Origin of the sequence: Burkholderia pseudomultivorans (assembly GCF_001718415.1) — a bacterium.
GTDB classification, from domain to species: domain Bacteria; phylum Pseudomonadota; class Gammaproteobacteria; order Burkholderiales; family Burkholderiaceae; genus Burkholderia; species Burkholderia pseudomultivorans_A.
In genome coordinates this window covers 286,214-401,321 of sequence record NZ_CP013378.1, presented here as the reverse complement: position 1 = coordinate 401,321, position 115,108 = coordinate 286,214, and the positions used below count along the sequence as shown (strand labels likewise).

Annotated in this window: 100 protein-coding genes, 2 pseudogenes and 1 riboswitch (2 of these 103 cut by a window edge); of the genes and pseudogenes, 48 read left to right on the top strand and 54 right to left on the bottom strand. The window is 64.4% G+C overall.

Annotated elements, in window-relative coordinates; translation table 11 throughout:
* The 6 genes and pseudogenes from WS57_RS14725 to WS57_RS37055 all read left to right on the top strand — a co-directional run.
* On the top strand, positions 1 to 513 hold the 3' portion of the coding sequence (locus WS57_RS14725) for a DotU family type IV/VI secretion system protein (protein WP_059601109.1). The gene continues 219 nt to the left of window position 1, outside the view; only the last 513 of its 732 coding nucleotides appear in the window; its start codon lies off the left edge, out of view; its stop codon occupies positions 511 to 513.
* Entirely contained in the window at positions 510 to 2,255 is a 1,746-nt protein-coding gene (locus tag WS57_RS14720; protein WP_069244458.1) for an OmpA family protein, read from the top strand. Before WS57_RS14725 ends, WS57_RS14720 begins: the two co-directional genes overlap by 4 nt.
* Positions 2,256 to 2,425: 170 nt before the next feature.
* Positions 2,426 to 2,911: an Hcp family type VI secretion system effector gene (locus WS57_RS14715; protein WP_009691978.1), complete on the top strand. Its 486-nt coding sequence runs from the start codon at positions 2,426 to 2,428 to the stop codon at positions 2,909 to 2,911.
* Positions 2,912 to 3,046: 135 nt separating this feature from the next.
* Positions 3,047 to 5,767, top strand: a complete 2,721-nt coding sequence (gene tssH, locus WS57_RS14710) for a type VI secretion system ATPase TssH (protein ID WP_069244457.1) — start codon at positions 3,047 to 3,049, stop codon at positions 5,765 to 5,767.
* A gap of 13 nt (positions 5,768 to 5,780) precedes the next feature.
* Positions 5,781 to 6,212, top strand: a complete 432-nt coding sequence (gene tssE / locus WS57_RS14705) for a type VI secretion system baseplate subunit TssE (RefSeq protein ID WP_069244456.1) — start codon at positions 5,781 to 5,783, stop codon at positions 6,210 to 6,212.
* A gap of 335 nt (positions 6,213 to 6,547) precedes the next feature.
* Positions 6,548 to 6,914: pseudogene (locus WS57_RS37055) on the top strand (transposase); the annotation flags it as partial.
* A gap of 98 nt (positions 6,915 to 7,012) precedes the next feature.
* On the opposite strand, the gene WS57_RS14700 reads toward WS57_RS37055, so the two are convergent.
* The 5 genes from WS57_RS14700 to WS57_RS35830 all read right to left on the bottom strand — a co-directional run bounded on the left by WS57_RS14700 (position 7,013) and on the right by WS57_RS35830 (position 14,387).
* Complete coding sequence (locus WS57_RS14700; RefSeq protein ID WP_081337625.1) at positions 7,013 to 11,491, bottom strand: ESPR-type extended signal peptide-containing protein; 4,479 nt, start codon at positions 11,489 to 11,491, stop codon at positions 7,013 to 7,015.
* Positions 11,492 to 11,940: 449 nt separating this feature from the next.
* Complete coding sequence (locus WS57_RS14695; RefSeq protein ID WP_144397680.1) at positions 11,941 to 12,621, bottom strand: OmpA family protein; 681 nt, start codon at positions 12,619 to 12,621, stop codon at positions 11,941 to 11,943.
* Between the two features lie 70 nt (positions 12,622 to 12,691).
* Positions 12,692 to 12,952, bottom strand: a complete 261-nt coding sequence (locus WS57_RS37050) for a hypothetical protein (RefSeq protein ID WP_059601506.1) — start codon at positions 12,950 to 12,952, stop codon at positions 12,692 to 12,694.
* Between the two features lie 426 nt (positions 12,953 to 13,378).
* A complete protein-coding gene (locus tag WS57_RS14690; protein WP_009689571.1) occupies positions 13,379 to 13,774 on the bottom strand; it encodes a hypothetical protein in 396 nt (131 codons plus the stop codon).
* 133 nt (positions 13,775 to 13,907) lie between these two features.
* Positions 13,908 to 14,387, bottom strand: coding sequence for a DUF4148 domain-containing protein (locus WS57_RS35830; protein ID WP_230945488.1), 480 nt, complete (start codon positions 14,385 to 14,387; stop codon positions 13,908 to 13,910).
* Between the two features lie 224 nt (positions 14,388 to 14,611).
* Here WS57_RS35830 and WS57_RS38005 point away from each other — a divergent pair, with 224 nt between their 5' ends.
* Complete coding sequence (locus WS57_RS38005) at positions 14,612 to 14,767, top strand: hypothetical protein (RefSeq protein ID WP_009689572.1); 156 nt, start codon at positions 14,612 to 14,614, stop codon at positions 14,765 to 14,767.
* Between the two features lie 84 nt (positions 14,768 to 14,851).
* The gene (locus tag WS57_RS38000) at positions 14,852 to 15,250 is read left to right on the top strand and encodes a hypothetical protein (RefSeq protein ID WP_230945487.1); all 399 of its coding nucleotides are present in this window, start codon (positions 14,852 to 14,854) and stop codon (positions 15,248 to 15,250) included.
* Between the two features lie 70 nt (positions 15,251 to 15,320).
* On the opposite strand, the gene istB is transcribed toward WS57_RS38000, so the two are convergent.
* Complete coding sequence (gene istB / locus WS57_RS14685; protein WP_069244453.1) at positions 15,321 to 16,088, bottom strand: IS21-like element helper ATPase IstB; 768 nt, start codon at positions 16,086 to 16,088, stop codon at positions 15,321 to 15,323.
* A 12-nt stretch (positions 16,089 to 16,100) separates the two neighbouring features.
* Complete coding sequence (gene istA / locus WS57_RS14680; RefSeq protein ID WP_009689574.1) at positions 16,101 to 17,624, bottom strand: IS21 family transposase; 1,524 nt, start codon at positions 17,622 to 17,624, stop codon at positions 16,101 to 16,103.
* Between the two features lie 96 nt (positions 17,625 to 17,720).
* On the opposite strand from istA, the gene WS57_RS37045 reads away from it, so the two are divergent.
* Positions 17,721 to 17,975, top strand: a complete 255-nt coding sequence (locus WS57_RS37045; protein WP_155755015.1) for a hypothetical protein — start codon at positions 17,721 to 17,723, stop codon at positions 17,973 to 17,975.
* Between the two features lie 289 nt (positions 17,976 to 18,264).
* Here the strand turns inward: WS57_RS37045 and WS57_RS14675 are convergent, their stop codons facing one another.
* The 9 genes from WS57_RS14675 to WS57_RS14635 form a co-directional block, all read right to left on the bottom strand.
* Positions 18,265 to 19,134: an alpha/beta fold hydrolase gene (locus WS57_RS14675; protein ID WP_009689576.1), complete on the bottom strand. Its 870-nt coding sequence runs from the start codon at positions 19,132 to 19,134 to the stop codon at positions 18,265 to 18,267.
* Positions 19,135 to 19,212: 78 nt separating this feature from the next.
* Positions 19,213 to 20,967, bottom strand: a complete 1,755-nt coding sequence (locus WS57_RS14670) for an FAD-dependent monooxygenase (protein ID WP_069244452.1) — start codon at positions 20,965 to 20,967, stop codon at positions 19,213 to 19,215.
* 146 nt (positions 20,968 to 21,113) lie between these two features.
* Positions 21,114 to 22,460, bottom strand: a complete 1,347-nt coding sequence (locus WS57_RS14665; RefSeq protein WP_059601502.1) for an MFS transporter — start codon at positions 22,458 to 22,460, stop codon at positions 21,114 to 21,116.
* Positions 22,461 to 22,550: 90 nt separating this feature from the next.
* Complete coding sequence (gene dmpG, locus WS57_RS14660) at positions 22,551 to 23,531, bottom strand: 4-hydroxy-2-oxovalerate aldolase (RefSeq protein ID WP_230945489.1); 981 nt, start codon at positions 23,529 to 23,531, stop codon at positions 22,551 to 22,553.
* A 53-nt stretch (positions 23,532 to 23,584) separates the two neighbouring features.
* Positions 23,585 to 24,538 carry an acetaldehyde dehydrogenase (acetylating) gene (locus WS57_RS14655; protein ID WP_069244451.1) on the bottom strand — a complete coding sequence of 318 codons (954 nt, stop codon included), beginning with the start codon at positions 24,536 to 24,538 and terminating at the stop codon, positions 23,585 to 23,587.
* Positions 24,539 to 24,548: 10 nt separating this feature from the next.
* Positions 24,549 to 25,382 carry a 2-keto-4-pentenoate hydratase gene (locus WS57_RS14650; RefSeq protein WP_009687451.1) on the bottom strand — a complete coding sequence of 278 codons (834 nt, stop codon included), beginning with the start codon at positions 25,380 to 25,382 and terminating at the stop codon, positions 24,549 to 24,551.
* A gap of 38 nt (positions 25,383 to 25,420) precedes the next feature.
* Complete coding sequence (locus WS57_RS14645; RefSeq protein ID WP_009687450.1) at positions 25,421 to 25,948, bottom strand: flavin reductase family protein; 528 nt, start codon at positions 25,946 to 25,948, stop codon at positions 25,421 to 25,423.
* A gap of 63 nt (positions 25,949 to 26,011) precedes the next feature.
* Complete coding sequence (locus tag WS57_RS14640) at positions 26,012 to 27,523, bottom strand: 4-hydroxyphenylacetate 3-hydroxylase family protein (protein WP_069244450.1); 1,512 nt, start codon at positions 27,521 to 27,523, stop codon at positions 26,012 to 26,014.
* 99 nt (positions 27,524 to 27,622) lie between these two features.
* Entirely contained in the window at positions 27,623 to 28,504 is an 882-nt protein-coding gene (locus tag WS57_RS14635) for a 3-carboxyethylcatechol 2,3-dioxygenase (protein ID WP_069245421.1), read from the bottom strand.
* Between the two features lie 384 nt (positions 28,505 to 28,888).
* On the opposite strand from WS57_RS14635, the gene WS57_RS14630 reads away from it, so the two are divergent.
* Positions 28,889 to 29,851 (top strand): LysR family transcriptional regulator, encoded by a 963-nt coding sequence (locus WS57_RS14630; protein WP_009687447.1) that lies wholly within the window; start codon positions 28,889 to 28,891, stop codon positions 29,849 to 29,851.
* A 241-nt stretch (positions 29,852 to 30,092) separates the two neighbouring features.
* On the opposite strand, the pseudogene tnpC reads toward WS57_RS14630, so the two are convergent.
* The 3 genes and pseudogenes from tnpC to WS57_RS35820 form a co-directional block, all read right to left on the bottom strand.
* Positions 30,093 to 31,658: pseudogene (tnpC, locus tag WS57_RS14625) on the bottom strand (IS66 family transposase).
* A gap of 31 nt (positions 31,659 to 31,689) precedes the next feature.
* Entirely contained in the window at positions 31,690 to 32,040 is a 351-nt protein-coding gene (gene tnpB, locus WS57_RS14620) for an IS66 family insertion sequence element accessory protein TnpB (RefSeq protein WP_017335001.1), read from the bottom strand.
* Positions 32,016 to 32,558, bottom strand: coding sequence for a transposase (locus WS57_RS35820; RefSeq protein WP_081074434.1), 543 nt, complete (start codon positions 32,556 to 32,558; stop codon positions 32,016 to 32,018). Before WS57_RS35820 ends, tnpB begins: the two co-directional genes overlap by 25 nt.
* On the opposite strand from WS57_RS35820, the gene WS57_RS14610 reads away from it, so the two are divergent.
* Positions 32,534 to 33,895, top strand: a complete 1,362-nt coding sequence (locus WS57_RS14610; protein ID WP_081337624.1) for a xanthine dehydrogenase family protein molybdopterin-binding subunit — start codon at positions 32,534 to 32,536, stop codon at positions 33,893 to 33,895. The two genes, WS57_RS35820 and WS57_RS14610, sit on opposite strands and share 25 nt — an antisense overlap.
* A gap of 83 nt (positions 33,896 to 33,978) precedes the next feature.
* Complete coding sequence (locus WS57_RS14605) at positions 33,979 to 35,166, top strand: arabinose transporter (protein WP_059517721.1); 1,188 nt, start codon at positions 33,979 to 33,981, stop codon at positions 35,164 to 35,166.
* 141 nt (positions 35,167 to 35,307) lie between these two features.
* Here the strand turns inward: WS57_RS14605 and tcuB are convergent, their stop codons facing one another.
* From tcuB to WS57_RS14585, 5 genes are all read right to left on the bottom strand, one after another.
* The gene (gene tcuB / locus WS57_RS14600) at positions 35,308 to 36,480 is read right to left on the bottom strand and encodes a tricarballylate utilization 4Fe-4S protein TcuB (RefSeq protein WP_009691863.1); all 1,173 of its coding nucleotides are present in this window, start codon (positions 36,478 to 36,480) and stop codon (positions 35,308 to 35,310) included.
* Positions 36,467 to 37,879: an FAD-dependent tricarballylate dehydrogenase TcuA gene (tcuA, locus tag WS57_RS14595; RefSeq protein ID WP_059517722.1), complete on the bottom strand. Its 1,413-nt coding sequence runs from the start codon at positions 37,877 to 37,879 to the stop codon at positions 36,467 to 36,469. The genes tcuB and tcuA overlap by 14 nt, the downstream gene beginning before the upstream one ends.
* Positions 37,880 to 37,960: 81 nt before the next feature.
* Positions 37,961 to 38,911 carry a LysR substrate-binding domain-containing protein gene (locus tag WS57_RS14590; RefSeq protein WP_059517724.1) on the bottom strand — a complete coding sequence of 317 codons (951 nt, stop codon included), beginning with the start codon at positions 38,909 to 38,911 and terminating at the stop codon, positions 37,961 to 37,963.
* A 187-nt stretch (positions 38,912 to 39,098) separates the two neighbouring features.
* Positions 39,099 to 39,236 carry a hypothetical protein gene (locus WS57_RS38275; RefSeq protein WP_330733350.1) on the bottom strand — a complete coding sequence of 46 codons (138 nt, stop codon included), beginning with the start codon at positions 39,234 to 39,236 and terminating at the stop codon, positions 39,099 to 39,101.
* A 253-nt stretch (positions 39,237 to 39,489) separates the two neighbouring features.
* On the bottom strand, positions 39,490 to 39,756 hold the full coding sequence (locus tag WS57_RS14585) for a DUF4148 domain-containing protein (protein WP_059517726.1): 267 nt from the start codon (positions 39,754 to 39,756) through the stop codon (positions 39,490 to 39,492).
* 361 nt (positions 39,757 to 40,117) lie between these two features.
* On the opposite strand from WS57_RS14585, the gene WS57_RS14580 reads away from it, so the two are divergent.
* The 4 genes from WS57_RS14580 (at position 40,118) to WS57_RS37040 (ending at position 44,541) form a co-directional block, all read left to right on the top strand.
* Positions 40,118 to 41,011 carry a LysR family transcriptional regulator gene (locus WS57_RS14580; RefSeq protein ID WP_009691858.1) on the top strand — a complete coding sequence of 298 codons (894 nt, stop codon included), beginning with the start codon at positions 40,118 to 40,120 and terminating at the stop codon, positions 41,009 to 41,011.
* Positions 41,012 to 41,441: 430 nt separating this feature from the next.
* Positions 41,442 to 42,467 (top strand): alpha/beta hydrolase, encoded by a 1,026-nt coding sequence (locus WS57_RS14575; protein WP_009691857.1) that lies wholly within the window; start codon positions 41,442 to 41,444, stop codon positions 42,465 to 42,467.
* A gap of 503 nt (positions 42,468 to 42,970) precedes the next feature.
* The gene (locus WS57_RS14570; RefSeq protein ID WP_081055736.1) at positions 42,971 to 44,155 is read left to right on the top strand and encodes an MFS transporter; all 1,185 of its coding nucleotides are present in this window, start codon (positions 42,971 to 42,973) and stop codon (positions 44,153 to 44,155) included.
* Positions 44,156 to 44,289: 134 nt separating this feature from the next.
* Complete coding sequence (locus WS57_RS37040) at positions 44,290 to 44,541, top strand: hypothetical protein (RefSeq protein ID WP_155774308.1); 252 nt, start codon at positions 44,290 to 44,292, stop codon at positions 44,539 to 44,541.
* Between the two features lie 5 nt (positions 44,542 to 44,546).
* On the opposite strand, the gene WS57_RS35810 is transcribed toward WS57_RS37040, so the two are convergent.
* From WS57_RS35810 to WS57_RS14540, 6 genes are all read right to left on the bottom strand, one after another.
* Positions 44,547 to 45,074 carry a TniQ family protein gene (locus tag WS57_RS35810; RefSeq protein ID WP_081056857.1) on the bottom strand — a complete coding sequence of 176 codons (528 nt, stop codon included), beginning with the start codon at positions 45,072 to 45,074 and terminating at the stop codon, positions 44,547 to 44,549.
* Positions 45,052 to 45,921 (bottom strand): TniB family NTP-binding protein, encoded by an 870-nt coding sequence (locus tag WS57_RS14560; RefSeq protein ID WP_009687734.1) that lies wholly within the window; start codon positions 45,919 to 45,921, stop codon positions 45,052 to 45,054. The genes WS57_RS35810 and WS57_RS14560 overlap by 23 nt, the downstream gene beginning before the upstream one ends.
* A gap of 8 nt (positions 45,922 to 45,929) precedes the next feature.
* Positions 45,930 to 47,558 (bottom strand): Mu transposase C-terminal domain-containing protein, encoded by a 1,629-nt coding sequence (locus WS57_RS14555; protein WP_069245420.1) that lies wholly within the window; start codon positions 47,556 to 47,558, stop codon positions 45,930 to 45,932.
* A gap of 197 nt (positions 47,559 to 47,755) precedes the next feature.
* Positions 47,756 to 48,022, bottom strand: a complete 267-nt coding sequence (locus WS57_RS14550) for a hypothetical protein (RefSeq protein ID WP_059517752.1) — start codon at positions 48,020 to 48,022, stop codon at positions 47,756 to 47,758.
* A 33-nt stretch (positions 48,023 to 48,055) separates the two neighbouring features.
* Positions 48,056 to 49,027 (bottom strand): sulfonate ABC transporter substrate-binding protein, encoded by a 972-nt coding sequence (locus WS57_RS14545; protein WP_009687739.1) that lies wholly within the window; start codon positions 49,025 to 49,027, stop codon positions 48,056 to 48,058.
* Positions 49,028 to 49,074: 47 nt separating this feature from the next.
* The gene (locus WS57_RS14540; RefSeq protein WP_069244448.1) at positions 49,075 to 50,397 is read right to left on the bottom strand and encodes an LLM class flavin-dependent oxidoreductase; all 1,323 of its coding nucleotides are present in this window, start codon (positions 50,395 to 50,397) and stop codon (positions 49,075 to 49,077) included.
* A gap of 101 nt (positions 50,398 to 50,498) precedes the next feature.
* Here WS57_RS14540 and WS57_RS14535 point away from each other — a divergent pair, with 101 nt between their 5' ends.
* A complete protein-coding gene (locus tag WS57_RS14535; RefSeq protein WP_230945542.1) occupies positions 50,499 to 51,593 on the top strand; it encodes a LacI family DNA-binding transcriptional regulator in 1,095 nt (364 codons plus the stop codon).
* Positions 51,594 to 51,754: 161 nt separating this feature from the next.
* Here the strand turns inward: WS57_RS14535 and WS57_RS14530 are convergent, their stop codons facing one another.
* The gene (locus tag WS57_RS14530; protein ID WP_009687742.1) at positions 51,755 to 52,324 is read right to left on the bottom strand and encodes a lipocalin family protein; all 570 of its coding nucleotides are present in this window, start codon (positions 52,322 to 52,324) and stop codon (positions 51,755 to 51,757) included.
* 250 nt (positions 52,325 to 52,574) lie between these two features.
* Between WS57_RS14530 and WS57_RS14525 the strand changes: the two genes are divergently transcribed.
* The 13 genes from WS57_RS14525 (at position 52,575) to WS57_RS14470 (ending at position 63,906) form a co-directional block, all read left to right on the top strand.
* Complete coding sequence (locus WS57_RS14525; protein WP_009687743.1) at positions 52,575 to 53,186, top strand: sigma-70 family RNA polymerase sigma factor; 612 nt, start codon at positions 52,575 to 52,577, stop codon at positions 53,184 to 53,186.
* Positions 53,183 to 53,917 carry an anti-sigma factor gene (locus WS57_RS14520; protein ID WP_009687744.1) on the top strand — a complete coding sequence of 245 codons (735 nt, stop codon included), beginning with the start codon at positions 53,183 to 53,185 and terminating at the stop codon, positions 53,915 to 53,917. Before WS57_RS14525 ends, WS57_RS14520 begins: the two co-directional genes overlap by 4 nt.
* Before the next feature lie 151 nt (positions 53,918 to 54,068).
* Complete coding sequence (locus WS57_RS14515) at positions 54,069 to 54,902, top strand: DUF1295 domain-containing protein (protein WP_059517756.1); 834 nt, start codon at positions 54,069 to 54,071, stop codon at positions 54,900 to 54,902.
* Positions 54,899 to 55,999, top strand: a complete 1,101-nt coding sequence (locus WS57_RS14510; protein ID WP_009687746.1) for an SAM-dependent methyltransferase — start codon at positions 54,899 to 54,901, stop codon at positions 55,997 to 55,999. Before WS57_RS14515 ends, WS57_RS14510 begins: the two co-directional genes overlap by 4 nt.
* Complete coding sequence (locus WS57_RS14505; RefSeq protein WP_009687747.1) at positions 55,996 to 56,616, top strand: lipocalin family protein; 621 nt, start codon at positions 55,996 to 55,998, stop codon at positions 56,614 to 56,616. The genes WS57_RS14510 and WS57_RS14505 overlap by 4 nt, the downstream gene beginning before the upstream one ends.
* A 92-nt stretch (positions 56,617 to 56,708) precedes the next feature.
* Entirely contained in the window at positions 56,709 to 58,013 is a 1,305-nt protein-coding gene (locus WS57_RS14500) for an NAD(P)/FAD-dependent oxidoreductase (RefSeq protein ID WP_059517758.1), read from the top strand.
* Entirely contained in the window at positions 58,010 to 58,864 is an 855-nt protein-coding gene (locus tag WS57_RS14495) for a DUF1365 domain-containing protein (RefSeq protein ID WP_009687749.1), read from the top strand. Before WS57_RS14500 ends, WS57_RS14495 begins: the two co-directional genes overlap by 4 nt.
* On the top strand, positions 58,861 to 60,078 hold the full coding sequence (locus tag WS57_RS14490; protein ID WP_059517760.1) for an SAM-dependent methyltransferase: 1,218 nt from the start codon (positions 58,861 to 58,863) through the stop codon (positions 60,076 to 60,078). The genes WS57_RS14495 and WS57_RS14490 overlap by 4 nt, the downstream gene beginning before the upstream one ends.
* A 1-nt stretch (position 60,079) precedes the next feature.
* Positions 60,080 to 60,613: a chalcone isomerase family protein gene (locus WS57_RS14485; RefSeq protein ID WP_059517762.1), complete on the top strand. Its 534-nt coding sequence runs from the start codon at positions 60,080 to 60,082 to the stop codon at positions 60,611 to 60,613.
* A gap of 94 nt (positions 60,614 to 60,707) precedes the next feature.
* The gene (locus WS57_RS35805) at positions 60,708 to 60,878 is read left to right on the top strand and encodes a DUF2256 domain-containing protein (protein WP_009687752.1); all 171 of its coding nucleotides are present in this window, start codon (positions 60,708 to 60,710) and stop codon (positions 60,876 to 60,878) included.
* A 620-nt stretch (positions 60,879 to 61,498) separates the two neighbouring features.
* Positions 61,499 to 62,254, top strand: a complete 756-nt coding sequence (locus tag WS57_RS14480; protein ID WP_009687753.1) for a hypothetical protein — start codon at positions 61,499 to 61,501, stop codon at positions 62,252 to 62,254.
* 99 nt (positions 62,255 to 62,353) lie between these two features.
* A complete protein-coding gene (folE, locus tag WS57_RS14475) occupies positions 62,354 to 63,085 on the top strand; it encodes a GTP cyclohydrolase I (RefSeq protein WP_009687754.1) in 732 nt (243 codons plus the stop codon).
* Positions 63,086 to 63,201: 116 nt separating this feature from the next.
* Entirely contained in the window at positions 63,202 to 63,906 is a 705-nt protein-coding gene (locus WS57_RS14470) for a sigma-70 family RNA polymerase sigma factor (RefSeq protein ID WP_069245419.1), read from the top strand.
* A gap of 275 nt (positions 63,907 to 64,181) precedes the next feature.
* On the opposite strand, the gene WS57_RS14465 is transcribed toward WS57_RS14470, so the two are convergent.
* Together WS57_RS14465 and WS57_RS14460 are read right to left on the bottom strand one after the other, a co-directional pair.
* Positions 64,182 to 64,580 (bottom strand): DUF3429 domain-containing protein, encoded by a 399-nt coding sequence (locus WS57_RS14465; protein WP_236871935.1) that lies wholly within the window; start codon positions 64,578 to 64,580, stop codon positions 64,182 to 64,184.
* Between the two features lie 2 nt (positions 64,581 to 64,582).
* Positions 64,583 to 65,335 carry an SDR family NAD(P)-dependent oxidoreductase gene (locus tag WS57_RS14460; RefSeq protein WP_069244447.1) on the bottom strand — a complete coding sequence of 251 codons (753 nt, stop codon included), beginning with the start codon at positions 65,333 to 65,335 and terminating at the stop codon, positions 64,583 to 64,585.
* Positions 65,336 to 65,631: 296 nt separating this feature from the next.
* On the opposite strand from WS57_RS14460, the gene WS57_RS14455 reads away from it, so the two are divergent.
* On the top strand, positions 65,632 to 66,645 hold the full coding sequence (locus tag WS57_RS14455; protein ID WP_009687758.1) for an NAD(P)/FAD-dependent oxidoreductase: 1,014 nt from the start codon (positions 65,632 to 65,634) through the stop codon (positions 66,643 to 66,645).
* A 26-nt stretch (positions 66,646 to 66,671) separates the two neighbouring features.
* On the opposite strand, the gene WS57_RS14450 is transcribed toward WS57_RS14455, so the two are convergent.
* Positions 66,672 to 68,201 carry a cryptochrome/photolyase family protein gene (locus WS57_RS14450; RefSeq protein WP_059603336.1) on the bottom strand — a complete coding sequence of 510 codons (1,530 nt, stop codon included), beginning with the start codon at positions 68,199 to 68,201 and terminating at the stop codon, positions 66,672 to 66,674.
* A gap of 274 nt (positions 68,202 to 68,475) precedes the next feature.
* Here WS57_RS14450 and WS57_RS14445 point away from each other — a divergent pair, with 274 nt between their 5' ends.
* Positions 68,476 to 69,447: a MerR family transcriptional regulator gene (locus WS57_RS14445; protein WP_009687760.1), complete on the top strand. Its 972-nt coding sequence runs from the start codon at positions 68,476 to 68,478 to the stop codon at positions 69,445 to 69,447.
* An 85-nt stretch (positions 69,448 to 69,532) separates the two neighbouring features.
* Here the strand turns inward: WS57_RS14445 and WS57_RS14440 are convergent, their stop codons facing one another.
* The gene (locus WS57_RS14440; protein WP_009687761.1) at positions 69,533 to 70,492 is read right to left on the bottom strand and encodes an alpha/beta hydrolase; all 960 of its coding nucleotides are present in this window, start codon (positions 70,490 to 70,492) and stop codon (positions 69,533 to 69,535) included.
* Positions 70,493 to 70,847: 355 nt separating this feature from the next.
* Between WS57_RS14440 and WS57_RS14435 the strand changes: the two genes are divergently transcribed.
* Both WS57_RS14435 and WS57_RS14430 read left to right on the top strand, forming a co-directional pair.
* On the top strand, positions 70,848 to 71,465 hold the full coding sequence (locus WS57_RS14435) for a DUF2878 domain-containing protein (protein ID WP_009687762.1): 618 nt from the start codon (positions 70,848 to 70,850) through the stop codon (positions 71,463 to 71,465).
* A 74-nt stretch (positions 71,466 to 71,539) separates the two neighbouring features.
* On the top strand, positions 71,540 to 73,060 hold the full coding sequence (locus WS57_RS14430; RefSeq protein ID WP_059517772.1) for a cryptochrome/photolyase family protein: 1,521 nt from the start codon (positions 71,540 to 71,542) through the stop codon (positions 73,058 to 73,060).
* 163 nt (positions 73,061 to 73,223) lie between these two features.
* On the opposite strand, the gene WS57_RS14425 is transcribed toward WS57_RS14430, so the two are convergent.
* Positions 73,224 to 73,715 (bottom strand): fasciclin domain-containing protein, encoded by a 492-nt coding sequence (locus tag WS57_RS14425; RefSeq protein ID WP_009687764.1) that lies wholly within the window; start codon positions 73,713 to 73,715, stop codon positions 73,224 to 73,226.
* A gap of 358 nt (positions 73,716 to 74,073) precedes the next feature.
* Here WS57_RS14425 and WS57_RS14420 point away from each other — a divergent pair, with 358 nt between their 5' ends.
* Positions 74,074 to 74,763: a hypothetical protein gene (locus WS57_RS14420; RefSeq protein ID WP_069244446.1), complete on the top strand. Its 690-nt coding sequence runs from the start codon at positions 74,074 to 74,076 to the stop codon at positions 74,761 to 74,763.
* A 657-nt stretch (positions 74,764 to 75,420) separates the two neighbouring features.
* On the opposite strand, the gene WS57_RS14410 is transcribed toward WS57_RS14420, so the two are convergent.
* From WS57_RS14410 to WS57_RS14400, 3 genes are all read right to left on the bottom strand, one after another.
* On the bottom strand, positions 75,421 to 75,849 hold the full coding sequence (locus tag WS57_RS14410; RefSeq protein WP_069244445.1) for a hypothetical protein: 429 nt from the start codon (positions 75,847 to 75,849) through the stop codon (positions 75,421 to 75,423).
* Positions 75,850 to 75,952: 103 nt separating this feature from the next.
* Positions 75,953 to 76,999, bottom strand: a complete 1,047-nt coding sequence (locus tag WS57_RS14405; protein WP_230945597.1) for a PDDEXK nuclease domain-containing protein — start codon at positions 76,997 to 76,999, stop codon at positions 75,953 to 75,955.
* Between the two features lie 104 nt (positions 77,000 to 77,103).
* The gene (locus WS57_RS14400; protein ID WP_009693441.1) at positions 77,104 to 77,382 is read right to left on the bottom strand and encodes an HU family DNA-binding protein; all 279 of its coding nucleotides are present in this window, start codon (positions 77,380 to 77,382) and stop codon (positions 77,104 to 77,106) included.
* A 735-nt stretch (positions 77,383 to 78,117) separates the two neighbouring features.
* Between WS57_RS14400 and WS57_RS14390 the strand changes: the two genes are divergently transcribed.
* A protein-coding gene (locus WS57_RS14390; RefSeq protein WP_155774271.1) for an IS3 family transposase occupies positions 78,118 to 79,328 on the top strand; the annotation gives its coding sequence in 2 pieces (ribosomal slippage) (positions 78,118 to 78,433 and positions 78,433 to 79,328; 1,212 coding nt in all).
* 125 nt (positions 79,329 to 79,453) lie between these two features.
* Here WS57_RS14390 and WS57_RS35800 read toward each other — a convergent pair.
* Together WS57_RS35800 and WS57_RS14385 are read right to left on the bottom strand one after the other, a co-directional pair.
* Positions 79,454 to 79,714 (bottom strand): HU family DNA-binding protein, encoded by a 261-nt coding sequence (locus WS57_RS35800; RefSeq protein ID WP_081056864.1) that lies wholly within the window; start codon positions 79,712 to 79,714, stop codon positions 79,454 to 79,456.
* A gap of 280 nt (positions 79,715 to 79,994) precedes the next feature.
* The gene (locus WS57_RS14385) at positions 79,995 to 81,362 is read right to left on the bottom strand and encodes a tyrosine-type recombinase/integrase (RefSeq protein ID WP_069244443.1); all 1,368 of its coding nucleotides are present in this window, start codon (positions 81,360 to 81,362) and stop codon (positions 79,995 to 79,997) included.
* Positions 81,363 to 81,662: 300 nt separating this feature from the next.
* Between WS57_RS14385 and msrB the strand changes: the two genes are divergently transcribed.
* The 4 genes from msrB to WS57_RS14365 all read left to right on the top strand — a co-directional run bounded on the left by msrB (position 81,663) and on the right by WS57_RS14365 (position 86,205).
* Positions 81,663 to 82,178, top strand: coding sequence for a peptide-methionine (R)-S-oxide reductase MsrB (gene msrB, locus WS57_RS14380; protein ID WP_059604609.1), 516 nt, complete (start codon positions 81,663 to 81,665; stop codon positions 82,176 to 82,178).
* Positions 82,179 to 82,215: 37 nt separating this feature from the next.
* Positions 82,216 to 84,111, top strand: coding sequence for a cytochrome c biogenesis protein DipZ (locus tag WS57_RS14375; protein ID WP_059604612.1), 1,896 nt, complete (start codon positions 82,216 to 82,218; stop codon positions 84,109 to 84,111).
* A 60-nt stretch (positions 84,112 to 84,171) separates the two neighbouring features.
* Complete coding sequence (gene msrA / locus WS57_RS14370; protein WP_059518102.1) at positions 84,172 to 84,915, top strand: peptide-methionine (S)-S-oxide reductase MsrA; 744 nt, start codon at positions 84,172 to 84,174, stop codon at positions 84,913 to 84,915.
* Positions 84,916 to 85,092: 177 nt separating this feature from the next.
* Complete coding sequence (locus WS57_RS14365) at positions 85,093 to 86,205, top strand: aromatic ring-hydroxylating oxygenase subunit alpha (RefSeq protein WP_009690537.1); 1,113 nt, start codon at positions 85,093 to 85,095, stop codon at positions 86,203 to 86,205.
* Positions 86,206 to 86,232: 27 nt separating this feature from the next.
* Here the strand turns inward: WS57_RS14365 and hydA are convergent, their stop codons facing one another.
* The 5 genes from hydA to WS57_RS14340 form a co-directional block, all read right to left on the bottom strand.
* Positions 86,233 to 87,690, bottom strand: a complete 1,458-nt coding sequence (hydA, locus tag WS57_RS14360; RefSeq protein ID WP_059518100.1) for a dihydropyrimidinase — start codon at positions 87,688 to 87,690, stop codon at positions 86,233 to 86,235.
* A gap of 52 nt (positions 87,691 to 87,742) precedes the next feature.
* Positions 87,743 to 89,251: an NCS1 family nucleobase:cation symporter-1 gene (locus tag WS57_RS14355; protein ID WP_009690535.1), complete on the bottom strand. Its 1,509-nt coding sequence runs from the start codon at positions 89,249 to 89,251 to the stop codon at positions 87,743 to 87,745.
* A 93-nt stretch (positions 89,252 to 89,344) separates the two neighbouring features.
* On the bottom strand, positions 89,345 to 90,661 hold the full coding sequence (gene preA / locus WS57_RS14350) for an NAD-dependent dihydropyrimidine dehydrogenase subunit PreA (protein ID WP_009690534.1): 1,317 nt from the start codon (positions 90,659 to 90,661) through the stop codon (positions 89,345 to 89,347).
* Positions 90,662 to 90,719: 58 nt separating this feature from the next.
* Complete coding sequence (locus WS57_RS14345) at positions 90,720 to 92,057, bottom strand: NAD(P)-dependent oxidoreductase (protein WP_059518098.1); 1,338 nt, start codon at positions 92,055 to 92,057, stop codon at positions 90,720 to 90,722.
* Between the two features lie 132 nt (positions 92,058 to 92,189).
* Complete coding sequence (locus WS57_RS14340) at positions 92,190 to 93,470, bottom strand: Zn-dependent hydrolase (RefSeq protein WP_060298789.1); 1,281 nt, start codon at positions 93,468 to 93,470, stop codon at positions 92,190 to 92,192.
* A 353-nt stretch (positions 93,471 to 93,823) separates the two neighbouring features.
* On the opposite strand from WS57_RS14340, the gene WS57_RS14335 reads away from it, so the two are divergent.
* Positions 93,824 to 94,522: a TetR/AcrR family transcriptional regulator gene (locus WS57_RS14335; protein WP_069244442.1), complete on the top strand. Its 699-nt coding sequence runs from the start codon at positions 93,824 to 93,826 to the stop codon at positions 94,520 to 94,522.
* A gap of 31 nt (positions 94,523 to 94,553) precedes the next feature.
* Here WS57_RS14335 and betA read toward each other — a convergent pair whose 3' ends face one another.
* From betA to speB, 4 genes are all read right to left on the bottom strand, one after another.
* A complete protein-coding gene (gene betA / locus WS57_RS14330) occupies positions 94,554 to 96,239 on the bottom strand; it encodes a choline dehydrogenase (RefSeq protein ID WP_069244441.1) in 1,686 nt (561 codons plus the stop codon).
* Positions 96,240 to 96,279: 40 nt separating this feature from the next.
* The gene (locus tag WS57_RS14325; RefSeq protein WP_052102178.1) at positions 96,280 to 97,785 is read right to left on the bottom strand and encodes a purine-cytosine permease family protein; all 1,506 of its coding nucleotides are present in this window, start codon (positions 97,783 to 97,785) and stop codon (positions 96,280 to 96,282) included.
* A 155-nt stretch (positions 97,786 to 97,940) separates the two neighbouring features.
* The gene (locus tag WS57_RS14320) at positions 97,941 to 99,449 is read right to left on the bottom strand and encodes an aldehyde dehydrogenase family protein (protein WP_009690525.1); all 1,509 of its coding nucleotides are present in this window, start codon (positions 99,447 to 99,449) and stop codon (positions 97,941 to 97,943) included.
* 116 nt (positions 99,450 to 99,565) lie between these two features.
* Complete coding sequence (gene speB / locus WS57_RS14315) at positions 99,566 to 100,543, bottom strand: agmatinase (protein ID WP_009690524.1); 978 nt, start codon at positions 100,541 to 100,543, stop codon at positions 99,566 to 99,568.
* 158 nt (positions 100,544 to 100,701) lie between these two features.
* Here speB and WS57_RS14310 point away from each other — a divergent pair, with 158 nt between their 5' ends.
* From WS57_RS14310 to lipA, 6 genes are all read left to right on the top strand, one after another.
* Positions 100,702 to 101,625, top strand: a complete 924-nt coding sequence (locus WS57_RS14310) for a LysR family transcriptional regulator (protein WP_009690523.1) — start codon at positions 100,702 to 100,704, stop codon at positions 101,623 to 101,625.
* 183 nt (positions 101,626 to 101,808) lie between these two features.
* Positions 101,809 to 101,895: riboswitch (glycine riboswitch) on the top strand.
* A gap of 226 nt (positions 101,896 to 102,121) precedes the next feature.
* Positions 102,122 to 102,496 carry a glycine cleavage system protein GcvH gene (gcvH, locus tag WS57_RS14305; RefSeq protein WP_059604622.1) on the top strand — a complete coding sequence of 125 codons (375 nt, stop codon included), beginning with the start codon at positions 102,122 to 102,124 and terminating at the stop codon, positions 102,494 to 102,496.
* A complete protein-coding gene (gene gcvP, locus WS57_RS14300; protein ID WP_196787386.1) occupies positions 102,493 to 105,372 on the top strand; it encodes an aminomethyl-transferring glycine dehydrogenase in 2,880 nt (959 codons plus the stop codon). Before gcvH ends, gcvP begins: the two co-directional genes overlap by 4 nt.
* Before the next feature lie 118 nt (positions 105,373 to 105,490).
* Complete coding sequence (gene glyA, locus WS57_RS14295; protein WP_069244440.1) at positions 105,491 to 106,747, top strand: serine hydroxymethyltransferase; 1,257 nt, start codon at positions 105,491 to 105,493, stop codon at positions 106,745 to 106,747.
* Between the two features lie 120 nt (positions 106,748 to 106,867).
* Positions 106,868 to 107,986 carry a glycine cleavage system aminomethyltransferase GcvT gene (gcvT, locus tag WS57_RS14290; protein ID WP_069244439.1) on the top strand — a complete coding sequence of 373 codons (1,119 nt, stop codon included), beginning with the start codon at positions 106,868 to 106,870 and terminating at the stop codon, positions 107,984 to 107,986.
* Between the two features lie 3 nt (positions 107,987 to 107,989).
* Entirely contained in the window at positions 107,990 to 108,964 is a 975-nt protein-coding gene (gene lipA, locus WS57_RS14285) for a lipoyl synthase (protein WP_009690517.1), read from the top strand.
* Between the two features lie 83 nt (positions 108,965 to 109,047).
* Here lipA and WS57_RS14280 read toward each other — a convergent pair whose 3' ends face one another.
* The 3 genes from WS57_RS14280 to WS57_RS14270 are packed head-to-tail and all read right to left on the bottom strand — an operon-like array spanning position 109,048 to position 112,714.
* Positions 109,048 to 110,238 (bottom strand): acetyl-CoA C-acetyltransferase, encoded by a 1,191-nt coding sequence (locus WS57_RS14280; protein WP_009690516.1) that lies wholly within the window; start codon positions 110,236 to 110,238, stop codon positions 109,048 to 109,050.
* 18 nt (positions 110,239 to 110,256) lie between these two features.
* Positions 110,257 to 111,024 (bottom strand): 3-hydroxyacyl-CoA dehydrogenase, encoded by a 768-nt coding sequence (locus tag WS57_RS14275; protein ID WP_069244438.1) that lies wholly within the window; start codon positions 111,022 to 111,024, stop codon positions 110,257 to 110,259.
* Positions 111,025 to 111,046: 22 nt separating this feature from the next.
* On the bottom strand, positions 111,047 to 112,714 hold the full coding sequence (locus WS57_RS14270) for an acyl-CoA synthetase (RefSeq protein WP_069245418.1): 1,668 nt from the start codon (positions 112,712 to 112,714) through the stop codon (positions 111,047 to 111,049).
* Positions 112,715 to 112,848: 134 nt separating this feature from the next.
* Between WS57_RS14270 and WS57_RS14265 the strand changes: the two genes are divergently transcribed.
* Entirely contained in the window at positions 112,849 to 113,853 is a 1,005-nt protein-coding gene (locus tag WS57_RS14265) for an AraC family transcriptional regulator (RefSeq protein WP_009690512.1), read from the top strand.
* Between the two features lie 33 nt (positions 113,854 to 113,886).
* Here WS57_RS14265 and WS57_RS14260 read toward each other — a convergent pair whose 3' ends face one another.
* Positions 113,887 to 115,108 carry the 3' portion of a purine-cytosine permease family protein gene (locus WS57_RS14260; protein WP_059518079.1) on the bottom strand. It continues 176 nt past the right edge of the window, so the window shows 1,222 of its 1,398 coding nt (coding positions 177-1,398); its start codon lies beyond the right edge, outside the window; its stop codon occupies positions 113,887 to 113,889.

Here is a 115,108-nt window from a genome sequence, read left to right as displayed (position 1 = left end):
TATCCGGACGATGTGCGCCGCGAGGCCCTGATCGCCCAGTGCGGCCTGCTGGACGAGACCGTGCTTCGGGCGCTGCCCGCTGAAATGCGTGCCGGTTGGGAACTGAAGCCACTGCAGGTCGAGCAATTCAATCTGCACGACGCCGGCGAGAGCGTCTTCGACCGACTTGAGGCTCGCATGCGAGAAACCCCACCGCGCGTCGACCTGCTCGAATGTTATGCCGCGATCCTTGGGATGGGGTTCGTCGGGCGCTATGCGCGCGAAAGCGAGGTAAAGCGCAGTGCGCTGATTGCAAGGCTGAACACCCAACTGGAAAGCCTTCGCCCTTCGTCCGCGCGCCCGTTTGTCATAGACCGCGCCGGGCGGCGCCTGTCCGACTGGTTTTATCGCCTCTCTCCGTGGGCCATTGCAGGTCTTGCCTGTGTGGCCGCAATGATCGTCTGGATGCTATGGGCGGGAGCACTCGACATGCAGATCGCCTATCTGGCGCCGGCCAAAGGCATCCGTCCGTGAACCCTGATCTGCCACGCCTGTGCGCCAAGTCGGCGCACACACCGGACCATGGCCACGAGGGGCTCGGCTATCCGTTTCGCGTTATGGTCCTGTTGGCGGCCGCGCTGGCCCTCGCCTTGATCTGGCTCGTCGCGCCGGTCGGCATTGGCACCGCGTGGACACTCACCGCGCTCGTCGGAACCGTTGTGCTCGCACTCGTATGGTGGCGCACGCGTCTGCTCGACCGCGCGCGCGAGCAGAGTGCCCACGTGCTGACTGCGCTTGGGGAAGCGACCACCGACATTCCCGTGAAGCTGCGCACGCGCATGCCCCTCGTCCTCGTGACAGGCGATGCACTGTCTGCGCTCTTCGACCGGGAAGGGGAAGTCCGCCATGTGCACCTCGGCGACGGAGGGATCTGGTTGCGCGTGGACCGGATGCAAGATCTACCGCGGCTTGCCGTCGCGGTCAGGCAGTGGCGCGACGGTCGCGCACCGGACGGCGTCGTATTGGCGGTCGTGCCGGGGCAGCACGCCGGGGCAAACGGCTTGACCCAACAATTGCGTATCGCCCGGCAGGCCGCCGCTGACGCGTCCCGCATGCTTGGCACACGATTGCCAGGGTATGTCGCGGTGTATCAGCGGCTCACGACGGGTCCGTCGGAATACGCGGTGCCCCAGTGGTACGGCGTGTCGTCGTCGTTTCCCCTCCTGGATGCCGAGCGCTTTGGGCCGGTGATCCTGGCCGCCGAGAACGAAGTGCAGCACGGGGCGGGCGACAGCACCGCAGCAGTCCGCGCGGCAGCGCTTGCGTCGATCGTCGGATGGACACAGCGCGTCGTGATCGGCGCGCTGACGGATCGGCAGCAACCCGCCGGCCCGTGGGCGTTGTTCGGAGCGGGCTGGATCGATTGCGGGCCCGCGAGTCCCATGGCGACTTCCGACGATAACGGCCAGGTTAATCCCTGGATACGCGACGTAGAGATGCAGACCCGCGTCGTGCGTGCTCAGGCCTCGGCCTCGCCGCTGCCGTGGCCGTTGCCCGAGCCGCTGATCGAATCGATGCCCCGGCGGCACTGGATGTCGCCGCGCATGGCAGCCTGCGCCCATGCGATCGCGTTCGTTGCCTGCGCGGCCGCGATCGCGTTCTGGAGTGCCGGCAAAAACAACCAGACGCTGCTGACGCGCATTGGCGCCGACCTCGCCCACTATTCGATGATTCCCGCCGCGCACGACGTCGCGAAGCGGGACGCCCTGCAGGTGCTGGTCGACGACCGGGACCAGCTCGACCGGTACGCTCGCACGGGTGTGCCGCTGCGCCTGTCGTTCGGCATGTATCGGGGGACGCAACTGACGCCGACATTGAACGATGCCATCGCATCCTATGTCGCGCCTGCTCCGCCGCCAGCGGTCGTCACACTCGACAGCATGTCGCTCTTTGATAGCGGAAAGGCGCAGCTCAAGCCCGATTCCACGCGCGCGATGGTCGGCGCGCTCGAGATGATCAAGGCGCATCCCGACAAGCGGATTCTGGTCGCCGGCTATACCGACAACGTGGGTCATCCAGACAGCAATCTGAAGCTTTCAGTTGCACGCGCGCAAGCCGTACGCGATTGGCTCATCGAGGCTTCGGGCATTCCGGCCACGCAATTCGCCATCCAGGGTTACGGCGATACGCGACCTATTGCCGACAACGACACGCCGGAGGGGCGCGCCAGAAACCGGCGGGTCGAAATCACCCTGGTCCCGGACACACCGAAGTGATCCCTGCGCCACGAACGATGCCACATCGACAAGGACGCCGGGACGCTTCGCGTATGGGACGTCCCGCCAAGTGAAGCACTGTCTTTAGCCCCCGAAGCGCGTTGCTTTGGGTTTCTGAAGCCCGGGGCTGGCTCCGGGCGCATGTCGCAGCAAGAAGAAGGAGTGAAGCAATGGCAATTCCGGCCTATATGTGGCTCAAGGACGACGGCGGCGCCGACATCAAGGGATCGGTGACCGTTCAAGGCCGTGAAGGCAGCGTCGAACTCGTCGCGTTCAATCACGGCGTGCATATCCCTACCGATGGCAACACGGGCAAGCTGACGGGCACGCGCGTGCACAAGCCGATCACGCTGACGAAAGAAACGGACGCGTCGACGCCGTATCTGTACAAGGCGGTGACGAGCGGCCAGACGCTGAAGTCGGTCGAGATCAAGTGGTACAAGATCGACGACGCGGGCAAAGAGAAGGAGTACTTCAATACGAAGCTCGACAATGTCAAGATCGTTGCGGTCAATCCCGTGATGTACGACATCAAGAACCCGGACTTCGAGAAGCACAACCATCTCGAAAACGTCGAACTGCGCTACGAGACGATCACTTGGTCGTACAAGGACGGCAACATCATCCACAAGGATACCTGGAACGAGCGTTCCTGATATCCGCCCGTGCGGCGAAGCCGGTACGCTACGGCTGCCGGCTCTCTCACCCGCCCAATCCCGGGCGAATCCTTTTTCCACCCAGAGGCGGGCGCGAAAGATGCCGTCGCCCGCGTCCTTTCCGACCGCTCCGTCATGACCTTGCGCGACACCACTCACCTGCTCCGCCGGCTCAATCCGCACTGCGCCAAGACGCTCGAGGCAGCTGCCAGCCTTTGCATGGGGCGGCTCTCGGACGAGATCACGGTCGAGCACTGGCTACTGAAGCTGATCGAGGCCGGCGACGGCGATATTCCGGTGATCATGCGGCACTACGGGATCGACGTCGATGCGCTCTGGGATGCGCTGCTTGCTGCGATCGATCGCTTGCCGCGCAGTTTACGGGGCAAGCCCGCGCTGTCCGTTCAACTGTCGACCGTATTGCAGAACGCCTGGCTTCGCGCGCTCTCCAGCAACGACACGAACACCGAAGACGTCGCCATTCGATCGGGCGACCTGCTGCAGGCCATCGTCGATGCCCCGCACGTGCTGCGCGCGCAGAATGCGTGGCTGCTGCTGTCGATCAGCAGCGCACAGATCGAGCGACTGCTGCCCCGGCTCGCCCATCGTTCCTGTGAAAGCGCGCTGCCGAAACCCGACGCTCAGTTGCGGGAATCGGGCGCCGCCGAACGAAGCGATACGCCCGTCGCTGCTGCGTCGGAAGCACCCGAGACGCGGACAGCGCCGCGAAAGGCCGAAGAGGACGCGCTTGCCCGATTTGCGATTGATCTGACCGACAAGGCCCGCAATGGCCGGATCGATCCGGTATTCGGCCGCGATCGCGAGATCCAGCAGATGGTGGACGTGCTTGCACGCCGACGCAAGAACAATCCGATCCTGGTTGGTGAGCCGGGCGTCGGCAAGACCGCGCTGGTCGAAGGCCTCGCGCTGCGCGTCGCGGAGGGGAGCGTGCCCGCCGTGATCCGGGATGTGCGCATCCTCACGCTCGATCTCGGTCTGCTGCAGGCGGGCGCCGGTGTGAAAGGCGAATTCGAGCAGCGTTTGAAAAACGTGATCGACGAGGTGCAGGCGTCGCCCGTGCCAATCCTGCTGTTCATCGACGAAGCCCACACATTGATCGGCGCGGGCAATGCGGCAGGCGGCGCCGACGCGGCCAATCTGCTCAAGCCCGCACTCGCGCGCGGCGAGCTGCGCACGATCGCAGCCACCACCTGGTCGGAATACAAGGAATTCTTCGAGCGCGATGCCGCGCTCGAGCGACGATTCCAGACGATCAAGGTCGACGAGCCGGACGACGAGACCGCCTGCCTGATGCTGCGCGGGCTTAGAGACCGCTATGCGAAGTACCACGCCGTACACATCCGCGACGAAGCGCTGGTGGCCGCGGTCAAGCTCTCGCGTCGTTATATCCCTGCGCGTCAATTGCCGGACAAGGCGATCGACCTGATCGATACCGCTGCCGCGCGCGTACGCATCGGCCTCGAATCTCCGCCGTCCGACCTGCAGCGCGCACGCGCCACGGTCGCAGCGCTGCAACTGGAGCTCGCCACGCTGGAAGACGACGTTCGCGCCGGCATCGACGATGCGCCGGCAAGCCGCACCGCGCTCGATACGGTACTGACGGCCGCCCGGGAAGAACTGGACGAACTGCAGGCGCGCTACGAGCTCGAGCTCACGCTCGTCAGGAAGCTGCATGAGCAACGCGAGGCCGAGCCGAGCGCGCGGGACGCCGCAACGTTCTCCGCCGCGCGGCAAGCGCTTGCCAATGCGCAGGGCAAGGCGCCGCTGATCCACGCGGACGTCGACGCGCAAGCGGTCGCCCGCGTGGTCGCCGAATGGACCGGCGTGCCCGTCGGCAATCTGGTCGAGGACGAACTGCACAACCTGCTGACACTCGAGGCGCAGCTCGCCCGGCGGGTGGTCGCCCAGGACGATGCACTCGCCGCACTCGCGCAGAGCCTGCGCACCGCGAAAGCGGGGCTCAAGAACGAGCACGCGCCGCTCGGCGTGTTCCTGCTTGCCGGACCGTCCGGCGTGGGAAAAACCGAGACCGCGCTTGCGCTGGCCGACCTGCTGTTTGGTGGAGAAACCGCGCTCACGACGATCAACATGTCGGAGTACCAGGAATCACACACGGTGTCGCAGTTGAAGGGCTCGCCTCCCGGATACGTCGGGTACGGTCGCGGGGGCGTCCTGACCGAAGCGGTTCGGCAGCGGCCGTACAGCGTGGTGCTGCTCGATGAAGTGGAGAAGGCACACCGCGATGTGCTCGACATGTTCTACCAGGTGTTCGATCGCGGAACGATGCGCGATGGTGAAGGCAGGGAGATCGACTTCCGCAACTGCGTCATCCTGATGACGTCGAACCTCGGAAGCGCGCAGATTGACGAGGCAACCGCGAACCATCCCGACATGACGCAGGCCGCCCTGCTGGACGTCATTCACCCGCAGCTCGTGGCGCACTTCCAGCCGGCCCTGCTCGCGCGCTTTCAGACGCTCGTCTACCGGCCGCTCGACACAACGGCACTCGCTTCCATCGTGCGTCTCAAGCTCGCGAAGGTCGCGGATCGCCTGCGCCGCCAGCACGATGTCGAACTGACGTGCGACGCGTCGCTCATCCACGCGATGGCCGAACTGTGTCTCGCGCGCGAGTCGGGCGCGCGCAATGTCGATGCGTTTGTCAACCAGCGCATCCTGCCGACGATCGCACGCGAGTTGCTGGCGCGCATGGCCGTCGGCGCCAGGCCCGCGGCAATCACGCTCTCGCGCTCCGTGAACGGCAGCTTGACAATCGATTTCGCCGACCGCGCCGAGACAGCCGACTCCAACCCGGTCGCCGCGCCTGCCACCGTCTGACAGGAGCAATCTCGTGCCGACTGGACCGTCTCTCTATGACATGTTGCTCGGGCACATTGGCGGCGAGCCGCTCGATGCCTACGACGACCGGACGCTGGAGTGCCTGAGCGTACAGCACAACGTGCGCCGTATCCTGAACACGCGTGCCGGCGCGCTGAAACACCTGCCCGACTACGGCCTGCCCGATCTGACCAACATCTACAAGGCATTGCCGGCGTCTGCCCATCTGCTCAAAAGCCAGATGGAGGCGACGCTGCTCAAGTACGAGTCGCGTATTCGCGCGATCGACGTCGAGATCCTCGAGAACGACGACCCCGGCGTGCTGGTAAGTTTCGAGATGACTTGTCACCTGAAGAAAGCCGGGCTCGTCCGATTCGGGACGTACTTCGAGCCGCCCGGGCGCATGCGGGTGGAACGCAGACAACAGGAAAAATCGAGCCTGTAGCAAGCAGTCGAGGCGCGCACTGCCGGCATGGCGTCTCGCCCCGACAGAACATCCGACCTTCATCGATATATCGAAGCGTCCCGCCCTCCATCTGGCCGGCCGCGCGCTCGTTTCGGGCAACGACCGTTCCCCCTTTCTTGCCTCATACGCGAAGCCTGGTGCATGTCCCCATGCGTGGACTGTATGGCCGCGATATTCGCACGCAAAAGAAGACCCTGATTTCGCTTAGAATCGCGCTTGAACGGTAATCCGGATTGGACCGGGACGCTCGCGCGAGACGGACCGGACCGTCTTCGAACGGCTTCCCGGAGGCGCGGCCGAGCGTATCGAAGCCGAAGCCAGATCAGGCCGTGCATCTGGAGAAACCGCTGGCAGCCGATCAGTCGCCATGATGCGTCTACGTGTTACGCGACAAGCTCACGCGGCTCGGGTTCTATCGAAAGCCGGGCTGAGCGCAAAAGGCGTGGGAACAGTGGTTTGAGCAGGCTCAGCAAAGCAGGATCGCGCTCCTGCAAAAAGTTCGCCGAGCGCTTGCAGGGTTACTGGCACGGAATCATGACTTGCTGCTGCCATTCGTTCAATATCGGCGTCGTTGAAGGAATCAACGACAATCACGGTCATCAAGCGTCGGCCTTATAGGTACTGCGACAACGAATACCCTTCCTCGATATTCGCGCCGCCTTCCCCCATCATCCGCGATGAACCAAAAAAAGAGCCGCAGCATAACGCTGCGGCTCGCTTGCAGAACGGGTCCGGCTCGGACCGGCGCCATAGCGCCGGCCACGATCCGTCCTAGTTGATTACCACTGGTACGACATACCCGCACCCCAGACAGTGCCGCCAGCGTTGCTGTAGCTCACCCCAGCCTTCACCTTCAGGTTTTGGGTGATGCGGGCGGTACCACCGATAGCAGTCGCCTGATAGCCCTGGAAGTTTGCGGTTCCGACGCCGATCGAGAGCGTCTTGCCAGCGTCCACTTCCGGAATCATCGTCAGCGCGGCGGCTCCGGCAACGCCGGAATACGCCTTGCGGGCGAACGAGCTGATCGAGTCCTGCATGCCCGACATTGCACTGTTCAACTGGTTGACGTTGACAGCATCAGTGCCGTGGACGCCCGGTGCGACGTTCGAGATCGTGCGCTCCGCGCCCGGCGAACCGACCGACACCGTGTTCGGCTCGCTGGCGACCGAACCTGCGCCAAGGGCAACCGAGTTGTTACCCGGCGCCTTCGCACCCTGCCCGATCGCGACACTGCCTGCACCGGTTGCGCTTGCACCCGAGCCGTAGGCAGCGGCACCAGGCCCGGAAGCAATCGAATTGCTGCCGGTGGCGACGCTGTTTTCGCCCGTGGCGGCCGCGCCGGCACCCGTGGCCGTGCTACCGGCTCCGGAGGCGATCGAGTTCGCGCCCAGCGACGTGCTGTTATCGCCAGTTGCGGCTGCGTTCGTCCCGTAGGCCGTGCTGTCGCTGCCCGACGCAGTCGAGTATGCGCCGGTCGAGGTGCTGTTCTGACCAGACGCCGCTGCGTTGATACCGCCGGCGGTACTATTGCTGCCGGTCGCTGCAGCGCCCTCGCCAGTTGCCGTGCTGCCTTCGCCAGACGCAACGGAGTTCGCGCCGGTCGCGGTGCTGTTATCGCCCGTCGCCGCTGCGTTTTCGCCGGTGGCCGTGCTGCCATTGCCGGTTGCGGCCGAATTGGCACCGGTCGACGTGCTGTTGCTGCCCGTGGCCGACGAGTTGGCACCGCTTGCCGTACTGTTGTCGCCCGACGCTGCTGCGTTCGCACCGTTTGCCGTGCTATTGCTGCCCGACGCCGACGAGTTGGCACCGCTTGCCGTGCTGTTGTCGCCCGACGCCGCGGCGTTCGCACCGTCTGCCGTGCTGTTGTTGCCCGACGCCGACGAGTTGGCACCGCTTGCCGTGCTGTTGTCGCCCGAGGCTGCAGCGTTCGCACCGTCCGCCGTGCTGTTGTTGCCCGACGCCGACGAGTTCGTACCGGTGGCCGTGCTGTTGTCGCCCGACGCCGCTGCGTTTGCGCCGTCTGCCGTGCTGTTGCTGCCCGACGCCGACGAGTTGGCACCGCTTGCCGTGCTGTTGTCGCCCGAGGCTGCAGCGTTCGCACCGTCCGCCGTGCTGTTGTTGCCCGACGCCGACGAGTTCGTACCGGTGGCCGTGCTGTTGTCGCCCGATGCTGCTGCGTTCGCGCCATCAGCCGTGCTGTTGCTGCCCGACGCCGACGAGTTGGCACCGCTTGCCGTGCTGTTGTCGCCCGAGGCTGCAGCGTTCGCACCGTCCGCCGTGCTGTTGTTGCCCGACGCCGACGAGTTGGCACCGCTTGCCGTGCTGTTGTCGCCCGACGCGGCTGCGTTCGCACCGTCCGCCGTGCTGTTGTTGCCCGTGGCCGACGAGTTCGTACCGGTCGCCGTGCTGTTGTCGCCCGATGCTGCGGCGTTTGCGCCATCAGCCGTGCTGTTGTTGCCAGACGCCGATGAGTCCGTGCCGGTAGCCGTGCTGTTGTCACCCGACGCCGCTGCGTTCGCGCCATCAGCCGTGCTGTTGTTGCCAGACGCCGACGAGTCCGTGCCGGTAGCCGTGCTGTTGTCGCCCGATGCCGCTGCGTTCGCGCCATCAGCCGTGCTGTTGTTGCCAGACGCCGACGAGTCCGTGCCGGTGGCCGTGCTGTTGTCACCCGATGCCGCGGCGTTCGAACCGTCTGCCGTGCTGTTGTTGCCCGTGGCCGACGAATCCGTGCCGGTAGCCGTGCTGTTGTCGCCCGATGCTGCGGCGTTCGCACCGTCTGCCGTGCTGTTGTTGCCCGATGCCGACGAGTCCGTGCCGGTAGCCGTGCTGTTGTCGCCCGATGCCGCTGCGTTCGCGCCATCAGCCGTGCTGTTGTTGCCCGTGGCCGACGAGTCCGTGCCGGTAGCCGTGCTGTTGTCACCCGACGCAGCTGCGTTCGCGCCATCAGCCGTGCTGTTGTTGCCCGATGCCGACGAGTCCGTGCCGGTGGCCGTGCTGTTGTCACCCGATGCCGCCGCGTTCGAACCGTCCGCCGTGCTGTTGTTGCCCGACGCCGACGAATCCGTGCCGGTAGCCGTGCTGTTGTCACCCGACGCAGCTGCGTTCGCGCCATCGGCCGTGCTGTTGTTGCCCGACGCCGACGAGTCCGTGCCGGTAGCCGTGCTGTTGTCACCCGACGCAGCTGCGTTCGCGCCATCAGCCGTGCTGTTGTTGCCAGACGCCGACGAGTCCGTGCCGGTAGCCGTGCTGTTGTCGCCCGATGCTGCGGCGTTCGCGCCGTCCGCCGTGCTGTTGTTGCCCGACGCCGACGAATCCGTGCCGGTAGCCGTGCTGTTGTCGCCCGACGCGGCTGCGTTCGAACCGTCCGCCGTGCTGTTGTTGCCCGTGGCCGACGAATCCGTACCGCTTGCCGTGCTGTTGTCGCCCGACGCCGCCGCGTTCGAACCGTCTGCCGTGCTGTTGTTGCCCGTGGCCGACGAATCCGTACCGCTTGCCGTGCTGTTATCGCCCGACGCCGCAGCGTTCGCACCGTCCGCCGTGCTGTTGTTGCCCGTGGCCGACGAGTCCGTACCGGTCGCCGTGCTGTTGTCGCCCGAGGCGGTCGAGTTCGCACCATCGGCCGTGCTGTTATTGCCGGACGCGGTCGAGTTCGCGCCATCGGCCGTGCTGTTGTCGCCCGAAGCGGTCGAGTTCGCACCGTCGGCCGTGCTGTTGTTGCCCGACGCGGTCGAGTTCGCGCCGTCGGCCGTGCTGTTGTCGCCCGAAGCGGTCGAGTTCGCACCATCGGCCGTGCTGTTATTGCCGGACGCCGTCGAGTTGTCACCGTCGGCCGTGCTGTTGTCCCCCGACGCGGTCGAGTTGTTCCCCTGCGCGGTGCTGTTGGGGCCCGTGGCGTTACCTGCGCCGCCCTGGAGCGTCGCCACCGACGTGCTGAGCGAAGAGACCTGCGTGTTCAGCAGATCGAACTGCTGACTCACTTCTTGCTCGTATGCATAGAGCTGCGAGCCATTGATCGCATCGGTACTCGTTGCGTTGATTGCCCCATTCGCCAAATTCGTCAGCAGAACGGGGGAAGCGCCCACGCCACCGAGCGTGACCTGCGCGTGCGTCGAGTCGTCGTACATGACGGCATCCTGCATCGCCGTCTGCAGGCTGGTAACGCTATCGCTGAGATTCGAATTGACGGTGCTGAGGCTCGTGGACAACGAAGCCACGTCGTCGTCCGTGCCGGCGAGAGCCGTCGACAGCGACGCAACGCCGTCGGTATTGCCGGCAACCGTCGTCGACAGCGACGCCAGATCGTCAGTATTGCCCGCGACCGCCGTCGACAGCGAGGCCACGCCATCCGCACCGCTCGCGACCGCAGTCGAAAGCGACGTGATGCCATCGGCATTTCCCGCAATTGCCGTCGACAAGGAGGCGGTCGTGGTGCTCACGCCACCCAATGCCGTCGAAAGCGAAGCCACACCGCTCGTGTTCGTTGCGATACCGGTCGATACGGTCGTCGACAGGGACGTCAACTGCTCGACGTTGACTGCATCGTTCGGGTTCACGCCATCCGCGACCCCCGAGATGACGCGCGGCCCCTGGCCGCCCGAGATGTCGAAATCCAGGCCCGGCGAAGTCGGGGCGAGCGTGATCTTGCCGGTCGTCGGATCCTGAGAAAGGAGACCCACACCCGCAAGCGCGAGGTCGTTGGAAACCGAGGTCGACAGAGACGTCAGCTGCGACATATTCACTGCGTCGGTCGGATTGACGCCCGCGGCCAGACCACTGAGCAGCACACCACCGGGGTTGCTGCCGTCCGGCGACGCCGCGATATTCGACATCGTCAGAACGTTCCCGAGCAGGCCACCCGTGCGGAACAGAATGTTGCCCGAAGTGCCGTCGATAACGATCTGGGAGTCGTCCGCCGTCATCCCGGTCCAGTCCGCGTAGCTCCCCGGGGTTTCGCCACCCACCCAGCCACCCGAGCTACAACCATTACCATAGTAAGCGGAAAGATTACCGCTGCCGTTCTGGTAGTTCGTACAGACCCCGGAGTTTGCCGCTGCCATTGCCTGGTTCGCAAACGGTCCGACAAATCCCATTGCTGCCAGCGACGCAGCAGCCAGTGCCGAGAAACGAACGGCCTTGGCAACCACACCCGCAGACTCTGCCACACTCGATGCCGAACCGCGCTTTCCGGAAGCAAACTCTGAAGCTGCCACCCATGATCGCGTTTTCTCGCACCACACGGTTTTGTAAATCTTGTTCAAGCCCAACTCCTTGCAATGTTTAACTTAGCAGTACTGTATAAATAACCGAGTTAGAGGACGCACATCCGGGCCGGCAGCTCACCGGCGAATTGCCTCGAAAGGGATGGGACGTGCACACCGCCCAGCCTCGAAAGCGCCTTTCATGGGCCGCTTTGGTTACGCGACACAACAAGTTACTTTCAATGACGAAAGATACCGCCCGCCCCTTGGAGCTGATATCTCATTTATTCGAAATGGCCGGCACTTCGATCCATCCCCTGGTACGGCTTTGAATGGGGGTCGACTCAACGAGCGAGCCATAACCGTCACATCCAGTTCGCGAAGATCGTGGAATGGGCAACCGTTTGCCGACGTCAGCTCGGGTTTGAAAAGATCCTCGGCAATTGCCAAAAAATAAAAGCCGGCCGGTGCATCTGCACCGGCCGGCTTACTTGATTCCAGCTAGCCGCTTACTCCTGCTCGAGAACGATCTCGACGCGACGATTCTGGGCTCGCCCGGCATCGGTTGCGTTGGAGGCAACCGGGTTCGACTTGCCGAAGCCGTCGACTGCCATCCGCTCGGCGTCCAGTCCGTGGGCGCGCAGATAGTCGGCAACGGACTTCGCACGGCGCAACGAAAGCGCATTGTTGTAGCTATCGGAGCCAATGGAATCCGTATACCCGGCGACCTCGACCAGGCGGAAACGCTTGCCCCTCGCGTTATCGATAACCTCGTCGAGCGCCCGCACGCCCGCCGGTTTCAAGTTCGCCTTGTCGAAATCGAAGAGCGCATCGCCCCGCAGCAGCACGCTCGTGGGTGCCGGCACAACCGCTGCAGGCGCAGGGGCAGGAGCAGGCGGCGCAATCGGTTTTTCCGGGGCGTCGCAGCGGAACACCAGTCGATCCGGCGTACGCCCGCGCGGACCAATCTGCTCGAGCACATGAACATGCAGCGCACCCGGCTGAATACCGCATAGTTCCTGCGCTTTTTCAAGGCAGGAATTCGTTTCCTCGAAGAGGCCGGTACATTCAACCTGGAACTCTTTGGGCTGGTCTTGCTTGGGGTCCAGCGGACGAGAGTTCACTGTCGGGCCGGAATAGACCGTACATCCCGCCAACAGGACCATGACTACAGCGATGAGTTTCTTCACTTTGAAAACCTGTTATGTCGTCGACACACATACCGGCCGCACATCCTCACGGCACATGCGCAGTCGCTTGTTACTTGGAGTTCGCTTCAGGGATACATTGGAACGTCATCGCTCCGTTGTCGAATTTCCCGTCTGGCTTGCGGCCGCCGTCCTTACAGATATTGACGGCCTGGCGCTCGCAGCTGCCCTTGCCGCCAAACAGGCCGCCACACGTGACGCGATAACGCGGGACGCCATCCTCCGACTTGATTGAATAGGTGTTGGTCAACGGTGTCGACGAATATGAGCACGCCGCAAGAGCCGCAGCCAGAAGCAGCACATAATATTTCATGGTTATTTAGGATATCCACGTAACGGGTTGATTCATCTGAATTACAGCCTCCCCTCTGCAGCGAGCGCCACCGATCCGAGCACGCAGATAATCGGCAAACACCGTCCTGCGTGATTCGAGCGCAAAACGATGACGGCAAGCCCGACTGTACGCAGCAGAGGTTACCGTGACCGAAAGGATCGCGAAATCGAAGTTCTTAGAATTTGCGAGAAGACCTTGCCGATCGATCTGAACCGAAAGAAGGGCGTCAAGGCTGCGGCTTCGAATCGCATAGAGGACGAGTCGAAGCCGCGCAGAAGGAGGGGAAGATGAAACAGTCGAAGCCGAGGCCGTGCCAGCGACAAGACCGGCAACGGAATCGTCCGGATAACGAATAAATCCTGCGACTCCCGAGTAAAGGGGCGCAACGACGCCGTGAACCCAACCCTATTGAGCGGCCGTGTTTACATGCACCATGGCGTCGGTCATTCTGAAGGGGTCGAAGCGACGGACGGGGTCGGAGCAGCCGCGGAGAAGCCCGTCAACGTACGTCGGATCGTCGAAACGCTTGAATCTGGGATCCGAATAAGCCAACACGGCCAGGCGAGCCAAACGCGCTCGCTGTGCATCCGAAAGCGCAGAGGTACGCTCGTCCCGAAGCACGAACTTAGAATACGCGACCACTCCCGACTTCCGGACGGCAGCGTAAGACCACAATGCCCTGACGTCTTCGACGCATTGTGCGGCGGGATCAATCTTGAAGCCCGTTCTTGCCAGGGCTTCTCCTGCGTGTGCTGCGCTGAAACCCGCACTGGCGAGCAACGCACAAAGGACTACCTTCATGATTCATCCTGCTACGGCACCACTGACAACAGGCGGACCGAGGTGCCCGCCAGTAGTCCTTCCGGCACGCAACTGAGCGGCCGATGTATCGACGGCGCCGGCGAAAACGGTCGACGCTCGTCTCTTCTGCCGATCAAAAAATATATCTACCCGGCAGAGGGGTTCGTGGATTGTAACTATCGCTCACAATCAGGAGGCAGCGAGAAAAGCAGATTTGACAATAGTTGACACGAGCGATATGCAGGGTGCAGACACGATCGGCGTATCGGCCGCCAGGCACCACGTTCTCCGTCGGAGCGTTGACAGCGACAATCGCTCGCGCCACAGGTGTACTCATCGACTCTCTACAGAGACCGGCCGTGTATCGCATCGCCAGTCTGCCTCTCAATGCCGCGATCATTGTCGAGACTGCAGCTTCGGCAGCGTTGCCATAGTCGGACAATGACGCATCGCCCGCGACCCTATCGTCCACGTGAATCCGCGCGAGCGCGGCCTGGATGGTCTCCGGGTAATGAGGATCGTTCGCGCGACCGGGACGGTAGCCCGCCCGTTCGGGCTGGGCCAGTTCCTTTCGTACCTGGGCACGCGTGATCGCAACATCGTTGTCGCTCACGAACGCAGAATCCGTAGCAGCGGCCGAAGAAACGAGGAGCAGAACCGGGATCAGGTGCGTCTTTATGATCAGCCTTCAGAAGGAGTACTCGAATGGGAAGGCGCTTACGGCGACGGCTTTTCGATCATCGGGATTCCGCTCTTGTCGTTCGTGATGGATCCGGTCACTGCCGGCGGTTTGCTTGCTCCGTTGTTCGTTGCTACGGATCTGTTTGCGCTCCGGTATTGGAAGCTTCGACCTGGTCGAAGCCGGACCTTGTGCAGCTCTTGCCGGAGTGGGTGACCGGCATCGGCTTCGGTTACCTGACCTTTCGTTTCCTCGACCATCGCGCCATCGCGATAGTGATGGCCGTGATTACTCTGATCTTTGCGGACTTATAGGTGCTTCGAGGAGCAGCGACTGCGCCCCGTCTATGCTCTACTGCCAGAGCCATCACGGCCGGCGTCGCGCCCGGGATCACGACCATGGTCGCGCACTCGGTCGGGCCGCCACTCGCGAGCAAAGCAGTGCCGTGGCTGCAGCTGGCCAGACTCACCTCGGGCGTCTGGGCGCTGATGGCGATTCGCGTCGGCGCCATTCCCGCCGGCGTTGTAACCGGCTGGCGGCTTCACGCCATGCTGGACCAGCGACAAATTTATCGAATCTCTTATGGATTGCTTATTGTGGCCGCGTTGAAACTACTTTGGGATGGGATGGGGGGGTTATTTCGGTTGAATACGCACAACCGATGGATGCCGGAAATCTGCGCATCGTCGAGCGCCGATGCGGTAGCGGAGTGGACTCAAAAACCACCCCGCTCCGGAACTCTGCCGCTTACCAAAATGCACAATGTGCGGCGACGCTGCGTATTTCGGCGAACGTGACCGCCGATTTCGGGAACGTGACCGATTCGGCGGGATTGGGCGTTGCGCGGTGTCGATTGTAGATTCCTTGTCAGTTCTGGTCGAGTTCGGGCTCCAGGAGGTTGGGTTTGGGGGATGTCTTTCTGAGCGATTCGCCGGTGAGCGTGATCCGGTGATGACGCTGCATGAGGCGGTCGAGCATCGCATCGGCGATGGTCTCGTCACCGATCCAGCCATGCCAGTGCTCGATTGGCAACTGGCTGGTCACGATGGTGGCTTTGCCCGCCGCGCGGTCGTCGATCATCTCGAGCAGATCGTTTCGAACCATCGCGTCGAGGGGAGCCATTCCCCAATCGTCCAGCAGGAGAACATCAACGCGGGCGACCTGCAGCAGCCATTTGGTGAAGCCGCCGTTGCCGTGCAGCACGCGCAGTTCCTCGCCGAGTCGCGGCACACGCAGGTACAACGCGGAGTGCCCGCGCCGGCAGGCGTACTGCACCAAGGCACAAGCGAGCCATGACTTCCCTGCGCCGGTTGGGCCGCTGATGAGCAGGCTGTAGCCGGCTTCGACCCAGTCGCCGAGTGCCAGGCTCATGAGCGAGCGCGGGTCCACGCCTTGGCCGGAGCGGGTGTCGAGGTCCTCGATGGCAGCCTGCGGATACTTGAGGCGCGCCTGCTTGAGCAGTCGGGTGCGACGGCGATCATCACGCCAGCTCGCTTCCCGGTCGACCAGCAGCGACAGGCGCTCCTCGAAGCTCAGGCTCGCTACGCCGGGCTGCGTCAATTGCTCTTCCAGGCCGGCGGCGAAGCCGTCCAGCTTCAGGGTGCGCAGTTGGGTCAGGGTCTGTTGCATCATCATCGCGGGTTCTCTTTATTGGTAGTAGCTGGAGCCGCGTACATGCGCGCGGCTCGGGCTGATCCAGTCGGCAGGCGTTGTCGCCGCGGCGCGGTCGCGGTTGTTGATCAGGATGTCGCGCACGTGGCGGTAACGGTGCACGCCCAGTTCCAGCGCCAGCGCACACGCCGCTTCAAGACGCTCGCGGCCATAGCGACGGGAGAGCGAGAGCAATCCGAGGCACGCCCGATAGCCGTGTTCCGGGTGGCGTTGCTCCTGCAGCAGCCGGGTGACGAGCGCGCCGGTTGCCGCGCCGATCTGCTGGCCCCAGTGAATCAGCCGCTGCGGCGTCCATTCGAGATGGGCGCGGTGTGCCGCCGGCATGTGCTCGACGACCGTGGTGTAGCCGCCCGCGCGGTCGTTACGGGCGTGGCTGGCGACGCGGCGGCCGCGATGCAACAGTTCGACAGCGCCCGCCGTGATGCGCGCATCGAGCTTGAGACCGACCAGCGCGTGCGGCACGCTGTAGCGGTGTTTGTTGATCTCGACGTGATAGTCGATGTGAACCGTCACCGTCTTGAAGCGCGCCAGCTCATAGGGCTGCGCTGGCAGCGGTTGCAAGGCCGGCGCGTCCAGTTCGGCGAATGCGCTGGCGCGGCATCCCGGCAGCTTCTGGAACGGCCGCTCATTCAGGTTCTTCAGCAGTGGACGGATCGCGTCATCAACCGACTGGACCGACGCAAACCGGTGATGACGCAGGCGCGCCATGATCCAGCGCTCGACCACCTGGACCGCGACTTCTACCTTCGGCTTGTCCTGCGGGCGATACACGCGTGCAGGCAGGAATGACGTGCCGTAATGACGCGCGAAGTCCAGCACGGTGTCGCCGGCGCGAGGTTCGTAACGGTCGGGATCGGCAATCATCGCGCGCGGGTTATCCGGCACGATCAGCTGCGGTACGCCGCCATAGAAGGTCAGCGCGCGTGCAATGCCGCCCAGCCAGTCCTCCATCGTTTCGGCCGGCGTCGCGCATGCGAACGTGTAGCTCGACGCGCCCATGGCGGCGACGAAGATGTGTGCGCGGCGTCCGGTCGTCAGCGGCAACGTGGGACCGGCGAAGTCGACAAACAGCTTCTCGCCGGCGCGGTGGATCTGGCGCATCGAACGCTTCAGGCGTTTCGTGAACGCCTTGTAGTGCTCGCAGAACTGCGTATAGCGGTAGGTCTGTCGGTCCGCGAATTCGGCCTGGTACTCCTCCCAGAGCAGCGTCAGCGTCACGCCCTTGCGGCGCAGCTCCTGGTGAATGCGCCCGTAGTCGGGCTGGGCGTAGGCTGTTGGCCCCGTGGGCTTGCCGAGAAGCCGCCGTTCGAGCTCGGCTTCGTCCATGTCGCAGGCGCTCGCCCAGTCCAGCCCGGCGGCACCGGCCAGTCCGATGTACTTCGTGACCACGCCCTTGGAAATGCCCAGCGACGCGGCGATCCGATCGTGCGAGAAGCCGCCGTCGAATTTAAGTCGTAAAACGTCCTTGATCATGCGCATGTTCATCCGGTGCGCGGGCATGCTGTCTCCGGCCAAAGCCGGCGAGCATAGCCCGCGTGGTTGATGTCATGCGCAACGCCAATCCTGCCTTCCGGTCCGCTCGGTCACGTTCCCGGAATGACCGGTCACGTTGCCGAAATCGCCGGTCACGATCCCGAAACGGCCGGTCACGTTCGTCCGAAATACGCACGTGTGGTTGTCGACCGGTTGAATCCGCAACCCGAAGCGGTCATTCCGCGTAGGGACCGCACAATGACCGCTTCCGAGGGAAGACGCGCCATCCGCGCTAAAGCCAGTGGCCAAAACCAAGTACCCAACGGTAATGACACCATCCATCAGGGAATCGCTGCGGGTAACGAAGCCAACTTCTGAACCCACGAGCAGCGCAGCGACATTAGCTAGCTCACCCGGCGTGCTCGCGCACACGGCACTTCGCCGTAATCTCATCGATCTGATGAAAATCGGCCGCAACAAGCCTGTCTCGTGCCGATGATGCTTCGCGCCTCCGGGGCTATGCCGCCCGACAGGTTCCGTGGGTGGCGTCTCATCCCCTTTATCGCGCTTTACACGCGTCTGTGCCGAGGACCTCTCCCTCATGCGAGTTTTGCCAGAAGCTCCCGGCTCAATACTCGCTGGTACTGGGCAGCGAATGCTCTAGCGTTTAGTGCGTGAAGAAATCGAGAACCATACGATTAAATTTATCGGCATGCTCCCACTGCGCCCAGTGGCCACAGCGATTGAAGATATGGTACTCAGCGTTCGGCATGCTCCATAGGAGGCGCAGACCGACGTCCATCGGCACGAAGCGGTCATCGCGACCCCAGATGATTAGCGTGGGCGCCTTCACTTCCGACAAGCGATGGCCCACATCGGGGAACTGCTTCGGATTTGCGTCGATGCTCTTCACGAAGTTTTCGAGGTGGTCTTTGCGCGCCAGCATGTTGTCGAGGCGGGTCTGGAAGAGGTCTTCCGTGAGGCTGCTCGCATCGTAGACGAACACGTTCATCATCCGCTTGAGATTCTCAATCGTCGGCACACGATAGAGGCCCTGCAGCAGCTTGATACCTTCGGTCGGCATCGGAACGAACTGGCTCGGGCCGCCCGTTCCGCCCCCCATCAGCACCAGCTTACCGACGCGTTGCGGGTTTGCGAGTGCGAATGCTACCGCCGTATGGCCGCCCATCGAGTTGCCGATGATATGCACGGGACCCTGAACGTCGATGGTATCGAGAAGACCTTTCAGTGCACGCGCATTCAGCCCTGAGCGATTCTCCGTGCAAACAATCGGGTCGCTCTTGCTCCAGCCCGGGCAATCCATGAGGATGACGCGATAGCCCTTCTCGACGAGCGGCTCCAGATTGCGGTTGAAATTCGCCCAGCCGCTTGCGCCCGGGCCAGAACCATGGAGCATCACGACGGTCTCAGGACCGTTGCCCATATCGTTGTAGTGAATCTGAAGGTCGAGGTCGCCTTCTTTGATGCGAGCGAACTTGCTCGTGGAAGCTTCGGTGAGTGCAGTATTCGTGCTCATACTCGATTCCTGTGAAATTTTAGGTGGTACAGAGCAGCGGCACTGGCCGCTGCATTCAAACTACGGCCGGGAGAATTCTCAAACCCTGCCCAGCACGCTTTCGAGCGCTGACTGAAGCATCTGTCGCGCGGTAGCGCGGTTGGATACACCGTCAAATTGTCGCCATGCCACGTATCCATCCGGCCGCACCAGTAGCGCTCCAGCTTCTTCAATTTCACGCTGACGCTGCCAGTCGCAATAGACATCCTGAAAGTCATCCTGCCCAATTACCACCGTGCGCAGGAACGGCAAATCCAGTTCCTCTGCGGCGTCAGCCCATGCTTTTCCGGAAAGGCCAGTAAAGATGGTGAACTTGCCCTTGCCGACGACGTCAAGGGTGGACACACGCATGCCGGTCGAGTTGATGAGCCAGGCGTGTGGAAGCTTGGCGCCCGGTCGGGTCGTCGGCTGAAGATAGAGCTCGGGGTCGCGCTTCCATTCCTCCAGAGACGAATGCGCGTCGGGCACAACGGCAGTAGAAACGTAACGCTGATTCATCTCGACGCCCTGTGCATTAAATTCCTTGTTTTTTAGTTCGAGTGCCGCACCGGCCAGGCGGCGCGCGTTCGCCCCCTCCGGTCCCGCGTCCTTGAAGCGCGCGATGCCAGCAGCCACGGGGTTTTCTGCACCCTCAACGCTGAACACCTCTTTGATAAGTGCATAGTCTTTGCGCGACTGATTTGCGCGCAGCACGATTTGCTTGCCGACAGGTGCGCGTTCGTCCGAATAGGTCTGCAGCAGCTTCTCGGTTGCATGCCCCTTAATAACGTACGCGAGCTTCCACGCCAGGTTGAACGCGTCCTGAACGCAGGTATTGAGGCCAAGGCCGCTTGAGGGCGGATGGCGATGAGTGGCATCGCCGCCGCAGAGCACGCGGCCCTTCGAATATGACGTCGCGTAGGCCTGGTTGACGTACCAGACGGAGCTGAGCACCACCTCGACTTCGAGTTTAGGGTCGCCGACGAGAACACGAATCTTCTCGAGGACTACCTCGTCGTTCAGGTCCGGCTCTCCTTTCGAAATATCGAAACCCCACCCCGCAATCCATTGGGTCCATGGCTTGACTGCACGCAGGAGACCAAGGCCGATTTCTCCGAAGCTCGCGTGCGGGCTGACAATCCAGTGCAGAATGCTGGGCCGGTGCTTTACGTACTTAGACAAGTCGGCATTGAAGATGACATACGCCGTGCCCGCACGCGCCATCTCGCCCTCAATCTTGAGGTCAAGCTCTTCGGCGATTTTGGAACGCGCGCCGTCTGCACCGACGAGAAACTTGGCTCGGACGGAATACTCTCTCCCCGTGATGCGGTCCTGCAGCCGAACGTTCACGCCAGTCTCGTCCTGCGTGTGAGAGAGATATTCGGTGTTCGTCGCAAAAGACGCGCCACGCTCAGCCGCGTTTGTGAAGAGGATGGGCTCCATCTTCGGCTGAATGAGGTCAACCAGCGGAGACGGGCTGCCCTTGACGTAATCGCCGTGGCGCTCGTCACCCGTGCCCCATGCGCGGATGCGAATCAGCTCTTCGCCGGCGAGGCTGGTTGCGAACAGGCTGTCGCCCATCTGGTCCCACGGCGTCGAATTTCGGATGACCTCTTCTTCGATGTCGAGGTCACGAAACACCTCCATGGTGCGCTGGTTCGTGATGTGGGCACGGGGCGTATTGGCGAGCCAGTTCCAGCGCGACACCATGTGAGTACGAACGCCGTAGGTGGCTAGTGCCAAAGCGGCCGTTGCGCCCATCGGGCCGGACCCAACAATCAGTACATCGGTTTCGAATTCGGCGGTGTTACCCATAGTCACATCCAGTGTCTCATCAAAATTATCAAAAATCGCATCCCTGGGTACTTCCCACTGGCTGCACACGAACTTTGCGTGCAGGGCGCCTGGAGGGCGCCCCCTTCTTCTTAAAGTGGTCTTGTTCTACGCTCGTGACTGCGTCCTTAAGCCTGCTCAAGACCGCCTGGCACTTCCTTACCACGCACGCGGACCGCCTGCTCGGGGAAGGCAAAGGCGATGCAGAGAGCGCCTACAGCCGACAGAACAGCGATTCCGATAACGCCCGGCGTCAAGCTTCCGGTCGTCGTCTTGATGTAGCCAAGCAACGGCGGACTCGCGAAGCCGGCGATATTGCCGAGCGTGCTGATGAAAGCGAGACCGACTGGCGCAGCCTTTTTGCCGAGATACGCCGGGGGAATCGCCCAGATAAGCGGGCCGCTCGCGCCGGTTGCGAAGCTCGCGATAGCAAACGAGACGAGCATCAGCGGCAGGGAATGCGTCGACGTGCTCGCAATCAGGCCCAGCGCTATCAGGCAGAAGCAAAGCGCCAGATGCCAGCGACGCTCCTTGAGCTGGTCGGAACTCCAGCTCAGGAACACGGCACCAACGAAGCCCATGGCGAGAGGAATTGCCGTGAGCAGCCCAACGTTCACGAGAGAAGCAACGCCAGTCTCTTTGACGATAGTTGGGAGCCAGAAGAAGAGCAGGTAGTTGCTGCAGATTGCCGTGAAAAAGAGGAAGGCAACCATGTAGTTAATCGGGTTGCCGAGGACCTGACGGAACACACCCGCTGAATGGTCGGGATGCGTCACCGCTTCCGTTGCAAGGTCCGCCTTGATTGCTGCCTTTTCAACGTCCGTGAGCCATTCGGCTTCTTCCGGTCGGTCGCGCAACGCCTTAAGACAGACGAGGCCCATGACACACGCAGGCAGCCCTTCAAGGATAAACACCCACTTCCACCCTTCGAGCCCCAGAACGCCGTTCATGCTGCTGAGAATCCAGCCACTAATCGGCGCAGCGACGGAGCCCGCTGCAGCATTGGCAACGAAGATGACCGCGGTGACGCGAGCGCGCATGCTCGCGGGAAACCAAAACGTCAGATAGAGCACGATACCCGGCAGGAAGCCCGCTTCAAACGCACCAACCAGCAGGCGAAGCGTCACCAGGTGCCCAACGTTCGTGATGAATGCCGTGGCGGCGGTTGCGAGTCCCCACAGAAACATGATGCGGACAAACGTAATACGCGCTCCCCACCTCGCCAGAAGAATGTTGCTGGGAATCTCGCAGAGTGCGTAAGTGATGAAAAACGCCCCGGCCGCAATGCCATACCACGTAGCATTGATGCCGAGCGCGTCGCTCATCTGAAGCTTGGTAAAGCCAAGGTTAATACGGTCGATAAATGCGATGCCGTAGCAGATAAACAACAAAGGAATAATGCGCCACCAGACTTTCCGGTAGGCACGACGCTTTATGGCGTCGCTATCGTTTCCCGAAGCAACATACTCGTTCATGTCTTCCTCCAAACATGGATTGAATTTTTCTTCTTGTGATTGCCGGGCTCGTTCTCGAGCCCGGTCATTTATCAACTGCTCTGCTGTATTTCAGACTGCGTGTTCGTCACGCTGCCGAATCAGGTCCAACGCGACGTCGACAATCATGTCCTCCTGACCGCCAACCATCTTTCGCTTGCCGAGTTCGATGAGAATCGTCCGTGTGTCGAGGCCGTACTGCTTGGCAGCGGCTTCAGCGTGGCGGAGGAAGCTGGAATAAACGCCCGCATAGCCGAGACTGAGCGTTTCGCGGTCCACACGGACGGGACGGTCCTGAAGCGGGCGAACCAGTTCTTCAGCCGCGTCCATCAGCGCATAAAGGTCAGTGCCGTGGTTCCAGCCGTGCGCGTCTGCAGCGGCGATGAACACCTCGAGCGGCGCGTTGCCAGCGCCTGCACCCATGCCCGTGAGGCTTGCATCGACACGAATCGCGCCGTTCTGGACAGCGACAATGGAGTTCGCGACGCCGAGCGAAAGGTTGTGGTGAGCATGAATGCCACGCTCCGTTTCGGGCTTCAGCACTTCGTCGTATGCGCGAAAGCGCGCTGCGACGTCATCCATCGTCATGGCCCCGCCGGAGTCAGTCACGTAGACGCAGTGGGCGCCATAGCTTTCCATCAGCTTCGCCTGTTCTGCCAGCTTGGCCGGTACGACCATGTGCGACATCATGAGGAAGCCGGAAACATCCATGCCGAGCGAACGCGCATACTCGATGTGCTGCTTCGAGACATCCGCCTCAGTGCAGTGCGTCGCAACGCGCACGGAGCGCACGCCAAGTTCGTATGCGCGCGTGAGGTCGTGTGCGGTCCCGATACCAGGGATGAGCAGCGTGGTCAGCTTCGCGTGCGAGATGACCTCGGCGACAGCTTCAATCCACGCCCAGTCCGTATGGGCACCAAACCCGTAGTTGAAGCTTGCACCCGAAAGGCCATCGCCATGAGCGACCTCGATAGCGTCGACCTTCGCGTCATCGAGCGCCTTGGCGATGGCGCGGACGTGGTCGAGACTGTACTGATGCCGGATGGCGTGCATACCATCACGCAGGGTCACGTCCTGGATGTACAGCTTAGATTTGATTTCGGTACTCACAGCGCCTCCGCTTTGCTAATTTCCTGCGCTTGACGCCGCGCGATGCGCTCAGCGGTCGACAGTGCCGCAGAAGTCATGATGTCGAGGTTGCCTGCATAAGCCGGCAGGTAGTGCGCCGCGCCCTCAACCTCGAGAAAGACCGTTACTTTCGTCCCGCTGAACGACTGGCCCATTTCCGCGATGTAGAGTGGGTTCTCTTTGGTGTAATGGTGAAACAGGACCTGCTGCTTCAGGCGATACCCCGGAACATAGGCGTGAACCTTCGCTACCGTCGCGTCGATGGAAGCGGCAATCGCCTCCTCATCGGCGCTATCGCAAAGTGCGTAGACGGTATCGCGCATGATGAGCGGTGGCTCCGCCGGGTTCAGTACGATGATTGCCTTGCCACGCCTCGCGCCACCCACCTCTTCAATTGCCTTTGAAGTGGTTTCCGTGAATTCGTCGATGTTTGCTCGCGTGCCAGGGCCGGCCGAGCGCGACGAAATCGACGCGACGATTTCCGCGTAATGGACAATCGCGACCTGACTGATAGCAGCGACAATCGGAATGGTCGCTTGCCCACCGCAGGTCACCATGTTCACGTTCGGTGCGTCGAGGTTGGCTTCGCCGTTCACACAAGGCACGGTGTACGGGCCAATCGCAGCCGGCGTGAGGTCGATGACGCGCTTGCCATGCTGTTGCAGGATGGCGTCGTGCTTTTTGTGGGCGCCAGCCGATGTCGCATCAAAGACAATCTTGATGTCTTCGAAGCCAGACATGCGCGTGAGGCCTTCGATGCCTTCTGCGGTCGTCTGCACGCCCAAACGGGCTGCACGCTTGAGACCGTCGGATTCAGGGTCGATGCCAACGAAAGCCCCCATTTCGAGTACGTCCGACAGGCGAAGTACTTTAATCATCAGGTCGGTACCGATGTTCCCGGAACCGACGATGGCCACTTTGGTTTTGGACATTGCAAACCTCTTAAACGAATTTAGCCGTGACTTCGCCGAGTCCCGACAGTTGGGCAACGAACGTGTCGCCAGCGGTGACCGCAACCATCGGACCAAGTGCGCCGGTCAACACTACGTCGCCGGCCTTGAGCGGGCGGCCGCGCCTTGCCACTTCCCCCGCGAGCCAGACCGCGGCGTTCAAGGGATGGCCAAGACAGGCGGCTCCGCTGCCGGTGGAAACCACATTCGGGCCTGTGGTTACGCCCGCATGCTCGCGTCGCATCGTCATCTGAAGACCGCGCAAATCTAGGTCATCAATTCGGCGGGCCGGACCACCGAGGACGAACATGCCCGACGAGGCGTTATCAGCAACGGTGTCGAAAATCCGGATGTCCCAGTTCGAGACACGGCTGCCAACAATTTCGAGCGCCGGCACAACATACGCAGTCGCGAGAATCACATCCGCAATGGTCGGTCGTTCGATGTCGAGGTCCTGCCCGAGGATGAGCGCAATCTCAGCTTCAACCTTCGGCTGGTGCAGACGTGTCACTGCGATTTCTTCGCCCTCACCTGCCGCCATATCTGCGAACAGCATCCCGAAGTCCGGTTGGTCGACGCCAAGTTGCGCCTGTACGACCTTGGAGGTCAGGCCAATCTTTCGGCCGACCAGGCGGCGGCCTTGTCCTTCATAGAAGCTGGTGTTGGCATCCTGGATTGCGTACGCCGTGTCAACGCCATCGCACGTGGTGCGTGTGCGCAAGGGGGCAACCGTTTGCCCGGTCTCGAAGCAATTACGCAGTTCCGCAGCCAGCGCGGCAACGTTCGCACTATCGAGAGCCGGTCGGTCAATGGTTGCGTCAGACATGGAAAACCTCTTTGAGTGTTGCGGCAGCAACGGAAAAGTCAGGAGAGCGCGCCGACTTCAAGTGGGTGGTACGCTCCCCGCCAATGCAGGAGCGGCGACTTTTCGGCGACCCGCGTACGGAGCACGCGGCCGATGAAGATGGTGTGGTCGCCTGCTTCGACTTCGCGTTCACGCACACACTCAATCCAGCCGAGGCAACCTGCAACGAGCGGAAGACCTTCGATACCTTCCACCGAATCGACATGCGAGAAGCGGTCCAGCGGTTTACAGAAAATTCTCGAGACATCCTCTTGGTCCGAGGCCAGGATGTTCACCGCGAAGTGCGTTGCCTGACTGAAGATGGGATACGAGTACGACGTCGTGGTTAGGCTCCACTGAATGAGCGGCGGGTCGAGCGACAGCGACGCGAACGAACTCACGGTCGCGCCATAAGGCTTGCCCTGTGCATCCAGCGTCGAAATCACGGTAATGCCCGTCGCGAAATGGCCGAGTGCATGGCGAAAGTCAGCCGCGGATATGTCGCACTTGCGTTCCGACGCGGCATCCGTAACGTTGATTGAAGACATGGTTCGCTCCTGTGCAGCGAGTGGTCCGGGAACAGGCCCTGTTCGCAGACCACATCGACTTGGTTAGTCCAGAGCGGGCTCCAGCTCTTTGACAGAGCTAGCCGTGATGTCTCTTCCCGCTTCCGGCTGGCCTGCGAGTGCCAATGCGTTATCCACGAGGCGCTGCATGTCCGGGCTCTGGTTGCTCAGGTAGTTCATCGCGAGATTGCGGACCGGGTCGCCGGCGTAGTAGCGCTCGTACTGCACGAGGCGTTGGCCGAATGCTTCGCCCGCGAGGTCCCATGCGAGCTTGAAGAGACGCACGCGTTCCACGGAAGGCATGCCACCGGCACCCTGGTAGTACAGCGCGAGGTCGTCGGAAAGCTCCGGCGCACGGAAATCAGCTCCGCTCGGCATAAGCATGAAGCCGCCCGCACCGATGGTTTGCAACACTTCGATGACGCGCGGATACGCGAAGGGAAGCATCGTTCGAATTGCCTGCAACGGAGCGAGCGACGGGCGGACGGTGCCAACTTCCGAAAGCTCGGACTCGTACTCGGAACGTACCAGCGCGCTTTTTACCTGTTCGATGTAGCCAAGCAGTTCGCCGAGCATCTGCTGTACGTGGAGGAACTGGTCAGCCTTGATGGACTTCGCCACGGCAATGGCGAGTCCGACTGAGAACTGCATCTTCACGAGCGCACGAGTATTCGTCTGGTGTGCGGTGTGATTACGGACTCCGGTATGCGAATACAGCTTGTTCGAAAGTTCCACCTGCCGATAGCAGAAAACACGCTCCCACGGCACGAAGACGTTGTCGAAGATAAGCAGCGAGTCGCTTTCTTCGAAGCGCATCGACAGCGGATGGTCGTAGCTCTCGTGCGCCTCGACGTAGTACGGGTCGCGAGCAATCTGGCGCAGACCCTTCACGTCCGTCGGGACCGCGAAGATAAGCGCGTGGTCTTCATCGCCTGCCTTGAACTGCGGCAGGTTGTACATAATCATTTCGTCGGAGACTGGGCCGAGGGTCGCAATCATGCGCGCGCCGCTGACGTAAACTCCTCCCGACGTTTCCTTCACTACGCGAAGGTGCATGCTCGCCTGCTCCGACGACTGCTTCGAGCGGTCGTTCTGCGGCGTGATGAGCGCATGACTCAGGAAGAGGTCGTTGTCGCGGATGTACTCGTAGTACTTGACAATGTTCTCGCCAAACTGCTCGCCGCCTTTCGCGAAGTCATCGCGTGCTTCCCAGAATGCGAGTAGCGTGACGTTCATGAAGTCCGGCGAGCGGCCCATGAGGCCAAAATTCGTTTCCGCCCAGATGCGATACGCTTCACGACGCTTGCGAAGGTCGTCAGCCGACTTCGCCGGCATAAACGCAAGACCAGCACGCTCACCGGTCTCCGGCACGACGTAGGTGACCTTGTCCTGCAGTTCCGGGTCATGCTGCGTGTCATAGAGCGCCGCCAACTGCTCGACAGCGCCCTTGAATGCCGGATGAGTCGTTACGTCCTCCACGCGCTCACCGCGCACCCACACGTCTCGCGGACGATTGCGAAGACCCTCGATGAACTGCTTTCCTGTTCTGATACTCATGACATATCTCCTGTATTCGCACCTGCGCGCTCATGCGCGCGGTTTCTTCGATTGAGCGAACATCATTGCCATGCCAGCAATCCAGCCCTGGATGGCTTCTTAGTAAATGAGGTCGGCCTTGTATTCACCGTCGACCGAAAGCGCGGCGAAGGCCGCAACCCAGGCGAGAACTTCCGGACCGCCGCGGCCCGCTTTTTCGCGGACCTCCTTCGTCGTCATCGCATCGAGTTGCGACAGGTTTCCGGACTGAAGCTGCTGGATGAAGGTCGCGTCCCAATCTGCATCCACCGGCAAGATCCCCGGCTCGCCTGCATACGCGAGGGCGCCTGCGGTCAGGACACGTTGCTCGCGTACGTGGCGCATTTCCTCAGTTGGGTTGCGGCCGTCAATGAGGCGTTCCTTCACCTCATCGGGGGAGGTGGCGATGCTCGGCGTGGGCGGGTCGTGAGACAGGCCGCCCGATGCCGAGAACAGCACACGCTTTCCTGTCGCCGCGGCCCAACGGCCCACAGCCTCGCCAAGGAGCCGGGCGCGCCTGAAAGTAGGAAGCGGCGGCGCAGCGCAGTTGATGAAAATCGGGATGGTTGGATATCGGGAAAAGTCGCCGAACATTTCTTCCCAGATTTGCACGAACCCGTGGTCGACCTGCATGCGATACGACACGGCGATATCGAAGCCTTCTTCAACCAGGAATTCACTCAACTCCTGAGCTTCAGTCGATGCAACAGGTAGCGCGCCGGTGGACGTGCCCCAGTCACCAACAGACGACGCGTTAATGCCGACGCAAAAACTCGGCATTACGTCGTAGAAGAATCCGTTGAAGTGATCAGGCGCAAACTGGATGACGAGGTCGGGCTCGAACTGCTCAGCGCGTTCGGCGAGTTCGCGAAAACCGAGTTTCACAGCAAGGCGGACATCATCCGTGGTGACGCCGTCTTTCATCAGAGGCGTATGGGATGCGCTCAGCACGGCCAGTGGCACGGTCTGTCTCCTATGTATGTTTGATTCCATGCGCGATGGCATGGTTTGACTGACTTGCGGGAACGGCTCAACCACTCCTTGCAGCAACACCTATCGGCTCCCAGTGCTTGACCCTGGTCAAATAGTAGCGACGTGCCCGTTATGCCGATAATGCGGATGCTCTATAAAAGACATCCACTTCCTTGATATCAGTGCAAACCCTCGCTTTTAATGGCTCGACGGGTGAGCTCCGCCTACCAATATCTTTGTTTTCAATGGCTTGCGCACAACCCGAAAAGCATCATCGCGCCCCCGGACATGATGCTGGCCTCCGCAATCACGCTATAATCGAAATGCGATAACAAGCGCCGGTGTTGAACGAATAAGGCGTAATGGAGGCAGACAATGGATTCCAGACTTATCGAATATTTCTTGCGTGTCGCAGAGCTCGGCAGCATCAACAAGGCGGCGAGCGACCTTCGCCTGTCACAGCCGGCGATGTCGCGGCATATTGCTTTGCTCGAGCATCAGATGCGCGCGAAGTTGTTCACCCGCACGCAAGGCGGTGTAACACTCACCGAATCGGGAACACTGCTATTGGAGCGCGCGCGCCCAATCCTGCGTCAGCTGTCCAAGCTTGTTGAAGAGGTTGGGGACCGTGCGGCAGGCCAGTTGTCCATCGGCGTCGCTCCGTCCTGGCAGCACATGTTCACATCCGCCTACATCTCGCAGCTCGTTCAGGAGTTTCCCGGTGTGTCATTGCGAATCCATGAGGGTGCTAGCCACGAACTGCGCGAAGTCATGCATTCCGGCATGCTCGACCTGGCAATAGTGCCTTTTGAAGGGAACCCGCCGCAGGGCTACGTTCATACTCCCTTGGTGCGTGAGCCGCTCATTCTCGTATCGCACAGCAGCACGCAGCTTAGGCCGGACAGGCCGGTTCCACTGTCGCGCCTGGAGAACCTGAAACTCGCGCTACCCGGCAAGCCAAATGTCATCCGCGCCCAGATTGAAAACTCGCTTGAAAGAAGAGGACTTCAGTTCAAGACGCTATTCGAGATTGACGCGATGAACCTCTCGATAGAGCTTGCTCGACAAGGTATCTGCGATACCATCACGCCCTGCTGCGCGGTGAGCGGTAACTCGCGCTACCAGGATGAAGTTTCCTGGAGCCCTATTCGCGGGATGTTCATGACCTGGGCACTCTGCGAGAACACCGCGAGGTCTCATTCACCGGCCGTCCGTGAAGGCCAAAAGCTCGTCCAGAAACTTTTGGACGACATTCTCAGGCGTGGAAAGTGGCTGGGGGCGGAACGGCTGTCCAAGACATCGAAGGCAAATACCTTCGAGCTGTTCGAAGAAGCATAACCGTCAGGCATCATGCGGGGCGCCGGTAGCCATCGATGATTGCAACCTGGCGGCCCATTCGTCTGAATGGCCCGAACGCCTTGCGCCACTCTCTCGCTTCAGAACAACGTGCGCACACCGAGGCGAAGAACGGTCGGGTTGGGACTTGATGAAGTCGCGAACGTGCCGTTCACTGATGCAAAGTTGTCACTGCCTCCGCTGGCCCGCTGATAGATTGTATGCGGTCTTTTAACGACGCCCATCAGAGGTTGGGAGTGGCAGGCATGCTCCATGGCATGAGGGCGGCATAGTCGTCGGCGGTTGCGGCGAGCGGCAACCTGGTGAACAGCCAGACCAGATAGCGATACGGCTCGACGCCGTTCGCCTTGCACGTCTCGACGAGGGAGTACAGGTTGGCGCTGGCCTGCGCGCCAGCGACAGTATCGGAGAACAGCCAGCCCTTGCGGCCGACGACGAACGGCCGGATCGCGTTCTCGCACAGGTTGTTCGAGATCGGCCAGTTGCCGTTACCGACGTATCGGACCAGCTTGGGCCACTGTCCGCTCATGTACTGCAATGCCTTGCCGAGCAGACTCGACGGCACGACGCCCGGCAGATGCTCGACCAGCATGCGCTCGATGATGGCGAGCACGCGGGCGCTGTACCGAGCGCGCAGTCCTTGCCGACGTTCAGACTTCCACTTCGCGCTGCGCGCCTCGGCCGCGAACAGCTTGCCGATCAGCACGACGAAGCGCGTGGCCAGCAGATCCGGCGAGCGTGCCGCCTTCGGCACCGACTCCTCGGCCTTGATGAAGCCGCGGCGCACGTGTGCCCAGCATCCGAGATGCACGAGCTGGTGATCGTGGGCGATTCCGTTGTAGAGCTCGTACCCGTCAGTCATCAGCACGGTGCCAGGCTGCACGCCAGCATAGAGTTTCTGCGCATGCTGGGCGCCGCGCCCCGGCGAGTACGAGAACATCCGTACTGGTGGCCCCGAGCCGTTGACCTGCGCCCACAGGTAACTCTTCGCCTGCGGCCTGCGTCCTGGCTCCTTCAGCACTTGGAACGTTGTCTCGTCGCCGTAGATCAGGTCCGATTCGAGCAGCGCGTCGCGCATCAGGTTGATCACCGGCTGCGTGGCCAGTCCCACCCGCACCACGCTGGCGGCCAGCGTGTTGGACGAGATGTCGCCGCCGAAGCGACGCAGCAGCGTGGCTTGGCGATACAGCGGCATACCGTACTGGTACTTGCCAGTGATGATCCACGCCAGCGCGGATTCCGTGAGCAACCCGCGCGGGATGATACGCGCTGGCGCCGGCGTGACCTTGATGCCGAGATCACAGCACGGGCACGCGTACTTGACGCGCTGGTGCTGAACGACGCGGACCTGCTCGGGAATCACGTCAAGCTGTTCGCTCGTCTCGACGCCGATCTCCACGAGGGCATAGCCGTCGTGCGCGCAGAATCGTTCAGACTAGGGTAGTTCGTGCCGCACGACGTCGCGCGGCAAGTTCGGATCGAGTGGTTTGCGTCCGCGCTTGCCTCGCGTGTGGGCGGCGACAGACGTGCCGGGCGCGTCCTCGCGCGCGGGCGCATCGGTAGTGGTGGCCAATGCTTCAGCTTCGTTGAACAGGCCGAGTTGGTCGGCATGGCGCGCCTCGCTAGAGGCACCGAACAGTTCGTGCTTGTAGGCCCGCAGCTTCTCTTCGGCCAGATCGCGCTGGGCCGTCACGAGTCGAAGCTCACCGCGCAGCGCATCGCGTTCGGCGATCGCGGCAATCAGCGCTTCGTACTCCTCCGCGCTCAACATGACGGGGCTATTCGGCATGGCCGATTAGACCATGCCACCTGCGTAGTGTTCAGCTCATCCGCGCGTAATATCGCTGGGGATGCTTCTGGATCACTGTCAGGTCGATTCCGTCGAGCAGCCAGTGCAACTGCTCGGCGTTGAGCGTGATCGTGTCGCTTCCGTTCGGCCAGATGAAGCGATCGGCTTCGAGTCGCTTGAGCAGCAACCAGAAGCCGTTGCCGCCCCAGCCGAGAATCTTGATGCGATCGCGACGGCGATTGCCGAAGACGAACAGCGCTGAGGTCATTGGGTTCAGGCGCATCGCCTGTTCGACCAGGATCGACAGCCCGTTGATGCCCATGCGGAAGTCGACCGGATCGCGATGCAGGTAGACCTTCAGCCCTTCGTCGAACCGGAACACTGCAGCCTCCCGAGCATCTGGATCACCGTGGCCAGCTCGTCGACGCTCGCCTCGCCAAGATCAAATTCGACACCATTCGACAGGCGCACATGTAACGAGAGCGCCATCAACGACGTGTCCGGTGGCAGTACAGGGGAAACGGCAGGCACTGTCGATGGCGCGGTGACGACAGGGACAAATGCCTGCGCTTCACTCACCGGAACACGACGCGCTGAGCCTGGGATGTCGATCGATACGCCGTCTATCACCAGCGGGTCTGGTCTCATTGGTGTTTGCAGCGTATGCTGCTGATGGCGCGAGATCCAGCGACGCAACTGGTTCGGATTAACGTCATGGTCCATGGCCGCCCGGGCGATCGATACCCCCGGCCTCAGGCAAAACTCGACCAGCTCCCGCACGGCATCTTCATCAAATTCCCGCCGGCCATCCCGTCTGCGGCCAATCACCAGTCTGCTTCGAAGGTCCTGTTTCTCTGTCATCACGGTCTGAGTGCATGTGTCCACGCGGACACTTAGCATCTGACCTTCTGCCTACCATTGGTAGGGCGTCGTTTATTGACGGCTTACGGAAGACGCATGAACAGATCACCGCCGCGTGTCGAGGCGCCGTCGAGCGCGCAGGCGACAGGATCCTGCTCAAACGCGGGAATGCCGCGGAAGTCCTTACGTCATCCGGCACCATCGTCGAGGCGGAGTACCACGCGCCGTTTGCGGAACACGCGGCCATGGAGCCGCTCAACGGTACGGCACTGGTCACGGCCGAACGCGTGGATGTGTGGCATCCGTCGCAACAGGCGCAGCAGGCACACATCGTCGCCGCCCAGGAGGCTGGCCTGTCGCCGGACAAGGTCTACTTCCACCAAACCTATGTGGGCGGCGGGTTCGGCCGACGCGTCACCGGCAACGACGTGCGCATGGTGGTCGCCGTCGCAAAGCGTTATCCAGGGCGTCCGGTAAAAGTCATCTGGTCACGCGAGGAGACCATGCGCCAAGGGCGCTACAGGTCGATCGAATCCGTCCGGCTCCGCGCCGCGCTCGATGCGGACGGCATGCCTGTCGCATTCCATGCCCGCGCCGCCGGCGCGCCCGATTTCTTTACGAACTACCTGCACGACGGCCCGCTGAGCGCCGGTATCGTCGACCATGTACTGGTCGAATCGAGCACCGTGCCACTTCATGTGCTGACAGGCTCTTACCGAGGACCTGGATACAACGCTCACGCAACGTTCATCGAAACGTTCGTCGACGAATGTGCGCATGTCGCAGGCATCGATCCTCTAGCATACCGGCTCAAGCTTTACTCGAGATGGCCCGACCCCGGATGGGTCCGGTGTCTGACCGAGGTGGCGGACAAGGCACACTGGGGCCGCGCTTTGCCGAAGGGGTGGGGCCAAGGCATCGCAATCGCAAACTACGGCATGAGCGGCAAGCCCGAGGCCGGCACGACCGTCGCGGCAATCGTCACCGTCGAGGTGACCCGCGACGGCGACGTCCGGGTCGATTCCGTCGACATCGCATTCGATCCCGGGCATGTCGGCTATCCGGACGGGCTCGTGTCCCAGATGGAAGGCGGGTCCATCTTTGCGCTGAATTCGGCTCTCAACGAGCAGATCACGGTTGCGAACGGGAAAGTCGTCGAGAGCAACTTCCACAACTATCCGATGATGCGAATAGGCGATGCACCGAAGCGCATCAGCGTCCATTTTGGTGGCGTCTCCGGTCACCCGCGCATGGCATGGGTCGGCGAATCGCCGATGGGCCCGGTGGCCGCGGCGCTCGGCAATGCACTGTTCGCCGCCACCGGCAAACGATTGAGATCGATGCCCTACCGACTCAATGACCTGAGCTGGACGTAATCCTCGCATCGCCCCCGTCGGCGTTCACATCGCCGACTCCGTCCACCGCGATCGTATCCGCCCGATCAGACATTCCTTCTGCAATGACAACTCCATCCTCGACCATCCCGAACCAGCGCACGGTATCGGCACTCGCACCGCTGATGGCGGTCGTGCTCGTCGCATTCCTGATCATCGGCATTGCGCTGCCGGTGTTGCCGCTTCACGTGCACGACGACCTGAAACTCGGCACGTTCTTCGTCGGTCTGGTGACCGGTAGCCAGTTCGCCGCCTCGCTGTTCTCACGCGTCTGGGCCGGCCACTTCGCCGACAAATCGGGAGCGAAACTCGCCGTGATCGTCGGCATGGCATCAGCCTCGGTGGCCGGCCTCATTTACTTGTCATCGCTCGTCGTCGCGTCGATGCCGCTCGTATCGGTGACCATCCTGATCGTCGGCCGCGCAGTTCTGGGCGCCGCTGAGAGCTTCATCATCACCGGCGCATTGAGTTGGGGGTTGGCGCGTGTCCACGCCAGCATTTCCGGCAAAGTCATCGCATGGATCGGGATGGCGATGTATGCCGCTTTTGCCCTCGGCGCACCGCTCGGCACTGTGCTGTATGCGAAGTACGGATTTTCGGCCATCGCATTCGCGACCGTGCTGATGCCGCTCGCCACCTTGACGCTGGTGCTGCCGATGAATGCGATCGCCCCGCTGTCACGAAGCGGCCCGTCGATGACGAAGGTCATCCGCGCTGTCGCTGCACCGGGAATCGGCCTCGCGATGAGCAGCATCGGCTTCGGCTCGATCATGGCCTTCGTTTCGCTGCTGTTCGTCGAGCAAGGCTGGCAGCCAGCATGGCTGTCTTTTACCGTTTTCGCGATCTCGTTCATCGCCGCGCGCGTCGTATTCGGCCATCTTCCCGACAAATTGGGGGGCGGCAAGGTCGCGCTCATCTTCGTGCTGATCGAAGCCGCCGGACAGGCACTCATCTGGGCGGCGACCGGCTCTGCACCGGCACTGCTCGGCGCGGCAATGACCGGCATAGGTTATTCGCTCGTGTATCCCGCGCTAGGCGTCGAAGCCGTTCACCGCGTTCCCCCGCAGAATCGCGGGCTCGCGATGGGCGCCTATACGGCATTCCTCGATCTCGCGTTGGGAATCGCGAGCCCCGCGCTCGGGCTGCTCGCACACTGGGCCGGCCTGCGCATGGTGTTTCTCGTCGCAGCAATGATCGCATGCGGATCCGCCGGCGTGTCTGTCGCGCTAATGAGGGCAGCCGGTCGTCGTTAACGTAGCTCCAGACCCCGGCATCGCGGTGCCGGGATCCGTTACGGCAATCGCCGACAGACGCAGGGCTTTGCGTCCATCGTGACCGCCAATCACAGACCCACACCGCGCGGCGCATCGACGGCCGTGCGTTCGCCGACCTGGTTACTCCTCGACGAGCAACGTCGACGGCCGGCGCTTCTCGATTGCCCATTTCAGGAGCGCCGCGGAACGATAGATCCCGTGCGCAAACTTGCCGTAGGGCAGTGTCGCGAACAGCGCCATCACGATCCCGAGGTGAACGGCCAGCAGCGTTGGCATCAGATTCGTGCTACGCAGTGCAAGAAGTGCAAGCCCGGAAGCGGCGGTCAGGATCAGGAGCAGGACAAATCCGCGGTCCATCGGCTTCTGGGCCGGGGCGCCATGAAGCGGGTGGCGCCTGATGTTAAGCCACAGGAGCCCACAGGTGCCGACAAGCAGGCTCACGCCACCGACCGTACCAAGCACAACCGGCAAGCTCGCATAATCGTACGGCGCCTCGAGATGGAACGCGTAGTGATACAGCGTGGCCACGCAGGTCGACGCGAAACACAGCAGGAACCCGTAGAACGTCAGGTGATGGAACCGTCGACGGAGAAGCGAGAAGGCGTCGTCGTCGTTATTGCAGCCGTCGCCGTGACCGCCTCCGAGATATCGAAGCGTCAACACGCTCTTCGTCGCCTCCAATGCGGCATCGATTGACGCGTCACCCGGATCCTCGTTGCGCCAGAAGCGTCGCACGCCGATCCCAAGTGCCAGCGCCGAAAATAGGAAAACGGCACCGAACACGATCGCAAGGAAGTTGTGCGGAAAAATCGCGTAGAAATTGGATCCGGCAATATCGGCAGCCGATCGTGCGCCTCGCCCCGCCAGCATCAAAAACGCCGTCAGTCCGGCAGCCAGCGCCACGGCGAGCGTCATCCCGTTTCGCTTGTAGAGAGCCCCCAATGCCGGCGGCCATGCGTATTCCGTATAGGTGCTCACGCGTACCTCTGCCATGGCGCGCGGTACGTTGACCGCGAATTCATGCGGCGGAGCATACTGACACGAATGAAGGCAGGCGCCGCAGTTGTGACAGAGATTGGCGAGAAGATGAATGTCGGCACGCCCGAATTCGAGGCGGCGCGTCATCGCCGGGAAAACGGCACAGAATCCTTCGCAATAGCGACACGCATTGCAGATCTGCATGATTCGACTGACCTCGCGTTCGCCGTCCGACAGAAGGACGCCACGCACCGTGGCCGGGGGAGTCTCCGCGAGCGCGTTCGCCTCGCGAGCAAGCGCTTCAAGCGACTGCATGATCGGTTTCCTTTTCATTGATTCGTTGGGCGGCACGTGCCGCCTCGACACCGGCAATGCGGCCAAACGCCGTGCCGATCGCCATGCCGATACCGGCCGTATAGCCCTTTCCGAGGACGTTTCCTGCCATCATTTCTCCGGCGACGAACAGGTTCGGCGACGGCTTTCCACCGAAGTGCACGGCCGCATGTTCGTTGGTTTTCAGGCCGAGATACGTGAACGTGATGCCGGGACGCAGCGCATACGCATAAAACGGTGGTTTGTCGATCGGCTGGGCCCAGTGCGTTTTGGGCGGCGTGAGACCGTCGGTCCGGCAGTCGTCGAGCACGGCATGATTGAACGTGCCCGGGCGGCACGCAGCGTTGTACGCCTCGATCGTATTGACGAAACTCTGCTCGTTCAAACCCGTCGCTCGTGCCAGCTCGGCGAGCGACCCCGCACGGACTCCCGGAAATACGGGCGGCATGAAGCGTCCGACGGCTTTCGAATCGATGATCGAGTAGGCGATCTGACCTGGCTGGAAAGCGACAAGGCGCCCCCAGATCGCGTATCGCTTCGGCCAGAAGTCCTCGCCCTCATCGTAGAACCGCTCTGCATTGCGGTTCAGCACGACACCGAGGGAAACGCAGTCGACGCGCGTACATATTCCGCCATCGTAAAGCGGCGCGCGGGCATCGATCGCGACACAGTGCGATTGCGACGGATCGCCGATTGCGTCGGCACCGGCCTCGATCATGTACTTGAGCACGACGCCTTCGTTGAAGCGCGTTCCGCGGATGAGGAAATTGTCAGCGACCCATTCCCCGTTGACCTCGCCCCATGCTTCTCGCAGCCACTCACGATTCGACTCGAAGCCACCCGCCGCCAGCACGCACGCTCGGGCCTCGATGCGTTCTCCGCGCACCCGTGCCGCAACGAAACGCCCGTCCTTGATCTCGATCGCGTCGACCGGCGCGTCATAGCGCACGCTCACCCCAAGTGCCTCTGCGCTTCGATAGTATGCGTTGACCAGTGCCTTCCCGCCGCCCATGAAAAATGCATTGGTCCGGGCAACATGCAATGCGCCCGACAGCGGCGGCTGAAATCGGACTCCGTGCCTGCGCATCCAGTCCCGACAGTTCGATGACGCGCGTATCGCGATCCTTGCGAGCCGCTCGTCCGTCAATCCGCCCGTCACCTTCATCAGGTCGTCGAAGTATTCGCTTTCCGGATACGCATCAACGAGCACATCTTGCGGCGCGTCGTGCATGCAGCGCAGGTTGCGAGTGTGCGACGAATTTCCGCCGCGCCATTCGCGCGGCGCTGCTTCCAGCATCAGCACAGATGCACCGGCTTCCCGTGCCATCAGCGCCGCGCATAGCGCCGCGTTACCGCCTCCTATTACCAGTACGTCCAGCATCACCACCTCGTTCCCGTGATTGTCCCGGGCAGTGTAGGTGACACCTGGAATAGCGGACAGCAGCGCGCGGCGAAGACGTGTTCACGAAAATTGAAGACCGCCGGCTTCCGGATCGACGAGCGTTGCGCCCGTCCATTTTCCGCTCATCACGAGCTCACGTGCGACATCGAGGAGAACCACGCGCGCGGCGAGCCCAGGTGGGGACAGTTCATCGTCACACAGACTCGCAAGCTGGTTGAGCCGAGTCAGGTGGGCACTCTGAATCGGCACGACGCTGAAAGTCGTAGCGTCACATCGAGCCAATGCAGCGCCGGGCTGAATCGTCACGCCGAGACCGGCGCCCACGGCCTCCATCAGCGTTGCCAGACCATCGATCTCGGCGACGACGTTCATCTGGCGATTCGCTTTGGTGAAGGCCGCGTTGACGAGCATGCGCAGGCCGTGACTGTCGCTTGGGAGCACGAGCGGATAGGCGGCGAGTTCGCGAACGGATAGGCCCTTGATGTCGGACGGCAACGTCTGCGTGGTGGACGATATCGCAAATAGCCGCTCGTCCAGAAGCGGCACGGCACTGAATCGCTGGCCGGCAGAACTGCCGAACAGGATTGCGAGGTCGATCTGCCGGGCGATGAGCATCGACTCGAGGTTTCCGGACAGATTCTCGACGACCCGCAAGTTGATGTCCGGATACCGTGCGCGCATTGCACGAATGAACGGTAGCGCGACAACCCCCGACGTGCTCGGCGCGAGCCCGACGGTGACCTGGCCAGCAAGCCGCCCCGTCTTCGCCGCACTGGCCGCATCATCTGCGTGGCGCAGCACCAGTTGCGCCTGATGCCAGAACGCAAGGCCGGCATTAGTGGGCTGAATTCCGGTTTTCGTCCGCTTCAGAAGACGGACCGACAGTTCGCTTTCCAGCCGACTGATCTGCTGGCTCAGCGTGGACGTCACCACGTCCAACTCCAACGCAGCACGGCCCATGCTGCCGCATTCGACAACACGGACGAAATAGCGAAGCTGCCGAAGTTCCAAGAAATGCCTCTTTGACCGATAGCCTGGTGCGGGAAATCGCAATACTGCAGCGCAATACAATGCGTGCGATTCCCGCATGCGTCAATCCGCACTGCCCCTCGCGGCCCCGATCGGTGAGCAATCGGCGATGCCGGACGGGATCAGACAGACAGTGAATCGGGCACAGCATCGCGCAGATGCATAGGTCCTATGCCGAGTCGCGGACGCGTCGTGCAGCCCTGCGCTTCGCACGGCTTTGCAGCACGGGCACATCGCGGCGAATCGCGGTCATTTCCGCGATGATTGCCACGGCTACTTCCGGCGGCGTCTGCGCACCGATGTGCAAGCCGACGGGCAAGTGCAGTCGCGCTATCTGATCAGCAACGAGGGCGAACAATCCTAGACGCTCCGTCGCCGGGTGCAGTTCATACGCGAACCGATTGCGCCAACGTAGCTGTGCGCCACCAATCCAGTGCTGCCGTCAATACTTCAACGTCAACGCTATCCATGTGCTCATCCGAGCGACGTTGCAAGTTCGACGGAATACGTCGCGACCTCGGCTTCCGGCTGTCCGCGCCATCCGGCGGCAGTCGGCTCGGTCAATTGCACTGCGACGACGAACCGTTCTCCGCGAGTTGCGGGTTCGCCGAATTGCGTGCGCTCGCAACCTTGGCCGACGCGGCCTGCGCATCGTTGACCCACGTGCCGGGGTTGGCGCGCGCAGGGTTGAAGCCAGCCGCCTTGTACTGGATCATTTCGTTGCGAACCTGCTCGCGCGTAAGGCCCGGGGTGGCGGATTGCGCAGATGCCAGCAACGGGCTGGAAATGGCAAGGGTGGCAATGAGAAGACGATGGCTGAATTTCATGTTGTTCACTCCAGAAAGACGAATAGAGACTTGCCGAATGCGCGCCAGCGAAACGACGTGATGCCGCTCCCGGCACCGTCGTTGCTTGATCGCTCATCGTGATTTCGCGTCAGTCAGCGAAACCGTTCGGCAAGTACGACGTCTCCACACGATGTGTGTCCTTCTGAGCCGCGTTTTAATTATGATCAAGGTCGAATGCGCGCGGCACGGTATCGACCAGCGAGCATGAAGTGTACGGTTTGCCGTTGCTTCGATTAAGCGGCCAATCCTACTAGAACCTATTAATATGGCTCATGAATCAATGACGGCACTCCGTCGCTTCGGTGCTAGGATTCCAACCCTTCTATAGGGGTAATACCGGATGGCTCGAGAGAACTTCAATGACCTTCTCGTGTTTCTCGCCGTGGCGCGAGAACGAAGCTTCACGCGCGCGGCAGCGAAACTCGGCGTGTCCCAGTCCGCGCTCAGTCACACGATTCGGGACCTCGAGGCCCGCCTGGGTGTTCGTCTACTTACGCGCACGACGCGGAGCGTGTCGACAACCGACGCGGGAGAGGAACTCCTGAACACCGCCGCGCCTCGTATCGAGGAAATCGAGGCAAAACTGGCTTCCCTGTCCGATTTCCGCGACAAGCCCGCCGGCGTGGTCAGGATTACGGCCACAGATCATGCAATCGATTCCATCGTCTGGCCCAAACTGACGAACGTCCTGCGCGAGTATCCGGATATTCGACTGGAACTGACGGTCGACTACGGGCTCGCGAACATTGTCGAAGACCGCTACGACATCGGAATCCGGTTCGGAGATCAGGTTGCAAAAGACATGATCGCGGTACGCATCAGCCCTGATATCCCTATGGCCGTCGTCGGCGCGCCCTCGTATCTCGAGGGCAAGTCACTGCCCAAGTCACCCGAAGACCTGCTCAACCACGACTGCGTGACATTGCGACTCACGACCACGAAAGGTGTATACGCGTGGGAACTGAAGAAGGGGAAGCGGGAGATCCAGGCGCGCGTGAACGGTCAATTGACGTTCAACACTCAGCAGCAGATGCTGCAAGCCGCGGTGGACGGCTTCGGTCTCGCCTTTCTGCCCGAAGACGCCGTGCGCCCCTATCTCGATCGCGGTGAGTTGCAAAGCGTCCTCAAGGACTGGTGTCCGGCGTTTCCCGGCTATCACGCGTACTACCCAAGCCGCCGGCAAGCATCCCGGGCGTTCTCGGTCGTAATCGATGCATTGAAATATCGGCACTAATGCCGGCCTTGCCGGTATGGCGGCGAAACCGTCGTTCGAATGACACTCACCCCGATCCGTCGGCCGCGAGCTGGAGCGGTACGAGCGGGAGTACTGATCGTGGCAGCGCGCGTGAAGCGCCCGATTTCCGCGCCGCAGCCGAAGCAGAAGGCTTCACGGCGGCCCCGGTGACGCACCGCCGGCACTGCCCGTTGCCTCACATGTGCCAGCTCTCATCCCCGAATGGGTTCATGAACGCTACTCATGGCTTCAATCACGCCTTCCGGTGCAATTAATTACATTCCTTTCAGTATCATGTGAGTCGATATTGCAACGATGATCGCCCTTCCTTTGCGCGACCCGCTCGTTGCAGATTCGACGCCGACGATCGCCACCCGTGGCAGCCGGCTCATTCGCACCCCTGATCAACTGGCAATCGAAGGAATGCCCAATGAGAAAGATCCTCATATTATTCGGATTTCTTATCACCTCATTTTCCGCGACGGCTGCCGACATGTCCGCCGGCGCCGACAACTTTTATCATAGCGATCGCGTGATTGCCCAGAAGGTCAAATTCTCCAACCAGTACAGGATGAACGTCGTCGGCAATCTCTTCGTCCCCAAGAACCTGGACCGAAATCAGAAGCATCCGGCAATCATCGTCGGTCATCCAATGGGTGCCGTGAAGGAGCAAAGTGCGAATCTGTATGCACAAAAGCTAGCCGAGCAAGGCTTCGTCACGTTGTCGCTGGACCTATCGTTCTGGGGTGAAAGCGACGGACAACCTCGCAATGCCGTCTCGCCCGACATCTATGCGGAAGACTTCAGCGCAGCGGTGGATTTTCTGGGCACCCGACCATTCGTCGACAGAAGCCGGATCGGCGTGCTCGGCATCTGCGGCAGTGGAAGTTTCGTCATCAGCGCAGCCAAGATCGATCCGCGCATGAAGGCGATCGCGACGGTCAGCATGTACGACATGGGCGCCGCGAACCGCAACGGGCTGCGGCACGGGCAAACGCTCGAACAACGTAAGCAGATCATTGCCGCGGCGGCCGAGCAGCGCGATGTCGAGTTTTCGGGCGGTCAAATCCAGTACACGAGCGGAACCGTGCATCAACTGAAGGACGACACGCCTGCAATTCAGCGGGAATTCTTCGACTTCTATCGCACACCGCGCGGCGAGTACACGCCGAAGCGGTCGTCACCGGAACACACGACACACCCGACGCTGACCAGCAATGTCAAGTTCATGAACTTCTACCCGTTCAACGACATCGAGACGATCTCACCTCGCCCGATGCTCTTCATCACCGGCGAAAACGCTCACTCGCGGGAATTCAGCGAGGAGGCCTATCGTCTTGCCGGCCAGCCGAAGGAATTGGTTGTCGTGCCGGGCGCGGGGCACGTGGATCTTTACGATCGCGTCAACCTGATCCCGTTCGACAAGCTGACTGCATTCTTCCGCGGTAATCTGTAATATCGCGCCGCTGCGTCTTGTAACATCGCTTGAGGCCCGACGCCACCGCCAATGTCGACGCTGCCGCACGCTGGCAAGACAGCGTGTGGCGCGTTTGCAGCCAGTAATGCTGCCGGGCGGTGCGGTCGAACGTACTCAGTGCACCGCGACCAAACGCTCCACGACCACAATTGATGAGGCACGCTCATCAGTCCAATCGCTCCAGCGGCCTTTATCGGTCCCGCGCATCACGGTCTAATGGAGGCCTGACGGCATGAAGGCTTATCGCCTCGTTCATGCTCGGTCGTCGTTCGGTACATCCTCTTTCTGACGGCTCGCGCATTCCGGCGAGATGCTGCGCGGCTCCGTGCTGCTTATGTCCAGCACTGGACAACGACCACCCCCTACCTCGATGGCCCTTCCGACGGGCCTCCTACTGCAAGGCGCAGCGGCGAACCATTGCCGTGCGCTTTCAACAGTTCGCGCGTTCCCGTTGGGGTTCGCGCGAACCCATGAGGAACGCTATGTCGACATTGGCAGCACCGCCGCAAACTACGCGGCGAAACATATGGAGCGCGGTCGGCTCGATGGCGATGTGCGCCGCGATGCTGATCGCCTCCGAATTCATGCCCGTGAGTTTGCTCACGCCGATCGCAAGCGACCTTCATGCAACGGTCGGCATGGCAGGACAGGCGATCTCGATCTCGGGGCTGTTTGCCGTGGTGACCAGCCTGCTGATTCCATCGGTCACCGGCCGCTTCGACAGGCGGCACGTGCTGACCGCACTGGCAGCACTAATGCTGGTCTCGCTGGTACTGATCGCCGAAGCGCGGGATTTCACCATGCTGATGATCGCACGCGCGTTGCTCGGCGTCGTGATCGGCGGCTTCTGGTCGCTCGCAACAGCGACCATCATGCGCCTCGTCCCGGAACAAGCCATCCCGAAGGCGCTTGGCGTACTGTTCACGGGTAATGCCGTAGCTACGGCCTTTGCCGCTCCCATCGGCAGCTACGTCGGCGGGATGATCGGCTGGCGCGGCGTGTTCTGGGCGCTCGCACCCATCGTTATCGTCAACATGATCTGGCTATGGTCGAGCATCCCCTCGATGCCGGCCCAAGGCAGTCATCCCGTCGGCAAGGTCATCGGCCTGCTCAAGCGACCCAACGTGGCATTCGGGATGCTAGCGGTCATGTTGACCTTCGGCGGCGCATTCGCGATTTTCACGTACCTTCGCCCCTTTCTCGAGTCGTACACGCACGTTGACGTACCCCAACTGTCGATGCTGTTGCTGGGCCTCGGGCTTGCGGGCTTTGTGGGAACATACGGTGCGAGCGCATTGATTGCCAAACGCCTGTATTTCCTGCTCATGATCCTGCCGCTCGCACTGGGTGCCGTGACAGTCGGCATGCTGTCGGTCGGCCACCTGCTGTGGGCGGTCGCCCTCGCGATGATCGCGTGGGGCACAGTGAACTCAGCCATTCCGGTTGCATGGTCGACGTGGCTGACGCAAGGCGTCAAGGACGAACCCGAAAGCGGCGGCGGCCTGATGGTAGCGGCAATCCAACTGTCGATCATGGTCGGCGCGGAATTCGGCGGGATCCTGCTCGATCATGTATCGATCGCGGCGACGCTCGTCGGGGGGACCACACTGCTCGTGCTTTCCGCGGTGATCGTCGGTAACGGTACACGACTGCAGCCGAGGAAATAGCCCGTTTCCGGCCATCGGGACACTCGGATCCAGTATGCCAGCACGCGCTCGCGCCAACCAATTTCGCGTGAATTGCCGCGCGGTATCTGCGTGATGCGTGCTTTCGCGACCCATACACGAAACCAGCGGTCTTGATGAAAAGACTCTACCTACGCGTACTCAAGGTCTGTGCCGGCATCGTCCTGCTCGGTGCAATCGGTGCAGTTGCCTGTCTGCAGCATCCGTTGTTCGGTGCACTCCCGCAGGGCGAGCGCCTCGCGCGCATCCTGCGCTCGCCCAACTATGCCGGCGGCGCTTTTCGCAACCAGATCGACTCGCCGATGCTGATGTTGAAGTTCGAAGTTTGTGCTAATGGCGTCCGCTGCAACGCTAATCGTGTCCGTTAATTCTGCTACCGCAGCCATCTGCGGTCCTTGAACGCTCGTTTCTCGCGATAACGGCTAATCGCGCGCAGCGCGGCAGCAAAGTGACCCGACAGCCGAAATACAGAGGCGGGGACTGTTTCCAAAACCGTGTGATGCACGCTACAGAATTCGGCTGTCGGATCGAGCCACTCACGTTTCCAGCGAGGCACTGAAACGTCCGCGTCGTTCAGCACGAGGCATCTGAAGCAGTACGGCACGCAGCTCCAGTTGAAGAGCCAGGCCGATGGCGTCTGGATGTGCCTCAATCTGTCTTCATCAAGGCGTGCGAGCGTTGAGAATCGTTGAAGCGCTGGCTGAGAAATCGGAGGAAAAAGAATCCATCCAGCAGTCCCAAGCGAGGGCAGCGCCTCGCTCGAGCTCATCTGCCACAGCATCGCAACGCTCACCTGATATCGCGTCGCGACACGGCCTAACCAGCCACCAAAGGCCTCCTCGTAGAAGGGCCTGGGGGCAATCGGCCATGGAACGATGTTACTGCTCGACTCGGCAGACATGCTCGAGATGCGTAATGTCGATAAATTCGTCGCCGTTGCGAATTGATAGCTCGGCGGCATTGTTCAGCAACGTGGATATCTCACCGGTAAGTCCGCCGCTCGCGCTCAGAACAAACTGAACGATCTCGCGTCGTGCGAGATCCGATGGCTTGCGCAGTGGCAGCACGCGTTCGAAGGCCGCGAGAAGCCGCCGTAGACCATCGCTCTCCCGCCACCGTGGTATTTCGAACGGCACATACCGACTAATCATCTGGGTATCGGTTTGAAGCGCCAGCACCGCGTCGCGGGTGCCGACCAGAACCATGCTGATCTGAAGGTCGTTAGCCAGAAATTTCAGCAGGTTCAGCGACGCGCGCTGCTCGCGATAAGAGCCCGCAAGTAGGTGATGCACCTCATCCACGACCAGCATGCGCGGTGACATCCGCCTGAGAATCTCGCGAGCTAAACGTTCAAGGGCCGCCAAGCCGGAAGCGGCATTGTGCGGAGCACCTAGCTCGACCAGTAAGCCTGAATAGAATCGATGCTGATCAGGGGTCGGTGGCATCTGCATCGCGACGACCGGACAACGTTCGACCCCGCTTTTCTCGTCAAACTCGCTTGGATGTGCGCGGCGAAATTTGGCCGTAATTTTCGTCTTGCCAATATTTGAATCACCGTGCAACAGCAGGCACGGCATACGCTCTCGGCGGGGCGTCTCAAAGAGGCGCTCAAGTTGCTGCAGGGCTTGCGTCGCGCGGGGATAGTCGATCCAGCGGTCTCGAAGAAGTCCAAGGATTCGTTCGTCGTTCCCTAACTCGGCTTGCTGTCTGGCGGCCGGTAGCAGATGCGCAAGTGCCCCACCCTTCATGTTTCACCTCACCATTGCTCCACATCGAAGGCCTGAACTGGCGTCGCGTAGTCGACCGCCTCAGCCTCCTGCTCCTTCAAGTCATGCCTGTACGGGACAATCCTGTCGCGCAACTCTTCCAATGGGACGATCTTTTTGCGTGACCGTCGACGTGCACGGGCCGTTGTCTGTTTGGCTCTGGAAATTACATGCCGTTGCTCTTCTATTGTCCTGAAGATCAGCGACTCAGAAACAGTTTGTTGTCCTTCCAACCTAATGGAATGCAACGCTGCCCGGTGTTCAAAAAGAGAAATTGCCGGCCGCCGCATGTCTGCGTAACGGACTTCGAGGTAGTTGCCGCTCCCTGCTGTCACAAAAACCCGCGAGAGGTCCTCCGGATGATACCGAACGGTGACCGCCCGCCGCGTCTGGCGCCAGGCGACGAAAATCGGATGCCAATAACGAACATGGAAGAGCGTCAGTCCGTCAGCCTGGATTTTCCTCTGCACTACAGGCAAAAACCGAATCAGGAACCTGAGCTCAGCGTCGCTGGAAGCGGGAAGCTGCCGCGAATCAAGGCTAAGGGCAAGCATCCGCCACGTGTCAGCTGGCGTCGCTCCAAGCAGCCCGCGATGCGGAACGTGGTGGTAGCGTCTGGCGATCTCGATCGCGAGCCATTGCTCGAATTCTCGAAGCGTCAACGAGGCCGTCTTTTCAGACTCTCGCGCCTTCCGTCCTTTGGGAGACGATCCAGTCGCCCCCGGTAAGCCCCGGACACGCTCCATCAGGGTGCGGTTCAGGCGCTCAATATGGCCGCCAAAATGAGGCCGCCCGACTGGACGATACATCAGGTGGATACCGTATTCCCGACATCCACTGCGAAGCGCCCTGCTCTTGAACTCGGCAGCGTTGTCCAGATGTAGAACGCTCGGAATCCCACGCATTGGCCACTCTGCGTCCGCCTCGATCTTCGCGAGCCAGGGGCCTTTGGGCAGTGCCGCCCTGGTCAGCAGCAAACCAACGGTAGCCGCTCCCGGACGCTCCATGCCAACGTAAAAACTCAACACGCACCTGGTTGCAACGTCCAGAGCGATAGTCAGCCACGGGCGGCCAATCACCTGTCTGTCGTGTTCGCTAACCAAAACGACGTCCGCCTGGGTATGGTCGACCTGAACGATTTCCAGAGGATACTTTGCGACAAGTGAACCTGGCGCTGCCAGCGCGCTGGGAAGGGCCGCGCGCTGCAGGGCGTCTGCCTCGCGATGCTGAGCCCACCGCCGGCCTATGGTGGTTCGGCCTGGTGGTTGCAGTCCGGCAAGCTGACATCTGCGTCGAACCTCCAGCACGAGATCGGTTGCAGGATGCGCCAAATGTCGTTGAGTGGGCAGCCAGACGTGCACTACTTCGTCAATCACTGCATCAACGGCCCCTCCCAATCGATGGCTGCTCTCAGATGGGCCTCGTCGTTTCGGGATGACCGCGCTCGCTACCGGGTTTGCCAGAAATTTCCGCCGCAGACGATAAACAGTAGTCCAGTGGACGCCGAGCAGATTGGCAGCCAAAACCGCGCGCTTCTTCGAAAGCGGTCCTCGCCCCAATGGCCGGAGGACATCTGCTACTTTTTCCGCTCTGCTAACTGCTTCCTCGGAAACCGTCATTGCCGCTCCTAACCGAGCCTCGTCAGACGCGTTAGCGGAATTAAAGGACAGGTAGAACGCGTTAGCAAAATAAACGGACATCGGATCGTGCGCGCGTTGCCAAAACGCAACGCATGAAAAGACGCGCGAGACGGCAGCAATGCCTTATCTCGCGGGGCCGTGGCCGTGTCTTACATTAGCGTAATCTATGGACACGATTAGCAGTTTTTAAGGGCTTCAACAGCCGCCGACGCGGTCGTTCCGGTCGTGCTGTTGAAGCGGCCGTACTGCACGGCTGCATCGACGATGCCGTACATGACCAGCGTCGACTGCGCGTGCCCGGTGTGGCTGGCGCACGCGAGCGCGACGGCACCCGCCGCGCGCAGCCCGGTTTTCAGCCGGGGCGTGAAGCGAAGGCGCCAGCGCAATGCGGCGGCGCGGCGAACGGGACGGATGGTGGCGGTACGGAAAGCGAGTCGGTTCATGACAGCGGCTCTGCGAGCGAGTGGAGTATCGAGTCAGCGGGTGAAGGAAACCGTGTGTGCAATGTCGGCGACCTGGATCGCACGCGGAATGATGTTCGCTCGACGGAAGGTATCCGCAACGCGTTGCTGCGCGCCGAGCACGGTCGAATTGACGGGCAGCAGCCCGAATGCGGATCGTGCGAGATAGCGCTCGACGACAGGCTGCGGCACGCCGATCTCGCGAGCAATCAACTGCGCGGCGTCGCTGCGATGAGCGGCCGTCCACGCGTCGCCGCGCGCGACCGCCGACAGCACATCCGACAACACCTCGGGGTGGGCCTTCGCGAAATCCGGCGCACCGAGAAAGAAGCTGTACGGCTGCACGATGCCCGACGCATAGTCGGCGATCGTGCGCACGCCGAGCGTCTGCTGGACGACCGCGAGATACGGATCCCAGATGACCCATGCGTCGACCTTGCCGCCTTCGAAGGCCGCGCGTGCGTCGGCGGGCGACAAGAAGGCGGGCTTGATGTCCGCATAGCTCAGGCCGGCTTTTTCGAGCGCGGCGACGATCAGGTAGTTCGAACTCGACCCGCGGGCGAATGCCACCGTCCGCCCTTTCAGGTCGGCGACCGATTTGAGCGGCGAGCCGTCGAGCACGATGATGGCCTCGTTGTGCGGGCCGGCGGGTTCGGCCGCCAGGTAGACGATCCGGCTGCCCGCCGCCTGCGCGAAGATCGGCGGCGGCGAGCCCGTATAGCCGAGGTCGATCGAGCCGGCATTCATCGCCTCGAGCAGCGGCGGCCCGGCCGGGAATTCGGTCCATGCGATGTCGAAGCCGCGCGCGGCGAGCGGCTTGTCGAGCGAGCGCTGCGCCTTCAGCAGCGTGAGCGGCGTGCCCTTCTGGTAGCCGATGCGCAACGTGCGGCCGGTGTCGGCCTGCGCGCCGCCGGCGAATGGCGCAGCGAACGCGGCCACGGCTGCGGCCTGTGCGGTGCGGAGAAACGAACGTCGGGAAAACTTCATGATCGGAGGTTCCTTATCGGATGGATTCGACGGGACGCATGTGTGCGCTACGCCCGCACCGGTCGCGGCAGCCCAAGATGCTCGCGCAACGTGGAGCCGGTGTAGGCCGTGCGGAACAGCCCGCGCCGCTGCAACTCGGGCACGACGAGCGAACAGAACGCATCGAGGCCGCCCGGCAGTTCGGCCGGCATCACGTTGAAGCCGTCGGCCGCGTCGCGCTCGAACCACGTCTGCATCAGGTCGGCCACGGTTGTCGCACTGCCGACCACCGTCACGTGCCCGCGTCCGGCCGCGATGCGCAGCACCAGTTCGCGGATCGTCAGGCGCTCGTCGCCGGCCAGCGCGCTCAGGAGCGCCTGGCGGCTGCGCTGGCCGCTGTCCGTGAGCGGCAAGTCGGGCAACGGACCGTCGAGCGGATAGCCGGACAGGTCGAAGTTGCCGAGCATCCGCGCCAGCATCGCGACGCCCGCGACCGGATCGACGAGCGCCTGCAGCGCGTCGATCCGGTCGCGCGCCTCGTCGTCGGTACGCGCGACGACGACCGACAGGCCCGGCATGATCTTCACGTCGCCCGGCGCGCGGCCCGCCGCAACCGCGCGCGCCTTCATGTCGCGGTAGAACGCCTGCGCGGCATCCAGCCGTGCGTGCGCGGTGAACACGACGTCGGCCGTCTGCGCGGCGAGGTCGCGCCCCGCCTCCGACGAGCCCGCCTGCACGACGACGGGCCATCCCTGCACCGGGCGCGGCACGTTGAGCGGGCCCGCCACGGCGAAATGCGGGCCGCGATGATCGAGCACGCGCAGCGTGGACGCGTCGTAGTACACGCCGCTCGCCTTGTCGCGCACGAAGCTGTCGTCGGCCCAGCTGTCCCACAGGCCCGTCACGACGCGATGGAATTCCCGGGCGCGCGCATAGCGCTCGTCGTGACCGACGTGTTCGGCGCGGCCGAAGTTGCGCGCCTCCGCCGCGTTGTCGGACGTCACGAGATTCCAGCCGGCCCGCCCGCCGCTGATGTGGTCGAGCGACGCAAACTTGCGCGCGATGTGATACGGCTCGTTGTAGGTCGTCGTCGCCGTGGCGATCAGGCCGATGCGCTCCGTGACCGCCGCGAGCGCAGGCAGTAGCGTCAGCGGATCGAGCCGGTCGGAACGGGCCGATCGCGCGGCGCCGTCACCCACGTTCGCGGCCACACTGTCCGCGATGAAAATCGCGTCGAAGCACGCGCGTTCCGCCGTGCTCGCCAGCGCCGCATACGTACGAAAATCCGTGCCGCCACCGGCCTGCACGTCCGGATGCCGCCACGCGGCTGCATGGTGTCCGGTTTCCATCAGAAAGGCCCCAAGGTGCATGAGGCGGGAAGCTGTCGTCATCCGATATCCTGTCGCGAAAGCAGCGCCTCACCACCGGGCCGCGCATCGTTTCGTGCTGGCGACCGCGCCTGGTTAGCGCTAACATTGACAGGCAGTTTCCCGTGGCGCATTTGCCGCGTCAAATAACGAAATCAGCGGAACATATGTCCGATTCGACTAAAAGCGATGCGCGTCCCCGCCGCACGTCGGGACGCCTGACCCTGCGCGACGTGGCCGAGCACGTCGGCGTGTCGCAGATCAGCGTGTCGCGCTATTTCCAGGATCCGGCGCGGTTGTCCGCGCCGCTGCGCGAGCGAATCGCCGATGCGGTCGCTGAACTCGGCTACGTGCCGAATCTCGTCGCCGGCGGGCTCGCTTCGGCGCGCAGCCGTGTCATCGGCATGGTCATTCCGAACATCTCGGGGCCCATCTTTGCGAACACGATCCAGAGCTTCAGCGACGAGGTCACGGCACACGGTTACCAGTTGCTGCTCGCATCGAGCTATTTCTCGACGGATCTCGAGGAGAACGCGGTGCGTGGATTGCTCGGGTGGTCGCCGGCGGCGCTCGTGCTCACGTCGCACTTCCATTCCCCGGGCACCGAGGAACTGATCGAACAGACGCAGGTGCCCGTGCTCGAAACGTGGGACTTCCAGCCACGGCGCAGACCGCTGCAGATCGGCTTCGTGCACCAGGAAGCCGGACGCATCGCGGCGCGTCATCTGGTGGAACGCGGCTATCGACGCATCGCGTTCGCGCTGAACAGCGCGGCAGGCGACGCAAGCGCGCGCGAGCGGTGCGATGGTTATACCGAGATCATGCGCGAGCATGGGCGCGAGCCGATCGTGTTTGCACCGACCGAAGCGCAGCCGATGCACGCAGGACGCGAGGCGCTGCTCGCGCTGTGTTCCGCCCGCCGCACGGCCGACGCGATCATCTTCGCGAACGACAACCTCGCGTTCGGTGCGCTGCTGTCCGCGCCCGGCGCGGGCATTCGCGTACCGGAGCAATGTGCGATCGTCGGCTTCGGCGACTATCCGATGGCGGAGATGCTGACGCCGGGATTGACGACCGTGCGGCCTCCCGCGCGTGAAATCGGCGTCACGGCGGCCGAGCGGATCTTCCAGCTTCTGCAGGAGGATCCGCCGGCGTTCGACACGCTTCGCAAAAGTCAGCGACCGATGTCGTGCCAACTGATTATCCGGGCGAGCAGTTAACGGCCGGAGGCAACCAACCGGCTTTCGCGTTCGGCGACCGTAGACCAAAGGGCGTCATCCCGCCTTTCGCCGCCGCCGTCGGCCACAGCCGCGCGCATACGCGGCGCTCGGCGTTGCGCCCGGCCCGACGGCGCCGTGCACTCGTGCTGCGTGCGGTCGTCCTAATGCGCAGTGCGCCGCAACATCGTCGTGTCGTAACCGAGCGCCCGCACCCGTTCGACGAGCGCCGCGGCCTGTTCAGCGGAAGGCTTCGCATCGCGCGTCAGGATCCACAGGAACCGCCCCGACGGTTCACCGACGATCGACCATGCGTAGTCGTCGGCGCGATCGAGCACCCAGTAATCGCCGAAGAAGAACGGCCCGAAGAACGACACTTTCAGCTTTGCGCCGCCGCTGTCGGCCACGATCCTTGCGCGCCCGTCGGCGCTTCGAGCGCGGCCGTCCGGGCCGCCTTCGCGGCAGGTATTGCGCACACCGACGAGACCGTCTTCCCGCTTCGCATAGTCGGCCGTCACGCCGTCGCATCCGCGCTCGAAGCGGTTTTCGTACCGCGCGAACTCGTACCATCTGCCGACGTAGCGATCGAGATCGACGGATTTCGCGGGTTGCGGAACGTGTGCATTCCCGCTGGGCCCGCCGGCGAGGCCGGCACATCCCGCCAGCACCAGGGCGGCGCCCGCCACGATCACGCCTGCCGCCCACAGCGGCCGGCCCACGATACTTCGCTTCATTGAATGACTCTCCAGACACGAAACCCGCTCATTGTGCACGCAACCGACGGTAGTCGGCCGCCTTCGCCGCACGTTGCGGCTGCCTGCATCCGCGCGGACGCGTCGCTCGTATCTGGTTGAGGAGATCACGGCGGGCGTCGCGCTGCACAACGTGCAGCGGGCGCGCCGCCGATCGTTCGATCACATGCATCCGGGAATGCTATATTTCGCTCGACATTCACATCATGGCGGTCCGCGCCATCCACTTCGCATGAGCAACACGCCAGGCGGTGCCAGCGGCTTCGATCAGTCAGCCTCTTCGCGCGATGCCGATGCGGATGTCGCTCGCCGCGAACATCTGAACCGGGTGATGCTTCAGGCAGCAACCGGCGACCAGGCGGCTTTCGCGGAGCTGTACCGGCTGACCGCGTCGCGGGTGTTCGGGACAATCGTGCGCATGCTTCACGATCACGGGGAAGCCGAGGATCTCCTCCAGGAGGTCTACACGACCGCATGGCGACGTATCGACGCGTTCGACCCGGCGCGCGGCGGCGCGATGACGTGGCTGATCACGCTGGCGCGCAACAAGACGATCGACCGCTTGCGGCAGCATCGCGACGCGCAACTCGACGACGAACAGGCGCTGGAGCTTCCCGCCGAAGATCCGACGCCCGCCGCGCTGGCGGAGGCCTCGCAGGAGCGCCTGCGCCTCGAGCGATGCCTCGCGCAACTCGATCCGCAGCAGGGCCGCGCGGTGCGCGAGGCCTTCTTCAGCGGCGCGACCTACAGTGAGCTGGCAGCGCGACTGCGTGTGCCGCTCGGAACCATGAAGAGCTGGATCCGGCGCAGCCTGATGCAGCTGAAGGTGTGTCTGGAGCAATGAATACGCCGGCCGATCACGATCCCGAATTGCGCTGCGCCGAATACGCCCTCGGCGTGCTCGACGCAGACGCGCGCCGCGAGCTGGAGCAGTCCGCCGCGCGCGACCCGGCGTTGCAAGCCACGCTCGAGCGCTGGCAGCGCCACCTCGCCCCGCTCGCGGACGACGTCACGCCCGTCGACCCGCCCGCGAGAACCTGGACGAGGATCCAGCACCAACTGGGCTTCATCCCGCCGCCGCGCCCGCGCAGCGCTGCGCCATCCGACGGATGGTGGAACAACCTGAAACTGTGGCGCTGGGTCGGCATGGGCGCGAGCGTGGCGGCGCTCGGGCTGCTCACGGTCAACGTGATCCGGGTGGGCGAAGCGCCGCCGCGCCCCGCTGCCGACGACAGCCACTACATGGCGGCCACGCTGGCACAAGCGGATGGCGTCGCACGGTGGACCGCCACGGTCGACTTGCGGCGTGCCCGGATGGTCGTGGTGCCCGCGAACACGCCACCGGTCGCTGCGGACCGCTCGACGGAGCTCTGGCTGATTCCGCCGAATGCGAAGCCGATCTCGCTCGGCGTATTCGCGTCGAACACACCGGCGTCGATGACGCTGCCGCAAGCGATCGTCGCGCGACTCGATGCACGCGCGGTGCTCGCCGTATCGCTCGAGCCTCACGGCGGCTCGCCGAGCGGCCAACCCACCGGGCCGGTGCTCGCCACCGGCGCGATGCACACCACTTGACGCGCGCAACGCGCTCGACCCGCAAACGTAAAGCGCGGCGGCGTGCCGCCCGCTGCCGTCTCTCTAGACGAGATCACGCATCTCGTCGCATTCGTCTGCATCCGATCGGTCGCCGGCTCCGTATAAAGGGTATCGCGCCCTCGGAGCCCGTATGCCCGCCGTCGTCGTTGCCCTCCTCGCCTTCGTCGGACTGATCCTGTCCTTCACGACGGTGTGGATTACCCAATTGCATTCCCGGAACGCCGGGATGATCGATCCGGTCTGGGCCGCGACGCTCGGCGGCGTCGCCGTGTTCGTCGCCGCGCTGGCGACCGGCCCGGAATTGAATCGTGCGCTCGTCGCCGCGGGCGGCGGCATCTGGGGGCTGCGACTCGCGCGGCACCTGTGGCGGCGCAACAGCGGGCAGCCGGAAGACCCGCGCTATCGACAGTTCCGCCTGCAGTGGGGCGACGCCGCGCCGCGCAACATGTTCTGGCTGTTCCAGTTGCAGGCGCTGATCTCGATGCTGCTGTCCATCGCGTTCTTTATCCCCGCATACAGCGCGGCAACCCCGTCCCGGTTCGCGATTGCCGCGGCAGTGGCGATCTGGATCGCCGCCGTCGCCGGAGAGACGGCCTCCGACCGGCAACTCAAGCGGTTTCTCGCGGATCCCGACCACGGCGGCCAGGTCTGTCGCGCCGGCTGGTGGCGCTATTCGCGGCACCCCAACTATTTTTTCGAGTGCGTGCACTGGCTCGCCTACACGGCGCTGGCGATCGGCATGCCGTGGGGCTGGCTGACGCTGTTCCCGCCACTCCTGATGGCATGGCTGCTGCTCAAGGTATCCGGCTTGCCGCTGCTCGAAGCGCGTCTGGTGCAAAGCCGGCCGGGCTACCGCGAGTACATGCGCACGACCAGCGCCATCGTTCCGTGGCCTCCGAGGCCGGCGCCCGGCCCTTCCCCCACTCGATCCGATCACCCTGAAGACCGGAGCACGCGATCATGACCGCTACCACCTCGCAACCGTCGCCGGCCTCGGCGGCGGCACCCAACGACGCCTGGCTGATCCGCTGCTGCGAGCGCGGCTGGCTGCCGGACCGGCTGATCCGGGCCGGCATGCGCTCGCTCATGCAGCAACGCCTGCGCGACGAACACGCGTATGACGGCGAACGGCGCGCGGCGGCCTACGACACGCTGGTGCGTGAACTGGGCGCGAGCCCGATCGCAATCGAAACGCTCGCGGCGAACACGCAGCATTACGAAGTGCCCGGCAGCTTCTTCGAGGCCCATCTCGGCCCGCGGCTCAAATATTCGTGCGGCTATTACCCGTGCGGCGACGAAACGCTGTCGCAAGCAGAAGAAGCCATGCTGGCGTTGTACGCGCAGCGCGCCAGGCTGGAGGACGGCCAGCGCATTCTCGACCTCGGATGCGGCTGGGGTTCGCTGTCGCTCTGGCTCGCCGAGCGCTACCCGGCCGCGCAGATCGTCGGCCTGTCGAATTCGCACGGTCAACGCCACTTCATCGAGCGGTGCGCGGCGCAGCGCGGGCTGACGAATCTGCGCATCGTGACCGGCAACGTGGTGGAGTTCGACTTCGATCCCGAGGATGCCGGTTTCGACCGCGTGCTCTCGATCGAGATGTTCGAGCACATGAAGAACTACGGGCAACTGCTCGCCAAAATCGCGCGCTGGATGCACGACGACGGCAAGCTCTTCGTGCACATCTTCGCGCACAAGCTGCTCGCCTATCACTTCGCGGTGCACGACGACACCGACTGGATGTCGCGCCATTTCTTCACGGGCGGGACGATGCCGTCGGCCGACCTGCTGCTGCGGTTCCAGGACGACGTGCGCATCGCCCGCCAATGGTGGCTCGACGGGACTCACTACGCCCGCACGGCCAATCAGTGGCTCGCGTCGCTCGATGCGGCGCGCCCCCGGATCATGCCGATTTTCGAGACGGTCTACGGCGCCGACGCCCGCATCTGGTTCCAGCGCTGGCGGATGTTCTACATGGCGGTCGCCGAGCTGTTCGGCTATGCCGACGGGCAGGAATGGGGCGTCGCCCACTATCTGTTCGACAAGCGCCGGGTTCTCGCATGAGGGCCGAAATCTCATACCGGGTCGTCCGCCGCATCGCCGTCACGGTCGTGACGGCGCTCGCGATCGGGGCCGCCGGGTGCTCGGGCAGCCCGCCGAACCCGAATCCGCGCGCCGCCGTCCCGCTGTCGACCGTACCCGTCGACCTGCCGCGCTACATGGGCCGCTGGTACGTGATCGCGAACATCCCGTATTTCGCGGAACGCCGCTTCGTCGGCAGCCGGGCCGAGTGGCGCCTGCGCGACGACGGCCGGATCGACGACGCATTCGTCGGCCGCAAAGGCGGCTTCGACCAGCCCGAGAAGCACTACCGGTTCGTCGACGCCGTCAAGCCCGGCAGCGGCGGCGGCGAATGGCGCGTGCGGCTGTTCTGGCCGGTGTATGTCACGCAACTGACGCTCTACGTCGACCCCGACTACCGGTACACGATCCTCGGCTACCCGGGCAAGACGCTCGGCTGGATCTTCTCGCGCGAGCCGACGATGGACGAGGCCACCTATCGCTCGCTGCTCGCCCGGCTCGATGCGATGGGTTACGACACGTCGCGCTTCAGGCGGGTGCCGCAAACACCCGACCAGATCGGCAAGCCGGGCTTCGCGTCGCCCGGCGATCGCGAATGACAACCGCGCCTGCATCCGCCGCGTGCGGTGCGACGTATATGAGCACATGTGATTCCCGAACCTGCACTTGTGACTGACGGAGACCATTCGCGATGCACCCGGAACTTAGAATGTCGCTGCCCGGCCGGCGGATTGCCGTCGTCGGCGCCGGCATCGCGGGCCTGGCCAGCGCGTACTTGCTGGCCCGCCGTCACCGTGTGACGCTGTTCGAGGCCGCCGACTATCTCGGCGGTCACACGCACACGGTCGACGTCGACCTCGACGGCGCACGCCACCCCGTCGACACGGGATTCCTCGTGTTCAACGACCGGACCTATCCGAACCTGATCGCGCTGTTCGACGAACTGGGCGTGGCCGCCCATTCGACCGACATGTCGTTTTCGGTTTCGGTCGACGGCGGCCGGCTCGAATGGGCCGGCAGCAACCTGAACACGGTGTTCGCACAACGCCGCAACCTGTTCTCGCCGACCTTTCTCGGCATGTTGCGCGACATCCTGCGCTTCAACGCGTCCGCGCAAGATCACCTCGAATCGGCGAGCCGGCAGCGTCTTTCGGTCGGGGAACTGCTCACGGCCGGCGGTTACGGCGCATCGTTCCAGCATCACTACCTGCTGCCGATGGCGGCCGCCATCTGGTCGAGCGCGGCCAACGACATCCTGCGGTTTCCGGCGGCGACATTCCTGCGCTTCTGCCTGAATCACGCGTTGTTGCAGGTCAACAACCGGCCGACCTGGCGCACCGTCGCGGGCGGCGCGCGGCAGTACGTCGAGCGCATCGCCGCGACGCTCGACGACGTGCGCGTGAATACGCCGGTCCGCGCGATACGGCGCGACGACGCGGGCGTGACGGTGGCGACCGATACGGCCGGTCACGAGCGTTTCGACGCGATCGTGCTCGCGTGCCATGCGCCGACCAGCCTGCGGCTGCTCGCGGATGCGAGCAAGGCCGAGCGCGACGTGCTCGGCGCCGTGCGTTACCAGCACAACGTCGCGGTGCTTCATACCGATACCGCGTTGCTGCCGCGCCGACGGCGCGTGTGGTCGGCATGGAACTACCTGGGCGGCCGGCCGAGGCGCACGGGCGGCGAATCGCCGGTGTGCGTGAGCTACCTGCTCAACCAGTTGCAGCCGTTGCCGTTCCGCTCGCCGGTCGTCGTCACGTTGAATCCGGTCGACGAGCCCGCGCCCGACACCCAGCTCGGCCGCTACGATTACGAACACCCGCTGCTCGATCTCGCGGCCGTGGATGCGCAGCATCGCCTGCCGATGCTGCAAGGGCGGCGCAATACGTGGTTTGCGGGAGCGTGGACGGGCTACGGGTTCCATGAGGATGGACTGAAATCGGCGTTGCGCGTCGCCCGCAGCTTCGGCATCGCGCCGTCCTGGGCTCGCCCATGAACGCGCCCTTTGCCCGCGACGGCATGGCCGCCCGGCTGCTCGTCGGCACCGTGATGCATGAACGGCTGCGGCCGGTGCGCCATGCGTTCGCGTACCCGATATTCCAGGTCTGCTGCGACGTCGAGCGGCTGGACGAGATCGACGTCGGCTGGTTCGGCATCGATCGCCGGGCCCCGCTTGCGCTCGCTTCCCGCGACTACGGCCCGCGCGACGGCCGCGCGCTCGGCCCGTGGATGCGCGATGTCCTCGCGCGCGCCGGCATTCCCGCCGACGGCCCGATCTGGCTGCAGACGATCCCGCGCGTCTTCGGCTACGCATTCAATCCGGTGAGCTTCTGGTACTGCTACGACCGCGCGGGCCGGCTGCGCGCGCTGTACGCCGATGTGCGCAACACGTTCGGTGCGCACCACGGCTACCTGCTGAGTGCGATGCGTCACGCACCGATCGACGCCGACACCGTGCTCGTCTGCCGCAAGACGTTTCATGTCTCGCCGTTTTGCGACATCGTCGGCGATTACGCGTTTCGCGTGCGTCAGTGCGGCGACCATCTGAGCGTGGCAATCGACTATCGCGACGACGACGGTCTGCTGCTGCGCACGGCAATCGGCATGCGGTCCGCGCCGCTGACGGCGGCACGCGCATGGCGCGCGCTGGCCCGGCAGCCGCTGAACGCGATCAACGTCGTCATTCGCATTCATTGGCAAGCGCTGCGGCTGTGGCTCGCGCGCGTGCCGTTCCACGGCAAGACGCCCCCCGGCCGTTCCGCCGCTGCCGATTCGCCATTGTCCCGTTCGCCGGGCGCGTCGCCACACGGCCGCTCGGCGATGTCCGATCACGAGGCTCGCCCATGACCTTGCTGCGCCTGCTGTCTTCCGCCTCGCAACCGGCGATGCCGCTCTCGGCCCGGTTGTTCATCGCGCTGCTCCGGCAAATCAACGACGGTCACCTGACGCTCGTGACGCCCGAAGGCGCGCAGCATGTGTTCGGCGATCCGCACCGCCAGCCGGCCGCGACGCTGCAGGTCCGCGACTGGCGGGCGTGCCGTGCGATCCTGCGCGCGGGCGACATCGGATTCGCGGAAGCGTATCGCGCCGGCTGGATCGAGACGCCCGAACTCGTCGCGCTGCTGCGCCTCGCGATCCGCAACCAGCCGGTGATCGCGAAGACGGTGACCGGCGGCCGCCTGGCACGCCTCTGGTACGCGCTGCGTCACCGGCTGAGGATGAATACGCGGGCCGGCAGCCGCCGCAACATCCACGCGCACTATGATCTCGGCAACGACTTTTACGGATTGTGGCTCGACGACACGTGGACGTATTCGAGCGCATGCTTCGACGGCGACGCGCAGCGTTCGCTCGCCGACGCGCAAACGGCGAAGTATCAGCGCATCGTCGATTCGCTCGGCCTGCGCGCCGGCATGCACGTGCTCGAGATCGGCTGCGGCTGGGGCGGGTTCGCCGCGCATGCCGCGCGGCAAGGCATCCGCGTGCATGGCGTCACCGTCTCGCAGGCGCAATACGCGCTGGCCCGCGAGCGCATGGCGCGCGACGGGCTGTCCGATCGCGTCACGCTCGAATTGCGCGACTATCGGGACGTCGACGGCCAATACGACGCGATCGTGTCGATCGAGATGTTCGAGGCCGTGGGCGAAACATTCTGGCCGGTGTACTTCGACACGCTCAGGCAGCGCCTGAAGCCCGGTGCTCGCGCGCTGATTCAATCGATCACGATCATCGAGCCGCTATTCGACGCGTACCGCACGTCAAGCGACTTCATTCGCGAGTTCATCTTTCCCGGCGGGATGCTGCCGAGCCCGGAGCGTTTCGTCGATGCCGCGCGGCGGGCCGGCCTGGCCGCCGAACCGGTGCTCGCGTTCGGCGACGACTACGCGCGCACGCTGCGCACCTGGCGGGCCGCGTTCGAGGCGCGCATCGACTCGGTGCGTGCGCAACGGTTCGACGAGACGTTCATTCGCACCTGGCGCCTCTACCTCGCCTATTGCGAAGCGGGATTTGTCGAGCGGCGGACCGACGTGATGCATTTCATCGTGTCGTCGGGCGGCTGACATGCGGCGCAGGCTTGCGATGCTCGCCGCAGTCGCGGCCGCGGCGCTGGCTGCACCCTTGTTCGCCGGCGCGAGCTGCGTCGACGACATCGCGTCGGCGCGACTGATCGGATCCGGCCGGTTCTGCATCCTGGGCATCTGTCTGTACGACGCCCAGCTGTGGGCGCCCCGGCCGCCGGGCGCGTTCGACACGCCGTTTGCGTTGTCGCTTGCCTACCGTCACGACGTGAAAGGCGAGCGGCTAGTCTCGACGGGCATGGACGAGATCGAGCGACTCGCACCCGCACCGTTGCCGGCGGCGACGCTCGAAGCATGGCGCCGCGATATCGAACGGGCGTTCACCGACGTATCGCGCGGCGACGTGCTGTGCGGTGTGTATGTGCCCGAGCGCGGCGCACGCTTCTACACCAACGGCCGCCTCACGGCCGACGTGACCGACCCGGCGTTCGCGCGCGCATTCTTCTCGATCTGGCTCGACCCGCGCACGCGGGCAAAGTCGTTGCGCCGTCAGTTGCTGGGCGACGATGCACGCTGATTCGACGGTGAGCGGCGATGGTCCGGTGTATCGACGCCGGCAGCGCCGCTCGACCGGACAGTTCGCCAGGATCCTTCTCGACGCGTGATTCGCCATGGTCAACAAGATGCACTTGCCTGAGAAGACATGCGAGACCTGCGGCTTGCCTTTCAGCTGGAGAAAGAAATGGAAAGCCGCCTGGGACGAAGTCCGATATTGCTCGGAGCGTTGCCGTCGAAATCGGCGGCCGCGCTCCCGCATGAAGCCAAACGCTGCACGTTGGTGACTTCGCGTTGACGAGCCGGTCGCGAGCAGCGCGCGGACCCGGTTGGCGCTTCGATCCGAGACGGAATGCTCGCGCCTGTTTTGGGCAATCCGGATCGATCGGCGCCGGTGCGCGCACAGACGCGCTCGTCAGGGCAGTCCTCCCCCTTCCCCGTGGCCGTCTGGTTCCCTATAAGCGGCTCACTCCGCCCCGTTTCAACTGCACGACGCTTTGCGGGAACGGCCGCGGGCCGGATCTCGCCGTATCGACACGCAAATGTGCGACACGGTCGATGCATACATCGAAATCGCGCGCCTTCCGGCGTACTTTCTGGCCCGTCATGGCACAAATTAACCGCCACCCCATTGACCCCGGAAATCGTTTCATACGCCACGCCAACACGAAATTCCCTTGCACAAATGAGGACTCTCGTGCTCGCAACGCAACCTTACAGCACCGTCGCGTCAAATGACTCAAAATAATCCGGGACAAATTGTTATGTGAATCACTTTTCCGCTTCACTTTCCGGAAAATTTGCATACAATCCAGCTGTGACGCATGAATCGACCGAGGGAGGCCCCGTGCCAACACGCAATCACGACATCAAGCCGCGCCGGTTTCCGGCGTGTCCGGCTTCATGGATGGCGCGCGTGTCCGTCGCCCCGGCACGCAACCCGTTACACCACGCCGGTGCGGCGCTCGACCGGCCGATTGCATCGCGCTTGCGGGTCGCCGCGCAGCAGCGCGGCCAACGCTGCCGGCGCCGCTCGCCGCTGGTGACCGACCGGTGTGCAAGCGCCGGCCTGCACGGCGCACTGCCCGAACGGCGATCGCATACCGTCGCGGCTCGCGTGTGTCCCACGCTACTCGTCACGGGCGTCCTGACTGCATCCGACGAAACGATCGAGCAGGCCGGCCTGCACGTCAGCGAGCGCGTCGAGTCGGTGCCGCGGGCGCTACGGCAGCCGGGCCCGGCTGTCGACGCCCTGATCGCCGAGGTCTCGTCGTTGCAGATGAATCTGGCGATTCAATTCGTGTCGCTGGCACAGGCGCGCCGTGTCCGCGCGGCCGCGATCATCTATGAGTACGGCAGCGTGCAGGCGCTCGCGTTGATCCGCCTTGCAGGGTTCCACCTGTTTCACTCGGTCGGCGGCCGCGTCGACCACGCGTTCGTCCTGGCCAGGTTGCAACAGTCCGCCGCCGTCATGCTCGCGGCGAAGCCGACTGCGAACGACCCGATGTTGCGGTTCCGCCGGGACGCCGGCGGCTGGGCCCCGGCAACGCCAATGGGTCCGTCGTGCGCGATCAGGACCGGATCTCCGGTGACGCTGCCGGGCCGCCATGCACGCCCGCGCACGCCAGGTGAGCGCCGCCCGGTCGGCGCGTCGTCGAAATAGCGGCGGCGTTCGCCCGGTTTTTATCCAAGAAACACAGGCAAATCATCGCCTCTGTCGCGATCCATCGCATGACCCCCTAACCTCGAGAAACGAACCGACATGGGCAATCTGATCGACGCTCCCGAACACACCTTGACCGCGATCGACGAGGGCATTCCTCTGTCGCACATCATCCGTCGTCGGCTCGAGAACGCGGGCGCGCGCTTCCATGCGAACGACAACATCGCCGCGCACCTGCGCGACGGCGAACTCGATGCGTTGCAGAACGAAGTTGCGCAGGGAATGGAAGCGGTGCTGCGCTCGCTCGTGATCGATGTCGACAACGACCACAACACCCGGGAGACCTCGCGGCGCGTCGCGAAGATGTTCATCCGCGAAGTGTTCGCGGGCCGCTACGACGCGGCGCCGTCCGTCACCGAATTCCCGAACGTCGAGCGGCTGGACGAGTTGCTGATCGTCGGGCCGCTGCGCGTGCGCAGCGCCTGCTCGCATCATCTCTGCCCGATCATGGGTCGCATCTGGATCGGCGTGCTGCCGAGCGCCGCGTCGAATCTGATCGGCCTGTCGAAGTACGGAAGGCTCGTGAACTGGGTCATGACGCGCCCGCAGATCCAGGAAGAAGCGGTCAAGCAGATCGCCGATCTCCTCGAATCGCGCATCTCGCCCGACGGCCTTGCCGTCGTACTCGAGGCCGAGCACTTCTGCATGCATTGGCGCGGCACCAAGGACGACCAGGCAAAAATGACCAACAGCGTGATGCGCGGGAAATTTCTCGCGGACGCATCGCTTCGCCGAGAGTTTCTCGCCTTGTTGTCCGGAAAGAATGCGTAATGCGCGCGACAGGCATTCGCGACGAATGCGATGGCACCGTGCCCGGCCATGAGCCGCGCCCGCTCGTCACCGCGGGCGCGCAACAGCGCGAAGCGCAAAGCCATACGGAGTTCCCGATGAACTGCTCGCACGATTCGCTCCGCCCGTCGTCCGGCAAGGGTCGATCGACGAAGCTGCATTCAGGCAGGCAGCAACGCCGGGACGCGTCCCGCGGGAGGTCGCGCCCGGGCGGCAGAACCGAATTCACCGCCGATGCGGTCGTTCAGCCCGACGAAGCACCCGACGCGCATGCGGAACTCGACCAATTGCTGTCTCGCGTCGCCGCCGGCGACGAGCACGCGTTCGCGCAGTTGTATCGATCGACGGCGGCGCGGCTGTACGGCGTGATCGTCCGGATGATCCGCGACCGCCACGAAGCGGAAGACCTGCTTCAGGACGTGTTCACGACGGCGTGGCGTCGCGCCGATTCATTCGACGCCGGACGCGGCACGGCGATGACATGGCTGATGACGCTCGCACGCAATCGGACCATCGACCGGATCAGGCAGCACCGCGAGGTTCCGCTCGACGACGAACTGGCGATGTCGATCCCCGACGAAAACCCGACGCCCGATCTCGGCGCGCAGGCGAGCCAGGAGCGCCTGCGTCTGGAGCGCGGGCTCGCGCATCTGGGCGAACGGCAGGCCTATGTGCTGCGGGAAGCGTTTCATGGCGGCGCGTCGTACGCGGAGCTGGCCGAACGCATGCAGGTGCCGCTCGGCACGATGAAGAGCTGGATTCGCCGCAGCCTGATGCGACTCAAGGTGTATCTCGAGCAATGAGCGCGCGAATCACCTCGCGGTTCGATCGCGCTGCGCGAGTCGAACCGCGCGCCGTTGAATCGGCATTTGCAGCGGCGGCGGCAGCGCGCCGCTGACTCGATGGAGAGGCGACAGCATCGCCGCCGCGGGCCTGCGATATTTCATCGTGATGCCCCCCCGAATTCGATGCTCCGGCACTCGGGTCGGCGAGCTGTTCAGGACGTCGCCCCGGAGGGATTCGGATCAACCGTTCATCGAAGGCGCGGCGGCCAGCAGCGAGAGACTTGCCACACTCGTCAACAGGCACCGCAACGCGAAATACCAAGCCGGAACGAAATCCTTTCTCCACAGCACGCCGTCGACGGCCGCGCAGGCGACAAGCACGATCGCCATTGCCGTGAGCCGCGCGCCGATGCCCGGCACATGAGCACGGCCCACGCCATCAATGCGGGGATCACGCTCCATCCGTAAAGAATGCGCTGGCGGGGCGGCGACTCGGATGCGCGCAGCGCGACACCCCAATGCACGGCCCCGACGAACGACGCGATACACGCGGCGTAGTTCAGCAGCGCGTGCACGTAATCGTCATTGGCAGCCGACGCGTGGACACTCAGCCACGACAGCGCGACGAACGGCGCCAGGCCGGCCAGCGCCAACGCTGCGGGAACGCGGTAGCGATGCAGCGCCGCACGCATGATCACGACCTCGGCGAGACGATCAGCGCACCCTGGCCGCCATCGACGCCGAACTGCTGGCCGGTCACCCATGACGCATCGGCGCTCAACAGGAACGCCGCAAGCGCGGCGGGATCGTCGCCGACGCCGAGTCGTCCGAGCGGATTGGCGTCCGCGAGGCGCTTCGCGACCTGCGGCGCACTCGTCAGACGCGCGGACATCGCCGAGACGATCAGGCCGGGATGAATGCAGTTGACGCGAATCCCGCGCGCCGCGTAGGTGGCGGCCGCCACCTGCGCGAGCGCGCCAACCGCGGCTTTCGCGCTGGCGATGGCTTCATGGTTCGGGAACCCGGTTCTCGACGCGACACTGCCGAACAGCACCGCACTGCCCCCGGCCTGAGCGGCGAGCAACATGCGGACGAACGCGCGCAATGCGTTCCATGCCGAAAAGTAATTCGCCGCGAACGCGTCATGCAGTTCGGAATCCGAAGTCGAATGCATCGGCTTGACGACGATCGAGCCGATGCAATGCGCAAGCCCGTCCGGCACACCGAATCGCTCGACGCCTGCCTCGAGCGCCCGATCGAGCGCCGCCGCATCAGTCGCGTCGGCGGGCGCAACGACCACACGCTCGCGCGACATCGTGTCGGCAAGGGCGCCGAGACTATCAGCGTGTCGGGCTGTGAGCACCACTGAAACGCCCTTGGCGTCCAGCCGGCGCGCAAGTGCGCTGCCGACGGCTCCCGTTGCCCCGCAAATCCAGACAAAAGCCATGACGACTCCTGTTGCAAGCACCCTTCCCGCGCGGGGACTCCGGCTCCTGCGCGCGCGGCGCTCGACGACCGCCGCACGATGCGCAGCCGGGCCGCGACATGCCGTTTGTTCACAGTTTCTATTCTATGCCGATTCCCGGCAGGATGAAGCGATATAACGACTCATGATGACTTAACGACTCAAAATCCACGTGTCACATGTCACAAATATCGGCTTCATATGCCCGATCGTGACATAGAATTCACTATGAGCGCTAAGAATTAGCGCAATTTTCTGCATTTTTTAAGACGAATCAGATGACTTCATTTTCCGATTCGCCCGCCAACATCGCGATCGTCGGCGCGGGAATCGCCGGACTGGCCTGCGCACGCGTCCTCTCCGATGCGGGCCACCGAGTGACGGTGTACGAGAAAAGCCGTGGCGTGGGCGGGCGCATGAGCACGCGCCGCGCGGACGGCTGGCAGGCCGATCACGGCGCGCAGTATTTCACCGCGCAACATCCGGCATTCGTCGCCGAAATATCGCGATGGGTCGCCGGCGGCGCTGCCGCCCCGTGGGCCGCGCGCGTCGCATCGATCGGCTCACGCTGGCCGCGGGCACTGCTCGCGCCAGCTCAGCGATTTGTCGGCGTGCCGGGCATGACTGCGCCGGCGCGCCATCTGTCGGCCGGAATCGAAACGGTGCCCGAGACGACGATCACGGGGTTGATGCGAGACGAACATGGCTGGCGACTGATCTCGTCCGAGCATCGTGCGCTGGACGCGCGTCACGACGTCGTCATCGTCGCGGTTCCGGCGCCGCAGGCCGTCCCGCTCCTGCAGCGCGCCGAACCGGGTCTCGCGGTGATTGCCCAGCGTACCGGGATGCGCCCGGCCTGGGCCGTGATGGCGCAGTGCGGCCATTTGCCGAACCCGGGATTCGACGCCGCATTCGTCAATTCCGGTCCGCTTGGCTGGATCGCCCATGACACGTCCAAGCCCGGGCGCACCGGCGCGAGCACGTGGGTGCTGCACGCGACACCCGACTGGAGCCAGGCTCATCTGGAGGCGCCGCCCGAGCAGATAACGCGCACGCTGCTGGACGCCTTTCGGGACATCGTGGGCGCCACCGCCGACACGGCAACCGCCCATCGCTGGCGCTATGCCGAGCCGGCGCCGTCGTCTGTCGCGACTCCCGGCCGCTTTGCGTGGCGGGCTGGCCCGCGCATCGGACTGTGCGGCGACTGGCTGGGCGGCGGCAAGATCGAAGGCGCGTGGCTCAGCGGCACCGACCTCGGCGGCGCGGTGGCCGACACCCTGATCACGCACTGAACGGCGGCGGCCGATGACGGAACGGCCTACAGCGATTCGAGATTCCGCACCACGCTGTCAGCCTGCAGGCGAATCGCTTCGAGCGCCGCGTCATCAAAGCGCGCGAGCTGCCGATAGACCATCCCGAGCCGGTTGTTGTGCTGCAGCGCGCCGCGGTGCCGGTCGAAAAAGTCCCAGTACAGCGCGTTGAACGGGCATGCGCGCGCGCCGGTTCGCGCATTGCGGTCGTACGCGCAGCCCTTGCAGTAATTGCTCATCCGATGGATGTACGCGGCGCTGGAAACGTAGGGCTTGGTCGCCATTGCCCCGCCGTCGGCGTATTGACTCATCCCGAGCGTGTTCGGCATCTCGACCCATTCGAACGCATCGATATAGACACCGAGGTACCACTCATGCACCTCGTGCGGATCCAGCCCGGCCAGCAGCGCAAAGTTGCCGATCACCATCAGCCGCAGGATGTGGTGCGCATGCGCGTCTTCGAGCGACTGCCGCAGCGCGTGCGACATGCAGGCCATGCGCGTGCGGCCATCCCAGAACCAAGGCGGCAACGGGCGGCGATGACCGAACGCGTTGCTGTTTTCATAGCCCGGCATGCGTGCCCAGTACACGCCGCGCACGAACTCGCGCCAGCCCAGTATCTGCCGGATGAACCCTTCGACGGCGGCAAGCGGCGCCGCGCCGCTGCGATACGCGTGCTCGGCCCGCGCGACGACTTCGCGCGGATTCAACATTTTCACATTGAGCGCGAACGACAGCATCGAGTGGAACAGGCGCCGCGCGCTCCCGTGCATCGCGTCCTGGAACTGCCCGAAAAACGGTAGCGCATCCCGGATGAAGGCGTCGAGGCAGGCGAGCGCTTCGGCGCGATCGACGGGCCAGCGGAAGTCGCCGGCCGACGGCTCCCCGAAGCTGCGCACGCCCGCCGCAACGATCTGTTGCCACAGCGCGCGATGATCGTGATGCGGACGCCAGTCGGCCGGTTCCGCGGGCGAGCCGGACCACGCCTGGCGGTTCTCGGCATCGTAGTTCCACTGCCCGCCTGCAGGCCGCCCTTCCCCGTCGAGCAAGACGCGATGCCGCACGCGCATGCTCCGGTAGAAGCGATCCATGATCCATGATCGGCCCGCTCCGAGCACTTGCGCGACCTCGTCGCGCGTCGTATGGAAATGACCGGTATCGACCGCGCGAACCGGCACGCTCGCCGCTGCCGCATAGGCGCTCAGCTGCTGGTCGACCCGCCATTCGTCCGGCAGCAGATACTCGATGCACGCCGCGCCGTGAAGCTCGGCGACACTGTCCAGGTTGGCGGGAATGGCCTGACGATTGAGCGGGTCGTCGATCTCGATGTAGTGCACGCGATGGCCCGCATCGCGCAACAGCCTCGCGAAGCGGCGCATCGCCGCAAAGATCGCAATCAGCTTCTGAGCGTGATGGAGCGTGTAGTCGGTTTCCTGCCGAACTTCCATCAGCACGTAGATCGTTTCGGCCCGGACATCGGAAAACCAATGATGATTCGGGTCCAGCTGATCGCCGAGGACAAGCCTTAAAGTCTTCATGGGACGCTTCGCGATTGATGATCGCCGCCTGGGTTGTCGAGACACCCGCGCGTCGAACGAAACACCTTGCCCCTCCGTACGCGCGGCACCGCGCGCGTCCTGACCGACCTCGCAACACCGAGCCGTACCGCTTCCAAGCATTTTAGCCGGCTCGCGCTTCGCGAACCACCTTTTCGGACGAAAATCCGCATATTGAATCACTTTCCTGCTTCGTATTTCACGCAAACTGCGTACAATCCTGAGACAACGGTACGTCAACTTCAGGAGAGCAACGATGCCCCCTCGCAAGGATCGCGATACGCCCCATCGCTATCGCAGCGGCGAGGCCGCGCGCCTGGCGCGCATGCCGGCAGCCACGCTGAGAATCTGGGAAAGGCGCTATGGCGTGGTTGCGCCGCCCAAAACGCCGTCCGGACAACGGCTGTACTCGGACGACGACGTCCAGCGAATTCGATTGCTGAAAACGCTCGTCAATCAGGGCCACGCGATCGGCTCGATCGCCAGCCTGAGCCGCGAGGAACTCGAGGCGTTGTCGTTGACGAATACGCGTGACCCGGTGTTTCACGAGGCAAGTGTGAGCCTCGCGGTCGTCGGCGCGCTTTCGATTCCGGAATCCGCGATAGAGCGAATGGGAATCCGGATCGCCGCGCGAATCGACTCGCTCGACGACACGAGCGCGCATGCGGGTACGTCAGTCGATGCCCTCATCGCGACGACCACGTCGCTCCATGAGGATGTCGTTTCGCAGCTCGCTGCCGTGGCGCAACAGCTCAACGCGCACGCCGTGGCCGTCGTATACGGGTTCGGCACGGCAGAGGCGGTCGAGCTGGCGCGTCTGTCGGGGTTCGAGCTGTTCCGGTCGACGGAAGGCCAGACCAACCCGATATCGATCATTTCGAAACTGGCGCAAGCCGTCGTCAAGTCGCGCCAATCGAATGACGCGGATCGCGGGCTCTGGCTGCGCACGCGGCGACGCTTCGACGAGGCGACGCTCGCGTCGCTCAGCGGCCTGTCCACCACCGTCAAATGCGAGTGTCCGCGTCATCTCTCCGAATTGATCATGCAGCTCAGTGCGTTCGAGCGATACAGCGACGAATGCGTGTCTCGATCGCCGGCCGATGCGCTGCTGCACCGCCACCTTGGAGACGCAGCGAACCGGGCGGCCGAATTGCTCGAGACGGCGCTTGCCGTCATTCTTCGCGAAGAGGGATTGGGCGGGACGACGCCGGAACTGAAGGCGCTGTAGCGCGGCACGCGCCGCCGGCTGCTCCGACCTGCCCACGACGGCAGGTGGCGATGCTGTTTCGCGCGCAATGCGGCGCTTGCCTCGATCACCGAGCCGCAACGGAAGAACGAGCCACGGCGGCAGGCGATGTTGGCTGCCTGCTCGTGGCGCCGGCATTCGACGCATTCGCGACGCGATCCACGAACGCGGAGAGATCGTCGAGCACTGGCGCCAAGCCTCGCAACGGCGCGCCCAGCACACCGACGATCGATGCATGGCTCACGTTCCTGTAACGCATGACCACGACGGTATCGCCCTTGTCTTGCAGCGCGCGCGCGAAGCGGGTCGTGTTGCCGGGCTCGACCACCGTGTCGTTTTCCGCGACGGCCAGCCACATCGGCGGCTCCGTACCCTGGATGAATCGAATGGGCTGGCTCCCGGCGCGCGCTTCCTCCGGGAAGATCCTTTCAAGCGTCGCGTCGCGCAGCGGCAGGAAATCGTAAGCCCCGGCCAGGCCGATCACGCCGGCGATATCGCTCTTGCGCATCTCCTGTGCCGCCAGATAGCGGCCGTCGGTCGCAAGCAACGCGGCAATCTGTGCGCCGGCAGAGTGCCCCATCAGAAACAGGCGATGTGGATCGCCGCCGAACGCAACCGCGTGCTCGCGTGCCCACGCCACCGCCTGCGCCGCATCGTCGACGAAACCGGGAAAGGTGGTCGCCGGATACGTCCTGTAGTCGGGCAAGACGGCAACAAAGCCCCTCGACGCGAGCGCCTCGCCCACGAACAGATAGTCCTTGCGCTCGCCGGACTGCCAGCTTCCGCCGTAAAGGAACACGACCACAGGGGCGCCCGCACTCGCATCGGCCGGCCAGTGATGCAAGACGCGCGTGGGCAAGTAGACGTCGAGCACCTGGCGTTCGCCGGATCCGTACGGGATACCTGCGAAAAGACTGAACGTGTAGCTCGGCGTCAGCGCATTCAGGAGCCGCACCGGGCTGCACGCGGAGAGGAGACCGGCCGCGAGCAGCACCGACAGGACGACGAGTCCGGCTTTCATGTTCATGGATATCCCCATTCCTGACGATTCCGGCCGCATCCGCCGCCTGGTTTGTGGTTTACGGCGATTGCGCGCAAGCGGATGCATGCATCGCGGGGCAGCCGCGCCCCTTGACGGCATCCAGATCTTCCCTGCGCAAGTGCATCCGTGCGCAGCGGAGAGTCGTATGTGGAGTGGATAGGTGAATCAACGCGGAATGCCGACGGTCGCTCGCTGCCAAGCAATCGTCCGGTGGTGAGTCCGCTCGTCGACGATAGTGAGAGCCGTCTGCCATGAACGTTCTACCTGCCACTTTCCCCGAGATGCAACGTCGACATGGCGGCACGGCGAGCATGCCGTTACCGATCCGCCGCGAACGATCATGAGAAGCGCGCCGAATCAACCGACGTCGAGCACGAAAAAGTCCGGCGCCGCTCGCGTGTGCATCTATCTCGCGACGACCCAGACAGGATGGCTGGTATGCGTGATGACTGCCGCATCGCATCACGCGGCGTGGGGCGTCACCTATGCGCTGATCGCGACAACCGGCCATCTTCTCTTCGCGCGTCGGCCCGCATCCGAGGCGCGGATCGTCATCACGGTCACGGTGTCCGGATGGTTGTGGGACAGCGCCGTTGCACATTCCGGCCTGCTCGTGTACCCGAACGGCGTTTTTCTCAAAGGTACAGCGCCGTACTGGCTCGCGGGGCTGTGGGCGCTGTTCGCGATTCAACTCAACACCTTGCTGCCCTGGCTTCGGGCGCGACCGCTCGTCTCGGCGCTCGTCGGCGCGTTCGCCGGCCCCGCGTCCTTTCGCGCAGGTGCGGCGCTGGGGGCCGTTCATTTCAAAGATCCGGCTGCAGCGCTCGTCGTTCTCGCAACCGGCTGGGCGTTCATCTTGCCGGCCGCGCTTGCGATTGCAAGCCATTGGGATGGCGTAACGCGCCCTTCTCCTCCGCCAATCGGCGCAGGCGACATGAATGACGCCCGCGCCGGATAGAGCCGGAAGCGACGCAAGCCGGCTTTATCTCCGATCCCGTTCAAATTGCCAACATACCTTCTCAGGCACCACACATGACACGCACCGAATTGCCGCATGAATCCCGCCCCGTTATCGTATGGTTTCGGGATGACCAACGACTCAGCGACAATCCCGCGCTCTCTCATGCGGTCAGTACCGGCCATCCTGTTGCTTGCGTCTACGTCTACGACCCTGCCCCGAAGCTCGGGCGCGCCATGGGGGGCGCGCAAAAGTGGTGGCTGCACGAGTCATTGAAAAAACTCGACGACTCGCTTTCCGCTCTCGGCGGCTCGCTGCTCGTGCTTCGCGGTAACGAACATGAAGCCATCAGGAGCCTCGCCGTCGAGACCCGGGCGGCAATGGTTTTCTGGAATCGCCGCTACTCGAAAGCGCAAACGGAAATGGATGCATCGATCAAGAAAGACCTGATCGGGCGCGGCATCGACGTGTCGACATTCAACGGCCATCTCTTGCGGGAACCCTGGACGGTGGCCACGCGCGAAGGCTTGCCGTTCCAGGTATTCAGCGCGTACTGGAGAGCCGCTCGCCGCGATAACTTTTTCCCGCCATGCCCGCTGCCGGCGCCCGCCCGGATCACGTTCTTTCCCGTCTCCAGAAACGTCAGCGCACACGTCAGTACGCTTTCCGAACTTGCACTGCAGCCCTCGACGCCGGATTGGGCGGAGGGCTTGCGAGCGACCTGGCGATGCGGCGAGGAAGCGGCCGGGCATCAACTCGAGGCCTTCATTGAAAACTCGTTTTCCGACTATGCCGGCGCTCGGGATTTTCCGGCCACTCGAGCGACGAGCCGGCTTTCTCCGTATCTTCGCTTCGGAAATATCTCGGCCCGGCAGGTGTGGTACGCGACGTTATCAGCGGTAGACGCAATGCGAAGCAGGCGAGTTGTTCGCATTGACGATGCCAAAAATGAGTCATTGAACAAGTTCTTCAGTGAACTCGGATGGAGAGAATTCTCGTATTACCTTCTCTACCACTGCGAACCCCTTCATCAGTTCAATTTTCGGCGTCAGTTTGACGCCATGCCGTGGCGTACCGACGCCAAGGCGCTTCGCGCGTGGCAAAGGGGGAAAACCGGATACCCGCTGGTCGACGCCGGCATGCGCGAGCTTTGGCACACAGGCTGGATGCACAACCGCGTGCGCATGGTGACAGCATCATTTCTCACAAAGCATTTGCTGATCGACTGGCGCGAGGGCGAAGCATGGTTCTGGGATACGCTGGTTGACGCGGACGAGGCAAGCAATCCCGCCGGGTGGCAATGGGTGTCAGGAAGCGGCGCCGACGCGGCCCCGTATTTTCGAATCTTCAATCCTGTCCTGCAGGGGGAAAAGTTCGACTCGAGCGGCGAATACACGCGGCGGTGGGTGCCCGAACTGTCTGCACTCCCCGCCGAAACACTCCACAGCCCATGGACCGCTTCCGCTGAAGCGCTGCGGGAAGCATCCATCGCGCTCGGCGCAAGTTATCCCTTCCCGATCGTGGATCACCAGGTTGCACGCGCGCGAGCCCTCAGTTCGGTAGAGATCCTGAATACACAGAGCCAAATGAAGTGACCTTCGATCGCTAGCCGGAATCGAATCACGAATTGCCGATCGGAACGTTGGGGCTCGACCGTGCGACGGGGCGCCCCGACGACACACCGGGGGCGACGTGATGTGCAATCGCGCACGGCCTGCTTCCGCACATCACGCCTTCCTCCCGATACAGGCTGAGGCATCAGGGCATCAGCACGGAGTCGACCACGTGAATCACGCCATTGGACTGCATGACATCGCCGATCGTGACGTGCGCGACATTGCCCTTGTCGTCGGTCACGGCCAGCCCGTTCGCGCCACGGCTGACGATCAGGGAATCGCCTTCGACCGTCTTCAGTGTCGCCTTGCCGCCACCTTGCTCGACCGCCCTGGCAAGGTCGAACGCCGTGAGTCGTCCGGATACGACGTGATACGTCAACACCTTGACGAGCATCGCCTTGTTCTCCGGCTTCAACAATGTTTGCACCGTGCCGGCCGGCAACGCGGCGAATGCGTCGTTGGTCGGTGCAAATACCGTGAAGGGCCCCTTGCTCGACAATGTGTCGACCAGCCCACCCGCCTTGACCGCCGCGACCAGGGTCGTGTGATCGTGAGAATTCACCGCGTTTTCGATGATGTTCCTCGACGGGTACATCGCAGCGCCACCCACCTCGACGGTCTGCTCCATCGACATGGATCCGGCCTCGGTGGCCGGCGCGTAGATGCACGTTGCAAATGCGAGGGCGAGCGCCGCACCACCCAGTTTTGCTTTGCCGCAAGATTTCATTTTCGTTCTCCGAAAGATTGCCGCCGTTGACTGGAAGCAATCGGAGATACGAGACCAACCGTGCAGCGGATGCACGGTTGAACACTTCATCGCGGACAGATCCTCGATCCACGGAATGGCAACGGTGTCGACAACCGTGCCCGTCTTCAATCGCCACTGCATCCGTTCGCGCTCCGCCGCCGTATCTGCAAATGTCATCCAGCCAAGGTGCTTGGCGTCCCACCTCGGGAAATGGCGTCGCGATGGCATTCAGAGGAGACAACTCATGAAGCTTTTCATCGGTATCGTCGTTGCCGCAGCGGCGCCGTTCGCGCTCAGCGCTTGCGGAGGCGGAGACGACATTGCGCCCGTGGCGGCGCAACATCCGGAGAATCTGGCCATCTGGACCGCGCTTGGCGGTGATTCGGCGGCCCGCGGCGTGGTGGCCGGCGTGGTCAATGCGGCTGTCGCAGGCCTTCTGGCGGACCCGGTCGAAGCGCCCTATTTTGCGGCTGTAACAGGTAATGCGAGCCACAGCAGTGCAGCCCATGACACGCCAGCACGGCTTGAAGCCTGTCTCACGCTGCAGTTCGAAGCGCTCCTCGGCGGTCCGTACACCTACCCTGGTCCCGTCAAGGTGGCCGGAGACATCGACGCCCAGCCGGAGATGTGCCAGGACATGACGACGGCCCATAACGACGTCGGCGTTCCGGGCTGCGTGTTCGATCAGTTCATGGTGGATCTCGTCGCGACGCTGCAAAGCAAGCTCTCGGCCGCGGACTTTGCCGCACTGACGTCGACGACAAATGGAACGTACACGCTCACCGAGAAAAACTCGGCCGGCATCCCGGTCGGCACAAAATTCCAGTTCAGTGCGGTACCCACCCTCTTCAACCTGCGTAATACCATCATCAGCGCCACACCCGGCGGCCCGGTGTATCTTCCCCCGACGGTTGCAACATCATGTACGGGCTGACGGCGGTGCGATCGACCCACGTGATCGCGTGGGTCGCTGCGGCAATCTCCGTGAGTGTTGCCGGGATCGGCTGGTTGCACACGACACAAGGGCGACGGCTCGTCACCGAGCTCGGCGACGGCGCCTTCTCGCAAGAGTCAAATATTTTCGCTGTCGGCGAAATTTGTTCGGGCGAATTGTCGTGGTGCTGGTGGTAGCGGCATTCCGCTTATGTCTGTACTGCCCCGCAGCATCCATTCCCGTGTTACTTCTGAGGAGGGCCGAATACCCGCAGCCTTGAACGTCCGCTTCGGGAAGCACGACGATCCTCACGAGTTTAGTCGAATGGCCGGAACTGGCCGGTAGCCGTCTCTCGCCATCGCCGGCGACAACTGGCCGGATGTCGAATTTCGAGCGGTGCCGTGCGGCCCGCTGGCACCTTCGAGCTTCAGTCCGCCAGATCCCGCCATGGAACAGAACCACTTCGACAAAGGACCTCGCGGTGCCCTTTGACGATGCAACTACACACGCCGTGACTCGCTTCCTAGAGTTTCTACGTAGAAACTATCGACTACGAGGTCCACACACGGTTCACGCATTGGCTGCGCCAACTCACAGATTTATCCGTGCACATCAACCGCCGGCGTATTCGCCACGACAGGCAGAAAACGTTCAGCATCAGTCCGATTCGAACGGCAAGTTAAAGGAGGGCGTGCCAACATGCTGCACCTGCTCCAGCGCTTCAAGATAGCGATGGACCGGCAACGCAGCAAGTTGCTTATCATGAACACGAAGCAACGCTTCGAGTGCAGTCCGCTCCGCGTCTGTAAAAGTCCACTTGCCACCCCGCTCTGCCCGCGCAATGCATTGGTTGAGTGCGAAGTCCGTGGAGCGATATAGTTCCGCTTCTCCGTCGGAACGCAAATAGAACGCGAGCGCGAGCATATTGGACAGCGTGGCGATCGACTCAATATCACCACTGCCGCCGCAAAGCAGTGCAAGTGCGAGGTGGTGCTCGAGAGAAAGACGACGGACCTGGTCAACCGGAAGAGGTAGTAGTTGCGCCTTCGTCAGCGGCCGTCGGCGCACGGTTGAGTGTTTTCGCATAGCTTGATTGCCGTGCCAGCAACATCAAATTTTACCGGGCGACCGCTCCATCGTATTCGCCCATCCGCGCGTATTTAAGCACCTCGAAACCTCGGACGGGAAGTCACGCCTTGCGGCCCCGGCGCTCCAGTTCGATCCTGGTACGTTCCAATTCTCGCGCGAATGTGGCCTCATCCGGGAGGACCGTCTGATACTCCGCTGCGAGTATCTTGTTCGGTAAGTTGTCGAGTGCATAATGCGCCTCGGCCGCGCCTTTTTCAGCACACAGAATCAAGCCAACCGGGGGGTTTTCGCCGGGCTTCATCCAATGTTCGCGCGCGTAGTTGAGGTAGAGATGCATCTGCCCCGCGTCCGCATAGCTGAAGCGCCCGACCTTCAAATCGATAATGAGCAGGCATCGCAAGCGCCGGTGAAAAAACACGAGATCGACTCGAAACCAGGTGTCATCGATCCGTAGACGCCGCTGCCGACCTATGAACGCAAAGTCATCGCCGAGCTCGAGGAGAAAATCCGCCAAGTGCTGAATCAAGGCCGCTTCGAGATCCGACTCCGAATATTCGTCCTTCATGTCAAGAAATTCGAGGACAAACGGATCGCGGATCGCTTCTTCAGGCGAGAGAAGATCGCCGGGTTGCGCTACAGCCGCCTTTCCCAGCAAGGACGCCTTGTTGCGTGACAGCACCAGCCGCTCATAGAGCTGACTGCTGATCTGGCGGTCAAGCTGCCGCACAGACCAGCCCTCACGCAGCGCTTCAGCCTCGTAAAAGTCGCGAGCAGCTTGCGTTTTCACCGCGAGGAGGCGAACGTAAGCGGACCAGGGCAACGGAAAAGCCTGAGCGATAGCATTCAGCTCGAACGCCACGCCCGGCGGCGCCTTCACCGCCGCCTTGGTTGATTTTGCAGACGCTGTCGGGACAATCTGGGCGGGCGTGGATTGTGCAGACAATGTCTGCACAATCCGATCCGCGGGCCACGTCAAGTAAAAGGCGCGCATCTGTGCGAGATTGCGCCATCCGAAGCCGCGACCGAATCGCTCTGACAGATCGGCGCCCAAACGGCGGATCACCGCCTCGCCATAAGCGGCCCGTCCCTCCCCGCCCTGCTCGAACTCAACGATTCGTCGCCCGATCTCCCAATAGGTCGCCGTCATCAGGGCGTTCACCGTGCGAGCCGTCGCTTCGCGCGCCGACGCGACTACATCAGCAATTTCACGGTGCAGTCCCGCATAAGCGGCCTGCCCGACCTCACGCTGCCTCACAGTGCGTTCACCCCGTCCTTGAAGGCCTTGCCGGCGGTGAACTTCACAGTATTCGCGGCCGGGATGGCAATCTCCGCGCCCGTCGTCGGATTACGTCCCGTGCGGGCAGCGCGCTGCCCCTGCGAAAACGCGCCGAAACCGATCAGCTGTACCGATTCGCCGCGACTCACCGCGTCCGTGATCGCGTCCAGAACCGCCTGGACGGTTTTGCTCGCGTCGGTTTTGCTGACGCCCGCGCCCGTTGCGACCGCGTCAATGAGTTCTTGCTTGTTCATGAACAGCCTTGGCAACAAAATCAAAGCTGCACCCTACCTCATCCCGCTGCACACACGCAAATCGCTGGCCTCCGCCCCACCAACGCCTGCGGCGGGCAGCCCACCGATGAACTCCGGCTTACGCCTGTCGCAGCCACGCTCGCCAAGAGCAATCGCGAACGTTTTCCGCCCGGTCAGCGCTCACACAACTAGCGGGCCGGTGCGAGCGTCATCACTCGCGCTGACTACGTGGTCCGGCTTCCGGTATCGCACAACGTGACTGTTTCTCCGGCCGAATCTGCCCGGCCGACCTGCGCGGACTACGGCGTCGGTTCGTGCCGCGTCTCCCGCCTCCGCTCTGCCCGCCACCGGCAGCCGGGCCCAGACGCAACTTTAGTCTTGTGAGCCCCACGAGCCTAGAGCGTTCGCCCGATGTCCCGAAATGAAGGGTAACATAGCCCTTACTATGTTCCCCTTCACTCCCGGCGGCTGACTAACGCGATATCAACGACGCGAAATCCCCTGTCGTCCCCTCTCAACCCAACAATTCGATGAGCCGAGTTGGATGTTGATACGTATCAACAACAAGCTGAGCGATCAATTTCGCCCGCATCTCAACGTCGTGCACGCGCCCCCGTCATCGACAACTCGGTGATCCAGCGTGGAGCAGCCCCTTGAAACACCGGACATAGCCTCTCACTTAAACTAGCGGGTAGGCATAAGACTGTGTTTTTGACTAACACCAGGCAGGAAGTGATGGAAGTGTTGACGGGCCCGGAGCGCCGGCGGCGCTGGACGGCGGAGCAAAAGCTGGCGATGGTTCGCGAGAGTTTCGAACCAGGGAAGTCGGTTTCGATGGTCGCGCGGCAGCACGGCGTGAACCCGAACCAGCTGTTCCACTGGCGCAAGCTGTACCAGGATGGGAGCCTGTCAGCGGTCAAGGCTGGCGAGGAAGTGGTTCCGGCCTCAGAGCTGGCCGACGCGCTCAAGCAGATTCGCGAGCTGCAACGGATGCTCGGCAAGAAGACCATGGAGAACGAGATTCTCCGCGAAGCAGTCGAGTACGGCCGGGCAAAAAAATGGATAGCGCACTCGCCCTCGCTGCCGGAGGACGACCAGTGAAACTGGTTTGTGAAGTTCTCGGCGTGTCGCGCTCGAACGTATCGGCACGACTGTCGCGTCCGGCGACGTGGCGCGATGGCCGTCAATCGCGGCAGACGGACGATGCGAGCGTGGTCGAGGAAATCCGCCGAGTCGTCGGCGATTTGCCCAGCTATGGCTATCGCCGGGTGTGGGGCTCGCTGCGCAATGAACGCATTGCTGCCGGACAGGTGCCGTTCAATGCGAAGCGCATCTATCGCATCATGCGCACTCACGGTCTGCTGATGCAACGGCGTCCAGCACCGCCTCGGCCGCAACGTCGGCACGATGGCAAGGTGGCCGTCGCGCGCAGCAATCAGCGATGGTGCTCGGACGGCTTCGAGTTCCGCTGCGACAACGGCGAGCCGCTGCGGGTGACGTTTGCGCTGGATTGCTGCGACCGAGAGGCGATGAGCTGGGCAGCCACGACAGCAGGTCACAGCGGCGACATCGTGCGCGACGTGATGCTGGCTGCAGTGGAAAATCGGTTTGGCAACGAACTGCATACCCCGTCCGAAATCGAGTGGCTGAGCGACAACGGTTCGGGCTATACGGCCGATGATACGCGCCGGTTTGCAGCGGCCATCGGCCTGAAGCCATTGACCACGCCGGTGTGCAGCCCGCAAAGTAACGGGATGGCCGAGAGCTTCGTGAAGACAATGAAGCGCGACTACGTTGCCTTCATGCCAAAGCCGGACGCAGCGACTGCTGCACGCAACTTGGCCATCGCGTTCGAGCATTACAACGAGAAGCATCCCCATAGCGCGCTGAAGTACCGCTCGCCTCGCGAGTTCCGGCGCTCAATGGATTCAGCAACCTTAGTGTGACGCTGTGTCCGGGATTACAGGGTCAACTCCACAGCGCGACGTCAACATCTGATCGCCGGTCGACCGCAATCGTGCAGACGTCTGCATGCTCCAAGCGATAGGCTTGCGGACTTCGGAGCCAGCACTCAAGACGCGTTCACGGCGTCTTTGAAAGCCTTCCCGGCACTGAACTTCACTGTCGTCGCTGCGGCGATCGCTATCTCAGCACCCGTCGTCGGATTTCTACCGGTCCGTGCTGCACGTTGCCCTTGCGAGAACGAGCCGAATCCGACGAGTTGCACGCTGCCGCCGTCGCTGACAACACGTGTGATCACGTCCAGTACGGCCTGGATCGCCTCGCCGGCTGTACTCTTGCTCAGGCCAGTGTCGGCTGCGACAGCATCAATGAGTTCCTGCTTATTCCTGAGTCAACCTCGTTCGAAGAAGGCGCCGTCTACCCTACCGCATCGATCGACGCCGGGGCAACGCACTGCCGCAATCGAAACGCTGATGCGCCTCCGCCATCACCGGGACGAGCGCGGCGCTCCCACTTGCGCACAGGGGGCATCAGAATCGGTCGTCAGATTCTGACGTGATCTCTTGATTCCGCACATCGTAACCCTGATAAGTCGTATTATCAGGGTTACATCTTTCCCCCTTCTCTCTCCGGAGGTAGGCCCGCTCTAATTACGACGCGAACAGAAAACGTACGTTTTCCGTATCCGTGCCAAGCAATACCGAAAGGCGGTCACCCCATCGCCGCCATGCGTCACGCATCTGCGCGTCATAATCGAACTGCAGATAGATCCGATCAAGCGGATCGTTTCGTGCGTGGTTCAGACATCGATGCACGATGCTTTCCGGAATGCCCAGCGATTGCATCATCGTTGCGCACGTCCGACGCAAGTCGTGACATTTCCATTGCCCCCCCGGGACAGCGAGCGCATCGGTTGCCCTCGTGCGACCCTCGGTCGGCGCATCCTTTGGGCGTTGCCGATTACGGATAGCCCCGCAGGTCGTATGGATGCTGACGTGCGGCAGCTTACCCTTTTCCGACGGGAACACATAATCGCGCCGTGCGTCGCCCTCCGGCACGCCGGCGCGCACGACCTGCTGCGCCGCAAACTGCGCGAGGACGAAATCGGAAAGGTGAATTGTGATCGCCGTGTTCGACTTCGTGTGTTCCTTTGGGATGGTCCACGTCCGTGCCTTGAAGTCAAGATCGGTCCATCGCGTCAGGACTGTTTCGCCGACGCGCGTTCCGCAAGCGAGCATCACCCATACCGCTGACGCAATGGAGCATGGAAGCCGAGCGGCCGGAATCAGTTCACCGAGCATGCAGATTTCGTCGTCCGTAAGCGTCCGATCGCGTTCGTTGCCACGCACCGGATCGTAATCGCCTGAAACAACATCCTCTTTTGCAAGCGCAAGCACATCGCAATCGATCAACAAGCGCTTCCACGGCTGATTACGCTCGCCCCATCGAATCATTTGTTGGATGGTTATCAGCATCTCGACCGCTTGGCGGTTGTATCCCACATCGGAAATCGCGGTAAGCAGCGGCAGAACGTTCGACGCAAACACGCCTGCGATCCGGTGAGCACGAAGAGTCGGCAGCACATGCTTTTCCATCGCAGCTCGAAGCGACTTACCGCCATCCTTTCGGCCTTTCTTGCCGCGCTTCTTGTTGACCGTCGCGAACCACGCATCGAATAAGTCGCCGAATGTGAGGTCCGCCGTCACCGCTTGTTCAACCTTGGCCTGGCGTTCACGCTTCTTCGCTTCGAGGTAGTCCACGCCGTCGCGCGCGTGTGAACGAATCGTCGCAGCCGCTGCGCGCGCATCCTCTAGCGATAACTGCGCATCGGTCGTCGAGCGCGCCCACGTCTTGCCGAGCGGCTTATCGCATTGCTTGCCATTGATACTGACGCGAACAAACCAAGATTTCCCGCCGGCCGGCCCCACGCGCAGGAACAGTCCACGCCCATCCGACAGGAAATACCGCTTTCCGGTCGCCTTCGCAGCTTCGATTTGCCTGACCGTCAATGCCCCCATGATCGCCCTCCATCGATATCGTGATCCGATCGGCCCGCGCATCCTCAGCAGAGCCTACCCCACGCCACGAACACTAAAAAGACACTAAAAAGTTGCGGCTCGTGCGGGATTTCCGCGGAATTTGGCGGACCACCGATTCCCCGCAAACCCTTATCCGACGCGGCTCAGACGGATTTCGTCGGACTTGGCCGGATCACCCGGAAAATAATCACAATTTATTTAACTTTCCGTGAGGACTTCGACACCGCCCCCTCCCTACTCTGTGCGCATGTTTTCAGGACCCGCATCCAGGAGCCCGCCATGCCCACTCGCAGACACCTGCTGTTCGCCGGCGCGACCGGCCTTGCCGCGCTCGCGACGCTGTCGTCGAGCGCCCGCCGCGCACTGGTCGGCCGCGCATTCGCCGCGCCGCCCGCCGGCGGCTTCGAAATCACCCGCAGCGACGCCGACTGGCGCCGCCGCCTCACGCCCGCGCAGTACACGATCCTGCGCGACGCCGGCACCGAGCCGCCGTACAGCAGCGCGCTGAACGACGAGCACCGGCGCGGCACCTTCGCGTGCGCCGGCTGCGATCTCGCGCTGTTCTCGTCGAGCACCAAGTTCGACAGCCACACCGGCTGGCCGAGCTTCTGGAAGCCGCTCGACCACGCGGTCGCGACCCAAACCGACGCGTCGTTCGGGATGCTGCGCACCGAGGTGCACTGCCGTCGCTGCGGCGGCCATCTCGGCCACGTGTTCGACGACGGCCCGCCGCCCACCGGCCTGCGCTACTGCATGAACGGCCTCGCGCTCGCCTTCCACCCGGCGGCCACCTGAGCCGGCCCCGCACTCCCGACCGACTGGAGACCGCATCATGCTGCTCATCGTCCTCGCCTATCTCGGCGGCGTGCTCACGATCCTGAGCCCGTGCATCCTGCCCGTGCTGCCCTTCGTGTTCGCGCGCGCCGATCAGCCGTTCGTGCGCACCGGCCTGCCGCTGCTGGTCGGCATGGCGCTCACGTTCGCCGTCATCGCGACGCTCGCCGCCGTCGGCGGCGGCTGGGTCGCACAGGCCAATCAGGCCGGCCGCTGGGCCGCCATCGTACTGCTCGCGGTATTCGGCCTGACCCTGCTGATGCCTCGCTTCGCGGAACACCTGACGCGCCCGCTCGTCGCCGCCGGCAACCGGCTCACCGGGCTCGCGCAGCGTGACGGCCGGCCGGCCGGCCCCGCGTCGTCGCTGCTGCTCGGCGTCGCAACCGGCCTGCTGTGGGCGCCGTGCGCCGGCCCGATCCTCGGGCTCGTGCTGACCGGCGCCGCGCTGCGCGGCGCGAGCGTCGGCACGACGCTGCTGCTGGTCGCGTATGCGGCGGGCGCGGCGACGTCGCTCGGCATCGCGCTCGTGATCGGCGGCAAGGTGTTCGCCGCGATGAAGCGCTCGCTCGGCGCCGGCGAATGGATCCGTCGCGCGATCGGCGCGGCGCTGCTGGCCGGCGTCGGCGCGATCGCGCTCGGCCTCGACACCGGCGCGCTCGCGCAGTTGTCGACCGTCACGACGGGCGGCCTCGAAGCGAAGCTCGTCGAGCGGCTCGGCGCACACGCGTCCGGTACGCAGGCTGCAGCGGCCGCCCCTGCAAGCGGTCCGGCAACGCCCAGTCCCGCCGGCGACGATTCGCACGGCGCGATGATGGCGGCAACCGGCGATGCCGCACCGTCCAACGGCGGCGCCATGGCCGGCGGCGCGATGATGCGCGCCGCCGACGCAACCTCGGCGACGCACGCGCCGGCCGCGCTGCCGGTCGAAGGCACGCTGCCGTCGCTCGACGGCGCGGTGCAATGGCTGAACTCGCCGCCGCTCACCGCGGCCGGCCTGCGCGGCAAGGTGGTCCTCGTCGACTTCTGGACCTATTCGTGCATCAACTGCCTGCGCACGCTGCCGTACACGAACGCCTGGGCGCGCAAGTATGCGCGTTACGGGCTCGTCGTGATCGGCGTGCACGCCCCCGAATTCGCGTTCGAGCGCGATCTCGGCAACGTGAAGAAGGCCGTTCACGACCTCGGTATCGACTACCCGGTCGCGATCGACAACGGCTATGCGATCTGGCGCGCATTCGGCAACCAATACTGGCCCGCGCACTATTTCGTCGACGCCCAGGGGCGCATCCGTCGCCATCATTTCGGCGAAGGCGAATACGCGGAGTCGGAGCGCGCGATCCAGTCGCTGCTCGCGGAAGCAGGCCATCCGGACGCGCTGAACGTACCGCTCGGGCTGGCCGGCGCGCCCGCACAAGGCGCGCTCGCGGCGGCCGACAGCGCCGACGTGCGCTCGCCCGAGACCTATGTCGGCTATGCGCGCGCGGAGGACTTCGCGTCGCCGGGCGGCGTCGTGCGCGACGCGTCGCACCGCTACGACGCGCCGGCGCACCCCGATCTCAACGACTGGGGGCTGGCCGGCACGTGGCAGGTCGGCGCCGAGCGCGCGACGCTCGCCGCGCCGGCCGGGAAGATCGTCTACCGCTTCCATGCGCGCGACCTGCACCTCGTGCTCGGCCCCGGCGCGAACGGCAAGCCCGTGCGCTTTCGCGTGACGCTCGACGGCGCGGCGCCCGGCGATGCGCACGGCAGCGACACCGACGCACGGGGCTACGGCACCGTGAGCGGCCAGCGCCTGTATCAACTGGTCCGGCAGCCCGGCGCGATCGCCGACCGCACGTTCGCGATCGAGTTTCTCGATCCCGGCGTGGATGCGTACGCGTTCACGTTCGGCTAAGCGCCTGGGCCAAGCGCGACGGTTTCCCCCTTCCCATCCGTTCAACCGAAGGAGCACACGATGAACCCGACCTCCACCCGCGACGCGGCGCCCGCGCGCCGGGCGCCGATGCTGCGCCGCATCGGCGCGCTCGCCGCCGCGGCCGCGGCCGTCTTCGGCCTGATGCACGCTGTCCATTCCGCCGAACCGATGCGCACCGTGCCCGCGCCGGCACTCGACGAAACGCCCGGCGCGTCGCACGACGAGACGGCCGTACTCGCCGGCGGCTGCTTCTGGGGCGTGCAGGGCGTGTTCGAGCACGTGAAGGGCGTGAAGCAGGTCACCGCCGGCTATACGGGCGGCGCGTCCGAAACCGCGCACTACATGCTGGTCGGCACGGGGCTGACCGGCCATGCGGAATCGGTCCGCATCGTCTACGACCCGACGCAGGTCACGTACGGCCGGCTGCTGCAGATCTTCTTCTCGGTCGCGCACGATCCGACCGAGCTGAACCGCCAGGGCCCGGACGAAGGCGCGCAGTACCGGTCGGCGATCTTTCCGACCACCGCGCAGCAGCGGGCCGTCGCGACCGCGTACGTCGCACAGCTCGACCACGCGCACGTGTTTCCGGCGCCGGTCGTCACGCGCGTCGAGACGTTCAAGGGCTTCTATCCGGCCGAGGCCTATCACCAGAACTATCTCGAACTGCACCCCGACGCGCCGTACATCGCGTACAACGACCTGCCGAAGGTCGCCGCACTGCAGCAGCGGTTTCCGGCGCTATATCGCGCCAACGCGGTGCTGTGGCGCAGCACCGGCCTGTAAGCCGCGCGGCGGGACGGCGCGGCCCGCCCCGCCTGCGCGAGATCAACGAAACCCCGGCCGCCGCGCCGGGCAAACCCGCATCCGTCCGGCTTGGCCGCGCAACTTCGCGTAGACTGCATCAGATCACCGTCGCTTCACGCGGCGATCGAACTCCCGTCCAGGAAGGAGGCGTCACGCATGCACGCAGTGCCTTTGTCCGACAACACCCCGCTCGAATCGTCCGGCGGCGCGCTGGTGCGCGACCTGCGCCGCGTCCCGATCCACCCCGATCACTGGTATCCGCTCGCCTGGTCGCGCGAACTGCGGCGCGGCAAGACGCTCGGCGTGCGCTTCGCCGGCGAGCCGATCGTGCTCGTGCGCACCGAATCGGGCGCCGTGCACGCGCTCGAGGATCGTTGCGCCCATCGTCAGGTGCCGTTGCATGCGGGCGTCGTGTCCGGCGAGACGCTGCGCTGCTGCTATCACGGCTGGACCTACGATTGCGCCAGCGGCCGCTGCGTCGACGTGCCCTATCTCGGCCGCGAACGCTTGCCGAACGGCGTGCGCGCGTATCCGTGCCGGGAGGCGCACGGGCTGATCTTCGTGTTCCCCGGCGACGCGACGCGCGCCGACGAACGTCCGTTCCCCGCGCTCGCATCCGCGGACGACCGCGCGTACAAGACGCGCCGCTTCGGCCGCGAGGTCAAGTGCCACTACTCGTTCATGCACGAGAACCTGATGGACATGAACCATCAGTTCCTGCATCGCAAGCAGATGGGACAGATGCGCGCGCGCTCGGTCGGCCGGCGGCGCGGCGACGACTGGGTCGAGGTCGACTACACGTTCGCGCGAATGGAAGGCAAGCAGCCGGTCGGCGAGGCGCTCGTGTTCGGTTCGAGCGGGAAGCCCGGCGGCCAGGCCAACAAGAGCGTGATGACGGTGCGCACCGGCTACCCGTATCAGACGCTGCAGATCCGTTCGAGCGAAGGCACGCTCGTGATGGACCTGTGGATCGTCTACGTGCCGCTCGACGCGGCGCAGCGCACCAACCGCACGTTCGGGCTGCTGTCGATCCGCAAGCCCGGCATGCCGTTCGCGCTCGATCTCGCATGGCCGCTGCTGGTCTGGTTCACCGAGCGCATCTTCCGCGAGGACCGCTGGATCGTCGAGCGCGAGCAGGAAGCGCACGACCGGCAGGGCGCCGACTGGAACCACGAGGTGTTTCCGGTCATCAACGAACTGCGCGACCTGCTGCGCCAGTGCGGCGCGCGCACCGTGATCCCGATCCGCGACGCGAACGAACCGCACTGAACGTGCGGCCGCGCGCGCCGCGGCCGGTCAGCCGGCGCGCTCGACCGGATGCGGTTCGCGCAGCCGGTTCGCGATCCGCACCGCCTCGTAGTAGCCGGCCGCCGGCGGGCGCTTGAGGTAGCGGCCCGCACCGCGCACCGCGCGCAATTCGCCGTCCGCCCAGGCAAGCGCGCCGCGCGTAAGCGTGTGCGTCGCGACGCCCTGCACCGTCATCCCCTCGAACACGTTGAAGTCGACCTTCTGGTGGTGGGTGTTCACCGAGATCGTCTTCGTCGCGGCCGGGTCCCAGACGACGAGGTCGGCATCGGCGCCCACCTGCACCGCGCCCTTGCGCGGATAGAGGTTGAAGATCTGCGCGGCGTTCGTCGACGTGATCCGCACGAACTCGTTCGGCGTGATGCGCCCGTGATTGACGCCGTGGTGCCACAGCACCGACATGCGGTCCTCGACGCCGCCGCAGCCGTTCGGGATCTTCGTGAAATCGTCGCGGCCCATCGCCTTCTGCGAGGCGCAGAACACGCAGTGGTCGGTCGCCGTCGTATGCAGCTGCCCGGCCTGCAGGCCGCGCCACAGCGCCTCGCGATGCTCGGCCGAGCGGAACGGCGGGCTCATCACGTGCGCGGCCGCGCGCGTCCAGTCCGGATCGCGATAGACGGCCTCGTCGATCACGAGATGGCCGGGCAGCACCTCGCCGAACACGCGCAGGCCTTCGCTGCGCGCGCGCGTGATCGCGTCGACCGCGTCCTTCGCCGACACGTGGACGATATAAACCGGCACGCCGAGCACCTGCGCGATCCGGATCGCGCGATTGGCGGCCTCGCCCTCGACCTCGGGCGGCCGCGACAGCGGATGCGCTTCGGGCCCCGTCATCCCGCGCGCGAGCAGCGCCTGCTGCAGCCGGAACACGAGCTCGCCGTTTTCCGCATGCACGGTCGGCAGCGCGCCGAGTTCGAGCGAACGCGAGAAGCTGTTCACGAGAATCTCGTCGTCGGCCATGATCGCGTTCTTGTACGCCATGAAGTGCTTGAAGCTCGATACGCCGTGGTCGCGCACCAGCGTCCCCATGTCGCGATGCACCGACTCGTCCCACCACGTCACCGCGACATGGAAGCCGTAGTCGGCGGCCGCCTTCTCGGCCCAGCCCCGCCATTCGCGGAACGCATCCATCAGCGGCTGCTTCGGGCTCGGGATCACGAAGTCGATGATGCTCGTCGTGCCGCCCGACAGACCGGCGGCCGTGCCCGTATAGAAATCGTCGCTCGCCGTCGTGCCCATGAACGGCAGTTCCATGTGCGTATGCGGATCGATGCCGCCGGGCATCACGTACTGGTCGTGCGCGTCGACGATCGTCGCGCCGGCCGGCGCCTCGATGCGTTCCGCGATCTGCAGGATCGTGCCGCCGTCCTGGGGATCGGCGCACAGCACGTCCGCGCGATAGGAGCGGTCCGCATCGACCACGGTGCCGCCGCGAATCAGGATTGCCATCTGCTTGCCTCCTCGTTGACTGTCAGGTGCCGCATGCGGCGCGCTTCGCCCGTCATGCGCTCGCGATCTGCGCGCGCTGTCCGGCGCGCCACTTCATCCAGGTGCCGTACACGCACGACGCCAGCACGAGGCCGACGAACCACGCGTACGTGTAAAGCGTGTTGAAGAACGCCGGCACGTTCGGGAACGACGCCGGAAATGCCGTATGCAGGAAGCCGGGCAGGTTCGGCAGCACGCCGATCGCGAGGGCGGCCAATGCGGCCGGGTTCCAGCCGCGCGCATAGCTGAAGCCGCCGCGCTCGTCGAACAGCGCGCGCGTATCGAGCCGCGTGCCGCGTATCAGGAAGTAGTCGACCATCAGGATGCCCGCGACCGGCCCCAGCAGCGCCGAATAGCCGACCAGCCAGGTGAAGATGTAGCCGTCCGTCGTCGCGAGGATCTTCCACGGCATCATCACGATCGCGATCGTCGCGGTGATCATCCCGCCCGCGCGATACGAGATGCCCTTCGGCCAGAGACTCGAGAAGTCGTACGCGGGCCCGACGAGATTCGCCGCGAGGTTGCAGCACATCGTGTCGAGCGTGAGGATCACGAGCGCGATCCCGACGCCGATGCCGGTCATCCGGCTCGTCAGGTCGATCGGATCCCAGATCGCGTTGCCGTAGATCACGACGGTCGCCGACGTGACGACCACCGACACGACCGACAGCAGCGCCATCGGCAGCGGCAGCCCGATCGACTGTCCGATCACCTGGTCGCGCTGCGAATGCGCGAAACGCGTGAAGTCCGGGATGTTCAGCGCGAGCGTCGCCCAGAAGCCGACCATCGCGGTCAGGCCCGGCCAGAAGGTCGCCCAGAACAGCCCCGCCTTCTTGCCGCCCGCCGCGAACTGCGACGGCGCGGACAGCATCGAGCCGAACCCGCCTGCCTTCGAGGTCGCCCACCAGACCAGCGCCACGCACATCACGACCTTGATCGGCGCGGACCAGCTTTCGAGCCAGCGGATCGAATCGGTGCCGTGCAGGATGAAGTACAGCTGCAGCGCCCAGAACACGAGAAAGCACGCGAGCTGCCCGAACGAGATGCCGACCAGCGGCAGCGCCGCGCCGTGCAGCGCGTTGCCGGTCAGGATGTTCAGCAGCGTGTAGATCGCGCTGCCGCCGAGCCAGGTCTGGATTCCGTACCAGCCGCACGCGACGATCGCGCGCAGCAGCGCCGGCAGCTTCGCGCCCTGCGTGCCGAACGATGCACGCACCAATACCGCATACGGAATCCCGTGCTTCGCGCCCGCGTGGCCGATCAGCAGCATCGGCACCAGCACGATCAGGTTGCCGAGCAGCACGGTGAGCACCGCCTGCCACGGCGACATGCCCTCCTCGATCAGCCCGGCCGCGAGCATGTACGACGCAATGTTCATCACCATCCCGACCCACAGCGCCGCGAAGTGATACCACTTCCACGTGCGCTGCGCCGCCGTCGTCGGCGCCAGGTCGTCGTTGTACAGGCTGCCGCCCTGCGCCGCTGCGCTGTCGGGCGCGGCGCCATTCGCTGTCGCATTCATCGAGGGCACTCCACGGAAACGTCCGCGCCGGCATCGTGCGATGCCGGCCGACGAGATCGAAAACGGCGCGCGCTGGCGCGCGCCGGACGCCGGTCAGGCTGCCTTCACGTGCGGCTCGGGTCGGGCGGCATCCGCGGATGCAGCGCCCGCGTCGACGCGCGCCGGATTGTTCGGATGCGTGGTCCAGTTCGCGTAGCCGCCCGAGTCGACGCGCTCCATCGTGATGCATTGCTCGACCGGACAGACATGCATGCACAAATTGCACCCGACGCACTCCGCGTCCACCACCTCGAAGTGCCGCACGCCGTCCTTCTCGCGCGTGATGGCCTGATGCGACGTGTCCTCGCAGGCGATATGGCACAGCCCGCACTGGATGCAGCGGTCCTGGTCGATGCGCGCCTTGATGTCGTACTGGAGGTTCAGGTACTTCCAGTCCGTGACGTTCGGCACCGCACGGCCGCGCACGTCGTCGAGCGTCGCGTAGCCCTTGTCGTCCATCCAGTTCGACAGCCCGTCCACCATGTCCGACACGATGCGGAAGCCGTAATGCATCGCCGCGGTGCATACCTGCACACTGCCGGCGCCGAGCACGATGAACTCGGCCGCGTCGCGCCAGTTCGAGATGCCGCCGATGCCGGAGATCGGCAGGTTCGGCGTTTCCGGATCGCGCGCGATCTCCGCGACCATGTTCAGCGCGATCGGCTTGACCGCCGGCCCGCAATAGCCGCCGTGCGTGCCCTTGCCGTCGACCGTCGGCATCGGCGCCATGTGATCGAGATCGACCGCGACGATCGAATTGATCGTGTTGATCAGCGACACGCCGTCCGCGCCGCCCTTGTAGGCGGCGCGCGAACCCATGCGGATGTCGCTGATGTTCGGCGTCAGCTTCACGAGGCACGGCAGCTTCGTGCCTTCCTTGACCCAGCGCGTGACCATCTCGACGTACTCGGGCACCTGTCCGACGGCCGCGCCCATGCCGCGCTCGCTCATGCCGTGCGGGCAGCCGAAGTTCAGTTCGACCGCATCGGCGCCGGTGTCCTCGACGAGCGGCAGGATCCATTTCCAGTCGCGCTCGTTGCACGGCACCATCAGCGACACGATCAGCGCGCGGTCGGGCCAGTCGCGCTTCACCTGTGCGATCTCGCGCAGGTTCACGTCGAGCGGGCGATCGGTGATCAGCTCGATGTTGTTCAGCCCCGCGATGCGCTGGCCGTTCCACTGTACGGCGCCATAGCGCGAGCTGACGTTGACGACGTGCGGGTCGAGCCCGAGCGTCTTCCAGACGACGCCGCCCCAGCCCGCCTCGAACGCGCGGTTGACGTTGTAGGCTTTGTCGGTCGGCGGCGCGGAGGCCAGCCAGAAGGGATTCGGCGAAGTGATGCCCGCGATGCTGCAGCGAAGGTCGGCCATGTTCGGCTCCGTGAGAATGGGGTCGTTCAAGTCGGTACGTGCATGTGCGATGTCGCGCTCAGGCCGCCTTCGCGTCGCGCTGCGCGAGCGCCGCGTCGATCGACGCGGCCGCGCGCTTGCCGTCCTGCACGGCCTGCACCGTGAGGTCGACGCCGCCGCTCGCCGCGCAGTCGCCGCCGGCCCATACGTCGGGCAGCGCAGTGCGCCCGTCGGCATCGACCGCGATGCGTGCGCCGTCGGCCGTCAGCAGCGCGGCGGCGACACCGTCCGGCACGAGCGTCTGGCCGATCGCCTTCAGCACCATGTCCGCGTCGATGGTGAAACGCTCGCCCGACGCGCGCTCGAACTCGACGCCCGTCACCTGCGTGCCGTCGCCGCTCAGTCGCACCGGCTTCGCGTGCGTGACGAGCGTGACGCCCTGCTTCTGCGCGAACTCGCGCTCGGCCCAGGTCGCGCTCATCGTCTCCACGCCGCGGCGGTACACCATCGTCACGCGCTCGGCGCCGAGCTTGCGGCTCTGCACGGCCGCATCGACGGCCGTATTGCCGCCGCCGATCACGACCACGCGCCGCCCGACCGGCACGTTCTCCAGCGCATCCGCCTGCCGCACCTGCTCGATGAAGTCGACCGCGTTCATCACGCCGTCGAGCTGCTCGCCGTCGATCGACAACGCGCGCACGCCGCCGAGGCCGATCGCCAGGAACACCGCATCGTGCTGCTCGCGCAGCGCGTCGAGCGTCACGTCCCGGCCAAGCGCAACGTCCGTCTTCAGCGCGATGCCGCCGACCGACAGCAGCCACTCGACTTCGCGCTGCGCGAAATCGTCGACGGTCTTGTAGGCGGCAATCCCGTATTCATTGAGGCCGCCCGCCTTCGCGCGCGCATCGAACACGGTCACGCGATGGCCGGCAAGCGCCAGCCGGTGCGCGCAGGCGAGGCCGGCCGGCCCCGCGCCGACCACGGCGACGTGACGGCCGGTGTCCGGCGCACGCTGGAAACGCACCGCTCCGGTCGCCATCGCCCAGTCGGTCGCATGCCGCTGCAGCGCGCCGATCGCGACGGGCTGCGCATCCTGGTGATTGCGCACGCACGCGCCTTCGCACAGGATCTCGGTCGGGCACACGCGCGCGCACATTCCGCCGAGCGGGTTCGCGGACAGGATGTCGGTCGCCGCGCCCTTCAGGTTGCCGTTGCCAATCTTGCGGATGAAGCCGGGAATGTCGATCTGCGTCGGGCAGGCGTGCACACACGGTGCGTCATAGCAGTAATGACAGCGGCTCGCCGCCGCCGCTGCCGCGGTCGGGTCGAGCAGCGGCGCGATGTCGGCGAATTCGCACGAGAGTTGCGTGGACGACTGGCGGTGCGCGGCGATATCGCCGGTTGGCTGGGTGGTCATACGCGTTCCTTCGACTGGGTGGAGACAAAAGCCGTCCCTGCCGGCTGCGTCGAGGACGCAGCCGGTGGCGGTCGTTATCGGAATGCCGGGGCAGGCGGGAAGCGACCCGCGTGCCGCGTTATCGGCGAAGCGTCATGAAGCCGGCTCGCATGCGCGCGACAGCATTGCGTGCAGCAGCACGTTCGCGCCGGCCTCGATCCACTCGGGCGTCGCGTCCTCGATCTCGTTGTGGCTGATGCCGTCGACGCACGGCACGAACACCATCGACGTCGGCGCGACCTGCGCCAGATAGCACGCGTCGTGCCCCGCGCCCGACACGATGTCGCGATGCGAATAGCCGAAGCGCTCGGCCGCCGCGCGCACGGCCTGCACGCAGGCCGGGTCGAACGCGACCGGCTTGTAGTAGAAAATCTGCTCGAGCTCGGTCTCGAGCCCGATGCCGGCTGCGATCTGCGCCACGCCGTCGCGCAGCGCGGCATCCATCTTCGCGAGCACGGCGTCGTCCGGGTGCCGGAAGTCGACGGTGAAGAACACGCGCCCCGGAATCACGTTGCGCGAGTTCGGATGGACCTGCATCATGCCGACCGTCGCACAGCCGAACGGCGCGTGATCGAGGCCGATCCGGTTGACGAGGTCGACCACGCGCGACGCGCCGAGCAGCGCATCGCGGCGGCGCGGCATCGGCGTGGGGCCCGCATGCGCCTCCTGGCCGGTGAACGTGATCTCGTACCAGCGCTGCCCCTGCGCGTCGGTCACGACGCCGATCGTCTTCCGTTCCGCTTCGAGAATCGGCCCCTGCTCGATATGCAGCTCGAACGCCGCATGCAGCGGCCGGCCGCCGCACGGCACGTCGCCCGCGTAGCCGATGCGCGCGAGTTCCTCGCCGATCGTCTTGCCGTCGACGTCCTTGCGCGACAGCCCGTACTCGAGCGAGAACACGCCCGCGAACACGCCCGACGCGACCATCGCGGGCGCGAAGCGCGAGCCTTCCTCGTTGGTCCAGATCACGACCTCGACCGGATGCTCGGTCTCGATGCCGTGATCGTTGAGGCTGCGGATCACCTCGAGGCCGCCGAGCACGCCGTAGATGCCATCGAAGCGGCCGCCGGTCGGCTGCGAATCCGCGTGCGAGCCGGTGACGACCGGCGCCGCATCGGCGACGCGACCGGCGCGGCGCATGAACACGTTGCCCATCGTATCGACCGTCACCGTGCAGCCGGCGTCCTTCGCCCAGCCGACGATCAGGTCGCGCCCGGCCTTGTCGAGATCGGTCAGCGCGAGGCGGCACACGCCGCCTTTCGGCGTCGCGCCGATCTTCGCGACTTCCATCAGGCTGTTCCACAAACGCTTGCCGTCGACCTTGATCGACGGGTCGATCGCTGCCCGCTTCAATGCTTCCGATACCGCATTCATTCGCGTCGCTCCTGTGGGTCCGTCATGTTGTCAGCCGGTCCGTGCCGGTGCATCGGCGTGTTCTTTCGGCGCATGCACGCACGTGCGCGGTGCATCGCCGGATCGTTCGTCCGACGAATCGATGCGCCGGCTCCGGCCGTCGTTCTCGACACGTCGAATCCTGTCCGATTGGACAGGTTTTAGACGATCAAATTTGCCAAATCAATGACTTTCTTTCGTGAATCGAAAGAGCGAGAAACGTGCCATCGCATCGCAGCATCCGGCCGACGCGTTGCAGGAAGAGAGGTGCGCGCCGCGTGCGCGAGCGACTAGAATGAAGCCCAACGCGGCATGCGCGCCGCGCGAGGGCAACGATGAGACATGACGAGGCGACAGCCGAAGCGACCGAAGACGATGCAGCACCCGCGCCTTTGCGGCGACGCAAGGCGCACATCCGCGAGACCAACGAAGCGCATCTGCTGGCCTGTGCGGAGGCCGTATTCGCGGAGCGCGGGCTCGACGGCGCGAGCACCGCGATGATCGCGGAGCGCGCGGGCCTGCCGAAGGCGAACCTGCACTACTACTTCCCGACCAAGCTCGCGCTGTACCGACGCGTGCTCGAGGACCTGTTCGAGGACTGGCATCGGGCGGCCGGCCAGTTCGAGGCCGGCGACGATCCGGTGGAAGCGATCGGCGGCTACGTGCGCGCGAAAATGGCGCTGTCGCGACGACGGCCGCTCGGCTCGAAGGTCTGGGCCAACGAGATCATCCATGGCGCGGAGCACATGCACGACATCCTGTCGGAGCGCGTGAAGCCGTGGTTCGACACGCGCGTGAAGGTGATCGACGACTGGATCGCGCGCGGGCTGCTCGCGCCGATCGACGCGCACGCGCTGATGTACCTGATCTGGGCCACTACGCAGCATTATGCGGATTTCGACGCGCAGATCCGCGCGCTGAGCGGCAAGCGCGCCCTCACGCAGAAGGCGTTCGACGAGAAGACCGATCAGGTCGTGCAGCTCGTGATTCGTGCGTGTGGGGCGGTGTCGCCGGGGGCGAAGCGCGAACGGTAATGCGGCGGCACGTCGCGCGCGGCCGCGGCGCTTACACGGCAACCTTGCGCTTCGGCACCCCGGTGCGCTGCTGCGTTTCCCACTTGTCGACGAAGCCGACCGCGGCATCGGACGGCGCGAGCGTCCTGCGGCCGAGCACGAGATCTGCCGCCCGCTCGGCGAGCATGATGGTCGGTGCATTCAGGTTCCCGTTCGGCTCGGTCGGAAACACCGACGAGTCGATCACGCGCAGCCCCTGCACGCCACGCACGCGCAGTTCGGAATCCACCACCGCCATGTCGTCCTCGCCCATCCGGCACGAGCCGCACGGGTGCATCGTGCTTTCCATGTTCGCGCGCACGAACGCGTCGATTTCGTCGTCGGTCTTCACGTCCGGCCCGGGCGCCAGCTCGACGCCGCGGAAGCGGTCCATCGCCGGCTGCGCGACGATCTCGCGCGTCAGGCGCACGCAGCGACGGAAGCCCTCACGGTCCTCCTCGCGATCCAGATAGTTGAAGCGGATCTCGGGATGCTCGTACGGATCGGCGGAGCGCACACGGACATGTCCGCGGCTCTTCGGCTTGTTCGGGCCGGTCAGCACCATGAAGCCGTGTCCCTTGTACGGCTTGTCGCCGTCGTAGCGCATCGCCGCCGGCAGGAAGTGAAACTGGATATCCGGCCAGCGCAGCCCGGCTTCCGAGCGGATGAAGCCGCCCGCTTCGAAGTGGTTGCTCGCGCCGAGCCCGTCCTTGAACAGCAGCCAGCGCAGGCCGATCATCGCCTTGCCGAGCAGGTTCATCTTGCCGTTGAGCGATACCGGCTCCTTGCACGCGTACTGAATGTAGATTTCCGAGTGGTCCTGCAGATTCTCGCCGACGCCCGGCAGGTCGTGCACGACCGCGATCCCGGCCTCGCGCAATACCTCGGCCGGCCCGATGCCCGAGCGCTGCAGCAGGTGCGGCGAGCCGATCGGCCCCGACGACACCAGCACCTCGCGCGAGCAGCGCACCGTATGCCGGACGCCGCCCTGCTCATAGATCACGCCGACCGCACGCTTGCCTTCCATCACGATCTGGCGCGTCATCGCGTGCGTGACGACGGTCAGGTTCGGACGCTGCATCGCCGGACGCAGGTATGCGTTGGCCGTCGACCACCGCACGCCGTTCCTGACGGTCATGTGCATCGCGCCGAACCCCTCCTGCATGAAGCCGTTGCAATCGTCGGTCTTGATGTAGCCGGCCTCGGCGCCCGCCTCCACCCAGGCGCCGTACAACGGGTTCTGCATGTTGTTGCCGTTGTTGGTGCTGAGCGGGCCGTCCGCGCCGCGATACGCGTCGCCGCCCAACTTGTAGCTCTCCGCCTTGCGGAAATACGGCAGGCAGTGGCGGTATCCCCAATCGCGCGCGCCGAGCGATTCCCATTCGTCGAAATCGCACGCATGGCCGCGGATATAGACCAGCCCGTTGATCGACGACGAGCCGCCGAGCACCTTGCCGCGCGGGCAATGCAGGCGTCGCCCGTCGAGATTCGGCTCCGGTGCGGTCTCGTAGTGCCAGTTGAACTTCTTCGTGTTCATCGGCATCGAGAACGCGCTCGGCATCTGGATGATCACGCTGCGGTCGCTTCCGCCGTATTCCAGCACCAGCACGCTGACGTTCGAGTCCTCCGTCAGGCGGTTGGCCAGCACGCAGCCGGCAGATCCGGCGCCCACGATGATATAGTCGTAATGTTTAGTCATCTTGATTATTCAGCTCGATGAATGAACCACATGCGCCGCGTCAGCTGCGCTTTTTCTCGCCGGTCGTGTATTCCGGCATGTTCGCTTCGATATGGGCGATTTCGGCCTCCTCGCGCCGCAGGTCGAGCGAACGGCACAGCCCGTAGTACGCGAGTGCCGAAACGATCAGCCCGACCAGCCACGCGAGATCGACGCTGCCCATCGCCTTCGCGAGCGGACCGACATATACCTCTCGATCGCCGTCGAAGATGCAGAAAAACGGGATCATCGACGCGAATCCGATCAGGTAGGACAACAGGCCGCGGCCGCCCCAGCTTCCGTACAGGCTATCGTGCGGGCGGAAGAAATGCGGCACCGCGTAGCGGCCCTTGCGCACGAAGAAGTAGTCGGTCAGGTTGACTGCCGTCCACGGCACGAGGAAATACAGCATCACGACCAGATAGATGTTCAGTACCGACAGGCCGGATCCCGACTCGTAGAGGCGCAGCGCGACGCCGAACTGCAGCAGCACGACGAACAGGATTGCGAGGATGCGCGCCTTCGCGGTCGGCTCGATCTTGCGGAACGAATCGACGCTGGTGATGGCCGTGAGCTTCGCGCTGTAGATGTTCATCGCGATCACCGGAAGAAACGCGAAGATCGTGACGGCCACCACGACGGTGCCCAGCGGCGGCGCGATCCCGGCGCCGACCGTGTGAAGCGCGACGAGCACGTCGGTCGCGTGCAGGTGCGCGCCGAGCCATCCCCCCACCGCGATCATCCATGCGCCGGACAGCGATGCGCCGACGAACACCGCGGCAATCAACCTGCCGCTCGGCGTATTCTTCGGCAGATAGCGCGAGTAGTCGGACACGTACGGCGCATACGCGATGTTGTAGCTGGCCGCCGCCGCGAACTGCGCGATGAAGCCGGTCCAGTTGAAGCCCAGCGGCGCGGCCGTGCTGCCCGCCACCGCCGGTGCGTCATGAATCCACCCGGCCAGCACGGCCAGCGTCACGAGGCCGTAGAGCGGCAGCGACAGATACAGCGACCATTTGAACGTCCGGTGCATCCAGTCGTGACCGAGGATCGCCAGGATCGTGGCCGGCACCGTCACGAGCAACGCTACCTGCATCGGGTCCCAGTGGAACAGTGTCTTCAGGCCCTGCATCATCAGCACGAGGTTGACGATATTGAAGCCCGCGAACACGAACAGCGTTGCCAGCAATACGAGCACCACGCCGCGATAGCCGAACTGCGCACGCGACTGGATCATCTGCGGCAGCCCGAGGTGCGGCCCCTGCGAGCCGTGAAAGGCCATGAACAGCGTGCCGAACATGATGCCGACCGTGCCAGCGACGGTCGTCCAGAATGCGTCGAGTCCGACGCTCGGCCCGACGAAGCCGATGGTCATCGTGAAGAACGTGAAGTTCCCGACGAACCAGAACGGTCCCTGGCTGGACAGCTTGTCGGTCCGCTCGCTTTCCGGGACGAAGTCGATCGAATGCGCTTCGATCGCACCCTGGTCGCCGCGCGGTACCTTCAATACGTTTGTTTCTGCTTGCATGTCGTACCCCATGATCGCAAAGGGCAAAGCAGGGCTAATTCGTCAGACCTGTTCGAGCGAACGGGTCGACGTCTTCGGGTCGGGACGCGGTCGCATCGGGCCGGCTGCACGCTTTTACCATGCATGCCGGCCCGAGGCGACACGTCACGCGCAGTTCAGGGCAGCGTAATGCAGACCGCCTTGGTCTCCATCAGGTAGTCGAGCTGTTCGGGCCCGAGGTCCTTGCCGAATCCGGACGTCTTGAATCCGCCGAACGGCAGCGCCGGGTCAATCGTGCTGTGCGCGTTCACATAGACCGTGCCGGCCTGCAGTTGCGGAATCAGCCCGTGCACCCGGCCCAGGTCGTTCGAGTAGATTGCCGCGGCCAGACCGAACGCCGAATCGTTCGCGAGCGCCACGGCTTCGTCGAGCGTATCGAACGGCGCAGTCACGAGCACCGGACCGAAAATCTCCTCGCGGACGATGCGCATGTCGTTGCGGCAGTTCGCGAAGATCGTCGGTTCGACGAAGTGGCCGGGGCCCGCATGCGCGCGCCCACCGTAATGGACGTCGGCGCCCTCGCGACGGCCGGCTTCGATGTACGACAGCACCGTATCCTTCTGCCGGGCCGACACGAGCGGGCTGATGAAGCAGTCGCGATCGAGGCCGGGTGCGATCTTCAGCGTCGACGTGTAGTCGGCCAGCGCCGCGAGGAAGCGGTCGTAGACGTCGTGGTGGACATACGCACGCGTGCCCGCGTCGCACACCTGCCCGGAGTTGAAGAACACGCCGTTGGCCACTGCCTGCGCGGCCGCGCCGATATCGGCATCGTCGAGCACGAGCACCGGCGACTTCCCGCCGAGCTCCAACGTCACGCGCTTGATGTGCTGCACCGCGTTCTGCCCGACCGTGCGTCCGACCGGCGTGGAACCGGTGAAGGTCAGCTTGTCGATACCCGGGTGGTTCGCCATCGCGGCGCCGATCACGCTGCCGCGGCCCGTCACGATATTGACCACGCCGTCCGGAATGCCGGCTTCCTGAACCAGTTCGGCGAAGCGCAGCGTCGACAGCGACGTGAGCTCGGCCGGCTTAACGACGGTCGTGCAGCCGACCGCCAGCGCGGCCGCCAGCTTCCACGCCATCGTCTGCAGCGGATAGTTCCACGGCACGATTGCGCCGACGACGCCGATCGGCTCCTTGCGCGTATACGCGAAGTAATTGCCGGGCAGCGACGGCTCGACCGTGCGACCGTGCAGCTTCGACGCCCAGCCGGCGAAATAGCGGAACGTGTCGACCGTGCCCTGGATGTCGATCGCGCGCGCCTGTGCAACGGACTTGCCCATGTCGATCGATTCGATTTCGGCCAGTTCGTCCGCATGCGCTTCGATCAGGTCGGCCAGCCGGTGCAGCAGGCGCTCACGCTCGAGCGGCTTCAGGCGGCGCCATTCGCCATGATCGAACTGGTGGCGCGCGGCGGCGACCGCGCGATCGAGATCGGCGATCGTCGCGAACGGAATCTGCGTGATGACGCCTTCGGTCGACGGTTCGGTGACAACGCCGAACTGGCCGTCGCTGCCATCCACCCACGCGCCGCCGATGAACATTTTCATCGGCGCGGCCAGAAAACTGCGAGTCGCCTGCGAAACGCGATGACGATCGAGATATTGCGCTACAACGGCATCCATGTTGATTTTCCTTGATGGCGTGCCCGGCACTTCGCGGCAAGGTTCGCCGGGCTGTGCGGTGATGACTTCGGAGGTGCTGCTGGACCTCGGCCCCGGTTCCGGATACGGACGGACGCTCAGCGTCCCTTCGCCAGGCTGCGTGCGCGGAAAATGAAGCCGATGCTGTTCATCAGCAACTGCGCAGCGAGGATCGACGTCGTGCCGGTCGGGTCGTAGGCCGGCGCCACCTCCACCAGGTCCATGCCGATGATGTTGCCGCGGCTGCGCTTCGCGAGCGCCTGGATGATCTCGAGTACTTCGTAGTACTGGAAGCCGCCATGGCTCGGCGTACCCGTTCCCGGCGCGATCGACGGGTCGAAGCCGTCGATGTCGATCGTGATGTAGTACGCGCCGCGCTGTGGAATCTGTTCGAGCACCCCTTCGGTGCCGAGGCGCCGGACATCGCGTACCGACAGGATGTTGGAGCCCGCGGCGCGCGCCGCGTCGTAGTCGCTGCGGTTCGACGACGACACGTTGCGGATGCCGAGTTGCGTCATCCCCGCGATATGGTCCATTTCCGACGCGCGGCGCAGCGGATTGCCGTGGCCGTACCGCACGCCGTGGCGTTCGTCGACGAAATCGAGGTGCGCATCGAAATGCACGATATGGATCGGCCCGCGCCCTTCGAACGCCTTGATTACCGGCGCGTGCACCGAGTGATCGCCGCCGAGCACGACAGGCATCGCGCCGGCGGCGAGAATCTTGCGCACGGCCAGTTCGATGTTCGCATTGCTGGTGGCCATGTCGGTATGCACGATGTCCGCATCGCCGACATCGACCATCCGGACCTGGTCTTCGGTCAGGTACAGCGCGTCGTCCTCGTGGTCGTACGCGCCCGCATGCCCGAACGAGAACAGCGTCGACGCCTCGCGAATGCCGCGCGGGCCGAAACGCGCACCGGAACGCCACTGGGTGCCCATGTCGTTCGGTGCGCCGAGGATCGCGACGTCCGCGTCGATATGCTCCCAGTCGAGACACACCGGCGCCTTCGCAAAGGTGCAGTGACCGACGAACGGCAGGTTCAACCTGCCTTTCTCATAGCTGTTGCTCTGCATTGTCTCCGTCTCCATTCGTATGGATCTGTTGTCATCCGCACGGTGGCCCGTGCGCTTGCCTTTGCAGCCACTATGGGCAAGAATTTGCACCGGAAAAATAGCAAGCATCAGATGTTCATATCGGACTTTCCGATGCAATACGCCGCGTGGAGCGAGACATGAAGCAACTGCAGGACGTCGACCTGAAACTGCTCAGGATTTTCATGACCATCGTGAAATGCGGCGGCTTCTCCGCCGCTCAGGCGGCGCTGAACGTGAGCCAGTCGACCATCAGCGAACAGATGACGAGCCTCGAGACGCGCCTGGGCGTCAAGCTGTGCGAACGTGGGCGCAGCGGCTTTCGTCTGACGGAACACGGCGTCGCAACGTATGAATCGGCGCAGCGCCTGTCGCTCGCGGTCGAGGCGTTCTGCATGGACACCCATGCGCTCAAGCAGCGCATCTCGGGCAAGCTCCATCTCGGCATCATCGACAACACGGTCACCGACACCGACAGCGTGCTGCCGCGCGCGCTGCGCCGGTTCGTATCGCGCGGCCACGACGTGCAGCTCGACATCTACATCGGCACGCCCGCCGAGCTCGAGGCGCGCGTGCTCGACGGGCGGCTGCACATCGCGATCGGCCACTTTCCGCTGACCGTCGCCGGCCTGTGCTACACGCCGCTGTACGACGAGCCTGACGGGCTCTACTGCAGCCGCTATCACCCGCTGTTCTCGAACGACGCCAGCGGCGATGCGCTGATCGAGCGAATCCGGCAGAGCCAGGTCGTCGCCCGCGCATTCCTGCAACAGCGCGACCTGCAGTTGCTCGAGAGCGGCAATGCCGCCGCGACGGTGGACAACGTCGAAGCGCAGGCGATCCTGATTCTGACCGGCGCCTATATCGGCTTTCTGCCCAGGCACTACGCGAAGCAATGGGTCGACGCCGGCCAGATGCGTCAGCTCGCGGCGGAACGGCTGACCTCGACCTGGCCGTTCTCGTCGATCACACGGCGCGGCGCCGCGCAGCCGACCGTGCTGCGCGCGTTCGTCGACGATCTGATGGCGCATGTGGATCGCCGCGCCGCGTCCGCGGACAGATAGTCGATATCGGATATTCGCTTCGGGCTCCGCCGAAGTATCGGCTCGCCGTGATCGCGGCACAGCCTTGTCGCGCCACGCATTTCATCGGCGTGGCGGCACGTCGTCGGGCGCCGCCCGCGTGCCCGGGGTGCAAACCCGGTGTTGACAGCACCGGACGCGGGCGACTAGATTGTCGCCAGCTATCGGGATGTGTCAGGAGAGACCGCCGTCCGGCGGCGCCGAAGGGGAATCGCCCCAGAAACTCTCAGGCAAAAGGACTGACGCATCGACTAGCGCTCTGGAGAGTAGGCCTCTGGTCGCCGACCATGCCTCGCCGAAGGAAAAGCGACCCGCCGGGTCGCGAATCTCTCAGGCAAACGGACAGAGGGGGCATCAGGCACGCAGCCTGGAATGCCCCGGTCTGGTCCGGATGCCGCCGCTCGCCCATCCTCCCGCCGTCGCCCTTCCGGCTTGCGTTGCCGTTCCACTTAACGCAACCCTGTCAGGAAGAGAGCACATGAGCGAGGTCAGGTACACCGAATCCCACGAATGGCTGCGTCTGGAAGCCGACGGCAGCGCAACGGTCGGCATCACCGATCATGCGCAGTCGCAACTGGGCGATCTGGTCTACGTCGCGCTGCCGAACGAAGGCGACGCATTTGCACAGCATGACGAAGCCGCCACCGTCGAATCGGTCAAGGCCGCCGGCGAAGTCAGGATGCCCGTGTCCGGCACCGTGCTGGCGGCGAATGCCGTGCTCGGCGACACCCCGAGCCTCGTCAACGAAGCGGCGGAAAGCGACGGCTGGTTCTTCCGGATGCGCATCGATCGTCCGGAACAACTGGCCGGCCTGATGGACGCAGCCGCGTATCGCACGTACATCGGCGAATGACGGAGACAGCCATGAGCGCTTTCGATTCTCTCGCGCAGCGCGAGTTGTTCGTGCGCCGCCATATCGGCCCCGACGCGGGCGAACAGGCTGCGATGCTCGCCGAGCTCGGCGTGGACGGCATCGACGACCTGATGCAGCAGGTGGTGCCGGAGGCAATCCGCAGCCGTGCCCCGCTCGCGCTGCCGCCCGGCTGCACCGAAGCCGACGCACTGGACAGGCTCGGCGCGCTGGCCGGCCGCAACCAGGTGTTCCGGTCCTTCATCGGGATGGGCTACCACGACACACATACCCCACCGGTCATCCAGCGCAACGTGCTGGAAAATCCGGCGTGGTACACCGCGTATACGCCGTACCAGCCGGAAATCTCGCAAGGCCGCCTGGAAGCGCTGCTCAACTTCCAGACGATGATCGCCGACCTGACCGGCCTCGACATCGCCAACGGGTCAATGCTCGACGAAGGCACGGCCGCTGCCGAAGCAATGACGTTCTGCCAGCGCGTCGCAAAGTCTGACAGCCGCGTGTTCTTCGTCGCGCGCGACTGCCACCCGCAGACGATCGAGATCGTCCGCACACGCGCGGAACCGGTCGGTATCGAGGTTGTCGTCGGCGATCCGCGCCGCGACCTGGCCGGTCCCGGCTGTTTCGCCGCGCTGCTGCAATATCCGGGCACCTTCGGCGACATCCACGACTACCGCAGCGTGGTCGAGACACTCCATGCGCACGGCGCGCTGGCCGTGGTCGCCGCCGATTTGCTCGCGCTGACGCTGCTCGCGCCGCCGGGCGAATTCGGCGCCGACGTGGCGGTCGGCACCACGCAGCGTTTCGGCGTACCGCTCGGGTTTGGTGGCCCGCACGCCGGCTATTTCGCGACGCGCGACGCGTTCAGGCGCACGATGCCGGGACGGCTGGTCGGCATGTCGGTCGACGCGCACGGCCGCCCGGCATTGCGCCTCGCGATGCAGACGCGCGAGCAGCATATCCGGCGCGAAAAGGCCACCAGCAACATCTGCACCGCGCAGGTGCTGCTCGCCAATATCGCCGGCTTCTACGCGGCCTACCATGGCCCACGCGGACTTGCCACGATCGCACGGCGCGTCCATCGCCTGACCGCGACGCTGGCCGCGGGGTTGCGTCAGCTCGGCCATGCGGTGCCGACCGAGTACTGCTTCGATACCATCACGGTGAATACCGGCAGCCACACCGAAGCCGTGCATGCGGCTGCACGCGCGCGCCGCGCGAACCTGCGCGCGATCGACGACCGGCGCGTCGGCATCGCGCTCGACGAGACGACCACGCCCGACGATGTGACGATGCTCTGGTCGATCTTCACCGACGGCCGGCCGGTGCCGGACTTTGCAACCGTCGAAGCGGCCGCCGTCGATGCGCTGCCCGCGCCGCTGCTGCGCCGCAGTGCCTTTCTCACGCATCCGGCATTCAACAGCCATCATTCGGAAACGCAGATGCTGCGCTACCTGCGCCGGCTCGCCGACCGCGATCTCGCACTCGACCGCACGATGATTCCGCTCGGCAGTTGCACGATGAAACTGAACGCGACCGTCGAAATGATGCCGATCACATGGCCGGCGTTCGCGAAGCTGCACCCGTTCGCCCCGGCCGAACAGACCGGCGGATATCGCGCGCTCGCGCAGGAGCTCGAAGCGATGCTGGGTGCGATCACCGGATACGACGCGGTGTCGCTGCAGCCGAATGCAGGCTCGCAGGGCGAATACGCGGGCCTGCTGGCGATCCGCGCGTATCACGCGAGTCGCGGCGAAGCGCAGCGCGACGTGTGCCTGATTCCATCGTCGGCACACGGCACCAACCCGGCTTCGGCGCAGATGGTCGGCATGCAGATCGTGGTCGTCAAATGCGACGATGCCGGCAACGTCGACATCGACGACCTCTCCGCGAAGGCCGTCCAGTACAGCGGCAGGCTGGCCGCGATCATGATCACCTACCCGTCGACCCACGGCGTGTTCGAGGCGCGCGTGCGCGACGCGTGCGACATCGTCCACGCGCACGGCGGGCAGGTCTATATTGACGGCGCGAACATGAATGCGCTGGTCGGCCTCGCGCAACCCGGCGCGTTCGGCGGCGACGTATCGCACCTGAACCTGCACAAGACCTTCTGCATCCCGCACGGCGGCGGCGGGCCCGGCGTCGGCCCGATCGGCGTGAAGTCCCATCTCGCGCCGTTCCTGCCCGGTCACCGGGAAGGCCGGGTGCCCGGCATCGGCGCGGTGTCCGCGGCCCCGCTCGGCAGCGCGAGCATCCTGCCGATCACATGGACCTACATCACGCTGATGGGCGCCGCCGGGCTCAAGCGGGCCACCGAAACGGCGATTCTCAACGCCAACTATGTCGCCCGCCGCCTCGCGCCGCACTATCCGATTCTGTATACGGGACCGAACGGCCGCGTCGCGCACGAATGCATCATCGACCTGCGGCCGCTGAAGGACCGCAGCGGCATCGGCGTCGACGACGTCGCGAAGCGTCTGATCGACTTCGGATTCCATGCGCCGACGATGAGTTTCCCGGTCGCCGGCACGTTGATGATCGAGCCGACCGAATCGGAATCGAAGGCCGAACTGGACCGCTTCATCGACGCGATGATCGCGATCCGTGCCGAAATCGCGGCCGTGGAAGCGGGCACGCTGGACGCCGACGACAATCCGCTGAAGCATGCACCGCATACGGCAGCCGAACTCGTCGGCGAATGGCGGCACGCGTATTCGCGCGAGCAGGCCGTCTATCCGCATGGCGCCGCGGCGATGGCGGCCGGCAAGTACTGGCCGCCGGTCTCGCGCGTCGACAACGTGTACGGCGACCGCAACCTAGTGTGCTCGTGCCCGCCGCTCGACGCGTATCGGTCATAGGACGGGCCGCATCGGCCGCACGCACACTCAACCCTACAGCAGCGAACGAGACGCGCATGCCGCACGGCCCGACCGGGCAGTGCGCCACCGCGCGGACCCGACACCAGGAGAAAGAAGAATGTTCGGTAAAGACATGCAGATCGAAGGCTACGACGATGAACTGTGGGCTGCGATGGAGCGCGAGCGCATTCGCCAGGAAGACCATATCGAGCTCATCGCGTCGGAAAACTACACGAGCCCGCGCGTGATGCAGGCACAGGGCTCGGTGCTGACCAACAAGTATGCGGAAGGTTATCCGGGCAAGCGGTATTACGGCGGCTGTGAATTCGTGGACGTCGCGGAGCAACTGGCGATCGACCGCGCGAAGACGCTGTTCGGCGCGGACTACGCGAACGTGCAGCCGCATTCCGGCAGCCAGGCCAACGCGGCAGTCTATATGGCACTGCTCGAGCCGCACGACACGATCCTCGGCATGAGCCTCGCGCACGGCGGCCACCTGACGCACGGCGCGCATGTGAATTTCTCGGGCAAGCTGTACCGCGCCGTGCAATACGGCCTGAACGTCGAAACCGGCGAGATCGACTACGACCAGGTCGAGGCGCTGGCCCGGGAGCACAAGCCGAAACTGATCACGGCCGGCTTCTCCGCATATTCGCGCGTGGTGGACTGGGCCCGCTTCCGCCGGATCGCCGACGCGGTGGGCGCATACCTGTTCGTCGACATGGCGCACGTGGCGGGCCTCGTCGCGGCCGGGCTGTATCCGAATCCACTGCCTCACGCCGACGTGGTGACCACGACAACGCACAAGACGCTGCGCGGCCCGCGCGGCGGCCTGATCCTCGCGCGCACCACCCCCGATATCGAGAAGAAGCTCAACGCGATCGTTTTCCCCGGCATCCAGGGCGGCCCGCTGATGCATGTGATCGCCGCGAAGGCCGTCGCGTTCCGGGAAGCGCTATCGCCCGAATTCAGGGTCTATCAGCAGCAGGTCGTGACCAATGCACGGGCGATGGCCGCGGTGTTCGTCGAGCGCGGCTACGACATCATCTCCGGCGGCACGGACAACCACTTGTTCCTCGTCAGCCTGATCCGTCAGGGGCTGACCGGCAAGGCTGCCGATGCGGCACTCGGCAGCGCGCACATCACCGTGAACAAGAATGCGGTACCGAACGATCCGCAAAGCCCGTTCGTCACCAGCGGGATCCGTATCGGCACGCCGGCGATCACGAGTCGCGGCTTCAAGGAAACCGAGGTGCGTACGGTGGCCGGCTGGATCTGCGACATTCTCGCCGACATCGAGAATCCAGCCGTCGTCGAGCGCGTCAGGCGGCACGTTGCGGAACTGTGCGGCGCGCTCCCCGTATACGGCAAATAACGCGATCATCACGCCACCACTCGCGGGGCGACGTCGACGCCTTCGCGAGCGGCCCCATCGTCCATTGCCGATGCAACACCGGCGTGAAAATATTCGATCTCCTCATTACCTTGAATCACGATGAGCAACCCGCTTTCCCGCACCGCACTCCACGGCCTGCATCTCGAACTCGGCGCGAAGATGGTGCCGTTCGCCGGTTACGAGATGCCCGTGCAGTATCCGCTCGGCATCCTGAAAGAGCATCTCCACACGCGCAGCCGCGCGGGCCTGTTCGACGTCTCGCACATGGGCCAGGCGATGCTGACGGGAACGGATGCCGCCGCCGCGCTCGAGACGCTGGTGCCGATCGACATGATCGATCTTCCGGTCGGCATGCAGCGTTACGCGCTGTTCACGAACGAACAGGGCGGCATCCTCGACGACCTGATGATCACCCGCATCGACGACAACGTGTTCTGCGTGGTCGTCAACGCTGCGTGCAAGGCCCGCGACATCGCGCATCTGAAGGACAGCATCGGCCATCGCTGCGAGGTCGTCGAACTGACCGACCGCGCGCTGCTGGCGCTGCAAGGCCCGGCTGCCGCGTCGATATTGGGCCGCCTCGCACCGTCGCTGGCCGAACTGACCTTCATGCAGAGCACCCGCATCGAGCTGGCCGGCGCGGCATGCTATGTCAGCCGCTCCGGCTACACGGGCGAGGACGGCTACGAGATATCCGTGCCGGCCGACCGCGCGTACGCGCTGGCCCGCACGCTGCTCGACGATCCGGCGGTCCAGCCGATCGGGCTCGGCGCACGCGACTCGCTGCGCCTTGAAGCTGGCCTGTGCCTGTACGGTCACGATATCGATACCGATACCACGCCGATCGAGGGCGGACTGCTGTGGGCCATCTCGAAGGTACGCCGCCCCGACGGCGCACGCGCCGGCGGGTATCCGGGCGCCGCCGTCGTCGCGCGGCAACTCGCCGAAGGCATACAGAGAAAGCGCGTCGGCTTCGTCGTGAAAGACCGGGTGCCGGTGCGCGAGGGCACCGACATCACGGGGCCCGACGGCCGTTCGATCGGCAAGGTGACGAGCGGCGGGTTCGGTCCAACGTACGGCAGCCCGGTGGCGATCGGCTATGTCGCCATCGAATGCGCGACACCGGGCACGACGCTGCATGCGATCGTCCGCGGCAAGCCGGTCGCGATTGAGGTGGCGAAGGCACCGTTCGTCCCGCAGCGATACCATCGAGGCTGAACCATGGCGCATACGGAAAGCCGCCCCGCGTCGATCGTCGCGGGAACCAAATTGTCCGCCGCCGAGAAGATGGCGCGCATCCCCGTGAAGATCGTCGCGACCGAGCCGGCCGCAATGCTGCGCAAGCCGGCATGGATCCGCGCGACGTTCCCCGGTTCGCGCGAGGTGATCGCGCTCAAGAATGTGCTGCGCGAGCAGAAGCTGCACACGGTCTGCGAGGAAGCGAGTTGTCCGAACCTCGGCGAATGCTTCAGCCACGGAACGGCCACCTTCATGATCATGGGCGATATCTGCACGCGGCGCTGCCCGTTCTGCGACGTCGGGCATGGCCGGCCGCTGCCGCTCGATCCGGACGAGCCGGCGCGGCTCGCCGAAACGATCGCGGCAATGCAGCTCAAGTACGTCGTGATCACGTCGGTCGATCGCGACGACCTGCGCGACGGCGGCGCCGCACACTTCGCAGCGTGCATCCGCGACGCGCGCCAGGCCAATCCGGCGCTCAGGATCGAAGCGCTGACGCCGGATTTCCGCGGGCGGCTCGACGTCGCGCTGCACCTGCTTGCAGCGTCGCCACCCGACGTGTTCAACCACAATCTGGAAACCGTGCCGCGTCTGTATCGCGAAACGCGGCCGGGCGCCGACTACCAGCATTCGCTCGACGTGCTGCAGGCATTCCGGTCAGCGGTGCCGAACGTGCCGACCAAGTCGGGCCTGATGCTGGGGCTCGGCGAGCAGATCGACGAGGTCGAACAGGTGATGCGCGACTTGCGCGCGCATGGCGTGGGCATGCTGACGCTCGGCCAGTACCTGCAGCCGACGCGCCATCATCTGCCGGTCAAGCGCTTCGTCACGCCAACGGAATTTGCGCAGTTGCGGCAGCGCGCGCTCGCACTCGGCTTCAGCCAGGTCGCGTCAGGGCCGATGGTACGCTCGTCCTATCACGCCGACCTGCAGGCCCGCGGCGAAATCGTCGCGTAACAAAGGCAATCGGCACGCGACCGCAGGGTGCGCGTGCCGACGATGAAACAGCCGGTACGGCGCGGCGTGCCGTACCGACTGCGTTACGCGACCCGCTCGATCGCGATCGCCGTCGCCTCTCCACCGCCGATGCACAGCGACGCGACGCCGCGCTTCAGGCCGTACGTTTCGAGCGCCGCCAGCAGCGTCACCATCACGCGCGCACCCGATGCGCCGATCGGATGGCCGAGCGCACACGCGCCGCCATGTACGTTGACCTTGTCGTGCGGCAGGTCGAGGTCGCGCATCGCGGCCATCGCGACCACCGCGAACGCTTCGTTGATCTCGAACAGGTCGACGTCGCGCAGGTTCCAGCCGGTCTTCTCCGACAGCTTGCGCAGCGCGCCGATCGGCGCGGTCGCGAACAGGCCCGGCTGGTTCGCATAGGTCGAATGCCCGACGATCACGGCCTTCGGCGCGAGGCCGAGGCGCTCGGCTTCCGAGCGGCGCATCAACACGAGCGCCGCCGCGCCGTCCGAAATCGATGACGAATTGGCCGCCGTCACCGTGCCGCCGTCGCGGAACGCCGGTTTCAGCGTCGGAATCTTGTCGAGCTTCGCCTTGCCCGGCTGCTCGTCGATCGACACGACCGTCTCGGTCTTGCCTGCCTTCACGGTGACCGGCGCGATCTCCGACACGAAGCGGCCTTCCGCGATCGCGCGTTGCGCGCGCGTCAGCGATTCGATCGCGAATGCGTCCTGCGCTTCGCGGGTGAACTGGTAGGTCTGCGCGCAGTCTTCGGCGAAGGTGCCCATCAGCCGGCCCTTGTCGTACGCGTCTTCCAGGCCGTCGAGGAACATGTGGTCGAGCACCTGCCCGTGCCCCATGCGCATGCCCGCGCGCGCCTTCGGCAGCAGGTACGGCGCGTTCGTCATGCTCTCCATCCCGCCCGCGACGGCCACGCCCGCCGAGCCTGCCAGCAGCAGGTCGTGCGCAAACATCGCGGCCTTCATCCCGGAGCCGCACATCTTGTTGACGGTGGTCGCGCCCGCCGCCAACGGCAAGCCGGCCTTCAGCGCGGCCTGGCGCGCCGGCGCCTGGCCTTGCCCGGCCGGCAGCACGCAGCCGAACACGATTTCGTCGACGCGTTCGGCCGGCACGTTCGCGCGCTCGAGTGCCGCGCGAATCGCCACGGCGCCGAGATCGCTCGCGCTGGCCGCCGCGAGATCGCCCTGGAAGCCGCCCATCGGCGTGCGCGCCGTGCCGACGATTACGATCGGATCCTGTGTCGTCATGATTCGTTTCCTCCAGTATCAGCGCGGTGCCATGCGCAACGCGCCATCGAGACGGATGACTTCGCCGTTCAGCATGGTGTTCTCGGCGATGTGGCGCACCAGCGCCGCAAACTCTTCCGGCCGCCCGAGGCGGGGCGGGAACGGCACGCTCTTGCCGAGCGCGTCCTGCACGTCCTGCGGCATGGCGGCCATCATCGGCGTCGCGAAAATGCCCGGCGCGATGGTCACGACGCGGATGCCGAAGCGCGCCAGCTCGCGCGCGATCGGCAGCGTCATGCCGACCACGCCGCTCTTCGACGCCGCGTATGCCGCCTGCCCGATCTGTCCGTCGAACGCCGCGACCGACGCGGTGTTGACGATCACGCCGCGCTCACCTTCCGCATCGGCGTCCTGCTTCGACATCGCGTCAGCGGCCAGCCGGATCATGTTGAACGTGCCGACCAGATTGATCGACACCGTGCGCGCGAAGCGCTCGAGCGCATGCGGCCCGTCGCGGCCGACGACCTTCTCGCCCGGCGCGACGCCCGCGCAGTTGACGAGCCCGTCGATGCGGCCGAACGCGTCGCGCGCGGCCGCAATCGCGGCCTGCCCGTCGGCTTCGCTCGTGACGTCGGTCTTCAGGACGCGCGCCGCCGCGCCGAGTTCCTGCGCGACGCTCGCCAGTGCATCGCCGTTGACGTCGAGCAGCATCGCCTTGCCGCCTTCGGCGACGACCATGCGCGCCACCGCGGCGCCGAGGCCGGAACCGGCGCCCGTGATCAGGAAAACGCGATCTTTGATCTTCATTGGGAGTCCGTTGTATAGGGTGTCAGGATTGAGCGGCCTTCTCGGCTTCCATCTTGCGCAACACGAAGCGCTGGATCTTGCCGCTCGGGGTTTTCGGCAGCGCGTCGACGAAGTCGATCGCGCGCGGATACGCGTGCGCCGACAGGCGCCGCTTCACATGCTGGCTCAATTCTTCGGCGAGCGCCGACGTGCCTTCGTAACCGTTGGACAGCACGACGAACGCCTTGACGATCTCCGTGCGCTCGGGATCGGGCACGCCGACCACGGCAGCCTCGCTGACGGCCGGATGCTCGATCAGCGCGCTTTCGACGTCGAACGGGCCGATCCGGTAGCCGGACGACGTGATCACGTCGTCCGCGCGCCCGATGAAGCTGACCGTGCCGTCCGGTTCGAGCTCGACGTTGTCGCCGGTCCGGTAGTAGCCGCCCGCGATCGCCGGCGTGTCCTGGCGCCAGTAGCCGCCGAACCACAGCAGCGGCGAGCGCGCGATGTCGATCGCGAGTATGCCCGGCTCGCCGGGCCCGAGTTCGCGGCCCGCTTCGTCGAGTACCGCGACGCGATAGCCGGGCATCGCGAAGCCGGCCGAACCGGGATGCACGACGTGCGCGAGCCCGTGATGGTTGTTCACGACCATTCCGAGTTCGGTCTGGCCGTAGTGATCGTGGATCGGCGCGCCGAGCGCCGCGTCGAACCAGCGCACCACTTCGGGGTTCAGCGGTTCGCCCGCGCTGCTGACCACCCGCAGCTTGCCCTTGATGCGCGCCGCGGCGTCCGAGCCGGCGGCCATCAGCATCCGGTAGGCGGTCGGCGAGCCGGCGAGGCTCGTGATGCCGAGCCGCTCGATCACGTCGTATGTGCTGTCGACGGTGAAGCCGCCCTCGTAGAGCGTAGTCGCATGGCCGAGCAGCAGCGGGCCCGTGATCGCGTAATAGAGGCCGTACGCCCAGCCCGGATCTGCGATGTTCCAGAAGCGGTCTTCCGCGCGCAGGTCGATCGCGTCGCGCATGTATGCGCGGAACGCGAGCAGCGCGTGCAGCGGCACGGGCACGCCCTTCGGCAAGCCGGTCGTGCCCGACGTCGACATCATCATGAACAGATCCGTGCCCTTGCGCGGCACCGGTTCGAAGGTGTCGGGCTGTGCGTCGAGCGCCGCGCGGAAATCGAGGTCGGATGCCGGCAGCGATTCGCCGGGCTCGCGCACCGTCGCCACCTGCGGGCAACCGGCGACTTCGTCGAGCTTCGCGCGGTTCGCGACATTGGTCACGACCACGCGCGCGTCGCTCATCCGCAGCCGGTGCTCGATCGCCTTCGGGCCGAATGCGGTGAACAGCGGCTGATAGACGGCGCCCGCGCGCCAGGTGCCGAGGATCGTCGCGACGAGTTCGGGCGTGCGCGGCAACAGGCCGGCCACCACGTCGCCGGGCTTCACGCCCTGCGCGACCAGCAGGTTGGCGACCCGTGCGGCCAGGGCCTGCATCTGCGCGAACGTGAAGCGGCGATGCCGACCGCCCGCGTCGATCCAGTCGAGCGCGACCGCGTCCGCCGCAGCGTGCCGGTCGCAGCACTCGACGCATGCGTTCAGGCCGCGCTCCAGGTCGCCCTGCAGCGCCTGCGCGGCCGTCTCGATTCGGAACCGGGCCACGGCGTCGGCATAAGCCGGCACCGCCCGGGCGGTTGCTCCATCAGGCATGCGTGTCTCCTGTTCGTTATGACCGCCGGCGAGCCGGGGATACATTGATGGTAGACACCCGTCACATTGCAATCAATGACAAACCGAATCTAGAATCGTGATCGGATTTGCCATGTCGGGAGGGTCGAAGAAAAATGGGGCCGCAGACGATAGCGCCGGATTTCGTCGAGGATGCGCTCGCCTGCCTGCGCCGGCAACGCCTCCCGACCGAACCCGTGTTGCGGGCCGCGGGCCTGCCCACCGTCGTGCGCGAGCCTGTCACGCCGCAGCAGTACGGGCGGCTGTGGCTCGCGATTGCCGCCACGCTCGACGACGAATTCTTCGGGCTCGCCGCCCGCCCGATGCGGCGCGGCAGTTTCACGCTGCTGTGCCATGCGGTGCTGCACGCGGGCACGCTGGAGAAGGCGCTGCGGCGCGCGCTGACATTCCTGCGCGTGGTGCTCGACGAGCCGCACGGCGAACTCGTGGTCGCCGACGGTCAGGCGCAGATCATCCTGGCGCAGCCGTCCACGCCGTATCCGGCCTTCGCGTACCGGACCTTCTGGCTGATCCTGCTCGGCGTCGCGTGCTGGCTGATCGGCCGGCGCATTCCGCTGCAGCGCATCGATTTCGCATGCCCGAGCCCCGACCAGCGCGGCGATTACCACCAGTTCTTCGGGGTACCGGTGCATTTCGACCGGCCCGACAGCCGGCTCGCATTCAACGCCGCATATCTCGCGCTGCCGACGATCCGTTCGGAGCAGGCGCTGAAGACGTTCCTGCGCGGCGCACCCGGCAACCTGCTGGTGCGCTACCGGCACGATACCGGCTGGGTCGCGAGAACGCGCGCGCATCTGAAGGCGCTGCCGGCGGCCGAGTGGCCGGACTTCGATACGCTCGCCGTTCGCCTCGGCACGACGCCGCCAACGCTGCGGCGGCGCTTGCGCAGCGAAGGCCAGAGCTTCGCGTCGATCAAGGACGAGATGCGCGGCGTGCTGGCGCAGTCGCTGCTGCGCGAGCACACGCTCAGCGTTTCGGAAATCGCGGCCGAGCTCGGCTTCACCGAGCCGAGTGCGTTTCATCGCGCGTTCCGCAAATGGACCGGCACGAGCCCCGGCGCGTTTCGTCGCGACATGCAGACGACCCAGGACGAATCCTGAGCGACGGGCAGCGCGCAGCTGCCCTCCCCGCCGTCAGCGGGACACCCCGGCGACGCCGTGCAGCGGCCGCGAAAACAGCTTGCAGCCGACGTAGTAGACGACCGATGTCAGCGACAGCCCGACGATCCACGAGATGTCCGCCCCGCCGAGCCGGGCCGCCAGTTCTCCCGTATAGAGATCGGTCGCCATGAACGGCGCCTGCGCGACGATGCCGATGAAATACGAGCCGACGGCGATCGTGTTGAAGCGCCCGTAGATGCCGCCGTCCTGCCGGAAGAACGAATCGACGTCGTACTCGCCGTGGCAGACGAGGTAATAGTCGACGAGGTTGATCGCGGTCCACGGCACGAGCACGTACAGCAGCAGCAGGATGAAGTTCGTGTAGCCGGCCAGGAAGTTGTCCTGCCCGAACAGCGCAATCGCGAGCGCAACGGCGCACAGGACGATCGCTGTGATCGCGCGCGAGCGGGCCTTGCCCGACCATGACGGAAAAAGCGTCTGCAGCACGGTGATGCTCGACAGCGCACCGCAGTACAGCTCCATTGCATTGCTGGCCGCGATACCGAACGACAGCACGACGATCACGAGCACGCTGATCCCCTGCGTGAGGCCCGTGAGGCCGCTGACCACGTTGCCGTCGGGCGTGGCAAGGCCGACGAGGCAGCCGAGCAGCATCGGGAAGAACGAGCCGAGCACGCAGCCCCAGTAGCTCGACCAGAACGCGGTGCGCGGCCCCGTATCGGGCGGCAGGTAGCGCGAATAGTCGGACACGTACGGCGCATATGCGATCTGCCAGAGCGCGGCGACCGACATCGCGCCGAGAAAGCCGGACAGGTTCAGTGCGTGCTTCGAGAACGTATCGCCCGGCAGGCCGTGCACGAAGATGATCCACACGAAGGCCAGCACGAGCACCGTGCCCGAACACCAGCTCAGCAGCCGCGCATACGCGTGGATCAGCTTGTATCCGTAGATCGATCCGAGCAGGCTGATCAGGCCGATCGCAACGACGCCCGCGTCGAGCGGGATGTCGGCGCTGAGGCTATGCAGCGCCTGCCCGCCGAACACGCAGTTCGACGCGAAGAAGCCGACGTACATGACGACGACCAGCCCGACCACGAGCAACGCGCCGAACGAGCCGAACTGCCCGCGGGTCTGGATCATCTGCGGCACGCCGAGCTGCGGCCCTTGTGCGGAGTGCAGCGCCATGAAGACCGCGCCGATCAGGCTGCCGACGAGGATCGCAAGGGCCGCCCAC

What these genes read in the sequence shown, in the direction of transcription:
- WS57_RS14320 (WP_009690525.1), bottom strand. Translation starts at nt 99,449, where the DNA reads ATGGATGCCGTTGTAGCGCAATATCTCGATCGTCATCGCGTTTCGCAG.
- WS57_RS37045 (WP_155755015.1), top strand. Translation starts at nt 17,721, where the DNA reads ATGACCGGTCACGTTGCCGAAATCGCCGGTCACGATCCCGAAACGGCC.
- msrA (WP_059518102.1), top strand. Translation starts at nt 84,172, where the DNA reads ATGAACCCGACCTCCACCCGCGACGCGGCGCCCGCGCGCCGGGCGCCG.
- WS57_RS14325 (WP_052102178.1), bottom strand. Translation starts at nt 97,785, where the DNA reads ATGCAAGCAGAAACAAACGTATTGAAGGTACCGCGCGGCGACCAGGGT.
- WS57_RS14690 (WP_009689571.1), bottom strand. Translation starts at nt 13,774, where the DNA reads ATGAAGGTAGTCCTTTGTGCGTTGCTCGCCAGTGCGGGTTTCAGCGCA.
- WS57_RS14585 (WP_059517726.1), bottom strand. Translation starts at nt 39,756, where the DNA reads ATGAAATTCAGCCATCGTCTTCTCATTGCCACCCTTGCCATTTCCAGC.
- msrB (WP_059604609.1), top strand. Translation starts at nt 81,663, where the DNA reads ATGCCCACTCGCAGACACCTGCTGTTCGCCGGCGCGACCGGCCTTGCC.
- WS57_RS14495 (WP_009687749.1), top strand. Translation starts at nt 58,010, where the DNA reads ATGAACGCGCCCTTTGCCCGCGACGGCATGGCCGCCCGGCTGCTCGTC.
- WS57_RS14510 (WP_009687746.1), top strand. Translation starts at nt 54,899, where the DNA reads ATGACCGCTACCACCTCGCAACCGTCGCCGGCCTCGGCGGCGGCACCC.
- WS57_RS14265 (WP_009690512.1), top strand. Translation starts at nt 112,849, where the DNA reads ATGGGGCCGCAGACGATAGCGCCGGATTTCGTCGAGGATGCGCTCGCC.
- WS57_RS14275 (WP_069244438.1), bottom strand. Translation starts at nt 111,024, where the DNA reads ATGAAGATCAAAGATCGCGTTTTCCTGATCACGGGCGCCGGTTCCGGC.
- WS57_RS14310 (WP_009690523.1), top strand. Translation starts at nt 100,702, where the DNA reads ATGAAGCAACTGCAGGACGTCGACCTGAAACTGCTCAGGATTTTCATG.
- gcvP (WP_196787386.1), top strand. Translation starts at nt 102,493, where the DNA reads ATGACGGAGACAGCCATGAGCGCTTTCGATTCTCTCGCGCAGCGCGAG.
- WS57_RS14580 (WP_009691858.1), top strand. Translation starts at nt 40,118, where the DNA reads ATGGCTCGAGAGAACTTCAATGACCTTCTCGTGTTTCTCGCCGTGGCG.
- WS57_RS14425 (WP_009687764.1), bottom strand. Translation starts at nt 73,715, where the DNA reads ATGTCGATGGAGCAGACCGTCGAGGTGGGTGGCGCTGCGATGTACCCG.
- WS57_RS14365 (WP_009690537.1), top strand. Translation starts at nt 85,093, where the DNA reads ATGCACGCAGTGCCTTTGTCCGACAACACCCCGCTCGAATCGTCCGGC.
- WS57_RS14485 (WP_059517762.1), top strand. Translation starts at nt 60,080, where the DNA reads ATGCGGCGCAGGCTTGCGATGCTCGCCGCAGTCGCGGCCGCGGCGCTG.
- WS57_RS14665 (WP_059601502.1), bottom strand. Translation starts at nt 22,460, where the DNA reads ATGAACGAGTATGTTGCTTCGGGAAACGATAGCGACGCCATAAAGCGT.
- dmpG (WP_230945489.1), bottom strand. Translation starts at nt 23,531, where the DNA reads ATGCACGCCATCCGGCATCAGTACAGTCTCGACCACGTCCGCGCCATC.
- WS57_RS14445 (WP_009687760.1), top strand. Translation starts at nt 68,476, where the DNA reads ATGCCCCCTCGCAAGGATCGCGATACGCCCCATCGCTATCGCAGCGGC.
- WS57_RS35810 (WP_081056857.1), bottom strand. Translation starts at nt 45,074, where the DNA reads ATGTCTGCCGAGTCGAGCAGTAACATCGTTCCATGGCCGATTGCCCCC.
- WS57_RS14570 (WP_081055736.1), top strand. Translation starts at nt 42,971, where the DNA reads ATGTCGACATTGGCAGCACCGCCGCAAACTACGCGGCGAAACATATGG.
- WS57_RS14550 (WP_059517752.1), bottom strand. Translation starts at nt 48,022, where the DNA reads ATGAACCGACTCGCTTTCCGTACCGCCACCATCCGTCCCGTTCGCCGC.
- WS57_RS14470 (WP_069245419.1), top strand. Translation starts at nt 63,202, where the DNA reads ATGAACTGCTCGCACGATTCGCTCCGCCCGTCGTCCGGCAAGGGTCGA.
- betA (WP_069244441.1), bottom strand. Translation starts at nt 96,239, where the DNA reads ATGACTAAACATTACGACTATATCATCGTGGGCGCCGGATCTGCCGGC.
- WS57_RS14715 (WP_009691978.1), top strand. Translation starts at nt 2,426, where the DNA reads ATGGCAATTCCGGCCTATATGTGGCTCAAGGACGACGGCGGCGCCGAC.
- WS57_RS14465 (WP_236871935.1), bottom strand. Translation starts at nt 64,580, where the DNA reads ATGCGTGCGGCGCTGCATCGCTACCGCGTTCCCGCAGCGTTGGCGCTG.
- WS57_RS14540 (WP_069244448.1), bottom strand. Translation starts at nt 50,397, where the DNA reads ATGACGACAGCTTCCCGCCTCATGCACCTTGGGGCCTTTCTGATGGAA.
- WS57_RS14500 (WP_059517758.1), top strand. Translation starts at nt 56,709, where the DNA reads ATGCACCCGGAACTTAGAATGTCGCTGCCCGGCCGGCGGATTGCCGTC.
- istA (WP_009689574.1), bottom strand. Translation starts at nt 17,624, where the DNA reads ATGCCCGCGCACCGGATGAACATGCGCATGATCAAGGACGTTTTACGA.
- WS57_RS14505 (WP_009687747.1), top strand. Translation starts at nt 55,996, where the DNA reads ATGAGGGCCGAAATCTCATACCGGGTCGTCCGCCGCATCGCCGTCACG.
- gcvT (WP_069244439.1), top strand. Translation starts at nt 106,868, where the DNA reads ATGAGCAACCCGCTTTCCCGCACCGCACTCCACGGCCTGCATCTCGAA.
- preA (WP_009690534.1), bottom strand. Translation starts at nt 90,661, where the DNA reads ATGGCCGACCTTCGCTGCAGCATCGCGGGCATCACTTCGCCGAATCCC.
- tcuB (WP_009691863.1), bottom strand. Translation starts at nt 36,480, where the DNA reads ATGCAGTCGCTTGAAGCGCTTGCTCGCGAGGCGAACGCGCTCGCGGAG.
- WS57_RS38000 (WP_230945487.1), top strand. Translation starts at nt 14,852, where the DNA reads ATGGTCGCGCACTCGGTCGGGCCGCCACTCGCGAGCAAAGCAGTGCCG.
- WS57_RS14335 (WP_069244442.1), top strand. Translation starts at nt 93,824, where the DNA reads ATGAGACATGACGAGGCGACAGCCGAAGCGACCGAAGACGATGCAGCA.
- WS57_RS35805 (WP_009687752.1), top strand. Translation starts at nt 60,708, where the DNA reads ATGGTCAACAAGATGCACTTGCCTGAGAAGACATGCGAGACCTGCGGC.
- WS57_RS14490 (WP_059517760.1), top strand. Translation starts at nt 58,861, where the DNA reads ATGACCTTGCTGCGCCTGCTGTCTTCCGCCTCGCAACCGGCGATGCCG.
- WS57_RS14560 (WP_009687734.1), bottom strand. Translation starts at nt 45,921, where the DNA reads ATGAAGGGTGGGGCACTTGCGCATCTGCTACCGGCCGCCAGACAGCAA.
- WS57_RS14280 (WP_009690516.1), bottom strand. Translation starts at nt 110,238, where the DNA reads ATGACGACACAGGATCCGATCGTAATCGTCGGCACGGCGCGCACGCCG.
- WS57_RS14670 (WP_069244452.1), bottom strand. Translation starts at nt 20,967, where the DNA reads ATGGGTAACACCGCCGAATTCGAAACCGATGTACTGATTGTTGGGTCC.
- WS57_RS14340 (WP_060298789.1), bottom strand. Translation starts at nt 93,470, where the DNA reads ATGAATGCGGTATCGGAAGCATTGAAGCGGGCAGCGATCGACCCGTCG.
- istB (WP_069244453.1), bottom strand. Translation starts at nt 16,088, where the DNA reads ATGATGATGCAACAGACCCTGACCCAACTGCGCACCCTGAAGCTGGAC.
- WS57_RS14435 (WP_009687762.1), top strand. Translation starts at nt 70,848, where the DNA reads ATGAGAAGCGCGCCGAATCAACCGACGTCGAGCACGAAAAAGTCCGGC.
- WS57_RS14410 (WP_069244445.1), bottom strand. Translation starts at nt 75,849, where the DNA reads ATGCGAAAACACTCAACCGTGCGCCGACGGCCGCTGACGAAGGCGCAA.
- WS57_RS14405 (WP_230945597.1), bottom strand. Translation starts at nt 76,999, where the DNA reads ATGACGGCGACCTATTGGGAGATCGGGCGACGAATCGTTGAGTTCGAG.
- WS57_RS14525 (WP_009687743.1), top strand. Translation starts at nt 52,575, where the DNA reads ATGAGCAACACGCCAGGCGGTGCCAGCGGCTTCGATCAGTCAGCCTCT.
- WS57_RS14480 (WP_009687753.1), top strand. Translation starts at nt 61,499, where the DNA reads ATGGCGCGCGTGTCCGTCGCCCCGGCACGCAACCCGTTACACCACGCC.
- WS57_RS14645 (WP_009687450.1), bottom strand. Translation starts at nt 25,948, where the DNA reads ATGTCTTCAATCAACGTTACGGATGCCGCGTCGGAACGCAAGTGCGAC.
- WS57_RS35820 (WP_081074434.1), bottom strand. Translation starts at nt 32,558, where the DNA reads ATGCTAAGTGTCCGCGTGGACACATGCACTCAGACCGTGATGACAGAG.
- WS57_RS14355 (WP_009690535.1), bottom strand. Translation starts at nt 89,251, where the DNA reads ATGAATGCGACAGCGAATGGCGCCGCGCCCGACAGCGCAGCGGCGCAG.
- hydA (WP_059518100.1), bottom strand. Translation starts at nt 87,690, where the DNA reads ATGGCAATCCTGATTCGCGGCGGCACCGTGGTCGATGCGGACCGCTCC.
- WS57_RS14650 (WP_009687451.1), bottom strand. Translation starts at nt 25,382, where the DNA reads ATGTCTGACGCAACCATTGACCGACCGGCTCTCGATAGTGCGAACGTT.
- WS57_RS14605 (WP_059517721.1), top strand. Translation starts at nt 33,979, where the DNA reads ATGACAACTCCATCCTCGACCATCCCGAACCAGCGCACGGTATCGGCA.
- WS57_RS14555 (WP_069245420.1), bottom strand. Translation starts at nt 47,558, where the DNA reads ATGACGGTTTCCGAGGAAGCAGTTAGCAGAGCGGAAAAAGTAGCAGAT.
- glyA (WP_069244440.1), top strand. Translation starts at nt 105,491, where the DNA reads ATGTTCGGTAAAGACATGCAGATCGAAGGCTACGACGATGAACTGTGG.
- WS57_RS14430 (WP_059517772.1), top strand. Translation starts at nt 71,540, where the DNA reads ATGACACGCACCGAATTGCCGCATGAATCCCGCCCCGTTATCGTATGG.
- WS57_RS14530 (WP_009687742.1), bottom strand. Translation starts at nt 52,324, where the DNA reads ATGAAGCGAAGTATCGTGGGCCGGCCGCTGTGGGCGGCAGGCGTGATC.
- WS57_RS14385 (WP_069244443.1), bottom strand. Translation starts at nt 81,362, where the DNA reads ATGGGGGCATTGACGGTCAGGCAAATCGAAGCTGCGAAGGCGACCGGA.
- WS57_RS14655 (WP_069244451.1), bottom strand. Translation starts at nt 24,538, where the DNA reads ATGTCCAAAACCAAAGTGGCCATCGTCGGTTCCGGGAACATCGGTACC.
- WS57_RS14520 (WP_009687744.1), top strand. Translation starts at nt 53,183, where the DNA reads ATGAATACGCCGGCCGATCACGATCCCGAATTGCGCTGCGCCGAATAC.
- speB (WP_009690524.1), bottom strand. Translation starts at nt 100,543, where the DNA reads ATGCAGAGCAACAGCTATGAGAAAGGCAGGTTGAACCTGCCGTTCGTC.
- WS57_RS14420 (WP_069244446.1), top strand. Translation starts at nt 74,074, where the DNA reads ATGAAGCTTTTCATCGGTATCGTCGTTGCCGCAGCGGCGCCGTTCGCG.
- WS57_RS14440 (WP_009687761.1), bottom strand. Translation starts at nt 70,492, where the DNA reads ATGAACATGAAAGCCGGACTCGTCGTCCTGTCGGTGCTGCTCGCGGCC.
- WS57_RS14630 (WP_009687447.1), top strand. Translation starts at nt 28,889, where the DNA reads ATGGATTCCAGACTTATCGAATATTTCTTGCGTGTCGCAGAGCTCGGC.
- tcuA (WP_059517722.1), bottom strand. Translation starts at nt 37,879, where the DNA reads ATGCTGGACGTACTGGTAATAGGAGGCGGTAACGCGGCGCTATGCGCG.
- WS57_RS14455 (WP_009687758.1), top strand. Translation starts at nt 65,632, where the DNA reads ATGACTTCATTTTCCGATTCGCCCGCCAACATCGCGATCGTCGGCGCG.
- WS57_RS14450 (WP_059603336.1), bottom strand. Translation starts at nt 68,201, where the DNA reads ATGAAGACTTTAAGGCTTGTCCTCGGCGATCAGCTGGACCCGAATCAT.
- WS57_RS14575 (WP_009691857.1), top strand. Translation starts at nt 41,442, where the DNA reads ATGAGAAAGATCCTCATATTATTCGGATTTCTTATCACCTCATTTTCC.
- WS57_RS14610 (WP_081337624.1), top strand. Translation starts at nt 32,534, where the DNA reads ATGTGTCCACGCGGACACTTAGCATCTGACCTTCTGCCTACCATTGGT.
- WS57_RS14545 (WP_009687739.1), bottom strand. Translation starts at nt 49,027, where the DNA reads ATGAAGTTTTCCCGACGTTCGTTTCTCCGCACCGCACAGGCCGCAGCC.
- WS57_RS14375 (WP_059604612.1), top strand. Translation starts at nt 82,216, where the DNA reads ATGCTGCTCATCGTCCTCGCCTATCTCGGCGGCGTGCTCACGATCCTG.
- lipA (WP_009690517.1), top strand. Translation starts at nt 107,990, where the DNA reads ATGGCGCATACGGAAAGCCGCCCCGCGTCGATCGTCGCGGGAACCAAA.
- WS57_RS14270 (WP_069245418.1), bottom strand. Translation starts at nt 112,714, where the DNA reads ATGCCTGATGGAGCAACCGCCCGGGCGGTGCCGGCTTATGCCGACGCC.
- folE (WP_009687754.1), top strand. Translation starts at nt 62,354, where the DNA reads ATGGGCAATCTGATCGACGCTCCCGAACACACCTTGACCGCGATCGAC.
- gcvH (WP_059604622.1), top strand. Translation starts at nt 102,122, where the DNA reads ATGAGCGAGGTCAGGTACACCGAATCCCACGAATGGCTGCGTCTGGAA.
- WS57_RS37050 (WP_059601506.1), bottom strand. Translation starts at nt 12,952, where the DNA reads ATGAAATATTATGTGCTGCTTCTGGCTGCGGCTCTTGCGGCGTGCTCA.
- WS57_RS37040 (WP_155774308.1), top strand. Translation starts at nt 44,290, where the DNA reads ATGAAAAGACTCTACCTACGCGTACTCAAGGTCTGTGCCGGCATCGTC.
- WS57_RS14515 (WP_059517756.1), top strand. Translation starts at nt 54,069, where the DNA reads ATGCCCGCCGTCGTCGTTGCCCTCCTCGCCTTCGTCGGACTGATCCTG.
- WS57_RS14460 (WP_069244447.1), bottom strand. Translation starts at nt 65,335, where the DNA reads ATGGCTTTTGTCTGGATTTGCGGGGCAACGGGAGCCGTCGGCAGCGCA.
- WS57_RS14640 (WP_069244450.1), bottom strand. Translation starts at nt 27,523, where the DNA reads ATGAGTATCAGAACAGGAAAGCAGTTCATCGAGGGTCTTCGCAATCGT.
- WS57_RS14400 (WP_009693441.1), bottom strand. Translation starts at nt 77,382, where the DNA reads ATGAACAAGCAAGAACTCATTGACGCGGTCGCAACGGGCGCGGGCGTC.
- WS57_RS14345 (WP_059518098.1), bottom strand. Translation starts at nt 92,057, where the DNA reads ATGACCACCCAGCCAACCGGCGATATCGCCGCGCACCGCCAGTCGTCC.
- tssH (WP_069244457.1), top strand. Translation starts at nt 3,047, where the DNA reads ATGACCTTGCGCGACACCACTCACCTGCTCCGCCGGCTCAATCCGCAC.
- WS57_RS14675 (WP_009689576.1), bottom strand. Translation starts at nt 19,134, where the DNA reads ATGAGCACGAATACTGCACTCACCGAAGCTTCCACGAGCAAGTTCGCT.